Genomic DNA, 110002 nt, shown 5'->3' with positions numbered 1-110002 from the left:
CCTGTGGCCGGTTTTACCAGTGGCCTGTCTTACCAGTGGCCTGTGTTTGCCATGCTGGACCAGGGCTCTGCTGGCTCCAGGGCCTCGCCATTTTGCAGCAGCTCGATTGAGATATTGTCGGGCGAGCGAATAAAGGCCATGCGCCCGTCATGGGGGGGGCGGTTGATGGTGACGCTGTTGTCCTGCAAAAACTGGCAGGTTTCATAGATATTATCGACCCCATAGGCCAGGTGGCCAAAGTGACGGCTGTCACTCGGCAGGCCCTCGTCGCCATCCCAGTTATAAGTTAGCTCAACCGGGGTTTCTTCCTGACCGGGGGCGGCCAGATAGAGCAGGGTGAAACGGCCCTTTTCGCTGTCGTAGCGCCGGGTTTCGCGCAGTCCCAGAAGTTCATAAAATGCTCTGGATTTTTCCAGGTCTTTCACCCGAACCATTACGTGCAAATAAGTAAGCGCCATGTGCGAGGTTCCTTGATCGTTTGACATCTCCTCGCCCAAGGTGTGAGGCGAAGATTTTTCGGAGAGTTTATTTTGCTTGGTACAACTTGCCCGCACTATAGGCCAGATCCAATCGATTCGCAGGGCCGGAAGGCTTGGAGTTTCCACATCTAGGCGCCAGGACGTGAAGGCAGAACGGTGGTCATCGCTGCCTCTAGCGCCCTATGTGTACTGCATGACTGTGCAGCTGATGCCAATCCGCCGCGACGCATCGGCTTGTTATTTGGGGTCACTCCCCGCTATGACTGCAGGACAGGCATCGAGTGTCAAAGAGGGATCACTGTGCAGCAATATCACGCGGCCTTGCGCCAAATTCTGGAAACCGGGGTGCCCAGCAGCGATCGCACTGGCACTGGTACGATCTCTTGTTTTGGTATGCAGACACGATACCCTCTGGCGGATGGTTTTCCGCTGGTGACCACCAAAAAGCTGCATCTGCGCTCAATCATACATGAGCTTTTGTGGTTCCTGTCCGGTGATACCAATATCAAGTATCTCAAAGACAATGGGGTCTCGATCTGGGACGAATGGGCTGATGAAAACGGTGACCTCGGGCCGGTTTATGGCCACCAGTGGCGCAGCTTTCCAAAACTGGAGCTGGTGCCCGGCACCACCGGGGATGAGCCGCTCTATCGCGCTGGTTCGGTTGATCAGATCGCCGACCTGGTAGAGATGATCAAAACCAGCCCAGACAGCCGCCGTCTGATTGTTTCCGCCTGGAACCCTGGCGATGTGCCGGATATGGCGCTGCCGCCCTGCCATACGCTGTGGCAGGTGCGGGTGCTGGGCGGCAAGCTGCACCTGCAACTGTATCAGCGTTCGGCGGATATGTTTCTTGGGGTGCCCTTCAATATTGCCTCCTACGCCTTGTTGCAGGTGATGCTGGCCCATGTGACGGGCTATGAGCCGGGGGACTTTGTCCACAGTTTTGGCGATGCGCATATCTATTCAAATCATCAGGACCAGGTGGCACTACAGCTGTCGCGCAGCCCTAAGCCGCTGCCACAGATCCGGATCAAACGGCAGGTCTCGTCGATTTTTGATTTTACCTATGATGATTTTGAGGTCCTGAACTATGATCCCGATCCGGGCATCAAGGCCCCCGTCGCTGTGTAAAACTGCTCGTCAGGCGCCGTTCGCCTTTTGTCGTTTCATCCACCCCCACCCCCACCGCAGGCGGGGCCCTGTTTCAAGGCAGACCGTAGAATGATTACCCTGATTGTTGCCCGCGACCGGAATGGTGCCATTGGCAAGGACAATACCATTCCCTGGCATGCCCCCGAGGATCTTAAGGCTTTTCAGCGTGAAACCCTTGGCGGGGCTATCGTCATGGGGCGCAACACCTGGGACAGTCTGCCGTTCAAGCCTTTGAAAAACCGCCTGAACCTGGTGGTGTCTTCCAACCCCGAGGTAGCAGATGAGGTGCATGGCTCAGTCACTGAAGCCGTTGCAGCGGCCTATGCACAAGGCTATCGTCGGGTTTACGGGATTGGGGGCGCGGGGATTTACCGCGAAATGATGCAGATCGCTGATCGGCTGTTGATTACCGAGGTCGCGGTAGAGGTCGCGGGCGCAGATACGTTCTTTCCTGAGATACCAGAGGGTGAGTGGCAACGGCAGGGCGACACCCAGCTGCGCCCCGCAGATCCGGCCTGCGTCATGGTGGAATATCTGCGCATCCATTCTGGCCGCTAAGAGGGCGCTTTACCCGTTCCTGCCTAAGTCTTGACGGTCGGCTGGGAGGAGCGGATTTGAGCGTTGCTGAACGCAAGCTGCCTCCAAGCAACCGCTGAAGGGGCGCACTGTCGGCAACGCGCATGTGCAGAGGCTTGAACCAGCAGGCCGTGCGGTTGGGGCAAGGCCCCAGGGCGCGTCTCTCAGATTAGTTAGAGCTCTGAAGGGGTTTGATTTCTCCCGCCATTTGTCGGCCATCGCGTCCCTCGGTGAGCTCATAGTCAACTTTCATATTGTCAGCGAGACCAGTAAGGCCGGACCGCTCAACCTGAGAGATATGCACAAAGACGTCACTTCCGCCGCCGTCGGGTTCAATGAAGCCAAATCCTTTGGTTGTGTTAAACCATTTCACGGTGCCACTTGGCATTTCCCGTGTCTCCTTCTACTTATGTGTTGTTCTGGGGCAGCCCAGAGAATTTCGGGGTTTGCGACAGGCAGCCCATTGTTTTCAAACGTGGTCTGCTGACATGCAGGCCACACCAATGCCGACCTGTGTGTCAGCCCTGTTGCAACTGTTGCATGCAGGGAAAATAAATCAAGTGGCTATGGGTATTCTTCTTTAGATTGTGCTCATTGCCACGCTGAGGAAGGAAAATTGATGATCCTTTATGGCTTAAAGAACTGCGATACTTGTCGTAAGGCGTTGAAACAATTGCCTGACGCGCGCCTGGTGGATGTCCGAAGCGAAGGGGTGCCAACAGAGCTGTTGGCAGAGGCGCTGGCGCAGTTTGGCGACAAAGTGGTAAATACCCGGTCAACCACTTGGCGCGGGCTGAGCGAAGAGGAGCGCGTCGGCGCACCAATTGATCTGTTGCAACAGCATCCGACCTTGATGAAACGTCCATTGATACAGAGCGCTGATGGCCTGTTTCTGGGCTGGGACAAGGCAACACAGGCGGCCTTGCTGAAGGTGTGAAACTGCGGGGCTTTGGGGCGGTCGTGTTAAGACATAAAAAAGGCGCCGCTGCCGGGAGCAGGGCGCCTTTATTCGTGCTTTATGAAAGATTACATCGCCTCAGTTTCAAGGCGGCGCTTGATGATCCGGTCCAAGGACAGCGCACCTGCGCCTTTGATCACCAGAACGGCAAGAACAAAGACCCAGAACAGACGTTGATCCAGGATGATGCTATCCGGGAAGCGGTCGAACAGGGCGCCCAGGGTTTTTGCATCGGTGGCATTGTGGCCAATGACGTCGGTCAGCGACTGCACGATGACAAATCCGATCATTCCCAGCGCCGCCAAGCGGGTGAACAGGCCCAGCAGGATCAACAGGGGCAGGATGAATTCGGCATAGGTGCCTGCCAGAACAACCAGCTGATGAAAGATGCCGAATTGGGACACATCATATCCCGCGGCTTCGAGCTGTTTGGGAAAGATCTGGGAGTAGGCGCCAATAGACGGGCTGAACAGGCCCAAAATGCCGTCGCCCAGCTTGGTCAGGCCAGAGTTCCAATAGTAGAGCAGCAGAGTGGCGGCAAAGACAAAGCGTGCCGCCAGCGGCAGCACCCAGGTGCCAGCCTTTTCTACCAAGCCAAAAACGGCGTTATGAATGGTGACAAGTGCGTGCATGTTGTTACCCTTTGCTTTCTTCAAGTCCAGTGATTGCTCCGCCCTGCAACAACAGGGTGAGTGGGGAGCTGAGGTCAAAATCAGTATCTAGGTCCTGGGCTTGGCTGAGGGCCTCGCCAATGCTGGCCCCCCGCATCAAAGCCTCAATCCAGGTGGCATCCGCGGCGCTGGCCACCTGCGGCAGGGGGTCGAATTCGGGGCGGGTGATCACCACGGCCTCGGCGCCGGCCTGCGGTTTTGGCGCCTCTTCCTCGGTGTTGAAGCGCCAGATCGAATAGATCGGCCAGGGGGAGCGCAGCAGATGCAGCGCCGGGGCAAGACAAAGCCTGGTCTGCAACAGGCTCTGCTCTGACAGGCCAGCCAGCTGCAACGGGTCAATGGCTGTGGCATCGGCGGCGTGATAGGCGTGGCGCAGGGCCAGTTCCAGCCGGGCGACATCCCCAAGATATCCAAGATGATCCAGCTGCTGCATGCCTTCCAGAAAGGTCGGGAACTCAGCGCCATAGAACATCATCAGGGGCGAGCTGGGGGGATGGGCGCGCAGATAGAGACCGGATAACCCATCCATGTTTTTGCGCCCCAAAAGCTTGGCAATCACCGGAAAGGCGCTGTGCATGGCCTCGGTCAGCGAAACCGCGACATTATTGCGGTAAACGGAAAACCGCCGACCTGCCGCTTCTGCCGCCTGATCAACCAGCCCGGCGGGCACCGGCACGGCAGCATCCATCAGCGCTGTGATGAATTGGGCCTGATCGACCGCAGGTCCCTGGGGTTTGGTGGTTCTGCTCATGCCGGAACGTGCTGTGTTGCGGTGGCTGTGGTCGTGGTGGGGAGGCTGGCAAGGGCAAAGGCGGCGCGTTCCGCTTCGGCAGCCAGGGTGGGCCAGTCAGGAACATCTGTGTCCCATTCAATCAGCACTGGCTTGGGACCGGCGAGGTCAAGCGTGTAGTCCAGCAGGGACCAGACAGGATCGACCACGGCGTGGCCATGGCTGTCGATCAACAGCGGCCGTCCCTGATCATCGGTATCTTCGTCGTGCCCCCCAAGGTGGATTTCCCCCACCTTGTCCAAGGCAAAGGCATCAATATAGCCCTGCGGAGAGAACTCCAGATTGGTGGCCGAAACAAAGACATTGTTCACGTCCAGCAGCAATCCGCAGCCGGTGCGTTGGCTGATCTCAGCCAGAAAATCCGGCTCTGACCAGGTGCTCTCGGCAAAGGCGAGGTAGCTGGAGGGGTTTTCCAGCAGCATTGGGCGGCCGATCGCCTCTTGCAGCTGATCAATATGGCTGCAGACCCGGTCGAGCGTTGCATCGGTATAGGGCAGCGGCAGCAGGTCGTTGTAGAACTGTCCCTCATGGGTCGACCATGCGAGATGTTCTGAAAAGCTGGCTGGATTGAGCCAGCCCAGCAGGTGTTTCAAGCGGGCCAGGTGCTCTGGGTCCAGAGGGGCCTCTCCACCAATCGACAGACCAACACCGTGTACCGAGATGGCAAATTTTTCGGCCAGGTGGCGCAGCTGGGCCAGGGGCCGTCCGCCCGCGCCCATGTAGTTTTCGGCGTGAATCTCCAGCCACTGCACCGGGTCAGCCTGTTCCATGATCTCAGCAAAATGCTGCGGTTTGTAGCCTACGCCGGGGGCATTGGGCAGGGAGGGAGCGGTGCGGGGGTGAAGCATGGCAGATCTCATATCAGTCGGACCCGAACCGGACAGATCAGGTCAAAGCAGGAGGAGGTCAGGAAGAAACATTTGAGCAAACAGCCACATGCGATGGTCTGCAGAGGGTGTCAGGCAGGGGGCCCATTCGGACAGTCAGGCGGCGGATGAGGGAGCCAAGAGGCCAGCGTCGTCACCGGCCTCTTGGGGTTTGTTTAAAGCGCTGACTTATGCAGGCAGATCGCGCTCCAGGGCTTCCAGCGATCCGGTGCGCTTGGTGCCATCGGCGAGGTCGGGCAGTTCGACATCGGCACAGGTGCCCGCGTCGACCAGGGTCCAGGCGTTGCCCTGATAATCAACGGTCGAGCTGCCGGCGCAGGTTGTGCCGGGACCCGCGGCGCAGTCATTTTGACCGGCAAGGGATACACCATAGCACTTTTCCTTGGTGGCGGCGGCGGCAGGCATGGTGGCGGCTGCGGTCAGAGCGGCGGCTACGGCACTGGCAACGGCGAAAGATTTGGAAGTTTTCGACATATCATGAATTCCTTTTGTGTTGGTCTTGCGCTGTTTTATTCGCTGTCTTGTTGACACCAAAAACCTAACCCGATGTGAGGGAGAGTTTAAGTCACGAGAGCGTGTCTCACGGCTGCGTCAGCCTATGTGACAAAAGCATACAGTATAGGTGTCTGAAAATAAATGAAATTAGCGGAGTTCAAAGCAAAACGGCCCCCAGATGGGGGCCGCCAAATGCGCTTTTATGGGTAAATGTTACAAAAGGTCGGGCGCGGTCGCTTCGAGCTTTAGCGCCTTTGTAACATTTTCGAGACTGTCGACACGGGTCTGCTTTTCGCCAAGGCGGCGGATCGAGACGGTGCGCTCTTCCACTTCGCGATGACCAATGGCCAGAATCACCGGCACCTTGCCGAGGGAATGCTCGCGGACCTTGTAGTTGATCTTTTCATTGCGAATATCTGCCTCAGCCCGCACGCCTGCTGCCTGCAGCTCGGCTACGACCTCTTGCACATAGTCGTCCGCGTCCGAGGTAATGGAGGCGACAACAACCTGGCGCGGGGCCAGCCAGAACGGCAACTTGCCGGCATGTTCTTCGATCAGAATACCGATGAAACGCTCGAATGATCCCAGGGTGGCCCGGTGCAGCATCAGCGGGCGGTGCTTGTCGCCATCCTGACCAATATAGCTGGCGTCCAGACGCTCCGGCAGGTTGGGATCGATTTGCAGCGTGCCGCATTGCCAGTCGCGGCCAATGGCATCGGTGAGCACGAATTCGAGCTTTGGCCCGTAAAAGGCACCTTCGCCTTCCTGGATCTCGTAGTCATAGCCCGCCGCCTGAATACCCGCCGCAAGCGCCGCCTCGGCCTGATCCCAGCTTTCCTCGCTGCCGACCCGTTTTTCGGGACGGGTGGAGAGTTTGACGCGCCAAGTCTCAAATCCGAGGTCCTTGTAGACCTTGGCGAGGAAGGAGACAAATTCCTTGGTCTCGGATTCGACCTGATCCTCGGTACAGAAGATATGGCCGTCATCCTGGGTAAATCCACGCACCCGCATGATGCCATGCATGGCACCGGAGGGCTCGTAGCGGTTGCAGGAGCCGAATTCCGCCATGCGCAGGGGCAGGTCGCGGTAGGATTTCAGACCCTGGTTGAAGATCTGGATGTGGCAGGGGCAGTTCATCGGCTTGAGCGCATTCACTGCCTTTTCGCGGGCGTGGTCTTCGTCGACCTCAACGATGAACATGTTTTCCTGGTAGTTGTCCCAGTGGCCCGAGGCCTCCCACAGCTTGCGGTTCACCACCTGCGGGGTGTTGACCTCGACATAGCCGTGGCTGTCCTGCATGCGGCGCATGTAGTCCTGAAGCTGCGTGTAGACGCGCCAGCCATTGGGGTGCCAGAACACCATGCCGGGGGCTTCTTCCTGCATGTGAAACAGGTCCATTTCGCGGCCCAGCTTGCGGTGGTCGCGTTTGGCGGCCTCTTCCAGCATGGTGAGATGGGCCTTGAGTTTTTCCTTGCCGGTAAAGGCCACGCCGTAGATCCGTTGCAACATGGCGCGGTCGCTGTCACCGCGCCAGTAGGCGCCGGCGATCGACATCAGTTTGAAGGCATCCCCCGGCAGCTGCCCGGTGTGCTGCAGGTGCGGACCGCGGCACAGATCCTGCCAGTCGCCATGCCAATACATCCGCAAGGGCTCGTCGCCGGGAATGGCGTCGATAAGCTCGACCTTATAGGGCTCGTCATTGGCGGTGTAAAAATCAATGGCGCGCTGGCGCTCCCAGACCTCGGTCCGCACAGGCTCGCGTTTGTTGATGATTTCTTTCATCTTTTTCTCGATCACGCCGAGATCTTCCGGGGTGAAAGGCTCTGCCCGGTCAAAGTCATAGTACCAGCCGTTTTCAATGACCGGCCCAATGGTAACCTTGGTGTCGGGCCAAAGCTCCTGCACGGCGCGGGCCATGACATGGGCGAGATCGTGACGGATCAACTCATTCGCCTGGGGCTCATCCTTGAGGGTGTGCAGGGCAATGGCGGCGTCGGCCTGGATTGGCCACTGCAGGTCCCAGTGCTGATCGTCAAGGGTGGCTGAAATGGCCTTTTTCGCCAGCGAGGTGGAGATGTCGGCGGCAACTTCGGCGGCGGTGATGCCGGCCTCATAGCTGCGTGCGTTGCCATCGGGAAATGTGAGAGAGATTTGGGCCATGGTTTGGCTGCTCCTCGTCGGTTTGGCGCCCACTGAACGCCCGGTTGCGGGTTATGTGATGAGGCTGATTTCGCAGGTGCGCCTGGCCCTGTCAAGATCGGGATTGGCAAGAGTGAGGTCGGCAAGATGTGGAGCAACCAAAAGTCCGAGGGGGCAATTGAAACCCTGGGGGCTGGTTCGCCAAATCCTGGGCAGTATTCCTGGTTTATTTGTGCAGTGGGGAGGGCACGCCCCGGCGAATAATTTGGGAATAGTCGGGGGTGATGCCATGCGCCTGGGCACGCGCAGTGATGCGCCCCTTTTCGGTCAGCTCCTGCAGCGGCAGACGACTGTTGAGCACGCCAGCGTCATAGGCGTACTCAGGCAGGTAGCCATTGGCGATGACCCGCCAATCCAGAGGCACATCGCCCACAATTGTGCGGATCATTTGAAACACCACAGTGGTACAATTGGTAAAGAGCGAATTGTACCACTGGGGCTGTGCTGCCAGTTGGTTGGCAGCTGTCACATAGTGCAACAACAGGGCGCGGGCCTTTTGCGGGCTGGTGTTTGTGCGGTAGAGCTGGACATCTTCGCCCCGCGCGTTGGTGCGGGTGCCCAGCAGGTCGCGCTCATCTGCGGCGATTAGCGACAGGGTATTGGTTTTGAACATATCGGCCAGGGGAGAAAAGCCCCCACCGATCTGGCGGCGGACCTCCACGGACCAGGCGAGCTGTTCGCCATCGGCAAAGCCAAAGCTGATGATCATATGGGCGATGGTTTTGCCGGACCAATAGGACAGGAAGAGATCGACGCTTTCCAGCTGGTCGAGGTCGTAACTGCGGGTTTCCCAGTTGGCGTCAAAATCCGTCGGGCTGCGCCAGGTAAAGTTGCGGATGTTCTCCAGGGTGAGGGTTGAACCGCTGAGCTGCCCGGTGACCTGACGCTCCACATCTTTGGCCCAGTTTCGATCCGCAGGCGGCGTGATGCTGATCCACCAGGTGATCACCGCTGCCAGCGCCAGACAATAGGTGGCAAGGCCACGCAGTCGCCGGGGGCGGAAGAGGCCAAGGATCACGGCTAGCGCCAGCAGGGCAAACCCGGTGGCAATAATCAGGCGCGTGGCGGTGCCAAACGGCAGCCGGTACCACAGGGCCAGTGCGGCCCAGCATCCGGACAGGACAATCGTCAGGCAGAGCACAGCAAGGCCGCCGCGGTAAAATATCTGTGTCATAGTAGATCCTTGGAGGAGCCGCGAGCAGGGGCTGGCCATCTGCTGTAACCTAGAAGCTCTGGACCAAGGGGGCAAGGCTGGCGGTTGTCCGGTCTGGGGGCCCGTTTGGTGGCGAGGCTGTTTTGACAATTGCAGCCTTGCCCATTGCGTGACACATCTTGATCCGACAACACCAATGAGGGAGAGCACAGATATGGCGGCACCAAAGTTTCTGACCACCGAGCAGGGGCGCTCGATTGCCTATCACGCGCATGCCGGAGCGGGGGTGACGCTTGTCTTCCTTGGGGGGCTCAAATCTGACATGGAAGGAACCAAGGCAATCCATCTGGAGGCCTGGGCCAAGGCAGCTGGGCTCGGGTTTCTGCGGTTCGACTATTCTGGCCATGGTGAAAGCTCGGGGCGCTTTGAAGAGGGCTGCATTGGGGATTGGCATGAAGATACCATTGCGGCCGTCTCGGCTCTGACCACAGGGCCATTGCTGATTGTCGGCTCCTCCATGGGCGGCTGGCAGGCGCTGTTGCTGGCCAAGGTCATGCCGGAGCGTATTCAGGGCATGGTGACCGTGGCCGCGGCGCCTGATTTCACCGAAGACGGCTATTGGGCCAGCTTCAGTGCAGCACAGAAGGCTGACCTGGAGGCGCAGGGGTACGTTGAGCTGCCCAGCGACTACATGGAGCCATACCGCATCAGCAAACGCATGATCGAAGATGGGCGCAATCGACTGGTCCTGCGGCAGCCGCTGGACTTGCCCTTCCCGGTGCGCTGTTTGCAGGGGACGGCGGATACAGCCGTTTCGACGGACACCGCGCTGCGGCTTTTGCAGCACGCTTCCTGTGTGGACATGCGGCTAAACCTGGTGAAGGATGCGGATCATCGGTTTTCGGATGACGCCTGTCTGAAACTGATCGAAACATCCATATCCGAGTTGCTTTAGCCGGTTGTCCGTTGGGGCGGGTTCCAGGGACCGACTGCGCAATACTGAGTAGAAAGGAGAGATCATGACTATGGAACAACGGGTGAGTTTGATCACCCTCGGGGTGCCGGATGTGGAAAAGGCTGCCGCCTTTTATGCCGCGCTTGGCTGGCAGGCAGCTGACAGCCCGGATGGCGTGGTTGCTTTTGATCTGATCTCGCAGACGCTGGGGCTTTATCCTCTGGACAAACTGGCAGAGGACATCGGACTGCCGGTTGAGGCTCTGGGTACTGGTGCGATGACGCTCAGCCATAATACCCGCAGCCGCAAAGAGGTGGACGATTTGCTGGCGCTTGCCAAGGCGGCAGGCGGGGAAATTCTGCGTCCGGGCGGCGAGGTGTTTTGGGGCGGTTATATCGGCTATTTCAGAGCGCCCGATGGCCATATCTGGGAAGTGGCGCATAATCCGTTTTCACCGCTGGCCGACACTGGTGCCTTTCGCTGGAATGGCTACTGATTTTTGCTCGGCGGTGCCCCAACGCCATTGGGGGCTGCCGGAGATCTATGTTTGGTTGTAGAGCAGGAGGGGATTTCTCTTGCTCCCAAAGGCAAGTCACCGCAAGAGTGAGTGTGAAACGCGCGAGATTGATTTGACATTTCAGCGGCTATCCAAAGCAGAGAGTGTTTGCGGATCAACGCGATAAAGGTAGGACGGCATGGAACAAGCGGGGAATTGGGGGCGCGAGCCGGTGGTGTTTTTGCCGGGTATGATGTGTGATGCGCGGGTCTTTACGCCGCAGCTTCAGGCCCTGTCGGTACAGACTCCGGTTATGGTGGCTCCTCTGCATGGTGGGGCGCGCATTGACGATATTGCGACGCATATCCTGTCAATGCTACCCGCAAAATTTGCCTTGGTTGGCCTATCTATGGGCGGGATCGTGGCGCTGGAGATTTTGCGCCGTGCCCCGGAGCGGATCACCCGGCTTTGCCTGATGGCGACAACCCCATTGTCTGAAACGCCGGATCAGGCCGCCATGCGCGAGCCCTTGATCGTCAGTGCCCGTACCGGGGGGCTGGAAAAGGCGCTGCAGCTTTCCTTGCCGCCAGAGGTGCTGGCGCCGGGGGCGCGCCGGTTGGATATCCTCAATCTGGTGCGTGCGATGGGGCTGGATTTGGGGGCGGAGCTGTTTGTTGATCAAAGCCGGGCATTGCAGCGCCGGCTTGACCAACAGGCGACAGCACGGCGCTGTCGGGTACCGACGCTTATTCTTTGTGGGGAATATGACCGCCTGACGCCGGTCAAACGACATGAATTCCTGGCGGAGTTGATCCCTCATGCCAGGCTTGAAATCATTGCTGGCGCTGGGCATTTGCCAGGGCTGGAACAACCCGAAGCAGTCAATCGCGCACTGTCACAGTGGCTGGCTGCCCCGGCCAAGGCTGGCAGAAGCGGAGCCTGAGCTTTAACCGCCAACTTGAGAGGTGCCTAGTGCGCAGGCTGAGCGATCAGGCTGCGCCATCAGGTGGGGACACCCAAGCGGTGTCCCTCAATCGGGGCCCTATGGGTAGAGCTTGGCGCGGGCCTCTTTTGACAGCACCTCTGGCTCTGCTACCGGCTTGCCGGTTTCCACATCAAAAAAGGGCGTTTCCCGCCAAAGGCCAGACAGGCGCGCGGTTATCATACGGGAGAAAATTCCGTAGACCATGCGCGCCATGCCTTTGCTACGCGGCGGCTTGCCTGGGCGCGGGACATGGGCCTCGGCCTTGACCTTGCCCAGTGCATCTTTGTCTTCAAAGATATCTGTCCGCAGTCCGGCAAAGGCCAGTTGCGGTTTTGCCAGCGTATTGGCAAAGGGTGTGCCACAGCAGCCAGCATACCAGCGAAACAGGCCTTTGGGGCCAAGGCGTAACAGGCGCAGGTGCTCTGCGCCTTTGCTGATGGTGATGGCCTGCGGTGCCAGTTGAAACAGGTCGACCCCTTCAACCGGGTCGGGCCTATGATGATAGAGCTCCGCCGCGCGACAATCCGGACAATGGCATAAAATTCGCAGTCCGGATTTTTGCCCCTGCGCTGAAACATGCCCGGCAAAACTGCCGCAGGAGCAGGAAAAGTCAAACTTCCCGTTGCTCATGGTATCAGCTTTTAACAGCTGAGAGTTTGGCCTGACCCTTGGTTGCCTTGGGTTTTGCAGCGGCTTTGGGTTTGCGGCTGTTTGCATCCATGAAATCAATGACCAGGGGGCGGATATTGTCGCGCCAGCTGCGACCGGCAAAGATGCCATAATGGCCGGCGCCGGGTTCCACATGGCTGGCTTTCTTGCTGTCCGGCAGGCCGGTGCACAGATCCAAGGCAGCAATACACTGGCCAGGGGCCGAGATGTCATCATTGGCACCTTCAACGGTTTTCACCGCCACATCGGTGATCGCGCCAATATCAACCTTGTGGCCATCAACGATGAACTCATTGCGGGCGATTTCACGGGATTTGAACACCCGCTCGACAGTGGAGAGGTAGAACTCTGCCGTCATATCCATCACTGCCAGATATTCATCGTAAAAGCGATTGTGGGCATCGTGATCCGAAGCTTCGCCACGGCTGGCACGCTGGATCTGATCGCTAAAGGCCTGCGAGTGACGGTCCATGTTCATCGACATGAAAGAGGACAACTGCAGCAGGCCGGGATAAACCTTGCGACCGACGCCTTTGTATTTGAAACCAACCCGCTGGATCATGGTTTCTTCCAGCTGGCCCATGGTGACGCGGCGCCCAAAGTCGGTGACCTCTGTAGGGGTGGCATCCGGGTCTACCGGACCGCCAATCAGGGTCAGCGAAGAGGGCTGTGCATCAGGGTCCTGCTCCGCCAGATAGGCGGTTGCCGCCAGGGTCAACGGCGCTGGCTGACAGACCGCTACCACATGGGTGTCGGGGCCAAGTTCGCGCATGAAATCAACAAGATAAAGCGTGTAATCTTCGATGTCGAACTTGCCAGCAGAGACCGGAATGTCGCGGGCGTTATGCCAATCGGTGATATAGACTTCACAGTTCACCAGCAGGCTGGTGACAGTGGAGCGCAGCAGGGTTGCATAGTGGCCAGACATCGGCGCAACAACAAGAACCTTGCGGGGCTGTTCTTTGCGTCCGGCGACACAAAAGTGAAGCAGATCGCCAAAATCGCGTTCAACAACCGGGGTGACTTCGACCAGATGGTCTTTGCCGTCCTCACAGGTGAAGCTGTGGATGCCCCAGTCGGGTTTAACGGTCATACGTTGAAAGGTGCGCTCGGTGACTTCGCCCCAGCCGGCCATCCAGCTCAGTGCTGGGTTGGGGATCGCTGAAAAGGCGGGGTAGGAGGCCATCGACAAGGCACTGGCGCCCAGCCATTGGTTCATATTCCGGGCGGTTTCCATCAAGTCGTAAGACATCATAAAACGCATATGGCTTTCCTTTTGTCTGCCCGCCGATTTAAATCCCACAACTGGGGGCGGAAATAATGCAGGGCCTCGGACCTTTCGTCGCTTTGGCGTAACATGGGGTTACCAGTATTCTGCACAGCAGAAAGAGTATGGGGGATTCCTTAAGATGACAACAAGTGACGCGCTGGACCATGGCACTTCGCCAGAACACCTTGAACGCCTTAAGGAAAATATGGAGCGAGTTGACCAGCTCTCTAAGAAAATGGTCGAGATCATGGCAAATCGGAAAGGGCACAACCCTGGTTTGGACGGTCCGAATCAGGAGCTGTTTGCACGTGCAGCAACCTCTTATTGGGCCGAACTCCTGCAAAATCCTGCCAAATTGATGGAAAAGCAGGTCGAGTTTTGGGGCAAATCTGTGCTGAACTTTGCCGAGGCCCAGAAAGTTCTGGCTGCACAGGGCCATGACGACACCGCGCCACAGACATCGCAAGACCGCCGGTTTGGCAATCCGATGTGGGAAAACAACCCCTATTTTAGCTTTGTAAAACATCAGTACCTGACCAATGCCGAGGCAATTCGCGAGGCCGTGGCCCAGGTCGATGATCTGGACGCCATTGATCGTCACCGGCTGCAATATTTCTCCGATCAGATCATCAACATGATGGCGCCGACCAATTTCCTGCCCACCAACCCGGATGCGCTGGAAAAGGCGTTGGAGACTGAGGGCACCTCTTTGATTGATGGGTTGCAGAACCTGGTCAACGATCTTGAGTCCAACAATGGTGAGCTGGTAGTGCGACTGGCGGATGAAACCGCCTTTGAGATCGGCGGCAATATTGCCACCAGCCCCGGCGAGGTGGTCTATCGCAATCGGATGATGGAGATGATCCAGTATCACCCGACCACCGAGACGGTGCACGAAACCCCCATCGTGTTGTTCCCGCCCTGGATCAACAAATTCTACATCCTAGACCTAAAGACGCAGAACAGCCTGATCAAATGGGTGACCGAACAGGGCTATACCCTGTTTGTGGTCTCCTGGGTCAATCCCAACCGGGACTACGCCGATGTCAGCATGGAAGACTACATCGAAGAAGGCTTCCTGACCGCATTTGAGAAGGCCAAGGAGATCTGCAAGGTCAAACAAATCAACGCCATCGGCTATTGTATCGCGGGCACCACGCTCAGCCTGGTGCTGGCTTTGATGAAAAAACGTGGCGATAAATCGGTAAAGTCGGCAACGCTGTTTACTGCGCTGACGGATTTTTCCGATCAGGGGGATTTCACCCCCTTCCTGCAGAACGATTTTGTCGACGCCATTGTCGAGGAGATTGGTGAGGACGGTATTCTGCCCTCCTACATTATGGCGCGCACCTTCTCGTTCTTGCGGGCCAATGATTTGGTCTATGGTCCGGCCATCCGCAGCTATATGCTGGGGGAGACGCCGCCCGCCTTTGACCTGCTGTATTGGAACGGCGATGGCGCCAACCTGCCGGGCAAGATGGCAGAGGAATATCTGCGCGGGCTGTGCCAGGGCAACCAGTTTGCCGATGGCGGTTTTGAGCTTCTTGGCGAGACGCTGCATCTCAAGGATGTGGATATCCCGCTGATGGCGATCACCTGTGAAACGGACCACATTGCGCCCTGGCGCAATTGTTACAAGGGTGTGCAGCAGATGGGGGGGCGCAGCAAAACCTTCATCGTATCGCAGTCCGGTCATATCGCTGGCATCGTTAACCCGCCCAGCCGCAACAAATATGGTCACTACACCAACGATGACCTGAAACTGGCCCCCGAAGCCTGGATGGAAGGGGCGACCTTCAACGAAGGCTCCTGGTGGCCGCGTTGGGAGAGCTGGCTGAAGAAGCGCTCTGGCAAGCAGGTTCCGGCGCGCAGCCCTGGTGATTCGAATAATCCAGTGCTGGAACCTGCTCCTGGCAGCTATGTGCGTGTCCGTGCAAATGATTGATTTTGTAGTTTTACGGTAATTTATTCTGCATCGCAGCATTATTTTCTTGAAATGCTGCGATGCAGAAAGTATATATTCCTCATGCTGAAACGCGGGGTGGTCCCGAGATGCAAACAGAGGAACCAGTACAATGGCTAAGACCCAAGATTTTACCGCTATGATGAAAGACATGATGGGCGCATTTCCGGTGGATACATCCGCCATGGAAGAAGCGTTCAAAAACACTGCCGCGCTGAACGAAAAGCTGAGCGCAGTTGTTCTGGGTGCTGCTGAGCAGTCCTCGGAAATCTCCAGCAAATGGACAAAAGACGCCCTGGCAAAGATGTCCGGCGTTTCCAAAGCTCAGACAGATCCTTCTGAGTATGCAAAATCGGCAACCGATTTCGCCAGCGCCTCTGCTGAAGTTGCCGCTGAAAACATGGCCGCTTTTGCTGAAGTTGCAAAAAAAGTGCAGATGGAAACCGTTGAACTGCTGATGGCCGCAGGCAAAGACATGGGCGAAGAAGCCTCTGCCGCTGTCAAAAAAGCGACGTCCGAAGTGACCACTGCCGCTAAAAAAGCAGCCGCTAAATAACCAGCCCAAATGGGCTGATCACGAAGAGCGGGATCACGGCTCCTCCCTGCATATGATCCCCCTCTTACGTGTCCAAAAGGGCAGGTCGTTTGACCTGTCCTTTTTTGTTGTCGCCGGTATGCCCGACCAAACCGTATGTCCGACCAACTGGCTACGCAACCAGACTGGCTGCCAGGCCAAACTTGCTGCCCGGCCAAACTGGTACAAAGGCTAAAACGCCGCCTGGGTGAAATCGCTGATTTCTGGCTGCCAGCCGCAGGCGGTCTGGATCTTATCGGCCCTCATTTGCTGATCCAGGGTTGGGCCCTCGGCCCAGATGCCGTATTTAAACATCACATATTTGCGGTTGCGGACCACATAGGCCCCATCATGGGGATGCCGTCGAATGATCTCGTCGAGGATCTCGCGCAAGGGCACGCCGTTCTGAGCCGCAACATTGTAGTGGCCGCAAAGCTCTGGGTGCTCTGCCAGCAGGCGATAGGCACGGGCCAGATCCCGGCGATGCACCAGCGGCCAGCGGGTGTGAATACTGCCCCAAACCTCCAGCGGCAGACCCGTTGCTGCCTGTGTCAGCAGACGAGAGAACACACCGCCACCGTCTTCGTGATAGGTCATGGCTGGGTGAACAATGCAGCTGCTCACCTTGGGGTCTTGTAACAACGCCAGCGCGTTTTTTTCCATCCAGGCAAAGGCCGGGATTGGCCGCCTTGGGCTGGTTTCAGAGGCGGCCAGGTCGCCGGTTTCCCCGTAAAGCCAACAGCCCCCAGTATAGAGCACCCGCAGGGGAGAACTGCGGTGGTGCGCTTCCTGTCTTATGGCCTCAATGGCGGCGGCATCGACTGCGCCCATGTCCTCTTCAAAACTTGTGGCCAGCTGGATAACCACATCCACTTCGCGCAGCGCCGCCCGCCAACTGGCCGGGCTCCGCAGATCTCCGCGCCAGGGCTGGGCGCCCAGAGATGCGAGCTTTTGGGCTGACCTGTCAGAGCGGCACAGGCCAGTGACAGTATGATTGTAGGCAACCAGTTCTGCGGTGACGGCGCTGCCAATGGAGCCGGTGCCGCCAAGGATCAAAATGTTCAAACCAGGACTCCTGTGATGGTGTAGGGGATGGTATAAAACCTCAAGCTAAGTTTAGCTCAAGGGCTTTTTACGAGAGATCCAGGCGCACGATTTTCGAGCCAAAGCTCCGCGCTTCCAGGGCTGTCGTCGAGGAAGGCGGTTCTGCAGGCTTTTCTTTTGTTCTGCGCTCGCATAGTCTTTTCTGCATTGCATCATGTCCGGGGAGGGACAGTATGGCCGATCAGGAAAAAGCCCTGCTGATCAAGCGTTACGCCAGCCGGCGTTTGTACAACACTGAGACCAGCGACTATGTCACCTTAGAGGATATTGCGGGGTTCATCCGGGAAGGGCGTGAAGTTCAGATTGTTGACTTGAAGTCCGGCGATGATCTGACGCGGCAGTACCTGCTGCAGATTATTGCCGAACACGAAAGCCGCGGTGAAAATGTACTGCCGGTCAATGTGCTGAACGATCTGGTGCGCAGTTACATGCAGCCGGGCGGTGGGGTGATGCCACAGTTCCTGCAGGCCTCTTTTGATATGCTGCGCGACAGTCAGTCTCAGATGGTTGAGAATATCTCGGCGATGAACCCGATGTCGCAGATCCCGGGATTTGACGCGATGAAGGTGCAGCAGGAAGCCTTTTTGAAGGCGATGACCGCTGGCCTGCCTGGTGGTCTGCCCGGAGGCTGGGGCGGTGGCACGACCACGCCAGAAGCGGAGACTGAAAAGGACGGCGAGGGAGAGGATCTGGATGCGATCAAACGCCAACTGTCGGAACTGCAGGACAAGCTGTCCAAGTTGAAATAGGCTTGGGTTAACTATCTGAATTGGAAAGGCTCTGATCCGATCAGAGCCTTTTTGTGTGCCATAGGAGTGAGACAAAAGGGGGGGCTCCCGCCCGTCGGAAGATCCCTATGGGATCTCCTCCCGTTGGGCCTGGCGCCGCGCAGAGCGCGGCGCGGCAGCGTGATATTGCCGGGTCCTAAAAGGATTAGGCTGCAGCAGCACTGGCCATGGTTGTGGTCGCGGCATCAACCAGAATTCCGGCAACCACATCCAGCTCTTCCTTGGTCAGGCGCACCGGCAGGCGCACGTCGCAGGCCTGCATCAGCATGGCACGGGTTTGCGGCAGCTCTGGCAGGTCCTGAATGAACTGCCAGTTCCAGAAGGCCCGGGCATTGTCCGCAGAGCGGCCAAAGATCTGCACCTTGACGCCAGCCTGGGCGGTTGCCTCGGAGAAGGCGGTGATTTGCTCATCCGTCATGCCCACCAGGTTGAATTGGATGGAATCTGGCGCACGCTGTTCTGGGGCCAGAGGGGCGGGGACATCAAAGTAGGGCGAGGCATTCAGCTGTGCCGCCACATAGTCGTGGTTTTTAAGCCCGTCCCGCACCCGGCGCGCCAGCTCTGGCAGCTGTGGGCGAATGACCACGGCGGACAGGTTGCTCATCCGTAGATTATACAGCGGCAGCTGGTTTTGCCATTTGGCAAAGGCGTCTTCCAGGTCTGTGCTGTTGTCGCCCAGAGGGGCTTTGTGCTTTTGCCAGTTGTGCTCGTAAGCGCCGGACATGATCACTGCACGGGCCACCAGCTCGGCGTCATTGGTGATCAGGATACCACCTTCTCCAGCGTTGATCATCTTGTAGGATTGAAACGAAAAACAGCCGATCTGGCCCAGTGTACCAATATTACGGGCATTCCAGGTGGTGCCAAGCGAATGGGCCGCGTCCTCGATGACTGGGATGCCACGCGCCTCGCAGAGCGCCAGAATGGCGTCCATATCAGAGGTATGGCCGCGCATGTGGCTGATGATAACCGCGGAAATGTCATCGCCGAGCCGGGTCTCAAAATCTGCCATATCAATGCGGTAGTTTTCGCCCACTTCACAAAGCACCGGCACGCAATCGGCATGGATCACCGAAGAAGGAACCGCTGCAAAGGTGAAGCCGGGGATTAATACGCGGGCATCGCGGGGCAGGTTCAGGGCCTTGAGAGACAGGAATAGGGCGGCGGAACAAGACGAGACAGCTAAGGCATATTTACAGCCCAGAAGCGCCGCGAATTCCTGTTCCAGCAGCGCAACCGGCGCATCCTCGGGGGCTGTATAACGAAACAGATCGCCAGACTGCATCAGTTCGTCAAGTGCGATACGCGCGGCTTCTGGAATGGGTTCGGCGGCGTGAACATTAGGTGCCTTTGTCATATTTCAAATTCCTGAATTCTGGATTTGATAAATATAAAACAACTGAACAGATAAGCCAAGAGAAAGCCGATCCTTCGGTCTTGGGATCGGTGAAATTTCACCAATTTGTTGCATGGCGCCCCATGGCACCTCTCTGGTTTTGCCACGACGGCGACAAGGCCCGCTGCAAAACTGTAAACGCCCTGCGCAGGCAAAGCTGAGCAGGGCGTTGAGCCTAAATTTGACCTGCCTAGGTCCTCGCTAAATCCCGAGCCGATCACGCAGGGCAAACCAGGTCATGGCCAGTGCCAACAGCGGAGACCGCATGGCGGGACCGCCTGGAAAGCGCGGGGCAGGCACGCGGGACATGGTGTCAAACCCCTCGGCCTGGCCCTGGATCGCCTGGGCAATCAGCTGGCCGGCATGGATGGCTGTGCCCACCCCGTGGCCGGAATAGCCTGAGGCAGAGAGTACATTTTCACCCAGGCGCGCCAGATAGGGCATGCGCTTCATGGTGATCCCCAATGTGCCCCCCCAGGCATAGTCCAGACGCACGTCTTTCAGGTGTGGAAAGATCTCTGTCATGGGTTTGCGCACCACCGCCTTGATGTCTGCGGGGAAGCGGTAGCCATAGCTTTCGCCGCCGCCAAACAGCAGTCGTTTGTCATGGCTGAGGCGAAAATAGTTGACCACAAATTTGCTATCCGCCACAGCGACATCTCGCCCCAGAACCTTGTCTGCCGCATCGCCGAGCGGTTCGGTGGCGACGATAAAGTTGTTGATCGGCATCACCTTGGCGGCGACCTGACGGTTCAGCCCGCCCAGATAGCCGTTACAGGCGAGGATCAAATGATCGGCGCGAACCTCTCCGGTGGCGGTTTTGACCCGCACCTCGGCGCCCTCCTGGATGTCCAGAACTTCACTTTCCTCGTGCAGCGAAGCACCGGCCGCCGCCGCTGCGCGGGCCAGGCCAAGCGCCAGGTTGAGCGGGTGCAGGTGGCCGGCACCGTGATCCAGAATGCCGCCTTTGTAATCAGGGGAGGGGCACATCTGATGGCAGGCCTCAGGCGAGAGCAACTCGATCTGATCATAGCCATAGCGATCTTCAAGATGACGGCCGTAATCATGCAAATGCATGCTGTCGCGGCTGTTGGAGGCGGTCCAGGCAACACCGGGGCGCAGGTGACACTGAATATCGTGCTTGGCAATCAGGGATTTGACCAGATCCTTGGCCTCTTCCCCCAGCCGCCAGAGCTTTTGCGCTTCTTGTTTGCCAACAAAGCCCTCAAGCCCTTCCTGATCCATCCGCTGGCCGCTGCCAAGCTGACCACCATTGCGACCAGAGGCGCCAAAGCCAACACGATGAGCCTCCAGCAGGGTCACCTTCATGCCCGCCTCGGCCAGATGCAACGCCGCCGACAACCCGGTAAAGCCGCCACCGATAATGACGACATCGGCGCGCGCGTCCCCTGACAGGGCAGAAAACCGTGCAAGAGGCGTCGCTGTCGCGGCATACCAGCTGTTGGGGTACTGCCCCTTGCGATCATTGGAGTGGAGCAAATTTAGTCCCATCGCATACCTCTTTGAAAGCTCTGGCGCCCAGGGGCTGCCAGCAGCTCTTTATCTTTCCATAAATATTCGATTGCACTGGCGTCCCCTCTCAAGGCGACGCCAGAGTTTATGTCGGCGCCCTAGACATTCATCAGCAGATGCTCGCGCTCCCAGGGGGAGATCACCTGCAGGAATTCCTCATACTCGGCGCGTTTGACGATACTGTAGACCCGGGCAAATTCAGGGCCCAGGACTTCGTGCAATGCAGTGGCGGTGTCAAACAGATCCAGGGCACTGCCCATAACCTGCGGAATATCGCCTTCACCCTCATAGGCATCGCCTTTGAACTGCTTCTCTGGGTGGGTCTTCTCCATCAGTCCCAGATAGCCACAGGCCAGGGAGACGGCGATCCCCAGGTAGGGGTTGCAGTCCATGCCGGCAATTCGGTTTTCAACCCGCCGCGCCGCAGCACCAGAAAGCGGAATGCGGATGCCGGTGGTGCGATTGTCGCGCGCCCATTCCAGATTGATCGGGGCAGCGTGATCTTTGACATAGCGTCGGTAGGAATTCACATAGGGTGCCATCACCGCGATACCTGCCGGCAGATGGTTCTGTAGCCCGGCAATAAAGTGGAAAAACGCATCCGTTTCGGACTCATCCTCTGCGGAAAAGATGTTCTTGCCGGTTTTGCGGTCCAGCACCGAATGGTGGATATGCATCGCCGAGCCGGGCTCATTCTCGATCGGCTTGGCCATGAAGGTGGCAAAGCAATCATGGCGCAGCGCCGCTTCGCGGATCAGCCGTTTGAAATAGAACACCTCATCCGCCAGTTTGACCGGATCGCCGTGCAGCAGGTTGATCTCCAACTGGCCGGCGCCGCCTTCCTGGGTGATGCCGTCGATTTCAAACCCCTGGGCCTCGGCAAAGTCATAGATATCGTCGATAACAGGGCCAAATTCATCCACGGCCGTCATCGAATAGGCTTGGCGGGCGGCAGCCGGGCGGCCAGAGCGTCCCATCATGGGCTCGATCTTTTTGGCAGGGTCGACATTGCGCGCCACCAGGAAGAACTCCATCTCCGGTGCCACAACCGGATCCCAGCCCTGATCGTGATAGAGCTGCACCACCCGCTTCAGCACGTTGCGCGGGCTAAAGGGGATCGGATCGCCGTTACGGTCAACGGCGTCATGGATCACCTGCAGGGTCCAGTCCCCGGTCCAGGGCGCCGCCGTGGCGGTGGACATGTCCGGGTGCAGGGTCATGTCTTTTTCGATCCAGCCATCCTCATCCGCAGCCTCGGCCCAATCGCCGGTAATGGTCTGGTAAAAGATGCTGTCGGGCAGGTGAAAGTAGTCCTGCTTTGCGAACTTGGATGCCGGTACTGCCTTGCCCCGGGCAATACCGGGAAGGTCCGAAATAACGCATTCAACTTCGTCGAGACGACGGCCCTCCAGATAGAGCTTTGCCGCTTCGGGAAGGTCGTCTAGCCAAGATGACATCAAGTCCTCTCTTTCTTCATAAATTCTGCGAGGAAATTTGCAATTGCGGGGGAGTCTACGGGGGTGTCGAGCTGCTGGCTGGCTTGATCAAGGATCTGGTCCGGCACCACGCCACGGCCCCGTTTGTCGATCAAGCCACTGGTGAACGCATTGCTGAATTCGGGATGGGGCTGCAGGGTCCAGATATGGTCACCATAGGCGAGTATGCCGTTTTCACAAAACGCATTTCCGGCCAGAACACGCGCCTCGGCAGGGCGCTCGATCACCTGATCCTGGTGCCAGGCGTTGAGAGTCAAAGGCGCGCCGTCCTGCTCATAGGTAACATGGCCAACGGCCCAGCCACCCTGATATTTGGCAACCTTGCCGCCAAGCGCCTGGGCGATGATTTGATGGCCAAAGCAGATCCCGGCCATGGGCTGTTTCTTGGCGTGGATCTCACGGATCAGCTCTTCGAGCGGCGGGATCCAGTCGTGGGGTTCATAGGCACCATGGCGCGAGCCAGTGATGATCCACCCATCTGCGGCATCGGCATTTGCGGGAAACTGGCCGTCAACGACTGCAAAGGTCTCAAACTCAAAACCATTGCCCGCCAGGAGAGTGCAAAACATCTGGTCATAATCGCCCGAGTCCTGAATGAGATCTTCAGGCGCGTGGCCGGTTTGCAGGATGCCGATTTTCATAATTCACCAGATTTGATCAAAAGGGGATGGGCTGGGGCCGCGCATCGGGGCTGACAGTGTTCATACCGCGTCCAACCAGCTGAGCCAATGTTGATCTGTCGGCAGGGCGGCAAAGCCCGCCAGTTCCTGGCGTTTGGTCATCACCAGGTTGCGGATCATCATCTGCGGTAGGATCCGTGCGATAAGCGGGCTTTCTTCAAACCGGGCAATGGCGGTTTCCCAATCGGGCGCCAGCTGCGGCAGATCGGTCTGCTCATAGATGTTCCCACTGGAGGCGGCGGGCGGCACCATTTTGTCAGTGATGCCCAGCAGGGCGGCACCCAGAACAACAGAAAGCATCAGATAGGGGTTGATGTCCCCACCGGCGGTGCGGTGCTCAATGCGCCGCGCCTTGGGGCTGCCGCCGGGAATACGGATGGCTGCGGTTCGGTTTTCATAGGCCCAGGCGGCTCCGGTCGGGGCGTGGGCACCGGGCACCAGGCGGGCATAGGAATTACCATGTGGCGCAAAGATCAGCGTACTGGCTGGCATCGCCGCGATGCATCCCGCGACCGCCTGGTGCAGCAGGTCGGTGCCGGTTGCGGATCCATCATCAAAGACATTGTTGCCCTGCGCATCCACCACCGAGAAATGCACATGCATGCCATTGCCGGCTTCCTCGGCATAGGGTTTTGCCATAAAGGTGGCCGCCATGCCGTGTTTTCGCGCCAGGCCTTTGACCAGGGCTTTGAACAGCCAGGCATCATCCGCCGCGCGCAGGGCATCCTGATGGTTCAGGTTGATCTCGAACTGGCCCAACCCGGCCTCAGAAATTGCCGATTGTGCCGGGATGCCCATCTCTTCGGCGCCGGCATAGAGGTCGGTGAAAAACACATCAAAGGCGTCCAGCTCTTCCAGTGACAATACCGACTGCTGGCTGAGCTTTCGCCCGGTGTGGGGATGCGCTGGTGGGCCGGGTTGCGCGCCGCTGTCATCCACCAGATTGAATTCCATTTCGGTGGCGGCCATCACCGTCCAGCCGCGCGCCGCATAGCCGTCAAGCACCTGTGCCAGAACCTGACGCGGATCGCCTAGAAAAGGCGCGCCATCGTCGGTTTCCAGCATCATCGGGACCAGAGCCGACGGAGTGTCCAGCCAGGGCATCGGCACCGGGCCACGTTGTGTTGGCTTGAGGATGCCATCGGCATCGCCGGTTTCAAACACCAGCGGGCTGTCTTCGATGTCGCGTCCCCAGATATCCACGTTGAGGGCAGAAACCGGCATCCGCGCCGCGCCATCAGCCAGTTTTCCCGCCTGCGCGGCAGGCATGCGTTTGCCGCGCATCTGTCCGTTCACATCACAGGCGGCGATGCGGATGGTCTTCAGCGTGGACAGGTCCATGGGGCGGCTCCTTGGTAGCGGTGCCTTTGTTGTACTGCAGGATTTTGCATGAGCCAAGAGAATTTGATCAAAAGTTTGCATCAAGACATGGAAATCCTAAAAACTGCCATAAAAAATGGCCCCCGAAGGAGCCATCTTGTCGTTCATTTTTTGATCTTTTAGCGCATGAAATTGGGTCTGTATTTCAACTTTGGGCGCTGTCCCCGCGGCAGATGCCGGTTCAGCCGCTTGTTTATCAGCCCAAACAGGGCAATCACCATCAGGGTCAGGAGGATGAAATAGAAGGCCAGAATAGGGTAGGGGACAAAGGGGTTGAAGGTCTTATCTGCAAAATACTTTGCATAGTAGAGCGCATCGCCTTTTTGGCGCCAGGCCGGGAAGGCCGAGACAAAAACCAGGGTGGTGGCATGAAACAAAAAGATCGCCTCATTGGTATAGGCGGGCCAGGCCAGACGCATCATGGTTGGCCACATCACCTTGCGATACCGCGGCCAGCCGGTCAGCCCATAGGCATCTGCAGCCTCAATATCGCCTTTGGGGATCGACCGCAGCGCCCCGTAGAAGATCTCGGCGGAATATGCGGCGGTGTTCAGAAACAACACGATGAGCGCGCCAGCCCAGGCCGAGGACAGCGGATCAAAGACGCTTGATACGCCTTTCAGGCTGAGGAACAGGAAGTAGGCAAAGAAGAACTGGATGAACAGGGGCGAGCCGCGAAACAGAAAGATGAACCATTCAGCAGGTTTGCGGGCCCAGGGCGAACTGGCATTCTTTGCCACCGCCAGAAGATTGGCCAAGAAGAAGCCAGTCACGATCGCAAGGACGCCATAGTAGACGTTCCAGATCATCCCCGAGCCGATCAGGGTGAAATGCTCACATAGGGTGAAATCACTGCGCGGCAGCATCCGTTCGCCATAGCCAAGCGAGCGGAACGCATAGTCCTGAACGGTTTGAAAGCAGCTCATAACGCTTTCCTTTGCGCTTCGCCAGCCAGGGTGGCTTGACCATGGGACAGGCGGATGGTGATGCGGTTCAAAACCAGTTCGGAAACCTTGGTAAAGCTGAGATAAAAGATCAGCAATCCAAGGAAGTACCAGGTGCGCCAATCGGTATGGGGATAGGCTGTGAACCTGGCGGTTTTGGAGCCGCCGAGTTCCTTGGCCCAATAGACGATATCCTCGACCCCAAGCAGGAACAGCAGGGGTGTGGCCTTGATCAGGACCATCCAGAGATTGGAAAGACCGGGCAGGGCATAGGTCCACATCTGTGGCACCAGAATGCGCCAAAAGGTCTGGCTATTGTTGAGCCCATAGGCCTCTGCTGTTTCGATTTGTGCATGGGGTACTGCCTGCATGGCGCCATAAAGCACATTGGCGGCGAAGGCCCCAAAAACAATGGCAAAGGTCACAACCGCAATGGTGAAACCATAGACTTCATGGATCCATTGCGCAGAATCCCCCAGCGGCAGCTTGGCAATATCGCAGACGATGAAATCGCTGCCCTGGCGAATGGGTTGGTCCCAATCCGGGCATTTAACCTTATGGCGAAGATATTCCAGCGCCTGGTCCAATGCGATGACAAAAAACAGGAAAAAGGCGATATCCGGCACGCCACGCACAATGGCGATATAGCCACGTCCCAACCAGCTGAGCGGCGCAAAACGCGCCCGCGCGGCCATGGCGCCGCCAAAACCAAACAGCAGTGCGGCAGGCGCAGCAAGGGCCAACAGCAACAGAACCGTCCCGAATGACATGTAAAAGGCCATGTGCTTACCGGTGGTGAGATAGCAGCTCATCCACTGGAAAGTCTCGAGAGTGGCCGGGTCAGAGCAAAAGGAGAAAATGGCGGACCTCGTGGGGATCGGGACCGGTGGCGCGAGGATCTGAATGCACCGTTGCGGTCAAGGGCAAAGGGGGGCGCGGCGCCCCCCTTTATTAGTGTTTAGGGATCAAAAGGTTCAGAACTTGCCTTCGATTTCCCATTTGTCGAGCAGCATGTTCAGCGAACCGTCTTCTTTCATTGAAGCAATTGCCGCGTCGAACTTGGCAATGACGTCGGTATCAGACTGGCGGAAGGCCATGCCGATGCCATCACCCAAGAAGACGTCTTCGCCTACAAACTGCAGGTCGGTTTCGTCAACGATGGGCAGCAGGAAGTCCTTGTCGGCCATGACGGCATCTGCTTCGCCTGCGTTTACTGCGGCAATGGTTTCATCCGGTGTGGGGAATTCGACGAGCGTCGCGCCGGTGCCCGCGACATGCGAAGATTGAATGGTCGAGGCCTGCGCAGAGATAACGGCGGAGGTCAGATCAACATCTGCCGACAGAGCGGCAAAAGCGGAAGGCGAGGGGCGTGTGTAGCCCTGGGTGAACTGAACAACTTCTTTCCGCTCAGGCGTGATCGACATGCCGGCGATGATGGCATCGTAGTTGCCTGACAGCAGGTTGGGGATGATGGAATCCCAGTCATTTGTGACCCATTCGCAGGTCAGCTCGGCGCGTTTGCACAGCTCATCGCCCAGCTCGCGCTCAAAACCGTCCACTTCGCCGTTGTCGTTCAGGAAGTTGTAGGGAGGGTAGGCGCCCTCGGTGCCCAGACGGACTGTGTCAGCCAGGCCCATGCCAGCGGTCAAAGCAAGCGCTGCGGTGGTCAGAATGAGTGATTTCATGGTGATACTCCCAGTTTTTGGTTTCTGTTTTGGTTTGTTCTTGTCGTCGCCAAGGCCCGGTTCGGGCCTCAGGGAAGGGGCTAACGGCTTGCGCGCAGGTGCCGGGTCGGCGCCAGGAAGTTGCGCAACCGTTCGGATTGCGTATTGCCAAAGACCTCATCGGCGGTGCCCTGTTCCTCGATCAGGCCCTGGTGCAGAAACACCACCTTATCGGACACATCAGCGGCGAGGTTCATATCATGGGTCACAATCATCATTGTGCGGCCTTCGCCGGCCAGATCCTTGATGACTTTGACCACTTCCTGTTCCAACTCAGGATCCAGCGCCGAGGTGGGTTCGTCAAACAGCAGGGCCTCGGGCTCCATGCACAGCGCCCGCGCGATGGCTGCACGTTGCTGTTGGCCGCCAGACAGCTGCGCCGGGTAGGCGTCCCATTTGTCGCCAATACCAACCTTGTCCAGATATTGGCGCGCGGCGGCCTCAACCTCTTTTGCATCGCGCCCCAGAACCGTGACCGGGGCTTCCATCACATTTTGCAAAATGGTCATATGGGCCCAGAGATTGAACTGCTGAAACACCATCGACAGATTGGTCCGAATACGCAGAACCTGTTTGGCATCACTGGGACGGCGGTTCAGCCCTTTGCCGGACCAGGTGATGGGCTCTCCCTTGAAGTTGATCTCGCCGGCCTGGCTGTTTTCCAGCAGGTTGCAGCAGCGTAAAAGGGTGGATTTGCCCGACCCGGAGGAGCCGATCAATGACACAACATCCCCGCGATGGGCAGTGATGTTGACACCTTTGATAACTTCCAGCTCTCCATAAGATTTATGCAGGTCGCGGATCTCGAGTACAGGTGCCAGTGTGGTCAAAACGGTTTCGCCCAGTTGTGAAAAAAACTCGCTCTAATTGGACCGAAAAAATGTCTGAATGCAATGTCAAAACCGGGAAGTAATCAGGATAACTGCACGGAAAGGAGGTCACAGTCTTCGAAATGGGCAGCTGTGCACTAACCGCGTGCCTTGATCTTTAGCCCTGTCAGGACCGGCCCCGGAGGCGTTGGCACTGCCAGGTACTCGCTGGTTGGAATGTGCAAGAACCCTTTCAGCCTGAGAGTGGCGCGCGTCGTTTCATCCAGAGAGTCAATTGCGGATTTTATCTCCAGAAACAGCGTTGTAGGGTCCTGGTTTAATGCGGTGATAAAGGGCAGGCCAGGGGTTGGTACAGTGAGATCAACAACGGACAGTTCATCCGCAAAATCATCGTAGGTCTGGATCATCTCCCAGGACAACAGGTCGAGAGAGGCAAAATCAGCGCGCCCTTCGGCCACCGCTTGGGCAGAGCCGCGATGGCTGCCGGTTTCGATCAGGGCGCCCGGTAGGATGTTGCGGTCTTGCAGGTGGATCAGCGGGGCTGCCCAGCCGGATTGCGACAAGGCATCATTATAGGCAAAACGCCCCCGGTCGAATTGCTCCAGCCGTGGGGTGGGGGCGGATTTTTTGGCGATCAATACGCTGCGATAAAACCCGGGCGCACAATCTGGCAGGCCATAGTCCGGGGTGCCGACCAGTTCGACCTCGCCATACAATCGGGTGCGGAAAGGGCAGCCGCAGGTCTGCGCCAACAAAAGGTCGGGTGAGCTCCAGGCTGACCAGGGCTCAATCTCGCGGGAAAGGGTCGCCGGCCCGTTTTCCAGATTGTTGCGGATGGCAGACCAGAGCAGGTCATTGGCCGCAGCGGTTTCAGGTCTGTCATACATGCCGAGAAAGGCAATCATATGGCTGCCTCCATCCGTTTGCGGGCCTGGGCACTTTCCACGTCGTTGACGCCCAGAAGATTTGCGGTGAGCCGCATCAATGCATCTTCACCAGCGTCGCGGTGGCCATCCGCCAGTACCACTTGCCACATGGCTTCGACGACACCAATGCGATCTTCCAGGCTGACAGCCTCTTTGATGGCGCGGGTGAAGCGCACCGTATCGGGGGCCTCGGCCTCCATTGCCTCGGCCTGTTCGCGCAGAATGATCGCGCCCCCAGTATCCTGGTCAAACCGCGAGCAGATAATGCGATCTATGCGGTCTTTCTCAACTTCAGAATAGTTTTGATCAGAGCGGGCGATCCGCACCAATAGTGCAGTAAGCGCCATGCGGGCGCCTTCATCCGTCAATGGTTCTGGTGCGGGGGCCAAAAGGCGGGCCAGAAGTTCTTTAAACATTATTGTCCCCTTGGCTTGCCAGGAGCTTGACCTGGGCTTTTGTCCGCGCGGCCTCATTATCTGCAAAGGACAGGCCCATTGCCTTATAGGCCTCTTCAAGAATGCGCACTTCGCCTTCGTGTTCATTATTGTCGGCCAGCACAACTTCCCACAGGGCATCCAGGGCGGCCAGACGTTCGTCCAGCCCGGTGGTCTCGCGGATCAGGCGGCCAAAGGTGTCGGTCTCGGGGGCGGCGGAATGCAATTTCTCACAGGTCGCCCGGACCTTGGCAGCCTCAAGGGCGTCGTGCTGGTACAGCCGCGACAGGATCCGATCAATCAGGCTGATCTCTTCCAGCTTATATTCGCGGTCCGATTTTGCGACGCGCACCAGCAAAGCCCCCAAAGCCAGTTCGGCATCCGGATCAGGAAGGGCCGGCGGATCGTTGGGCCGGAAGGCCTGAAAAAGTTTCTTGAGCATGCCAGGGATACTCCGTGGATCTAGGGGCCGGTGGCGGCGGCGAAACGCAGCTGGCCATACTATTTCAATCGATGGTTGGGTCGATATCTCTGACCCGGAAACCTGACCAGTCAACGCGCTGGGAACCCCAGAATGTGCCAGCTGGTCAATCTGTTGATGTTAGCTATCGTAGCCTTCGATAATCTCCATGTCGCCGGTAGAAACCGGATCACGTAGCGCTTTGGCGTCTTGATAAGACACACTATCATAACAGGATTTTGCTGTTGTGAAATCCTTGAATTCGATCACCACGGTGCGGGCGCGCATCGTGCCTTCGCGCACCTCTTTAGGCCCACCCCGTACCAGAAAGCGTGCGCCATACTCGGCAAAAGGTGCGGCATTGGCTGCGACATATTCCTTGTACCGGTCCAGGTCGTCAACATCGACATGCGCGACCCAATAGCCCTTTGGCATTTTCAGAACTCCCTCATGCAGTTTGCAACAAGCTGATACAGAACCACGGCAAAGACAATGGTGAGCTGCCAGACATTTTCCCCGTAAGCGCGTGAAAATACCAAAAAATAACAAAAATACACGTCGCATATATGAAAAACGCCCGCGCGGTGGCAGGCGTTTTTTGGTGCGTATCCGTTCGAGAGCGGCGGTTGCCTTATTCAATTTCCTGCAGGCGCGACAGGGCGTCTTGCAGCTTGGCTTCTTCCTCTTCGCGTAAGGCGAGGTTCTCGCGGGCCTCTGCCACCACCTCATCCGGCGCCGAGGCGACGAATTTGGGGTTCTTGAGCCGACCGCGCAGCCCGCCCAGCTCTTTGGCCAGCTTGCCGAGGTTTTTCTCCAGCCGCGCCTTTTCCGCGTCCACGTCGATAATATCCGCCAGGGGTAGGCCAAAGCTGGCACCGGGGGCGGCAACGCTGGCGCAGCCTTTGGGGAAGCTCTCCACCTGATCCAGGCTCACCACGCGGGCGAGTTTTTTGATCATGGTTTCGTTGGCCTCCCAGGCGGCGCGGGCCGCATCATCAAACTGGGTGACAACCATCGGGATTTTGGAGCCGGCAGGCACGTTCATCTGGGCGCGGGCCGAGCGGATGTTTTCAATGGTGGTGATGACCCAGGTCATTTCCGTATCCGCCGCCTCGTTGACCAGCTCCAGCCCATATGTGGGCCAGTCCTGATGCACCAGCATAGTGTCGCGCTTGGCGGTCTTGCCCCACAGCTCTTCGGTGATGAAGGGCATGATCGGGTGCAACAGCACCATACATTGATCCAGTACCCAGCCCAATGTCTGGCGGGTCTCGGCAATCACGGCTTCATCGTCGGATCCAAACAGCGGCTTGGAGAGTTCGATATACCAGTCACAGACCTTGCCCCAGACAAAGGCATAAAGCGACAGCGCCGCATCGTTGAAACGGTAGGCCTCAAGCGCGGCGTCGACCTCAACGCGGACCTTGGCGGTTTCGCCAATGATCCACTGGTTTACCGCCGCCTTAGCCTCGGGGCAGCTATAGCCGGGTTTGGCCTCGTCATAGACCTCATTGAAATTGGCAAAGTTCACCGCGTTCCACAGCTTGGTGCCAAAGTTCCGGTAGCCGGCGATACGCTGCATATCCAGTTTCAGCACGCCACCAAGAGAGGCCATGGCCGCATTGGTAAAGCGCAGCGCATCGGCGCCGTATTCGTCAATGATTTCCAGCGGGTCAACGACGTTGCCGGTGGATTTGGACATCTTCTTGCCCTTGGCGTCACGCACCAGCCCATGCAGGTAGACGGTGTCAAACGGGATGCGCTGCTCGACGGGGAGGTCCTGATCCAGAACCGCCATCTGCATCATCATCATCCGTGCGACCCAGAAGAACAGGATGTCCTGACCGGTGACCAGGGTCGAGGTTGGGAAATACTTCGAGGTGTCCTCAGACCACTCGGGCCAGCCCAGGGTGCCAATGGGCCAGAGGCCAGAGGAAAACCAAGTGTCCAACACGTCGGGATCGCGGTAGAAGTGGAGTGTTTCACTCGCGTTTACTGATCCGTTTGTCCGGTCTTCATATTGTGCATGAACTTCTGTTGCGTCATCGTGAAAGCGAATATTGCGATGGTTTACTTTTGCTTCGATAGCCTCAATCAGCTCTTCTTCGGAGGCATAGCAATAGGGAATAAGCTCGTTCTCAATAATGACTTTATCATTTTCTATTTCATACCCATACCAAACCGGGATTTGATGGCCCCACCACAGCTGGCGCGAGATGCACCAGGGCTCGATGTTTTCCAGCCAGTGATAATAGGTCTTCTCGCCGCTCTCAGGCAGGATCTTGACGGTGCCATCTTTCACTGCATCCAGGGCTGGGCCGACGATCTTGTCGGTCTCAACAAACCACTGGTCGGTAAGCATCGGCTCGATGACCACCTTGGAGCGGTCGCCAAAGGGCTGCATGATTGGCTTGGCCTCAACATAAGGCACGACCTCCGAGACCTCAGTCTCGTTGCCGTCCTCGTCTTTGACCGTTTTAGTCTCGGTGACCATCACAGCCAGTCCCTCGGCGGTGATGTCAGCGATCACCGCCTTACGGGCCTCTTCGCGGGTCAGGCCGCGGTATTCTTCCGGCACCAGGTTCATCGCGGCGATGCTGGCCTCGGTGAACTCTGCCTCGCCATTGGCAATCGCCTGGGCGGTGGTGGCTTCCTCGACATAGGGCGCGCCGTCGCTGCGCATATTTGCCTTGGTGTCCATCAGGTTATACATCGGAATGCCGCCGCGTTTGGCGACCTGATAGTCGTTGAAATCATGCGCACCGGTGATTTTCACCGCGCCGGAACCAAAGTCTTTGTCGGGGTATTCATCGGTGATGATCGGGATCAGGCGGCGCTGCGCCTTGGGACCAACGGGAATTTCGCAGAGCATGCCCACGATGGGCGCGTAGCGTTCATCCGAGGGGTGCACCGCAACCGCGCCGTCACCCAGCATGGTTTCGGGACGTGTGGTGGCGATGGAGATATAGTCGCGCTCTTCCTCCAGCGTGACGTTGCCGTCCTCGTCCTTCTCGATATAGGTATAGGTGGCACCACCTGCCAGGGGGTATTTGAAGTGCCACATATGGCCGGGGGTCTCGATGTTCTCGACCTCCAGATCCGAGATCGCGGTTTCAAAATGCGGGTCCCAGTTGACCAAGCGCTTGCCGCGATAGATCAGGCCTTTGTTGTACATCTCCACAAAAACCTTGATCACGGCATCGTGGAAATTGGGCGAGTTCTCGTGGCCCGTACGGGTGTCGCCAGCGGCGCCTGCCATGGTAAAGGCAGTGCGGTCAAAATCGCAGGAGGCGCCAAGGCGTTTGAGCTGCTCAATGATGGTCCCGCCGGACTGCTCTTTCCATTCCCAGATCTTGGCCAGGAAGTCAGGGCGGCTAAAGTCGGTGCGTTTCTTGCCTTCTTTGGCCAGCTCGCGCTCCACCACCATTTGCGTCGCGATACCTGCGTGGTCGGTGCCGGGCTGCCACAGGGTGTCAAAGCCCTGCATGCGCTTCCAGCGGATCAGGATATCCTGCAGCGTGTTGTTAAAGGCATGGCCCATATGCAGAACGCCGGTGACGTTTGGCGGCGGGATCATGATGCAATAGGTCGAGGCCTCGGGTTTGGCATTGGCGCCTGCCTTAAAGCAGTCGGCCTCTTCCCAGGCTTTGTATAGGCGGCTTTCAGCTTCGGCCGCGTCGAATGTCTTGTCCAGTGCCATGAGGGTCGTCCTGCGTCGGTTGAATTCGGGTTGCTGCATCCAATAACGAATGGACAGGCAAAGGGAAAGCCATCGCTGGGTTTGCAGGTGAAAAGGCCAGCGCCTAGGGGGTGCGATCCAACTTGGTGGCCAGATGGATCAGGCTCTCGGAGGAGCGCACGCCACGGGCCTCGCCAATGCGATCTATGGTCTGATCCAGCTCGGCTGTGGTCTGGGCCACCACCTGGGCCAAAAGATCAAACCGCCCGGAGGTGGTATGCACCACCTCAACCCCCGACAGGCTGCGCAGCCGCGACAGCACCTCGGGGCCAGAGCGCGGCTCGATCGAGATCAGCACCGTGGCCTGCAGCGGCGGGCGCGTCGCCGCCGAGGCGCGCAGGGTATAGCCCTCAATTGCGCCGGTGGTTTCCAGCCGCTCAATCCGCGCCTGCACCGTGGTGCGGGCGAGCCCAAGCGCACGGGCAAGATCGGAGACCGGGCGGCGGGCGTTTTCTCGCAACAGGGTCAAAAGCTGCTGGTCGGTTTCGTCTGTTTTCATGCTGTGGCCTGCAATTTGCCGAAATTTTTCGTCACCCTAGGCGAAATGCCGGGGGATATCGACGCCAAAGCGACGGAAAATAAACAAAACACTATGAGGCTTTACCAGATGCAGCAGATCCCCCCCCTATGGCTTGACCCTGAAACTCACCTGGCGCGACACAACCCGGATCACCCGATCCTTTATTTCTCGCCACGGGTGCTGCACCAGGTGGCGCAACGGTTTCAGGCGGGTTTTGACGGGGTGGTCACCTATGCGGTCAAGGCCAACCCGCACCAGGCGGTGCTGTCGAATCTGGTGGCGGCCGGGATCTCGGCCTTTGACGTGGCCTCTCCGGCGGAGATGGCGGCCGTGCGCCTGGCCAGCCCTGACGCGGTGATGCATTACAACAACCCGGTGCGTTCTATGGCTGAAGTCGCAGCGGGGATCTCTCAGGATGTGGCCAGCTGGTCGGTGGATGAGCACTCCGAGCTGGATAAGCTGGCCGCCGTGCCCCGTGACAAGGAAATCGCAGTGCGCTTTGCCCTGCCGGTGGAGGGCGCGGCCTATGATTTTGGCAGCAAATTTGGCGCTGCCCCGGATGAGGCCGTTGCCTTGCTGAAACGGGTCGCCGCTGAGGGCTGGACCCCGGCGCTGTGTTTTCATCCCGGCACCCAGTGTGAGGATGCTGCGGCCTGGGTTGAATACATCCATGCGGCCAAGCGCATAGTAGAGGCGGCGGGGGTGTCGATTGCCCGGCTGAATGTGGGGGGGGGCTTTGCCGCTAACCGCGATGGGGTGGCGCCGGATCTGGAGAGGGTCTTTACCGCCATCAAAGGCGCCGTGATTGCGGCCTTTGGCGCCAACCACCCGCAACTGATTTGCGAACCGGGTCGGGCGATGGTTTCTGAATCCTTCACCCTGGCGGCGCGGATCAAGGGCATGCGCCAAGGCGGCGAGAGGGTGTTCCTGAACGATGGGATCTACGGCGGTCTGGTTGATATCCGTGATATGGGGCTTCCGGGGCGGGTTGAGGTGGTCAGCGCCACAGGCAATCACCGTCAAGCGGCGCGTACTCCTCGGGTTGTCTTTGGCCCCACCTGTGACAGCCTGGATCGGCTGCCAGATGGTCTGCCGCTGCCGGCGGATACCCAGGCCGGGGATTATGTGCTGTTTCCGGGGTTGGGGGCCTATTCTTCCGCCATGAGCACCCAGTTCAATGGCTACGGGTTGTCTGACGTGGCGACGGTGATCGAGCTCTCTGGACAAGCGCGCCACTAAGGCTAAGGTCCCCCTAAAGCACCAGCCAGCGCGAACAGGGGGCGAGCATGGAAAAATTTGGAAAGAGTCAGCCGGTCAAACGGGTCGAGGATGTGCGGTTTCTGACCGGGCATGGGAATTATATCGAAGACTGCGCCCCGGCAGGCGCACTGCGGGCCTGGGTGCTGCGCAGTCCGGTTGCCCATGGGGTAATCTCGACCCTGGATCTGGCAGAGGCCCGCGCCGCCGATGGGGTGCATATGGTGTTGACCCTGGCTGACCTGCAGGCGGCGGGGCTGACCACCACCATGGATGCCACCGTGGTCAAAAACCGCGATGATAGCGATGGGGCCGCCCCTGAACGCCACATGCTGGCCAATGGCCGGGTCCGTTTTGTCGGGGAACCCATTGCGGTGGTGATTGCCGACACGCTGGATCAGGCGCGGGACGCGGGTGAGCTGATTGAGCTGGATATCGACGATCTGCCGGTCAAGTTGGACCTGCAAGCTGGTGGCGAGCCGCTGCACCCAGAAGCGCCAACCAACAGCGCCTTTGACTGGGGCATGGGAGACGAGGCGGCCACACAAGCGGCCTTTGAGGCTGCGGCCCATACCGTGGCGCTGCAGGTGGATGACAACCGCATTATCGTCAACGCCATGGAGCCACGGGGTTGTTTTGCCACCTGGGAAGCGGGACGTTTGCATTTCACCTATGGGGGCCAGGGTGTCTGGGGGGCCAAAAGCCAGCTGGCGGCCAAGCTGCAGCTGTCCGAGGAGGAGGTGCATGTGGTGACGCCCGATGTGGGCGGTGGCTTTGGCATGAAGGCGATGACCTATCCGGAGTATTTTGTCGTCGCCCATGCCGCTAGGGCGCTGGAAAAACCGGTGTTCTGGATGTCGGACCGCACCGAGGCGATGCTCAGCGACAACGGTGGCCGCGATCTCACCTCGCTGGCGGAACTGGCCTTTGACGCGGATCTGAAAATCACCGCTTACCGGGTGCAGACCCGCTGTAACCTTGGGGCTTATAATTCGCAGTTTGGCCAGCCGATCCAGACCCAGCTGTTCAGCCGGGTCCTGGCCGGGGTCTATGATATCAAAACCGCCTGGCTGCAGGTGGAAGGCATCTATACCAATACCACTCAGGTGGATGCCTATCGCGGCGCTGGACGCCCCGAGGCGATTTATGTGCTGGAACGGGTGATGGACCGCGCCGCACGGGAGCTCGGGGTTGACCCGCTTGAGCTGCACCGTCGCAATTTTATTGCCCCGGGAAATTTCCCCTATGCCACGGTCACCGGCGAAAGCTATGATGTCGGGGATTTTGCTATGGTCTTGTCACGCGCCGAAGAAGAGGCCGATATTGCGGGGTTTGCGGCCCGTCGTGCCGCCGATGCAGAGGCCGGCAAACTGCGTGGTCTTGGTCTGTGTTACTATATCGAAAGCATTTTGGGCGACCCTTCAGAAGGCGCAGAAGTCGAATTTCTGGAGGATGGCCGAGTGAATATCTATGTTGGCACGCAGAGCAACGGGCAGGGGCATGAAACTGTCTATGCCCAGTTCCTCGCGGATCAGACGGGTATTCCGGCCGAGATGATCTCGACCATTCAGGGCGACAGTGACCGCATCGCCAAGGGCGGTGGCACCGGCGGGTCGCGTTCGGTGACCACCCAGGCCAATGCCACCTTGGCGACCGTGGACGTGATGGTTGCCGCCTTTAGCCCCTTCCTGGCAGAGGAAATGGGGGTTGAGGAAGAGGCGGTCAATTTTGACGGCGAGACGTTCCGGGCACCGGGGTCAAACCTGACGCCTTCGATGTTGGAAGTGGCAGAGATGGCCCGCGCGAAAGGCCGCATTGATTTGCTACGTCACGCGGCGCGGGCGCAATTGCCGGGGCGCTCGTTTCCAAACGGGGCCCACCTCGCGGAAGTTGTGATCGACCCGGAGACCGGCACCTGCCATGTGGATCGCTATACCGTCGTTGATGATTTTGGTAACCTTATCAATCCTATGCTTGCCGAAGGTCAGGTGCATGGCGGTGTTGTGCAGGGGCTGGGCCAGGCGATGATGGAGCATGTGGTCTATGATGATGAGGGGCAGCTGCTCACGGCAACGTTTATGGACTACGCCTTGCCGCGCGCCGGTGACGTTCCCATGATTGGGTTTACCTCTGAGCCGGTGCCCTCGACCCAAAACCCGATGGGGATGAAGGGCTGCGGCGAGGCCGGAACAGTTGGTGCCCTGGCGGCATTGGCCAATGCGGTTCAAGATGCCACCTGGGACAAGGGCTTGCGGCAAGTGGACATGCCGTTCACACCGCTGAAACTATGGGAAGCACTACGGAATGGGACTGAAGCAGCTTAGAAATCGCTTTCTCGGATGGCTCGGGCGCCCCTTGCGCTCGGAACATTCCGGTGAGGCCAAGCTGCGGGGGCCGCAGGCCCATGTGATCATTCTGGATGGCACCATGTCGACGCTGGAACCGGGGCATGAGACACATGCCGGCAGGCTCTATCAGATGTGCCGTGAAATGGGGGCTGAGGTTTCGGTCTTTTATGAAGCCGGGGTGCAGTGGACCGGTTGGGCCAGTGCACCGGATGTGATGATGGGGCGCGGTATCAACCGGCAGATCCGCCGTGCCTATGGCTATCTTGCCTCGCGCTATCACCCTGGCGACCGCATCTACCTGTTGGGCTATTCCCGTGGTGCCTATGCGGTGCGCTCGTTAGCGGGGGTGATCGGCGAGGTTGGCCTGTTGAAGGCGGAACATGCAACCGTGCGCAATATTCGCACCGCCTACCGCCATTACCAGCAGGCCGGATCGCCAGAGGTGGCGCAGGCCTTTCGCCGGGCGCATTGCCACGGCGAGACCCAAATAGAGATGATCGGCGTCTGGGACACGGTCAAGGCCCTGGGGCTGCGGTTGCCCCTGCTGTGGCGCTGGGCTGAAAGCCGCCATGCCTTTCACAACCATGAACTGGGCCCGCATGTAAAGCATGGCTACCATGCCCTGGCGCTGGACGAGACCCGCGATGTGTTCAAGCCGGTGCTTTGGACCTGCCCGGAGGGCTGGAATGGTCGTATCGAACAGGTCTGGTTTCACGGGGCGCATGGCGATATTGGCGGCCAGCTTGCTGGCTTTGAGGAGGCGCGCCCCCTGTCCAATGTGCCGTTGGTTTGGATGTTGGAAAAGGCGGAGGACTGTGGCCTCGCCCTGCCGCAAGACTGGCGCATGCGCTTTCCGGTCGACCCTAAAGCGCCCTCAATCGGCACCTGGAAGGGCTGGGGCAAGATCTTTTTGCTGCGCAGCAAGCGGCAGGTGGGATTGGACCCCAGTGAGCGGCTGCACAGCAGCGTTCAGGGCCGGGTGATGCAGCAGAAATCTGCGGGCTGGTTTGCCGGGCTTACAGGCAATGCGCCTTCAGCGCCGCGTCAATAGCCAGGGCCTTGGCCCTCCACAGCGAAGGTCGCAGTTAAAGTCCCTGGTGGCTATTGTGGTGGAGTGGCGCCTACAGCGCCAATCGCTCAGGCTTTGCTGCCAAAGACATTCATCACGATACAGGTGGTTGACCCCGTGGCGTAGAGCTTGCCATCCTTGACGCCGCGGATCTCGCCATGGGCCACCCCGGTGGAGCGCCCAACATGATCAATCACCCCGACGCAATCCACAGTGGTGCCCAGGGGAATGGATTTCAGGATATTGATCTTATATTCTAAGGTTGTATAGGCGGAGCCTTTGGGGACGGCCGTCATCACAGCGCAGGCCATGGCACTGTCGAGCAGCGTTCCGTACCAGCCGCCATGCACCGTCCCCATTGGATTGGTGACTTCGAATTCCGGGGTGCCACGAAACACCGCGCGCCCCTCTGAGACTTCGTGCAGGGTATAGCCCAGTTGTGCCCCGATTGGGGGGCCGGGCAGGCGCCCTTCCAGTATGCCCTGCATGAACTCAAGCCCGGAAAACTGAACAACCTGATCCATCGGCAACAGATCGGCTGGGGATTTTGCAACTGCCATGTCAGGGCCCTTTTTGTGCGAATTCCAAAGACGCACCCAAGGCGCCTCTTGAGTGAGGTGCCTTTAGTGCGTTCCTTTTTGGAATTACCTTAAAGGCCGGACCTGCAACAAGCTTTACGCTACGTTCTCCAAAGAGATGTTCGGCGTTAGGCCAAGCGCAAAGCAGACATCGCGGGTCAGTTCCGGACGGTTGAGCGTATAGAAATGCAGCTTCTTCACGCCCTCATCCAGCAGATCAGAACACAGTTCGCTGCAAATGGCGGTGGCCAGCAGGTCTTCGCGGTCGTCGCGGGCGGCCTTCGCAAAGGCGTCATCCACCCAGGCTGGGATCACGGTGCCGCAGCGCTTGGCAAAGTTACGTGCACCTTTCCAGTTTTCAATTGGCAGAATGCCGGGAACCAGCTTATCGCCGTTAATGCCCGCCTTGGCGCAGGCATCGCGGAAGCGCAGGAAGGTCTCGGGCTCAAAGAAGAACTGAGTGAGCGCCTCATCGGCGCCGGCGTCCAGCTTGCGCTTGAGCCAATCAACATCCGCTTGCGCATTGGCTGCCTCGGGGTGGGGATCTGGGTAAGCACCGACGCGTAGGGTAAATTTGCCGGTGGCCGCCAGGGCTTCGATGAGTTCAACCGAATTGGCAAAACCATCGGGATGGGGCACGAACTGGCTGCTGCCCTTAGGAGGGTCGCCGCGCAGGGCGACAATTTCACTGACACCAGCCTCGGCAAAGGTCTCGGCGATCTCCAGTGTTTCGGCCCGGCTGGCATCGACGCAGGTCAGATGCGCCGCCACGTTGAGCCCAGAGCTGCTATGGAGGGTTTTTACCGCATCCCGTGTCAAATCCCGTGTGGTGCCGCCGGCGCCGTAGGTGACGGATACAAAACGCGGATCAAGTGGAGCCAGGGTCTGCACGGTGTCCCATAGACGAAATGAGGCCTCCAGCGACTGCGGCGGGAAAAACTCAAATGAAATCTCAGGGCTGGTCATGACTTTGCTCTCCGTTTGATTTCGCTCTTGTTGCATGTGCAGCATTGTGAAACAATTTCATAATTCTCAAGAACAACATGAGCTGAGCTATAGTTATGCATATCGAGTTTCGCCACCTGCGCACCATTAAGGCCATTCACGAGGCCGGAGGTCTGGCGCGGGCTGCTGATCAACTCAACATTACCCAAAGCGCTTTAAGCCATCAAATCAAGGGTTTGGAGGATCAAGCCGGGGTCGAGCTGTTTCTACGCCGCTCCAAGCCGATGAAGCTGTCGGCGGCCGGTCTGCGGTTGCTGCGCCTGGCGGAACAGGTGTTGCCCCAGGTCGAAGCAACCCAGGCGGAGTTTTCCTCATTGCGCGATGGCCATGCAGGACGGATGCATATCGCCATTGAATGCCACGCTTGTTTTGAGTGGCTGTTCCCGGTGCTTGAGGCCTTTCGCAAAAGCTGGTCCGATGTGGATGTGGACATTCGTCCGGGCCTCGCTTTTGACGCTTTGCCCGCGCTGCAAAAGGAGGAGGTGGATCTGGTGGTCTCGTCGGATCCAGAGGACATTCCCGGCGTCGATTTTATCGAACTCTTTGACTACAAGGCGGTTTTTGTCGCTTCCGCACAGCACCCGCTGGCCCAGAAAACCTATGTTGAGGCAGAGGATTTTATCGGCCAAACGCTGATTACCTATCCGGTCGAGAAGTCACGGCTGGATGTGTTCAGCCAGTTGCTGACCCCGGCGCGGGTTGAACCGGAAAGCATTCGCCAGGTAGAGCTGACGGCAGTCATCCTGCTGTTGGTGGCCTCGAACCGGGGTATCACGGTGCTGCCGGACTGGGTGGTGCGCGAGGTGAAATACTCGTCTGATTATGTCACCCGGCCGCTGACTAAATCCGGCATCACCCGCCGCCTTTATGCGGCGATCCGCAGCGATGACCGGCAAAAGCCCTATATGCAGGAGCTTATCCGCCTGGCCAAGGTCGAGGCGCGCAAACTGCAGCAGCAGTAGGCAGCGGGTCGGCAGTGTGAGGAAATCTAGACATGCACAGGTTCGATCTGAATGCGAAATTTAGCGCAATAGGAAGTGAGACTTCAGAAACGAGGATCGGCGAGATCCACCACGTTCGGGGCAGCTGGGGCGGGTCTGGTTCTGTTTCTACCCCGAATGCCAAGTATTTTGTATGGCGGCCAGAATACATCGAAGGCGCGGCGCCCCATTGGCGTATCGACTGCTATTTCAAGAAACACAAGCTGGCAGGGGATCCCAAAGCGCTGTCGCGGTTGCTTTCCAACAATATGCAAAATGCAGGGCTCTGCGATACGCCAATTTGGGTATCGTGGCATAGAAGTGATGAAATCAGTGGTGAAAGCATCGGCACTTTGTTTACCGACGACTAACTGACACATCAGTTTTTAGGGTGGTCTACTAACTAAAAAGGGCCCCAGATCCGCTGATCCGCTGATCCGCTGATCCTCTGAGGCCCTTTACTTTCATCATCGCGGCTATCTATTACACCAGCTTGACGATCTGCTTGCCGGTATTGCCACCCTTGAGCATCGCCATAAAGGCGGTTGGGGCGTTTTCCAGACCTTCGGCGATGTCTTCCACAAAGCGGAGCTCGCCTTTGGCCACTATTGGACCAACTTCCTTGAGGAACTCCGGGTAGCGGTCAAAATGGTTGGAGATGATAAAGCCGTTTACCGACAGGAACTTCACCAGCACATTGCGCCAGATGTTGGGGCCGGTGAGGGCCGCATCGCTGGCGCCTTCGCCCAGACCGCCGGCGTTGTACCAGGCGATCATGCCGCAGATTGGAATGCGGCCATGGGGGTTCATCATCGGCAATACAGCTTCCAAAACCTTGCCGCCGACGTTTTCGAAATAGATGTCGATACCTTTGGGACAGGCCTCTTTCAGATCCTTGCGCAGGGCGCGGGCATCCGCATAGGCGCGGTGATCCAGGCAGGCGTCAAAGCCAAAGGTCTCGACCGCCATTTTGCACTTTTCCGCGCCTCCAGCGATGCCGACAACCCGCAGCCCTGCCTTTTTGGCCAGTTGCCCCACCATGGATCCAACCGGGCCGGTTGCCGCCGCCACAACAAGGGTTTCCCCCGCCTGAGGGCGGCCGTAAGCGGATAAGCCATGCCATCCGGTAAACCCGGGCATGCCCAAAACGCCAAGCGCAGCAGTGATAGGCCCCTGACTTGGATCCAGCTTGCGCAGCTCACGCGCGGGCAGGCAGCCATGGCTGGCCCAGCCAAACATACCAAAGGCAAAATCGCCAACCTGAAAATGGGGGCTGTTTGATGCGATGACCTCGCCGACGGCGCCGGCTTCCATGCGGCCGCCGATTGGCACTGGGGCGGCGTAGGATTTGGCGTCATCCATACGTCCCCGCATATAGGGGTCCAGTGACATATAGTGAACTTTTACAACTACTTCCCCGTCACCCGGAGTGGGCAGGGGGCTGGTTTCCAGTCGAAAATTTTCAGGCGTTGGTTCCGCCACGGGGCGGCTTGCCAAAACGATTTCTTGCATTTCTGTGCTCATCTCTCTCTCCCTGTTGTGGCCCATCGCTCAGCGTGGTCTGCGGTGGGTTTTACTGAACTGTGTCGTTCAGTTTGACCTTTGACAACCGTTGCACAGATATGACCCTGCGGAAAACCAGCGGCCCGAAGGGGGAGGGGTATTTACCTGATGCTGCATTCACCCTTGGCAAATGCGACACTGGGGCGTATAGGCACGCATTGACCGACATCTCCCCGCATTCAACAGGATCCAGCAAACATGATTGGCAGCGCAAACCTTAATGTGATGATCAAAGCCGCCCGCAAGGCTGGCCGTTCCCTGGTGAAGGATTTCCAGGAAGTGGAAAACCTGCAGGTCTCGCGCAAGGGCGCTGGCGACTTTGTCTCCAAGGCCGATATCGCCGCCGAGAAGATCCTGAAGGATGAGCTGATGGGCGCCCGCCCGACCTATGGTTGGCTGGCCGAAGAAGGTGGCGAAACCCCCGGCGAGGATCCAACCCGCCGCTGGATTGTGGATCCGCTGGATGGCACCACCAACTTTCTGCATGGTCTGCCGCACTGGGCGATCTCCATCGCGCTGGAGCACAAGGGCAACATCGTTTCCGGGGTGATCTATGACCCCGCCAAGGATGAGATGTTCTTTGCCGAAAAAGGCACTGGCGCCTGGATGAACGAGACCCGCATCCGGGTTTCTGCTCGTCATCGCATGATTGAATCCATTTTTGCCACTGGCCTGCCTTTTGCGGGCCGGGCCGATCTGCCAGAAACCCTGAAGGATCTGGCGCGGCTTTTGCCTGCAACCGCTGGCGTGCGCCGCTTTGGTTCGGCAGCACTGGACATGGCCTATGTGGCTGCGGGCCGCTACGAGGGCTTTTGGGAGCGTCGCCTGCATTCCTGGGATCTGGCAGCGGGTATCATCATCGTGAAAGAGGCCGGCGGTCTGGCAGAATCCATGGACCCAGAGGCAAGCATTGTTGAGAGCGGCGAGGTGATCTGCGCCAACGAGCCGATTTTTGAAAGCTTTGCCAAGGTGGTCCGGGGCTAACTCCGCACTGAAGTCAGCGAGAACTATAAAAACGCGGCCCCTTTGGTCGCGTTTTTTTGTTGCGTGGCGTTGTGTGTGCCAGTCGCGGCATCCTCGTCAACGCCCTTTACCCCCCCCCCTGTATCTGCCTCATGGCGCAGATGCGGCCGCCGGTGCTCAGGCCTTCTGATCCGAAGGGTGGTTTACCCCGTCATTCCAGGGAATTTCGCCATGGCTCTGCGGATGAGTTCTGGGATTGGCCCCGTCGATGCAGCCCAGGTTGACCCCGCATTCATTCGGATCAGAGCGGCGCTGATGATGGGTGTAGATGCCGCAGGTCTTGCAGAAGTAGTGCTTGGCGGTGCCGGTGCCCCAGGTATAGAGGCTCAGGTTTTTGCCGCCTTTGTGCACCTTTAGCGTACTGGTCAGCGCCGTTACCGCAGCAGCGCCCCGACGGCGACAAAAGGAACAGTCACAACGGGCCGCAGAGGCAAGCCCCTGCGGGAATTCGGCGCTCAAAACGACTGCGCCACAATGGCAGCTTGCGGTGAGTGTAACCACTTGGCTCTCCTTCATTTCCCCCAGGGGCCGGGATGTGTTCGGTTTGGGTTTTTCTTTTTGCGCGGCAGGCGCGGCACGCGGGTGACACTATAGGTGTATTCGGTCTTGGGGTTGGGGGGAGACCCCGCTGTTCGTTCCCAATACTTTGGACCGCCGCGGCGCAGCCAAAGGGGAAGCACCAGCACCAGACCTACCGCAAAGCCACCTGCATGGGCCCAATAGGCGACACCGCCCTCATCAGGGTTCGAGCCAAAGCCACCAAAGATCTGCAAGGCCAGCCAAAGCCCCAGCATCAGCGCGGCCGGCACCGTGATAACGCGGAAAAACACGATCAGGATCAGCAGTATATCGACGCGCGCCTTGGGAAACAGCAGCAAATAGCCGCCCATGACCCCTGCAATGGCACCAGAGGCTCCGATGGTGGGCACCTGCGAGGTCGGGGCCGCCAGCACATGGATCAGACCGGCGCCAACGCCACAGGCAAGGTAGAAGGCGAGAAAGGGCAAATGCCCCATCTCATCCTCCAAGTTGTCGCCAAAAATCCAGAGAAACAGCATATTGCCGCCCAGATGCATCAACCCGCCATGGATGAAGACCGATGTGAGCAGGGTGGAAGAGTTCTCACCACCTACAATCTGGGCGGGGATGATCGCATAGGCCTGATAGAACTGCATCAGCGCACGCGGGTCGGCGCTGAGCCCCGAATACATCACAAAGGCCAGAATATTGGCCGCCATCAGGGTATAAACCACATATGGGGTGCAGTTTGATGGGTTGTGGTCACGCAGTGGAAACATGGGGTGACGCTGGGCCGATTTTGGCCCAACGTCAAGGTCTTATAGCGTTAAGGTCATCTTAACTTTCGCCGCCCAACAGGGCCGCATTACCACCTGCGGCGGTGGTGTCGACGCAGACGTGGCGCTCTGCCAGAACCCGGGCGCGATCAGGGCGGCCGGGGATCAGCGGCAGGATTGGCCCCTGGCGTTTGGCCAGAGTGCACTCAATCTCGCGGCCGGTGTCTTCATCGCCCCACCACAGCACGCCTGCAATACCCTGGATGAACTCCAGCCGATGTAGATCAAACATGCCGTGGGCCTCAATGGCGGTACCGCCCATGCCGATGACCTCTTTGGCCTGGGCCGCTGCGGCGGTGGCACCGGGCCCCATGCACAGCAGTGGCGGGCGGGCCGAGGTGGTCAGCCGGTTGGATTCCCCCGTTGGTCCGGGCAGCGAGGTAGTGATGGGACGGCCTGGAACGCCAGTTTCACCGGGTAGATCTGCGGTGGTGGTCCCCCAGGTCTCGGGGCTTGTCTGGCGATCTGGCGCGCAGAACCGTGCCAGATAGTTCGGGCCCCCTGCCTTGGGGCCGGTGCCGGACAGGCCTTCGCCGCCAAAGGGTTGGCTGCCGACAATGGCGCCAATCTGGTTGCGGTTCACATAGATGTTGCCCGCGTGAATGCGGTCACAGACATGCTGCACCCGGTCATCAATGCGGGTATGCAAGCCAAAGGTCAGCCCATATCCGGTGGCATTGATGTCGTTGATGATCTTGTCCAGATCCTGAGATTTAAACCGGGCCACATGCAGTACCGGGCCAAAGATCTCTTGCTCCAGATCGCCGATGCCCGTGACCGAAATCAGGGTCGGCCCGACAAAGGTGCCGGCCTGCGGCGTGCTCATCTCCTTTAGCACCCGGCCTTCTGCACGGGCCTGGTCAATATGGGCCAGAATGCCCGCACGGGCGCCTGCATCAATCACCGGACCGCTGTCGATATTCAGGTGCCAGGGATCGCCAAGGTTCAGCACATCCATCGCGCCTTTGAGCATGGTCAACACGCCGTCGGCAACATCGTCCTGTAGATAGAGACAGCGCAGCGCCGAACAGCGCTGGCCTGCGGATTGAAAGGCGCTTTCAATGATCGACTGCACGGCCTGTTCGGGCAGGGCGGTGCTGTCGACGATCATCGCATTTAGCCCCCCGGTTTCGGCGATCAAAGGCGCGCCAGGGCGCAGGGTCTCGGCCATGGTGCTGCGGATCCGCATGGCGGTGGCGGTGGAGCCGGTAAAGGCAACGCCATCCACGCGGGCATCCCCAGTCAGGGCGGCACCAATTTTTGAACCTTGCCCTGGCAGCAATTGCAGGGCACTGCGCGGCACACCGGCCTCGTGCATCAGCGAAATGGCGCGATGGGCAATCAGCGGCGTCTGTTCTGCTGGTTTCGCCAGCACCGCGTTGCCACAGGCCAGCCCGGCAGAAATCTGCCCCGAGAAAATCGCCAGCGGAAAGTTCCAGGGTGAGATACAGGTGAACACCCCGGCAGGTGCTGCTTCGGGGATGTTAGCGGCGTAATAGCGCATGAAATCCACTGCTTCGCGCAGCTCAGCCACCGCGTCTGGAATGCTCTTGCCGGCTTCGCGCGCCAGAATGGCAAAAAGCTCGCCAAAGTTTTCCTCATACAGATCCGCCGCCTTGTTCAGCGCGGCAGCCCGCTCAGCCGCAGGGGAATCCCAGGGCTGCGCGGCAGCGAGTGCCTGTTCCACATCCGCCGCGCTGGCGGGCGTAACCTGCCCGACGGCGGTCAGATCAGAGGGGTTGATGACATCCTCAGCCGCCTCGGGGGCAGCATCACCGGCAATCAGCGGCGCCGCTTGCCAGCTGTGTGTGTGCCAGGGGGCGCGGGCCTGCTCAATCCGGGCAAGGGTGGGCGCGTGACCCAGGTCAAAGCCTTTGGAATTAGGCCGTTCCGGGGCATAAAGCTCTGGCCCGGTTGGGATTTTATTGGCGCAGTCTGCAGCTTCGACAAAGGGGTCGGCGGCGACCACTTCGGGGGCCACATCTTCGTCAACGATCTGATTGACAAACGAGCTGTTGGCGCCGTTTTCCAGCAGGCGACGCACCAGATAGGCCAACAGGTCACTATGGGCGCCAACAGGCGCATAGATGCGGCAACGGGTCTGGTTTTGCTCCAGCACCATGTTGTGCAGGGTTTCGCCCATGCCATGCAGGCGCTGGAATTCATAGGCCTCGGCATCGTCGGCCATATGCAGGATTGCGCTGACGGTATGGGCATTGTGGGTGGCAAACTGCGGATAGATCCGGTCGGTCATCTGCAACAGTTTGCGGGCATTGGCGATATAGGAAACATCGGTCAAGGCCTTGTTGGTGAAGACCGGAAAGCCATCGACACCTTCGACCTGCGCCAGCTTGATCTCAGTGTCCCAATAGGCGCCCTTGACCAGACGCACCATAAAGCGGCGGTCGTATTTTTCGGCCATCTCATAGAGCGCGTCAATCGCCAGGCCGGTGCGTGGCCCATAGGCCTGGACCACAACGCCAAAGCCTTCCCAACCGGCCAGCGATGGATCCGAGACCACGGCTTCGATCACTTCCAGTGACAGCGACAGGCGGTCGGCCTCTTCGGCGTCGATGTTGAGGCCCATCTTTGCGGATTTCGCCAGCAGCGCCAGCGCCTTGATGCGCGGCACCAGCTCTTCCATGACGCGGGCGTCCTGGGCCAGTTCATAGCGCGGGTGCAGGGCTGAGAGCTTGATCGAAATGCCGGGGTTTTTGCGGATGTCATCCTCTGTGCAGCCTGCCGCAATTGCCGAGATCGCCTTGGAATAAGCCAGGTGATAGCGCGCGGCATCGGCTTCGGTACGGGCGGCTTCCCCCAGCATGTCGTAGGAGTAGGTATAGCCCTTGGACTCCATCCCGGCGGCCCGCTTCATGGCCGCTTCAATGTTTTCCCCCAGCACAAACTGACGGCCCATTTCCTTCATTGCGCGGCCTACGGCAGTGCGGATCACTGGCTCGCCCAGACGTTTGATTGCGCCGCGCAGCGCCCCTACGGGGCTGCGGTCCTCATCCAGCACCCGCCCGGTCAGCATCAAGGCCCAGGTCGAGGCATTGACCAAAGACGAGGAGGAGCGACCCAGGTGTTTGCCCCAATCAGAAGGCGCGATCTTATCTTCGATCAGCGCATCAATGGTTTCGGCATCCGGCACCCGCAACAGGGCCTCGGCAAGGCACATCAAGGCGACGCCTTCGTCGGTGGAGAGGCCGTATTCCGCGAGGAAAACTTCCATCAGGCCCGGATTGGAATGGCCCCGGATGTCGCGCACCAATGTGGCCGCCTTGGCGCAGATCGCCGCGCGGTCCGCCGCATCCAGCGCTGCGGTCGTGCACAGCTGGGCGAACATCTTTTGTTGGTCGACATAGGTTCCGGCATCAATCCGGTCACGCAGTTTGCTGTGCTGGGTCATTCTGAGGCTCCAATTCTATAAGGAGGGCGTTTAGGCCAGATTATCGCTAATACCGCAGGACAACAGACTTAAGATGGTGTAAATGTCAGGCTACTGATTGTATTTTTGGCTTTAGGGCGGTCCAAATGGATTTTTCAGACCTTGATCTCTTTGATCGAAAGATTCTCAACGTATTGGCTGAGGATGGGCGAATTTCCATTGCCGATCTGGCCCGACGCATTGGGTTGTCGAAATCTCCGACCCAGGCACGGCTACGCCGACTGGAGAGCGCCGGGGTCATCACCGGATATCGTGCCCTGATTGATCCGATCCGTTTGGGACTGGATCACGTGGCCTTTGTGGAGGTCAAATTGGATGATACCCGCGAAGCAGCCCTGTCCAAGTTCAACGCGGCCGTGGTGAAGCTTCCGGAGATTGAGCAGGCCCATATGATGGCGTCGCATTTTGACTACCTTCTTAAGGTGCGCACGCGGTCAATGTCTGCCTACCGGCAGGTGTTGGGGGAAAAAATCTCCTCCCTGCCGCACGTGGCAGCTACGTCGACCTATGTGGCGATGCAGGCGGTCAAGGAAGATGCGGTCATGGCCCCGGTCTGAGCGCCCCTTGTTTGGGGGCGCCTGGCAGCCGCAGGGGGGCAAAGGAGAGAGGCAAAAATGCACTTTTAGCCGATAAAACCGATTGTGCCTCAAGGTTTAGGCGGCTAGACCTTGGGATCAAGGCAGAGCCTAAGACTGTGCCTCATTTGCGGGCGTGATGGAATGGTAGACATACCAGACTTAAAATCTGTTGGGCCTTGTGCCCGTGTGGGTTCGAGTCCCACCGCCCGCACCATCACTTAAACCGATACGAACGGTTTTGAACGGTTTTCCTTATAAAATTTGACTGTTACGGTTTCTTTGGAATTGAGTAACTTCCCATGATGTGCAGCGAATGTGTATTCGTTTACGCATATTTTCCGCACGGTGCGTAATTCATGGCGTCTATTCGTAAGCTCAAATCAGGATACCGGGCAGAGATTGCCCGCAGGGGTATGCGAAAGTCAAAGGTAATCCAGACAAAGCAAGAGGCCTAGGAATGGGCCGCGCGGGCAGAATATGAGATACTGCACGGCGATAAGATCGCTGCCAAGCTGACATAGGGTGAGCTGTTTGTCCGCTATGCCCGTGAGGTGTCGCCATCGAAACGTGGTCACCGATGGGAAGTCATCAGGCTGGAGAAGTTTGGGCGAGATCCTATTGCTCAAATTCGCCTGGAGGATCTGTCTGCCAAAGATTGTGCCAAGTGGCGGGACAAGCGGTTGCAGAAGGTCGCCCCGGCAAGCGTTATTCGAGAAATGCAGCTCATGTCTTCGGTTCTGACTGTTGCCAGACGTGATTGGGAGCTGATTTCAATAAACCCGCTGAGCGATGTGCGAAAACTCGCAAAACCCCAGCCGCGTGATCGACTGCCAACCTCTGCCGAGATCGAGGCGATGCAGTTCAGCGCTGGTGAGGATCTGGCCTTGGGCAACCCGCGCAGGTAAAGCCCTGTGGCCTTGAAGGCGGGTTCTCCAAACCACCAGGGCTGCACATGCTGGGCGGCAGGCTGAAAATCCTGGATTCGCTGTTTTGCGTGTTTGTGCATCACTGGGTTCTCCACCGCGACGCGCGCGATCGGTGCATTCCAGCAGGCTAAAAACAGCGCGGCGCCTTCATCAAGGTCAGCGGCGTTGTCTATTTTGAGGTCACGGAAATAGATGATCACCCATTGGTTTAACTGTCATTCAGACCTGGCGGTTGAGCTGGAGGTATGTATCAACGGCACTGATCCTGCCGAGGTCTAACTTAGGAACAACCGCCATCAATGCTGATCTGCTGGCCGGATATAAACCCGGCCTTGTCGCTGGCCAGATAGCCGACGAGGGCGGCAACTTCCGCGACCGTGCCGGCGCGGCGTGCTGGCGTCATTTTGACCAATTCGTCGTAGTTGCTGAGGTTGGTGGTTTCGGCGGTGTCGATCAGCCCCGGTGCCACCACATTGGCGGTGATGCCACGCGAGCCGTATTCCTGGGTCAAGGATTTCATCAGGGGCAGGAACCCGCCCTTTGCGGCGGCGTAGTTGGTCTGGCCGCGATTGCCGCGCACAGCCGTGAGGGAAGACAGCGCAATAATGCGCCCCCATCTGCTGCGCAGCATTGGCATGATCAGGGGCCGCACCGCAGAGTAAAAGCTTGTCAGATTGAGGTCGATGACATTTTTCCAGTCGTCAAAGGCCATGGCGGCAAAGGGTTTGTCGATTTGCCCACCGACGCAATGCACCACCACCTGTATCGGCCCTTCTGTGGTAAGCGCCTCCAGCTGATCGGCGGCCTCGGGGGCCAGAATGTCCAGCTGCAGAGCCTCGGCGCTGCCGCCATTTGCCGTGATGTTGTTCACGCAGGTCTGCGCCTGATCCAGATTATTGTTCGCATGAACAAAGACATGCATCCCCATTGCCGCCAACTCACTGCTCACGGCCTGCCCAATCGGGCTGGATCCACCTACCACCAAGGCCCGCTTCATTCTGCTTCTCCCTGCATCTTGAGGGTTGCGCGTCCCTCGATGTATCTCTGCTCCTGAGAGCTGATTTCAAAATCATAAAGGGCACCGTTGCCGTCAAAATGCAGCTGACGGGCCGTGATATGCAGATTGTCAGAGCAATCAATCACTGTGGAGGTCAGGAGGTCGACGTTCTGCAGACCAATCAACAGGCCAGTATGGTTGCCTTTCAAATCCCCAATCGAGGCATGGGCCGCTGCTGCTTGTGCCCCAAGCTCAACAAGATTGGCGGCGTATAGGATACCGTTCAACCGCAGTGGGTAATCTGCCTCACGGTGAGCCACGCCCAGGCAGTGGATTTCCGTGTCGTCGACCGAAATAATCCGTTCAATCAGCCGCATTGCCCCCTTGTGGGGCATGCGTTCCAATACGTCGTCAAAGGTCACAACAGGGTCACCTCTAGGTTTAAATTCATCCCACCGTTGAGCCCAAGAATAACATCTCCTGCGTCGCTTTCGGCCAGTTTTTCAAACAGGGGCAGGATGGAAAACACCGGGTTCAAGGTTGCAAGTGCTGCTTGGGCATATCTGGTCCGGGGGCGTGTTTCAGCCCGTTGTGCCAGCGAGAAGGCAATGCTGGCAAAGGACTTTGGGCTTTGTCGGCTGGACAGGGCCAGACCGGCACCAGCGGGGCAGGTTAGGCAATGTGATGTATCAAGCGGTGCAGGCAGCGGCGCATCAAACAGCACCACCCCAACGGGGCGCTGTTCAAGCTGCACCTGCAACAGGGCCTTCAGCAGGCTGGATCCTGCGGTATGATCGGCGCCACAGATGCTGGTGGCGGCTGTCTTGATGCTCTGAGCAATGGTCCACTGGCCCGAGGCCGCATTATGCACCGAGTTCTGGAACCGGGTGGGTCGGATTGCCATGGTCGGGCCGCGCAGCGCTTCCAGGATCAGCTGTAGGGTCTCGCCTTCTCCATAGGCGGAGCCAAAGACCCAGGCGGCATCCTGTGCCAGTGCCGGGGCAATGTTTTCCGCCGCCTGTATCGCCAGAAGCGTTTGCGGGCTATAGCGCCGTCGCGCGCGTGCAGGGATGCTTTCGGGGCTGGGTTTCCAGCCTTCGGGGAAGGTGGTAAAATTGGCGGTCGCAAGTGATTTTGCCAGGGGCTCGGTATGCTCTTTTGCGGGCGCGATCAGCGAAACGGCATCTACAAAGATCTGTGTCTGTGTCTGTGTCTGTGTCATCGGCTGAGCACCAATGCGCAGTTGGAGCCGCCAAAGCCAAATGAGTTGCTGACCACATGTTTCAAAGGTGCGTTGCGGCATTGTGCGGCGACGTTTGGCAGGGCCTTGGGGTCCAGTTTTTCGAGGCCGGGGTTGCCGGGAATGATGCCGTGTTCCAGCGCGTAGAGACACAACACCGCCTCGGCGGCACCAGCGGCGCCCAGGGTATGGCCAATGGCGCCTTTCAGAGAGGAGGCGGGGACCTGCGCGCCGATCGCAGAGCTGACGGCCTGAGCTTCGGCCGCGTCATTCACAATCGTGGCGGTGCCATGCAGATTGACGTAGTCGATATCGCCCGCTGTGAGGCCGGCACGTTGAAGCGCCTGACGGATTGCTGTGGCGGCCCCGGCCCCGTCTTCGGGAGGGGTGGACATATTGGTTCCATCCGAGCTTTCGCCAAAACCGCTCATCCGGATGCCGTTTTTACTGTCACGCTCGACGATCAAAAAGGCTGCGGCCTCGCCGATGGACAGGCCATCACGGTTGCTGTCACAGGGTTTACAGGGGCTGCGTGAGATCAGTTCCAGGGACTCAAACCCATTGAGCGAAGTCAGGCAGAGACTGTCGACACCGCCAACCAGCACCGCATCACAAAGACCGGCTTCGATGAGTTGATAGGCGTCAACCAGCGCCTTTGCGGAGGAGGAGCAGGCGGTTGAAATCGAATAGCTTGGACCCTTGAAATCCAGATAGTCCTGCAGAAAAGCCGCAACAGCCTGTTGGCTGTCATGATGGCGCATCGAATAGCTTTTGGGCATTGGAGCCTCGTCATCCCGCGCGCGATAAACACGTTCCAGCATCTCAACGCCCGCGGTGGAGGTGCCTATGACGATGCCACAGCGTAGCGCGCCCCATTTTTCCCGCGTTGCCAGTGCAGCCTGATCAAAGCCATCGCTTCCCAGTGCGGCCAGGGCCAGGCGGTTGGCTCGATTGTCATAGGCGCTCAGCTCTACCGGAAAGCGGAGGTCGGCCAGGTCATCAACTTCACCGAGAAAACAACTGAAGGGAAGGTCCATATGATGCTCTGCGCGCAACCCGGAGGTGCCATTACGCAGCGCCGTTACATGGGCGGCACGTCCGCGGCCCAGGCAGGACACAAGCGTGCTATGGGAAATGCCGATATTATTGGCACCTGGAAAATTCGTCATAGGTCTTCATTTCGTTTTGTCTGTGCAAGAGTCAGAAACAGCATCAACATCAATCCCATAGTCACTGTTGCACCTATCTGATGAAGGATCTGAACTTCAGAAAGAGAAAGGACAAGGAAGGCGATCAGGGTGGATCCCGCGCATACAAAGACTGATTTGGCAGAGGTCTTGCTGTCTTTGTCTCCCTTCATGCCGGTCAGGATGAGATCATAATCCACGCCAATTCCCACAACAAGAGCCATAGCGACGATGTGAAAGATGCTGAACGCACCGTAAACCGCGATGATGATGCAGGCGCTGCCGCCCAGAACCGCGCAGCAAGTGCGGAAAATGCGCAGGGCTTCACCCCGGCTGCCCAGTCCAACAGCCAGCACCCCCATACCGCAGAGCAATCCAGCAAGAAGCCAGAAGGCAATGCGACTGCGCAGATCTGTCATGGTTTGGCGAATGGGGGCCAGTAGGTCGACCAGCTCAGCGCCTGATGTGGTGAGGGTCAGATCCAACTGAGAGCTGCCCTGTGGCAAGACCAGTTCAACCCTTTCCTTCCAGCGCCCTTCTGAGACCGACAGCCGCCTGGCCAAGCCCTGCAATTCCGGAAACCTGCTCAGGTCTTCCGGCTGCAGGCCTGGGGCCAGGAGGGCGCGTTCAAACGCAAGGGTCTGTTGCTCGGCAAAGGCGACGGCCATGCCTGCCTGCTCCAGTGCCAGTTCTGCCTCGGCTTGGAAGTCGGAAACTGAGCTGTGAAGGGCGCGCGAGGGGGAGAGCCATTGAGAGAGCATCTGATACGAGTGCAAATCCCCGTCTTCGATGGCCTGATCCAATTTCGCTGCCAGTTGCACCTCGTTTTCAAGCAGCGCGCTGAGCGTTTCGCCCTCTACGTCGATGGCATAGGTGCTGGAGGGCAGGACCAGTTTTTCGTTCAATTCCGCCAGCTCTGTGCGGATGTGCTCTGGCGGTTCAAAGAGAGTGATGGGGGGTGGTTGATTAAACAGCACGACTGTGACGAGCCCAGCCCCAATGAGCGTGGCCTCGATCCAGGCCTTGGCAGGCAGGTAAAAGCCAAAGGCGCTGAGCGCGATGCCGCGTATTTCCGCCCCTTTGGGCACGGGCATCACAACGGAGGCAATGGCGGCGACGGACAGCCCGACCAGGATAAAGACCCCGGCTTGAACCAATGCGGGAACCTGTGTGCCAACCATGGCCAAAAACGAAAGCCCGGTGGTGGCTGCGCCCAGCAGGATCAGCCTATTGGCCTTGCTGCGGCGACTGCCATGATGGGCCATGACATGGATCGGATAGTCCAGTGCCAGCCCCAAAAGAACGCCACCAAAGGCCAGGGCCAGAATATGAACCGAGCCAAATGCCAGATTGACCACGCCAATGGCTGCGGCCACTCCCAGGGCGAGGGGGAGAAAGGTATGCACCACCAAGACCACCGAGCGCAGTGACCAGATCAGCCAAATCACCAAAAGCAGGCTGGCGATAGTTGAGGCGCGCGCCGAGGCTGTGGAGTTGAACTGGGTGGTCTCTGCGGCGATCACCCGGACCCCTAGCAGATGCGCCGTCATCCCCTCATGAGCAGCAAGGTCACGCAGTGCCGATGACCAATCCTGTAGCGCCTGGGCGTCAAAGGGGAACTGTACCAAGCGGATATGCAGAATTGCTGCGGAGTTATCATTGGATTGCCAAACGCCGTTTACAACCGGGAAGGCGTCTCCAGGGCTCTCAAACCGCTTTATGATGCGCCAATAGCTTCCTGTTGGATCCCGCAGGAAACGGTCCCCAAACACGATGCTGGCCGCATCTGAAAAATAGTCTTTTGCCTCTACGAGCCGCCGAACCATGCTCTGGCTCTCCAGATCCGACTGTGCTGGCGGGGCCAGCTTGAGCCGGTTTTCCCAGACCCAGCTGTCAAATTCTTCCGAGGGGGCGGGCGTGGTGAAAAGAACCTCATCGACCAAAGGGTCTTGCCTCAGGTGGTGTGCAATTGCTTTTGCTGCTCTGTTGCGCTGGGTGACCTGCGGGTGGCTGAGCGCTACAAGTACATCCAGCCCGGTACCATCGGTGAGAGATGGGAGCCCGGCATTGTCCCCGACGGTCAGGGCCTCGGTGTCAGAGCTGATCGTGACCCAGGGCGCCAAGAGCAACACCAGTCCGATCAGACCCAGAACACCCAAGATAATCCGCGTCATTGCGACACAAACCTGATTTGACGGTTTTGATTGCCTGCCATTTCAAGGTCGATGGCCTGCAAGGTCTCACCACAGCCGGAAAAGACAATGCTGCCGCCGCCATTTTTGCGCAGCGAAATGCGGGCGGTCCAGCCCGTTGATGTGGATGTAATCTTATGGGGCAGCGGCGGCAGTTCAGAAATGCCCTGATTGAACACTGCCGCTTGCAGGACAGTGAAAAACGCATGCATGCGTTTGGGGATCGCGCGGGTGATCTCTGTTCCGTCACGCAGGATGGTGATGGTCTTGGGGCCGATTGTCATCTCTTCTGCTTTGGGGGTGATTTGCCGCCGCACCAGGGATTTATCGCGGGTCAGGACAAAGACACCGCCATTTTGGACTGCAGTGCCAAAGGCCGGATGTACAATGGTTTCCACGTAGGCCACTGAGCCGTCCACAGAAATGGGTTCTGCCCTCAAAGCGAGCTCCAGCGTTGCAGGGGCTGGCTGCGAACAGCTTGGCTCAGCGGCGCCAGATATCGAAGAAGTTGAACCAGTTATAAGGATCGACGCGACACCAGCCTTCAAGAGCCTTTGCATAGTCCTGCGCCATATGTGCAGCGGCTTCAGCGCGCTCGGGCCGTGGCACAGGCGCCCCATCATAGAACTGTGTGAATTCAGCGGCATAGTGGTCTCTGGATTCCCATCTGGCGAAACTAAGGATAATTGGAACCCTGGCTGCCATTGCAGTCAGGTAGGGGGATAGGGGCACTTCTATATCATCGCCCAGAAATGAGACATCCTGTTTTGCACGTACAGTCGCATCGGGCAGCCGATCCCCCAGAATGGCCACAAACTCGCCGCGGCTCAGGGCATCAGAGACCTGGATCATGGCCATGGGGCCATTTTCCAAAGCGATGATCTTTTCGCTGACGTCCGGGTTGATGCCTTCCAAAATGCCGGTGCTTTTGCTGGCGTGTTGCGTGAACATCATATAGCGAACCGACAGGCCTGGAAGCTCTCGATCCAACGCTCTGAGGGCTTCAAAACTACCGTAATGCGCGCCCAGCAACACGGCCCCTTTGCCCTGGTTTACCAGGTCTTGAATAGGCTCCGCACCGCGCGTCGACACGGTAAACTGCTCAACCCCGCGCCCCAACAACCGCACCCGGTCAAAGAAGGCATGGCTGAAGGTCCTGGCGTGCCGCATGCGTTCCAACAGCGTTGGTGCGCGGCCCAGAATGCGGGTGAGAAAGGCGATCGAGGCTCGGGTGCTCAACCGTCGTTTGTCGATCGCAAAGACCAGTGCAATACCCCAGAGCAGGGGCACGTATATCAGGCTTGGGGGTCTGCTTGCCAGTAGCCGCATGAATTTCAACTGCCACAAAGATCCAGATTCCCTGGCTTTGGTCCAGCCAGTCGCCTGGTCCACCCCGGTTTCTTGCTCAGCCATTGGTCGGCCGCAGTTCTACCCGCGCATTTGCCAGGGTTTCTGTCCCTGAGATCCAGGCCAGTTTCGCAAGGGTGTCGCCTATTTCCAAGGTGATTTCATACGGCTGATCTGGTTTGAGTTGGCGCTGAAACTTCATGCGTTGAACGCATTTAATCTCATATCCGATGTCGCGTAAGGCCTGTTCGGCCAGACCCAACAGAACCGCCCCGGGAACAATTGGGTTCCCGGGGAAATGGCCGTCCAGGTAGCTGGACTTGGGACCAACACCCTCTGATCTGATCAGCTGCACAGCCAAGCCTCCGAGCAGATGTGCCGGATCGGATAGTTATGGGTTACTTCAGGCAAAAGATCACATCGTTGGTCAGGTTTTCGATCCAGCTGTTGTAGCGTTTGTGGATGGTGTTCTTTTCGGCGTCGAATTTCATGTTCTTCGAGTCTCTGTAAGAGATCTTGAAGGCCTGGCTGCTGTATTCAACGTCAACTTCAACATAATGCTTGCCGCGCACCGTCAGTTGGCCGATCAACTTGCCTTGTGCGACACGGCTGAACTTCCAGCCACGTGCCGAGCTGCAGGTTTTAAGGGCATTCTCCACACCTCGGATCGTGGTGTTCTTTGATGTCACTTCGCTGAGCTGAACATAGGACGTCCGGACTTTCTGCAAAGCCGCCGCGGTTGTCGCTGTCAGCGGTTGCAGGGCAAGGGCGCCCAGGAAGGCATAGGTCAAAAGTTTCATTTCGTCTCTCCTCGATTATGTTTCTGGTCAATAAGTCCCAAGGCCTTCAAAAAGCCCATTGGGCGCAGGCCTCTAAGAAGTAGAAATTCGGTGACAAGCCCAAACAGCCGCATGAAGTCACGCAGGGGGTCAAAGTGGCTTGGGCGCAGGACAAAGCCCTCATAGCGCGCTTTCAGGGGCACGTATTCAAAGGGAATTCCCTTCTCCGCAGCATAGAGCAGTGCGGCGGTTTCAAATTTGAACCCCCCAATATGGCGCCTGGGAATGTCCAGCCGCTTCAATGCGGCCGCGGGGTAGAGCCGCATGCCACATTGGGCATCCTTGATCCGGCGGCCGCAGGCCCAGCCAATAAAGAAGTTGCCAAATTTGATGCCTTTGCGGCGGGACCCGGGCATGTTTGCCATATCGGCTGAGCGATCCCCCATGACAATGGCCAGGGGATTATCCTGATGCTGCGCCAGAAACTTGGGGATATCCGCAGGGTCGTGCTGCATATCAGCATCCAGCACGATCACTGCCGTTGCACCTTTGTCCAGTGCCGACTGGAAGCCTTCGACCAGGCGATCCCCCTTGCCCAGGTTGGTCTCGTGACGCAGCACAGTAGCGCCGGTGTTGGATAAGGAGCCCGCCGTGCCATCCGTTGATCCATCATCGACCACAATGACCTTGTCCACCAAAGGGATGGTTTCCTCGACCACCTGCCGAACGGTCAGGATCTCGTTGTGTGCCGGGATCAGAGCAAAAGGACTGGCCATGAGGGATCAGCGTCCGCTATCGGCGCGCGACATATTCGGAAAAACAGCCCAGCAACGAGTTGTGCTCGACCGTTGTGAACCCGGCTTTGCGCAGGCTGTCCAATACGTTTTCTATTGGTACCATCTGATCCATGGATTCCCAGTAATAGCGCATCAGACGAAACACATTGCGGTCTCTGGTCAGGATCATCGCCACTGTAGGCAGGATATGCTTGAAGTAGAGGCGGAACAGGGCCTTGGGAATGGCTTTTTCTGGTACTGTCACATCCATGATCAGCACCTTGCCGCCGTCTTTCAGAACGCGGTGATATTCTGTAAAACTGTCATCTAGGCTGTCCACATGACGCAGGGCAAACCCCATGGTCAGAAAGTCGAAGCTTTGGTTTTCAACGGGTAGTTTTTCCGCTGTGGACTGGTGAAAAGTGACCGGAACACGTTTCTTGGCCTCTGCGATCATGCCGGCCGAGGGTTCAACGCATTCAATCTGTTTAGGGTCATCCAGAATGGTCATCAGCGCCCGTGCCACCTGACCGGTGCCGGTGGCAACATCAAGCACCCGCATCTCGGAGGTCACACCATTGCGGCGCAGGGCCTCGCGGCGATACCAGTCGCCAGAGCCGAACCAGCCCCATTTTGCGATGGCCTCATAGTTTTTAGCAGTGTCGTCAAACACCTGACGCAGGAAGGCCTGCTTTTCTGCATGTGACTCGTAATACTCACCAACTACGATTGGTTTGTTGCCGTCGGACATTGATAAGACCTTGTCGCCTAGATATTCGGCCAAAACTCTCGAATCAGATCCTTGGCTCTTCAGCGCAACTTATACCAGTAGAGAAATCAAGCCTGCCAGCCCTGCAAGGTGCTAAACCTACACGGCGCAGTGGTTTTAAAAGGTGTTTGTAGCGTTACATTCGACGTGTATAGACGGTTTTGCCCTCGTACCAAGCTGATGGAAGTCATGAATACCTTTGCCCGCGAAGAAAACGTTCAGTCAAAACGGCTTTTGCCATATTTAGCTGCCTGGCTGAGAACCCGTGTCTATGAAGCCTTCGTTTTCCTGGTCAGTATTACAGCAGGCGCCTGCATCATTTTTTACCTGCATTGGCGGCCAACGCCGGTATTGGTGCGCCGATTGCTTCGGTTTTGGTCCTGTGGCTATATTTATGGTGCCAAATACATCCTTGGGGTGACTTACAAGATCGAAGGTCGGGAACACATTCCCGCTGGGCCTGTGATCTATATGGGCAATCACCTTACCGCCTGGGAATCTGTGATGATGACGGTGCTGGTGCCCCATGTGAACATGGTGACCAAGCGCGCTGCTATGTCTATTCCGGTGTTCGGTTGGGGTTTGAAACATGCGCCAATGACCCCCATTGATCCCGAGACCCCAGGCAAGAACATCCGCCGCCTGTTGAAAGAGGGTAAGGCCTCGATCCGCGAAGGTAGGAGTATGGTCATTTTTCCAGAAGGGTCCCGCGTTCCCATCGGAGAAACCCGCCCCTACGCGCGTGGGTTTGAGATCCTGTACAAACACTGCGGTGTGCCGGTTGTGCCTTTTGTGACGGATTCAGGTCTTCATTGGCCATCGGGCTACGCGACAAAACCACCCGCGGTGATCACGTTGCGGTTTCTGCCGCCCATCGATGCAGGTAAAGACCCAAATGAATTTGCATCTGAGCTGGAAGAAAGCGTTCGCTCGGAAGCGGCAAAACTGATGGCTCCGCAGGTATAAGCCTGCGAGTCCAAATTCGCGGACCTGAGCCAAAGCGCACAGACAGCGGGCTAGCTTTGCAATCCGGCTTTTTTCAACAGTTCTAGCGTTGTTGCGCGGGTTATCTTTCCGGTAGCAGAGCGGGGAATTTCGGGTAAAAATAACAGCTTTTTAGGAACAAAGGCCGCGTCGAGATGGCGCAAGAGGTGGCGGCGCACCAGGCTGCGTATCTCTGTTTCTGACAGGGAACTGTCCTGAGGTGGCACCACTGCTATGGCCAGGGCATCGGACTCGCTGCGCTTGGTGTGCAGGAAAACCCCATCGGATATTTCGGAAACCTCCGAAAGGATCGCATTCAAGGCCGCAAGCCTGTTCCGCTTTCCTCGCACGCTCACCATGTCGCCGGCGCGGCCAAGCAGGGTAAAGCGCCCATCGGGATGTTGCTCGATCTCGTCTTCCAGCGCGATAGGTTCTGGCAGATGCGGTGCAGAGGCCAGGCAGGTTGCCTGCGCCTTTTTCAGCTCAAACCCAGCCGAGAGGCTCCAAGCATGTTCATGTGCGGTTTGTCGCAGCGCCATGGAGCCGGTCTCGGTGCTGCCATATATCTCCATGACCTTCAGGTTTTCTCTGCGGGCCAGTTTCTGAGCCAGCGCCTGAGGGAAGGGTGCTGTGGCGGAGAGCACGCAGATGATTTCCGGTGCGGCCAAAATGGCAGCCTCAAGAAACCGCAGATGTGCAGGGCTGGTGATCAGTACAAGTTTGGAAATTCCGCAGGCGCGCGCCGCCTCAACCGCCGCTTCCAGGTCGGCGGGATAAAAAATGGTGTCCCGATAGGTCGCATGTCCAAAACCAAGCGTGGCAAAGATTGTGGCTTCCAGCCCGTACATATGACCATGCGGCGTGGTGCCCAGCAGGCCGACCTCTGTTGGGGGCGCATCCAGATCCTGAATGATCTGATCGGTTATCGCCGCACCGCCGCGTAGCATCTTCCAGGTTTTGACGTTACATTTTGGCTGCTTGGTCGAGCCTGAGCTATAGACACGAATTTCTGTGGAACTGTCCTGCAGCAGTGTTGCAAAATCCCGAACCTCTATCTCTCTGGGCTGCGCAGAATCAAACGACAGGCGGGGTGCAAGCGCGTCATGATCTGCGTTGGTGCTCAGAATGACTGGGGCGGGCGCATCGGAAATCGCGGAGCGGATCGCCTCTGGTGCCAGCGACGGCGGCAGGACAATCGTTTGTTTGTTCAACAACCCGGCAACAATGCCGAGGGAGAATTGGTAGCGATCCTGAAACAGGTTGCAGATCGATTCCGCCCCCTGCACCTGACCGCGCAGGGCAGCAATATCGGTGACAAATTGCTTTTGATCAATAGTGCCATCTTTTGAAAAGAACAGGTTTCTGTCTGCTGCATACATGTTCAGATGTCCAATTTCTTCCAGGTATCACGCTGCATTATCAATGATATAGAGCGCTGCCAGGTTTCCGGCCGTTTAAACCGAAGGCGGGCAATTTCATGAGATATGACAAACCACAGCACCTGAGCAACCAGAAGCGTGACCAATATCACGCTAGCAAGGGGGCGCAGGGGTTCACTCCCAAGGGCCAGTAGGCCCAAACCAGCGCAAAACAGACCGACGCCCAGCCAGACCCCGCATTGCCGCCTTAGGTAGGCCGTGAACTCTGCAGATGGGTTTGGTCCTAGATGAGCGGCGGTGACGAACTGGAGCAAAACGCTGGGCTGCCCGCGCATTAGATTGTGGCCAAAGACATAGGCCATGCTCAGATTGATTGCGATGACGGCGAGATAGGGCACAAATTGCAGCTCTGGCTTCAAGAACGCTAGGAGCACCCCCAAGGCCCCCCCGATCCTCAGCAGGATTAGTCTGGCCCATTGAAGGCCGCAGACATCACGCAAGAACAGCGAAAAGACATGCAGGGTGAACAGAATGAATACAGCATTCAGCAGAGGCGAAGCAAACAGCCAGCAGGAGACGAACAAGGCACCCGTGACGGCCGCCCTCAGATGAGGAGGCCAGCCTGCTGGATTTAGGCTCACGTCTTGCGGTTTTCCGCGATGTGACTGGAAAGAGCACGCACGCAAGAGAAGATCTCTTCGTTACGCTCATCATCGGAGCGCAGTTTGAAGCCATAGGTCTCGCTGATGGCAAAGGCGATTTCCAGGGCGTCGATGGAATCAAGCCCAAGGCCTTCGCCAAAAAGAGGAGCATCAAAATCAATTTCGGCAGCTGTCACGTCATCCAGAACCAACGCGTTCACGATCAATTCCGCGACTTCAATTTGTAGCTTTTCGAAATCCACTTGATCGGAAAGTTGAGTAACTGACATGTCTGCTCCATTTTTTTGGCACTGCTCCGAAGCAGATTGCGCCACGGCCTGTTCAGCAGCAATTTACTACCTGTCGGGCACTGTCACGTCCAGCCAAAAATGGCGAGATTCCATTGGCTACCCTGCGCAATCACCGGGCGAGCCCTCCGGAGCCCTAGGGCGATGTGCGGCAGGTGGAAACAGCCCGTGAAGAGGCTTTGCCACGTCAACAGGTTGCGGCGCGGCGCCTGGCAAGCAGATCAATGCTATTTGTTCCATCCCGGACGATCACATAGATCCTCGCCGGCCCGCATTTTTCATGGCAAGATCGGTTTTCGGTGACATTCGGGAGGGCGCTTAATGCTGATCCATCTTCATAACCAAGCGACAACAACGCCTAAGATACGGGCTGCCATCCAGGCGAGTGACGAGCCTGCATGGGTTCTGGCTGAGCGTTTTGGCACAACCGAACAGACAGTTTGGAAATGGCGCAAGCGCGTCAGTGTCCATGACCGTAGCCATACCGCTCATCGGCTGCAAACGACGTTGACGCCTGCTCAGGAGGCCGTTGTGGTTGCGCTGCGCAAGATGCTGCTAGTGTCGCTGGATGACCTGCTGGCCGTGGTGCGGGAGTTTCTGAACCCGGACGTCTCGCGCTCTGGACTGGCTCGGTGTCTGCGGCGGCATGGGGTCGGCAACCTGCGCGATCTTAAGCCAAAGGCCGCCCGCCCAAAGCAGAGCGCCTTCAAGGCATACGAGCCGGGATATCTGCATATCGACGTGAAGTACCTGCCACAGATGGCTGATCAAACTTCCCGCCGGTATCTGTTTGTTGCCATTGATCGGGCTACACGCTGGGTTTTTATCCGTATCTACAGCAGCAAGACAGCGGCCAACGCGCGCCGCTTTTTGCGTGATCTAGAGCGGGCTTGCCCACTTCGCATCCGAACCATACTCACAGACAATGGAAAGGAGTTCTCCGACCGTCTCTTTGGCCTGCGCAAGCGCGAACAAAGCGGAAAACATGATTTCGACAAGCTCTGCGCCGAACTGGACATCGAACACCGTCTGACGCCGCAAAGATCGCCCCAAACAAACGGCATGGTCGAGCGCTTCAACGGTCGCATCGAAGACGTGCTGCAAAGCCACCACTTCCGATCAGGCGAAGAACTGGAGACCACGCTGCACCGCTATGTTTGGCTCTACAACCAACAGCTTCCGCAATCAGCCTTGGGCAGCAAGACGCCCTTGCAAGCGATGAAGCACTGGCACAAACTCAAACCAGAACTGTTCAACAAACTGCCATACTACCGTCCGGGATGTGACACCTATGGCCAGAGGTTGAGCAAAATGTCGCGATATAGGATCTGCGAAAAGCAAGAATAGACCAGAGCGGAAATGACCAGTTGGTCGAACGGAATGGCCCCTTGCCGAACTCCGTGCGGTGGGGCGTTTCCTCTGATCGCTTCGTTTTTGCCACAGGTCCCCAGATCGATCTGCGTCAACGATCAGGCGAGGGTCTGATGGGATCGTTTCTCTGTCATGGCTCAGTTGGTCGCACAGGTGCGCTGAAACCGTGAAGGCCAGACAGGTTCACGGCTTGTCTTTTTGCAGCTGAAACACGCCCCCACCGCAAATCAATGGGCTTGGGTTCTAGAGACTCACCCCGAACAACCAGCCAACAAACGCGGTCACCGCCATGGCGAAGACACCCCAGACAACCACCCGGGTTGTGGCGGGCAACATCGGGGCCGCGCCGGCCCTGGCGCCCAACATGCCCAGCACAGCAAGCGCAATGACCGTGACGACGAGGACAGTAGAGATAATCGCTGAGGGTGCGGCCAGAAACGCGGCAAGGACGGGTATGGCAGCAGCGACACTGAAGGTCGCTCCGGAGGTCAGCGCCGCCTGAAGCGGGTTCGCAGTGTGGACTTCCGTCAACCCCAGTTCGTCGCGAATATGGGCCCCCAGCGCATCCTTTTCTGAAAGCTCTCTTGCGACGGCTTCTGCGGTTATTGTACTCAACCCGCGTTCTTTGTAGATTTCGGTCAGCTCTGCCAGCTCTTCCTCGGGCATCTCTGCCAGTGCTATTCGTTCCCGTTCAATGTCGGCTCGTTCTGTATCAGACTGCGAGGAAACAGAAACATATTCACCTGCCGCCATTGACATGGCTCCGGCGACGAGCCCTGCGACACCAGCGATCATTACCGCTGACGGGTCCGGGTTTGCGGCTGCCACGCCGACCACAAGCGATGACACGGAAACGATGCCGTCGTTGGCACCAAGGACCGCAGCCCGCAGCCAGCCGCTTCGGTTGACGTAATGGGGGTCATCTGAGTGGGCGCTTTTGTCATTCATGTGAGTTCCTTTGTCGAAGATTGCTTTGGCGCTTGCGTCTTCTTTTCAGGGAGGGCTGCAGACCCTTGATCCGACTTTTCCTCGGCGGTTTCCTCAGGCGCAATGTCACCTGACATCAGCTCTTCCATGAAAAGGCTGATGAACTGCGCGCGCCCGTCTGTCGCTGATTTTGAATAGATGCGTGTTGCCTGTGCCCGTACCGTCCCGGGGGCGGTTTTTCTGATGCGGGCGATGGTGTCGTTGTCCACCCCTTTCAGCATCATTATGGCCACATCCCGCTCAGCCTCTGTTAGCCCCCATTCCGCAAAGAAGGCGTCAATGATTTCGGCAACATGACCGCGGGCAATATCGAGCCCAAGCTGCATTTCCGACATGCGCAACAGCAGGCTGCGCAGCTCAACCATCAAAAAGATCACGCCAGCGATAAGGGTTGCCGCCGCCACGGATTCCAGAATGAGATGTGGATTGTCAAACTGCCCGTCTATTCGAAAATCTTCAATCACATCCCCGATGAAGAACAGCGCGCACAGGGCCTGCAACAGGATAAGGCCCGCAAGAACTGTTGCACGCCTTTCCCTGGTTCTTGTCGGCCTCAACGATTGGCTCATTCTACCTCGCGTCCTTGCGGGATGGTTTTGCGTCCGCTTACCATGGAGCGAACCAGATTGACACCGGAGCGCCAGCTGTCGACGGCCACACCGGCAACATGCAGTGCAACCGAAAACAACAGCCAGCCAAAGACGACCTCATGGGCTTCTTCGACCCAGTCGATGCCAAAAAAGGTGATCGTCGTCATCATGTAGCCAGTAATGCCTATAAGGATGACAGAGATCCAGAGGTTATAGACCATAAGAGCTCCGAGAGGATTGTGCGACAGGTGCACCCTGCGGTCACCTGCAAGGAGATCTCGCAGATGTCGGACCGCCCGGCCTGGGCTCGGTGGAAAGGCCGCAAAACGCGCGTGTTTCGGCCCGATCAAAGCCCAGACTAGGCGAATAGCAACCAAGCCTAGCGCGATGTAACCGATCCACTCGTGAACCTGGCTTTCCTCCTCGACCACTGCGCCGTTGAGAAGAATAGTCAGGGCAAGGGACCAGTGTATGAGCCGTACCAGCGGGTCCCAGACCTGGATGTCACGGGCGCCGGGTATGCTGCGGGCGCCTGTGCGCCCGCTGTTCGGTTTGGAAGTGAGAGCCATAGTGCGATCACTTCATCTTTAGCGTGGTAACCGCGCCGGTTTGCGGGTTCACATATACCTCGCCCATTTTGCCGTCGCGCACGACGTAGACTTCGATTTGCCCGTCTTCCATCTCAACTTTGCGGACCTCATAGCCCATTGCCGTCAGCGAGGCCTGTACCTCTTGCATGGTGGTCCCAAGCACACTGTCTTTGGTGATGCTCTCCGCGAGGGCGGGGGAGGCGAGGGCAAGCAGGGCGAGCAGAGTAAGTTTACGCATTTGAGAATTCCTTATTTTTGCCGGTCCCCCGGCATGACAAGGCGGCAACCTATGTTGTCGCTCTCAACCATTTCAGCGTTTGAGGCGGTTGCATCTAGTGGCGTTAAGTTTAGGGAAGCCCGTATAAGCGGCTGCTTACGGCGGTTCAGCGCCGAAAAACCCCTGTTTTACGGGGGCGAATTGAAAATCCTCGACCTCCCCCTTTTACAAAGGGGCAGCTTGGTTTGCCGCGTCATCCCTCCTACCTGGGGGGCTCCTGACCGGGCGGCATCCGGGCCAACATCCGGGGCAGCGCCCTTGGGGGCTAAGCCATTAGGAAGTGTGCGGACAAAAAAACAGCGGCTCCCGTGCCGGGGGCCGCTGTTTATGTGAGTGTTGGATAACCGGGCTAGCTCAGTATCCGAATACTGCCCTGGCGCTGTCTTCGGCAGCTCTGTCGAGACGGCGGCGTGACGGATCAAGACCGGCACGGATTTGCGCGTCACTTGACAATTCTTCATAGTCCAGCGGGGTTCTGGACAACAGGATCGCCCGAGCGCCGGTTGATCCATCAAACCGGTAAATATGGGTTTCGTCCCAAGCCAGATGGCCACCATCCCGTAGACCAATAATGTCCTGCACAAAATTGTGGCACTGGTAGTTTTCCATCAGCAACACGTATTCATTGGCCATATTCACCATGTTGCAGAGGGCGACAAAATGGCTGACCGCCGTATGGATATGCATCAGCACAGCCTGGCTGTAGATCAGGTCCGATTTCGGCCAATGGCGCGAAAAGGGCATGGTGAGATCTTGCAGTTTCAGGCGCTCTGTTAGGTCCGGGTGACGGTTGCGGGCCAGATCAAGTTGCGTGGCGCCACGGTCGCTGCCAGAGAACTGGATTTCGGGATAAAGCACGGTTGCATTGCCGAGATGATCACCGGCACCGCAGCCCACTTCGTGCACCGAAGCAGGTTGAAGTTGGCCGATGACTTCGTAGATCAAATGTTGGTTGGGATGCAGCGAGCGGCCCTGTTTGGTCACATGGCCTGTTTCGGGATCGAAACTCAGCTCGGCGGACTTGGCAATGGCGTCGTGATCTTTTTCGACGTCGCCAGTTAAACGGCGTTGATATGAATCCGCTGTATAGCTTTCCCAGTCAAAATCGTCGTCATAGAATTTTCTTTTCTTGTAGAACAGCCTGTTCAAAATATTCATGTCACTACTCCTTGCCGCGGGTATTCCCTTTTTGAGCTAAAAAAGAAAGAAAAAAGTCGCAAATTTGCAGCGGGGCAGGCGTTTGGTGCAGGAGTGCTGCGCAGGGCCGGCTGCTGACAGCGGGGCTGGGAGTAACTGTAAAAACCGGACCCTCATAACCGGACCCTGCCGGCTGGTCTTGTCCAAATCAGGCAGTCAAGACTGGCCAGGGGCAATGCTGGGGATCCGGGATGCCCTCCTCGCCAGACACGAGGAGAGATCTGCGGCTTGCGAAGCAGGGCTTGGATCAGTCTTCAAAGCCAAGAAAACGGGTGGTGTTTGCCAGCGCACGGCGCCGCGAAACCACAGAGTTTGCGACAAAATCCTCGTCGGGCCAGCCCAAAGCCACGCAGGTCAGAATGATCTGGTCCTCGGGAATGTTGGCGATTTCACGCACCACCGGGCTTTGCATGATGCCCTGCCCATTGATCACCGCGCCGAGGCCCTTGCTCCAGGCGGCAAGCACCAGCCCGTAGGTCATGGCACCGGTATCAAAATGGGCAATGGTGTTGTCCAAAAGCGAGCGGTCAAAGCAGACAACAATAGAAACGGGTGCATCAAACTGTCGGAACCCCCGCATCACCCAGTCCTGGCGGCGTTCCTTGTCGTGACGTTCGATGCCCATGGCTTCAAACAACTGGACCGCAATTTCGATCTGCCGTGCCCGGTGTTCGCCCTCATAGGCGGCGTAGTCTTCAATATCACGGCTGGGCGGCGTTCCATCCAGCATCCGTTCGGTATTGCCGCGGCGGACCTGTTCCAGCGGCGCGCCGGTCAGCACATGCAGGTGCCAGGGCTGGGTGTTCATCGACGAGGGTGCCCGGTTGGCCAGGGTAATGATCTCTTGCAGGGTTTCCTGTGACACCGGATCCTTGGTAAAGCCCCGGATTGAGCGTCGCTCATTGATTGCCTGTTCGAGTTCCATCACATGTCCCTTTGTTCGACCAATCGCGCCCACTTGACCCGCAGAATGCTGGCTTTGTATTGGGGCGCCTGGTGGCTTTGGCGCTTTTGGCCAAGCACGTTCATCCATGATCTTAGGGCGCGTGATCAGGGCTTTGTAGGGGGTTTCGCGGATGTGCCGCAGCGGCACAAATGACCCAACCCAAAAGTCAAAAGAGCAAGGGGGGCCTCTTGCGATGTTGCGGGTGCTGAGATGAAACTGCGGCTCAGTTGGATCTGAACCGGTCAATCAGGCTTTGGGTGGCGGTGTCAAAGAGTGTGATATTGGCGCTGCTTCGGGCTACCAGCTGTGCCGGCTGAAGCATTGCCATCGAGACTGCATCCATCAGCTGGGTCTTGGTGTCTGTTTCCATCATACCACTGGGGGTTTGGCAAAGGGCAGGTGGCCGGTTTTCATCCAGACCCTGGCGCCGCTGTTGCCAGTAAAAGCCTGCAGTGGCTGCCCTTGGGGGAGGCGCAGCCAGGCACCAGCTTCAAGCTGATCGCCCCCTTCGCGCAGACATCCATCAAGGACCAGGACTTCAATGCCGCCCGGATCGGTTATCTCAAAAGCGGTATCCGCTGCGATGTGATGATAGCTGACCTTTTCGCGGGCGTCGCGGTGCAATTCAAGGCTGGCAATACCCCCTTGCGCCGGGCCGGGATCCACTGTCATTTTTTTGCAAAACTGGGTCCGGTCCGCCGGGTCAAACTGCCAGAGTTTGACAAAGATCGTGCAGCCCGCTTGGGACCCTGGTGTGTGGCTGCTGGTGGGCGGATTGCGCACGTAGCTGCCTGCAGGATAGTCGCCATGTTCATCCTGAAAGACGCCTTCCAGAACAATGAACTCTTCGCCGCCGGTATGGGTGTGGGCGGAAAAATGGCTGCCGGGCGCATATCTTACAATTGTGGTGGCGCGGGCCACCTCTGCGCCTATCCGGTCCAGCATGCGCCGATCAACACCAGCCATAGGGGAGGCAACCCAGGGTTCATCGGCGGAATGCACCAAGACGCGTTTTGTGAAGTCTGCATTGATTTCCATTAACCTGTCTCCGTCTTCTCGTGTCTGTCGACCCGGAACAGCGGCCCTGTGGCGTTGCGCTCCACAGGGCAATAGCTGGTGCATTAGGCCTTAGGTCTGGCGCAAAGACTTACCTGCAAAATCCAGTGGTCAGAGTTGCGTTTGCCTATCAACAGGTAGGCGAAAGGCGAGAGGGCGTAAAGACAGACTGGTTCACGTCTTTGTCGGGACAGCCTGCAACCCGGATGATCGGTCTATCTCCGCAGGAAACGGCATTGATCGGGCGGCGCTGGGTGTGACCCCGGGTTGGTCAATCCAACGGGGGCAGGGCGAGGAGCCAGTTATAATACGGTGAAAGGCGGCTGCTATGATCTACCGGCCGGTAACATAAACAAAAAACAAGCTCTTCCCAAAAACACCAGGGATTTTATCCCGCGCAGGAAAAGCCATAACACTCGCACATTGTGGTCATCAAAAAACAAACAAATGGAAGAGCATAGCAGCACGGCTTTCTTAAAGGGTACGGTAAGGTTTGAGGAGGCTGGTATTCCGTACCTTGGTGCTGGATTTTTTGGCGGCCAAATTTGCGCTTTATTGCCAGCTGTAGGTGGTTCGCGGATTGACGCCGCTGTTCAGGCGGAACAGTGTTCGGCATGTCTGAACATCTGCAAATAACCCGCCTTCCCATTGCCTATGATCCCGATCTTGGCGCTGAATCTCGCGCACTGGTGGCGGGGCTCACTCAGGACACCGGGCAGCTCATTGCTGGGGCTGCGGGGTCCAGTCCCTATCTGCGCAGATTGATCGAACAGGAAGCCCCATGGATTGGCGATGCCCTGACCGCTCCCAAGCAGGCATTGGCAGCTGTTTTTGATGATTGCCGTGCTCTGGCGCCCGATCAGCTGAAACCGGGCCTGCGACAGGCCAAACGCCGGGTGGCGCTGCTGACAGCGCTGTGTGATTTATCTGGCGGCTGGTCGTTGGAAGAGGTGACCACGGCGCTGACAAACTTTGGCGCGCTGAGCGCTGATGTCGCGATAAAGGCGGAAATTGCCGCGCTTATCCGGCGCAAGAAACTGCCGGGGCTGACGGAGGCGGATGTTGAAACCGCAGGCGGGCTTTCGATTCTCGCGATGGGTAAAATGGGCGCTTATGAGCTGAACTACAGTTCGGATATTGATCTGATCTGCCTGTTTGACGAGACCCGTTTTGACCCGGCCGATTTTTTTGAGGCGCGGCAGGGCATGGCGCGGGCAACCCGTAATATGTGCACCACCTTGAGCGACCGCACCGCCGACGGCTATGTCTTTCGCACCGACCTGCGGCTGCGCCCGGATCCCTCTGTTACCCCTGCCTGTCTCTCAATGGAGGCGGCGGAACGGTATTATGAAAGTCTGGGCCGCACCTGGGAACGGGCCGCCTATATCAAGGCACGGCCCTGCGCCGGGGATCTGGCTGCGGGGGAGGCATTTTTGAAAACCCTGCGTCCCTTTGTTTGGCGCCGCCATTTGGATTTTGCCGCCATTCAGGACGCCCACGACATGCGGCTGCGCATCCGTGAAAACAAGGGCACTGGTGGCCCGATCACCGTGCCGGGCCACGATATGAAACTGGGACGCGGCGGCATTCGTGAGATCGAGTTTTTCACGCAAACCCGGCAGTTGATTGCCGGTGGGCGGGACGAGGGACTGCGGCTGCGCGGCACTGTTGAGGGGCTCGCGGCGCTTGCCGAAAAGGACTGGATCCCACCAGAGGTCGCTACCCGGCTGAGCGCCCATTATCGCAGCCACCGCGAGGTAGAGCACCGCATTCAGATGGTGCATGACGCCCAGACTCACCAGATGCCAAGCTCGGCTGAGGGCATCGCCCGTGTGGCCTGTTTGATGGGGGAGGATCCGGCTGAAGTGCAGGCACAGATTCACCACCGCCTGGTTGAGGTGCATGAGCTGACCGAAGACTTCTTTGCCCCGGATGCCGGGGCGGGGCCGCAACCTGTGATTCCCGATGGCTTTGACGAAAACGTCATTGCCCGTTGGCGCAGCTATCCAGCGCTGCGCTCAGAACGGGGAGCACAGATTTTTGACCGGCTCAAGCCTGAGCTGTTGAACCGCCTGGCGCGCACCGCCAAACCCGCTGAATCGCTTTTGGCGCTGGATGGGTTTTTGGCGGGCCTGCCTGCGGGTGTGCAGTTGTTTTCCCTGTTTGAGGCAAATCCGCATCTGCTGGATTTGTTGGTTGATATTGTGGGGACCTCGCACGAGCTGGCAGGATTCCTGTCGCGTAACTCTGGCGTTTTTGATGCGGTGATCGGCGGCAGCTTCTTTGAGGACTGGCCCGGTGGGGCGGTGTTGCGGCAAGAGCTGGAGGCGGTGCTGGCGCTGGAAGCGGATTACGAGACCCAGTTAGATGCAGCGCGCCGCTGGTGCAAGGAATGGCACTTTCGCATTGGAGTGCATCATCTGCGCGGGCTGTTGGACGCCAAAGCTGCCGGAACGCAATACAGCGAATTGGCAGAGGCGGTGATCCAGGCCCTGTTTCCACGGGTGGTTCGCCAGTTTTCCATCAAGCACGGGCCGCCTCCGGGGAGTGGCCCGATTGTCATCGCCATGGGCTCTTTAGGGGCGGGGCAGATCAATGCCCGGTCAGATCTGGATATCATCGTGGTCTATGACCCAAAGGATGTGGAGATGTCTCAGGGGCGCAAGGCATTGGCCACGCGCGCCTATTATGCCCGCTTGACCCAGGCGCTGATCACCGCTCTGTCGGCGCCAATGTCGCAGGGGCGCCTGTATGAGGTGGACATGCGGCTGCGCCCCTCGGGCAACAAGGGGCCGGTGGCGACCAGCTGGTCGGCCTTTACCCATTATCAAGAAAACGAGGCCTGGGTCTGGGAGCATCTGGCGCTGACACGGGCGCGCGGCGTTGCCGGTGAGCCGCAGTTGATGCAGGATTTTGAAAGCTTTCGGCGCAGTGTAATCGCGCGGCAGCGGTCGCAGGACACCGTGTTGGCCGAGGTGGTCCATATGCGGGATCGCTTGGCAGCCGCAAAATCCCCATCGGGGGTCTGGGACGCCAAAACAGGTGCCGGGCGGATGATGGATATTGAACTGGTCGCGCAGGCTGGGGCGCTTTTGGCTCAGTCTGCCTATCGTGATGTGGCCGGAGGGCTGGAGCAGGCTGTCGCTGGTGGCTGGCTGGATGCCGCAGACGCATTGGTTCTGCAACAGGCCTATGCGCTATACTGGTCGGTGCAGACCGCTGCCCGGCTGCTGTCTGGCGATGTTCTTGACCAAAACGCAATCGGTGAGGGCGGCGCACTTTTCCTGAGCCGCAGTGCTGGTTATGATGGCTTGGATCACTTGGAACAGGCCCTGCAAGAGGCCTATAAGACCTGTGCCGCGATAATCTCGCGGAGCTTACAGAAGGAAACGGGGCATGCAGACGCTGGCGGAACTGGATCATAAACGGCTGATCCGTGAGGCTTATCGGATCGACGGCATCACCGTGAGCCAATGCCGTAGCATCTTTCTGGACTGGGCGCTGAGCCTGCCTACCCAGCTGGACAACCGCACTGCGATCACCCAGATCCTGGAACATTATAGCGATGAGCCTTCTGATCACCCGATGACAGGGGTGTTGCAACAGGGGCTAGAGGAAATGGCAAATCCGCGCCGTCGCGGCGGCTGGCGTTCACGCTCGCGCGATTGATGGTTAATCCATGCGATTGCAACGGGCGTCTTGCTAACGCTCAGGCCATTTGCAGCTTGAGCCTGGTTTGGAGAGGTTGAGCTTTAGGGCAACCGTGCAGGGCCCAATCTGCAAATAGATTTAGATTTCGTAAAATTGGACTAAATTTGTCTCAATCCTGCCTTTTTTGCGGATCAGGTTGGCTTCGAACCAGCAAGCCGGGGGACCGGCAATTGGTAAGGAGCTGAGCAATGATGACCCTTCGCAGATTTTTCCTCACCGCACTGGGCTGTAGCCTTTCCGCCTGCGCTACGATGGATACCCCCTCTCGGAATGCCCCGTTTGAGCCCTTGCGTGACCACTACGGCCTCATTGCCCAGGGTGACCAGACGATAGGGGGGGCGGATTTTAGCCAGCTGAGCTCAATCACCCCACTGATTGCCGTCGATGTCCTTGGCAAGGATGCCTATAACGACTAGGGCCGCAGGTCACTGTGGCGCATTACAGCCTGTGACATGACCATGCCCAAGATCACCGTGTGGCTCACCGGGGGCTGGCCAAAGTGATCGAGCAAGCGATCCTGGCAGTTGAACGTCGCTCCGGGGAGCGCTTATCCAGGCGCTGATTAAATTCTAGGGCGGATCAACAGCCGGTTAAAACTTTTTGGGGGCCGCATGCCTGTGCAGGCCCCTTTCCCTGTTGCCACGATAGGGATATGAGAGCCCCATGACAGCCACATCCCCCGCGCCAGAGCGCCCCCGTGTAAAACTCCTGCCCAAAGCAAATGCCCGCGCCCTGCGCCACGGCTTTCCCTGGGTCTATTCCAACGAGCTGGTTACCGATCGGCGCACTCGCAAGCTGGAGCCGGGCAGCCTGGCCGTGTTGCTGGACGAGGCGCAGACGCCCATGGGGACCGTTGCGGTCAACCCAACCAGCAAGATCATCTGCCGGATGCTGGACCGCGATCCGCAGGCGGTGATTGATCAGGCCTGGTTCCAGGCGCGGATTGCCCAGGCCTTTGCCCTGCGCGAGCAACTCTATGATGCGCCGTTCTATCGCTTGGTCCATGCCGAGGCCGACGGCCTGCCCGGTGTGGTGATCGACCGTTTTGGCGAAGCCTGCGTTGTGCAGCCCAATGCCGCCTGGGCCGAGGCCCATCTGGAACCGCTGACGGCTGCGCTGGCCGAGGTCACGGGCTGTACGGTCATTCTGAAAAACGCCTCCGGGCGGACCCGCGGGCTGGAGGGGCTGGACGACGAGAGCCTCACCCTGCTGGGCGAGCCCCCCACCGCGCCGGTGCCGGTACAGATGAATGGTGCCACCTATATGGCGGATCTGACAGGCGGCCAGAAGACCGGCCTGTTTTATGACCAGCGCGAAAACCACGCCTTTGCGGCCCGGCTGGTGCCGTCGGGCGGCGATGTGCTGGATGTGTTTTCCCATGTCGGTGGCTTTGGTCTGGCGATGCGCGCGGCAGGGGCTGGAACTGTGACCTGCGTTGATGGCTCTGCTGCGGCGCTGGATCTGGCCGGGCAGGGGGCTCAGGCCTCGGGATTTGGTGAGAGTTTCACCGCCCGTCAGGGGGATGCCTTTGATCAATTGGCAGCTCTTGCGGAAGAGGGACGCAGCTTTGACGTGGTGATCTGTGATCCGCCTGCCTTTGCCCCCTCAAAACAGGCGCTGGAGGCTGGCCTGCGCGCCTATGAACGGATTGCAAAACTAGCGGCCCCCCTGGTGAAACCCGGTGGCTATCTTGGCCTGTGCTCCTGTTCCCACGCCGCCGATCTGGCGCGGTTCCGCAATGCCTCGGCGCGCGGTATTGGCAGGGCCGGGCGTCGCGGACAGCTGATCCACACCGGCTATGCAGGCGCGGACCATCCACAATTGCCGCAGCTGGCAGAAAGCGGTTATCTGAAATCCGTCTTCTTCCGGCTGGATTGATCCTGAGCGATGAAACTGCTTCTGGATACCTGCGTGCTATATCCCACGGTGATGCGCGAAATGCTGGTCGGTGCCGCGGCCCAGGGGGCGTTCACCCCGTTGTGGTCGGCGCGTATCCTGGAAGAGTGGAGCCGGGCCGCGTTGAAACTGGGGCCAGAGGGGGCTGCGCAGGCCCGCGCTGAAGTGGCTCTGCTCAAAGCCAGCTGGCCGCAGGCCGTGGTCCCCGCGGCCCCGGGGGTAGAGGCGCGGCTCTGGCTGCCGGATGCGGCGGATGTGCATGTGCTCGCCGCCGCCATCACCGGCCATGCGGATGCCATTGTCACGGTCAACAAAAAGGACTTCCCCCGCCAGACCCTGGCCGAGGAAGGGCTGGAACGGATTGGTCCCGATCAGCTACTGTATGATCTCTGGCTCAAAGATCCCGCCGGGATGGAAGCGCTAGGGGCCAAGGTTTTGGCCGAAGCCAACCGTTTGTCCGGCGGTGCCTGGGAAATCCGGCCACTGTTGAAAAAGGCGCGGCTGCCGCGATTGGCCAAAGCCCTCGCAGCGGGCTAGGCACGGTCCTAGAGCGGCTTTAACGCCTCAGCGGCGATCTCAAACGAGCGCAGCCGGGCGGCGTGATCATGGATCTGCCCGGTAATGATGACCTCATCCGGGGCATAGCGCGTCAGGATCTCAGACAATTCACGCGATACCGTCTCCGGGCTGCCGGTGGCGGAAACCGTCAGCGCCTCGTTTACCCCGGCGAGCACAGGCGGCGGCAAGTGGTCCTCAATGTTATCGACCGGGCGCGGCAGTTTGCCGGGTTGGCCCAGCCGCAAACGGGCAAAGGCCTGTTGCATGGTGGTGCGCAGGCGGATGCCTTCGGCGTCGGTATCGGCGCCAAACACATTGACGGCGATCATCGCATGGGGTTTCGCCAGGTAGGTCGAGGGGCGGAAGGCACGGCGGTACACCTCAAGCGCCTGCTCCAGGGCTTGCGGTGCAAAATGCGATGCAAAGGCATAGGGCAGGCCCAGCTGTGCCGCCAGTTGCGCACCATAGAGACTGGAGCCGAGGATCCAGACCGGCACGTTGCTGCCTTGTCCGGGAAAGGCGCGGACCTTTGCCTGTGGATCCAGCGGACCAAGAAAGCCCATGAGTTCAATCACATCCTGCGGGAAGCTATCCGCAGCCCCCGCTGCCATGCCACGGCGCAGGGCGCGGGCGGTCTGCATGTCGGTGCCGGGTGCACGCCCCAGCCCTAGGTCAATGCGATCGCCATAGAGGGCCGCAAGGGTGCCAAAGGCCTCTGCCACCATATAGGGCGCGTGATTGGGCAACATGATGCCGCCAGCGCCCACACGAATGGATTTGGTCTGGCTGGCGATATGGCCAATCAGCACTGCGGTGGCGGCACTGGCGATGCCGGGCATGTTGTGATGCTCCGCCAGCCAGTAGCGGTGATAGCCCCAGGCCTCGGCCTGACGCGCCAGATCGGTGCTGTTCTGCAACGACTGCGGGATTTCACTGCCCTCGGGCACCGGAGCAAGGTCAAGAAGAGAATAGCGCATCAGGGGTCCAATCAGGCTTCCAGTCACGGGAACTTGTGATTTGGGCATTCTGCGCAGAAATGGCAAGGGGCGGCGGCAAAATGACGTGATGTCAGGCGCGCTGCCAGTCCGCCTCCAGCCGTTCCAGCGCGGCAATGCGCTCTTCTGTCTTGGGATGTGACATCAACCAGGCCGGGGCCATGCCCGCCCGCGCCTGGGTCAGCGCCTCGAGTTTGCGAAACAGGGCCTTTTGTGGCTCCAGGCCGATGCCGGATTTGGTCAGCAAGGCAGCTGCATATTCATCGGCCTCATATTCGTCACTGCGCGACAAGCGCGCTGCCAGCAGATTGGCCAGCATCCCGGCAATCCAGGGGCCGACAAAAGGGATATAGCGCCCCAGGATCATCATCAGCGCGGTACGCAGGGCATTTTGCCCAGAGAAATCAATGACCCGTTTCTTGGCGTGTCCCAGCGCCACATGGCCCAGCTCATGGGCGATAACCGAGGCAAGCTCGGCTTCGGTGACTTCGCCATTTTGGTATTTCTGGTAAAACCCACGGGTGATGAAAATCCGGCCATCCGGGGCGGCAAGACCATTTACCGGCTCGACCTCGTAGATGAACACCGGAATGCGGTCTATCTCCAGCGCTGCTGCCATACGATCGGTCAAACGACGCAGTTTGGCATCAGCCAGTTCTGTGGAGCGGGCGTCCAGCTCGCGGTGGGTGCGCCAGACAGAAATCCGGTACGAGACGAGGCCATAGATCACAGCCAGCAGGATGGGGGTAAAACGCAGCATCCCTCAGATATGGGGGCGAATCCTCTGCAGAGCAAGGGAGCCTTTGCAATCCCGCCATCGACCGGGGCAGGCGATGGGGTTTTGGCAGCTGAGCGGCAGCTGTAGGTATTTCTGTGGTTGCGGTATGGGGCTTAGTGGCTAAGGATGGGGGAATTCTGTGACCAAACAGCGAGGGTGTCGTGGCTGAACCAGAAGATATCAATGGCCGTTTGCATGGCGAACAGTTCGAACCAGAACAGAAGGAAAGCCTTCTTACGCGTTTGATCTATATGATCCTGATCGCCGTGATGATCTCGGTGGCGCAAACTGTGCTGGCAACAGCCACGGTGCTGCAATTCATCATCCTGGCCGTCACAAAGGAGCCCAATCCGCGCCTGGCAGATTTTGGCACCGATCTGGGCATCTGGATCGCCAAGGCGGCGCGCTATCAAATGGTGGCAAGCAATGTGAAGCCATGGCCCTGGACGGAACTGGACTAAAGGTTTCACTCAGCGCGGTAAACCTGCGTCCAGGCAAGGTGCGTGGGGAACAGCCCGGCGCCGGTTTCGTCTTAATATAAGTACTCACGCCACAGGCCTTGCCCAAAGGGCAATCTGTTTGGAACCTAACTACAGCTATGCAGGTGGGTGGATTAACAGGCGCTAGCGCGTCAACTCTTTCATGCCGCTTTCCAGCCCATCCAGGGTCATTGGCACCATGCGATCCTCAAAGATTTCACGCACCATGCCAATGGAATGGGTGTAGTCCCAATGGGTCTTTGGCACCGGATTGATCCAGAGATGGCTCTTCCAATGCTCCCGCGCGCGCTGCAACCAGACCTGACCGGCCTCTTGGTTCCAATGCTCATTGGCCCCACCGGGATAGGCGATCTCATAGGGGGACATCGAGGCATCCCCGACAAAGATGCATTTATAGTCTGGGCCATAGGTCCGCAGCACCTCATGGGTGGGCATCTGCGCATCCCAGCGGCGCCGGTTGTCACGCCAGACCCCTTCATAAAGGCAGTTGTGGAAGTAGAAATACTCCAGATGTTTGAATTCTGTGCGCGCGGCGGAGAACAGCTCTTCCACCACCTTGATGTGGGGGTCCATTGATCCCCCAACGTCCAGAAACAACAGCACCTTCACAGCATTGTGGCGTTCGGGGCGGGTTTTGACGTCCAGATAGCCATGCTCTGCGGTGGCACGGATGGTGTTGTCGAGATCCAGCTCCTCATGGGAGCCCTCGCGGACCCAGCGGCGCAGGCGTTTCAGCGCCACTTTGATATTGCGGGTGCCAAGTTCAACATCCCCGTCGAGGTTCTTGAACTCACGTTTGTCCCAGACCTTGACCGCGCGCTGATGGCGGCTTTCTTTCTGGCCGATCCGTACTCCCTCGGGGTTGTAGCCATAGGCACCAAAGGGCGAGGTACCGGCGGTGCCGACCCACTTACTGCCCCCCTGATGGCGGCCTTTTTGCTCTTCCAGCCGCTGTTTCAGGGTTTCCATCAGCTTGTCAAAGCCACCCATGGCTTCGATCTCGGCTTTTTCTTCCGCGCTCATGTGCTTTTCAGCCATCTTGCGCAGCCAGTCTTCGGGAATGTCTACCGCATCCATCACTGCTGAATTCGGGATGGCTTCCAGACCTTTGAAGGTGGCCGAAAACGCACGGTCGAATTTGTCGATGTTGCGCTCATCCTTGACCATGGCTGAGCGGGCGAGAAAGTAGAAGGCTTCGATGTCATAGGTCACAAGACCCTTTTTCATCCCCTCCAGAAAGGTGAGGTATTCGCGCAAAGACACCGGGATTGCGGCCTTGCGCAGATTTTCAAAAAAGGGCTGAAACATGAAGGAGCCTTTCGCGACGGGTTAGGCCAGCATGCGATGGATCACGATGGTGGCGATGACCCCCACAATACCAAAGGCGATGGCATAGACAGCGCCATATTGCAGCAAATCGGCAGTATTGCCGCCACGTTTTCGTGCGTTGTAGACCCCCAGCAGAATGCCCAGCAGGACTGCACCAATTACGATCATGTTCTTTCCGCCTGTTTTTGCGCAGCAGTTTGCGCCGATGTCTGTAGCTGTCTCAGTTGGGCGAGGGACGCAGATCCGCGACTTCGCGGATCTTGGCTTTCACCGCCCAATCCGGGCCAAACCCGTACCGCGCCCATCCAAGGCTGTCCAGCCTGACCGTGTTGGCAGTGGCAAATTGGCCCAATAGATCCAGGGCTTCGGCCTTGATCAGCAGGGATGTCGCCAGCAGGGCGGCGTTTTCAAAGCGGCTGGCGACAGGCAGTGCAGGGTTGATCTGTTGCAGGGCGGCTTCGCCGTCGCCGCGGGCAATCAAATAGGCTGCCATACGCGGCCGGATCACTGCTTGGTGCAGGTCGCTGCCTGGGGTCTGTCTCAGGAAATCAAGCGCGGTTTGAAAATGGCGCTGCGCCAGCTCCGGCTCGTTTGCCTGGATCATGCGCCCCAGAACATAGTGGCTATAGGCGCGGCGGTGATCGGACCAACCTAGTTCCTGCGCCAGAACAACGGCCTGGTTTGCGGCTCGTTTGCGGCTGCTGAAGCCACTGCCGGGGCCAAGCGCGGTTTCTATCGCGTTGATCCAGCTGCGCGGCGTGGCGGGCAGTGCCCGAGAGGCAATGGAATTGCCTGCGGGGTTCAGCCGCGACAAGAGCCCCGGTAAAATGGCAGCGACCTCACTGCGGCTCATGCCGGTACGCAGCTCTGGCGCATAGGTGGCGCGCAGCACCAGCATGTCAAACCCGGTGAGCACGGTATGCACATTGTCGTCGTTAAAGACGGAATCTGAAAGGCGATAGAGATCATTCAGCGGCCCGATGGCCTGGGCCAGCTCCTCGTGCAGGCAATCGCGGGCTTCTTGCGGGCTGATGTCATTGGGCACAAACACCGCCAGCCGTTCACGGCTGCGCAGGCGCGACCAATCGGTATCGGGGCTGCGTCGTTTGCGGCGCAATTCGGCCAGTGAATCCACATTTGGCACTACAAAACAGGCGGCTTTGGGCAGGGCACGGTGGATCGCGCGGCTGGAGACCGCCTGTACGGTGATCTCCACCGGGCCGCTGTCGACCCGCTGGATGTCGATCCCGGCCTCGCGCTTGAAACGCTGCAGCAGTTGGCTGAGATCTCTTTGGAATCCGGCGCTGGGATTGCCAACCACCCGCAAACGGATGGGGCGCTCAAACCGGGTGAAGACTGGCAAATTGGTTCCGCCTTCGAGCCGGAAATGTAGATCTAGAAAATCGAGGGCAATATCGCGGTTAGAGCGCTGCGGCGCCCGCGGGCGCGGCGCTGAAAAGGCCTTGGCGGCAGGCAGATTGCTGCTGGCCAAAGCTGCACGACTGGGAGTTTTATGCGCCGCTGGAAGGGTGCAGGCAGCAATAAGGGTGGCTAAGCCCAGCGGCAATAAAAGCCGCCCGAGCCGGGCCAGAACAACAGGCCGCACCGCACCGCGAGCGGGCTTGGTAGGGGCAGAGGGAGCAAATTGAAATCTCAGGGGAATCACTCGGGGCTCCAGCAAGGGTCATAAAAGCGGCGCGAAGGGCACCCGGTCATTAGATCCGTGCCAAAGTGATAGGGCAATGGGGCGCAAATTTGAAGAGACAGAGGCAGCTGAAAGAAACCTGGCGGTTTTGTCTCAGCCAGGGCCTGATCCTCAAAACAGGGCAGGGCGGTGATCCCAGGCCTGCGTTTTGAGGATCAAGGCGCCTTTACTTGCGGCCGCGCGCCATGAAGGCCAGGCGTTCAAACAGATGCACATCCTGTTCGTTCTTGAGCAACGCCCCGTGTAGTTTTGGCAGCGCATCGGCGCCGTTGCGGGCTAGGTCTTCCGGGCTTAGATCTTCGGCCAATAGCAGCTTCAACCAGTCCAGCACCTCTGAGGTCGAGGGCTTTTTCTTCAGACCGGCAGTGTCGCGGATCTCGTAGAACTGGGTCAGCGCAGCGGTTAGCAGCGATTCCTTGATGTCCGGATGGTGCACCGCAACGATCTTTTTCATGGTCGCGGCGTCAGGGAACTGAATGTAGTGGAAGAAACAGCGGCGCAAAAAGGCGTCGGGCAGCTCTTTTTCGTTGTTGGAGGTGATGATCATGATCGGGCGGTTGGTCGCGCGGATGGTTTCACCGGTCTCATAGACGTGAAACTCCATCTTATCGAGTTCCTGCAGCAGGTCGTTTGGAAACTCGATATCTGCTTTGTCGATCTCATCAATCAACAACACGACCTTTTCGTCCGCTTCAAAGGCTTCCCAGAGCTTGCCTTTTTTGATGTAGTTTTTGACGTCATGCACGCGCTCTTCGCCAAGCTGGCTGTCGCGCAAGCGGCTGACCGCATCGTATTCATACAGGCCCTGCTGGGCGCGGGTGGTGGATTTGACGTTCCACTCGATCATTTTCAGCCCCAGGGACTCGGCCACTTGCCGGGCCAATTCGGTCTTGCCGGTGCCGGGTTCGCCCTTGACCAGAAGCGGGCGCTCCAGTGTGACGGCTGCATTAACTGCTATTTTCAGGTCGTCGGTGGCGACGTAGTCTTTAGTGCCTTGAAACTGCATAATTTATATACATCCCCTGCTTGCTTTCTCGCGATCTGGCGCATTTAGGAGGGTTTTAACCCGGTCTGTTTACTATTGTGTAGTGACAATCGGCTTGTCAGGGGATAAACGCAGCGGCATGGGGAGCCAGGATGTATGGCGAAGACTGAAGAGACCTACAGAATGGGCGAGACCGAAGGAGCCGAAATGAAACAAGAAATGTTTCTGCCGGAAGATTACCGTCCGGCCGAAGATGAGCCTTTCATGAATGATCGGCAGCTTGAGTATTTCCGTCGTAAACTTCTGAACTGGAAGCAGGATCTGCTCGCTGAAAGCCGCGATACAATCGAAGGGCTGCAAGACAATACCCGCAATATTCCAGATGTTGCAGACCGGGCCAGTGAAGAAACGGACCGGGCACTGGAACTGCGGACCAGAGATCGCCAGCGCAAACTGGTTTCCAAAATCGACGCGGCAATCCGCCGGATTGAAGAGGGCGAATACGGCTACTGCGAAGTGACCGGGGAGCCAATTTCTCTGAAACGTCTGGACGCGCGTCCCAACGCAACGATGAGCCTTGAAGCGCAGGAACGTCACGAACGCCGCGAGAAAGTCCATCGCGACGATTGATTTCTGAACGAATGTAGAAAAAACCATCACGCCGGGGCCTGTTGCTCCGGCGATTTTCGTTTATGGACATGGCATGAACGAAACACAGCAGACAGCAATGACACTGAGACATCTCAATGTGACCATTATTGGTGCAGGGATCGGCGGCCTGGCAGCCGCGTTGATCCTGCAGCGCAAAGGTGCGCAGGTCACTGTGCTGGAACAATCGGAGGCGGTCTCGGAAGTGGGGGCCGGCCTGCAGATCACGCCCAATGGTCTGGCGGTTCTGACGGCTCTGAAGCTGAATGATGCCGTGGCTTGGTCTTCGCAACGGGCCAAGGCGGTGGTGCTGCGCGCTCACCGTGACGGCGCTGAGGTGCTGCGGCTGGATCTGGATCAATATGCCGCCGATCTGCGCTACTATTTTGTCCATCGTGCGGACCTGATTAAAATTCTGGTCGTTGCTGCCCGTGAGGCCGGGGTGCAGGTTCGCCTGCTGCAAAAGGTCGAGCGGGTTGACTGCGGGCCAAAGCCCATCGTGCATCTTGCCAATGGTGCCCAGTGCGGTGGAGACTTGGTGATCGGCGCGGATGGGCTGCATTCGCAGGCCCGCCGCGCGCTGAACGTGGCAAGCCAGCCGTTTTTTACCGGGCAGGTGGCCTGGCGCGCGATTGTGCCCAATCACAGCAAATTGCCTGCTGAGGCTCAGGTTTTTATGGGGCCGGGCTGCCATCTGGTGGCCTATCCCTTGCGCGATGGCGCGATGGTCAACCTGGTGGCGGTACAGGAACGCCGCGCCTGGGCGGAAGAAGGTTGGCATCTGCCGGATGACCCGGAAAACATGCGCGGCGCCTTTGCCGGGTTTGGCGGCGAAGCCCATCAGCTGTTGTCGCAGGTGCAGGACTGCGCGCTTTGGGGATTGTTCCGCCACCCGGTTGCCCCCCATTGGCACCGCGGGGCGGTTGCCCTGCTGGGTGACGCAGCGCATCCAACCCTGCCCTTTATGGCCCAGGGCGGCAATCTGGCCCTGGAAGACGCCTGGGTGCTCGGCGAGGCGCTGGCAGCGCAGTCTGGCGATATTCCGGCTGCCTTGGAAACCTATCAAAGACACCGGCGAGACCGGGCAACCAAGGTGGTGGGGGCTGCCAGTCGGAACGCCTGGAAGTATCATCTGCGCCCGCCATTCAGCTGGCCTGCGCATCAGATCCTGAAACTGGGAGGGCGTTTTGCGCCCCAGAAAATGGTGTCTCAGTTTGACTGGATCTACCGTCACGACGTGACCAAACAGGGCTGACCTGCAGTTTCTGCCCGGGGAAACACTTGCAAACAGGCTAATGCGCCCCGCCTAGAGCGAGCTATATCATAGAGCAAAGTGGGGCTCCCGCCCGGAGTTGGGCCGACAGGCGGCCCGGCCTCCCGTTGGGCCCGGCGCCGCGCTGGCGCGCGGCGCAAAATGATCCAGTTTGGTTGCTCAGCGCCCGCGACCGGAGCGGGGATTGGGAGCGCTCAAAGGTCCAGCTCTACCCAGATCGGCACATGGTCAGAGGGTTTTTCGCGACCGCGGATTTCTTTGTCGATCTGGCAATCCTGCAGCAGATCTGCCGCCTGTGGGCTGAGCAGGAAATGGTCGATACGAATACCGTCGTCCCGGTTCCAGGCACCGGCCTGGTAATCCCAGAAGGAATAATGCCCCGGCCCCTGATGCCGTGCCCGGAAGGCCTCGGTAAAACCCAGGTTGACGATCCGCTGGTAGGCGGCGCGGCTTTCGGGGCGGTGCAATGCATCCTCCCGCCAGGCCTCGGGACGTTTGGCATCCTCGGCCTGCGGGATGATGTTGTAATCTCCCGCCATCAGTGTCGGCATTTCACTGTCCAGCAAATCCCGCGCACGGGCGTGCAGCCGCTCCATCCAGTCCAGCTTATAGGCGTATTTGCCCCCGGGCTCAGGGCGGCCTTCGGAGGTGAGTTCAACCGGATTGCCATTGGGCAGGTAAAGGCCGCAAATGCGCAGGGCTTGCTTGCCGACAACGGTCGCTTCGATCCAGCGGGCCTGCAGGTCGGACTCATCGCCGGGCAAGCCCCGGCTTACGTCCTCCAGGGGCAGCTTTGACAGGATAGCGACCCCGTTAAAGCCTTTCTGACCGTGTGTTTCCACGGCATAGCCGCGATCTTCAAACAGCTCACGAGGGAAGGCCTCGTCGATGGATTTGATTTCCTGCAGCAGGACAACATCGGGGTTGGCCTCATCCAGCCACTGGGGCAGAGCGGCGGCGCGGGCCTTGATGCCGTTGATATTGAAACTGGCGATCTTCATCTGCGTCTCCTGCCGCTGCGGTTTGGATGCTTTGGCTGATCTATCGCCCAATAGAGAGCCTGGAGCAAGAGGGGGAGAAAGGGCGAATCAGACTGTGGCTTTTTGGGAGATCTTAATAGCTGCTTTGCAGGGCTGCGGAGTGCAATCCTGGCGGGAGGTGAATGTCTTGCGTCTACATGGGTGTGGATAAAGTGTCTGCCCGCATGGGGATTGATTTAGTTAACTGAAAAAGAACAGTTAAATCTGAATGAAAGTTAAGGTGAGTATCCTTTGACTGGCAACTTAAAATTGAAATACTCTGTTTTCAGACAGGAAATACCGTGCCAGCGTTTTGGGGTGACTACTCACAATTTAACGGAGGTTCCAATGACTGCTTTGCACAAAACTCACACGGCGACGTTCTCCTCGGCTTTGGCTGAGGTTGAGGCGGATACAAAAGGCGGCAGCCTGTTCTGCGGCGACGGGGCAGAGCTTTTCTCCTCTGGCTCGGCACCAAAAATGCACAGCTGCTGGAGTGGCGAGAACACCGCTCTGTTCTCCTCTGGCTCTGCACCTCAGGCGCGTGGGGATCTGGCCTCTGGGACGCTGGTGGAACTGTTCTCCTCCGGGTCTGCGCCCACTGCAGAGGCAACTGTGGTGCGTGGTGATCTGTCAGGGTTGTTCTCTTCGGGCAGCTAACGGCAAAAACACGGCGCGCCTGAAATGCGGGCGCGCCAGTCCCAGGACCGGCCCACATATGCGGCTGGATCTGGCCGAGGCAAAGACAGAAGGAAGAAACGACGATGGCGCAGGTCCTGAGGTTTCCAAAAAGCAATTGGCCGCTGCGTCGCGCCGACTCCCTGTCTCACTTGATCGCGGCGGTATCCTGTCATCGCCACGCCCAGGAAGATGTCTATTGGCTGAAAGAAAACGCTGAACTGCTGAATGTGCTGGAGTGTACTGCGCAGGCCGCTGGCACGGGCGGCGCGGCGGGGCAACGCGGTCTGGCTGGGATTGACCCTGCGGCCCTTGCGACGCTACGCGCCTTTTATGCTGGCGCGGACCGCCATCTTTGCTTTTTCCGCCAGTATTATAGGTTTGTTTTATCCATCTGTATGGATTTGGAAGATCTTGGCCTTGTTGACACGGAGCTTGGTGAGGCAGGCCATATAGACACAGGATATATACACGCAGGCCCGCTCAGTTCCACAGGACGGGGCGACGCCCTGGCGCAGTGGGTGATGCAGCAGGACCTGCCAAGCCATGAAGTGTCCGACCTGCAACGCGCAGAGGCCCGCCGACTGGTGGCCCGTCGTGGGCTGGTATTGGATTTTCCCGGACTGGACCAAAGGCTGCACGCCTTTGCCGACAATAGTGCCCAATTTGCGGTGCCCAACCGCAAGGCCGCCTATGAGCTTACACATATTGTGTTCTATCTGAGTGACTATGGGCGCAGGGCGCCGGAGCTTTCACCGGCCGCTGTTCAAAGTCTGACCCATGTCGGGCTGCTTGCCTTTCTGGATCAAGACGCTGACCTTCTGTCCGAGGTCTGTGTATCGCTGCGCTATTGTGGTGAAACGCCCTCGGCGATCTGGGAGGACTGGTTGACGCGGCACCATCAGGGATTTGCCTTGCTTGAGGCGGATAAAGCCGCGGCACCGCCGCTGAGTCGGGACGATTATCACATGTATGTGGTCAGCAGCTGGCATCAGGCGCTCTGCGCGGGATCCTGTTTTGACGAAAGGGTTCCCGAAGGGGCGCTGCGATTCCAACGCCCTGCCCAGCAAGGGGTGCTGCATCAGCTGTCGCAAGCGGTGTTTCAGGTCGGCGCACAAGCGGGAGACTGGCAGGCCTTGCGCGCGCAGATATCTGCCCGCTTGAGTGAAAGCACCTATGAGGTGCTCTGTGCTGCAGAACGCAGCTCTGCTGGTTTTGAGACCTTCTTTGAGGCCTTTGCCCGCAGGGGCATTGCGGGCGGTCCAGTTGCGCGGGTGAAAAACGCATGAGGGGTATTTCAACGCCAGTTCTGGGTGCGATAATGATCGTGGGGTACACCGGCTTTATCTCTTCTGCGGATGGGATCATCAAACTTTTGTCAGGCGGCTATGAAGCGGCGCAGATCTATGTGCTCTCGGGGGGCGTCGTTGCTGCGCTGTCGGTCCTGGTCAACTGGCTGTGCCTGGTTCGAGACGACAAGCGCGCCGTGCCGTACCTGCCACGTGATCACCCGCTGGGATGCAGGACGGGGGCAGGGGGGCAAACCCCATCCTTTGTAAGCCGTGCAAAACACCTGCTCGCAACATCCCTGCCCTGGCGAACGGCCTGCCCGCGTGCGATGGGCTTGCGAAGTCTGGGCGCCCTGCTGGGGGCCATTTGTTTTTTCTATGCGTTCCGCCTGCTGCCTTTTGCGCAGGTTTTCCTGTTTATTGGCCTGATGCCCTTGATGGCAGGGGTTATGTCCGGGCTGATCCTGAAAGAGCGGATCATTGTTGCGGCCTGGATTGCCCTGGGGATGGGCTTTGTTGGGGTGCTGTTTTTGTTTCCCAGCGGTGTTTCCTCAATCAAAGGGGGACATGTTCTGGCTTTGTTGGGGGCGGCTTGCGGGACGTTTTCGATGGTACTGGCGCGCTATATCAGCCGCTATGATAGCAACCTGTTGCCACAGGTTTTTTATCCCAATCTAGTGCTTTGCCTTGCGTTGGTGCCGCTGCTGCCCTTTGTCTGGCAGCCGATGCCCCTTGCAGATATGGGATGGGCCTTGGGCTATGCCGTGCTGCTCTTTGTCGCCCGCTGGTTGGCAGTGGCGGCCCTGCGCCTGCTGCCTGCCTATGTGGTCACACCTTTGATGAATTTGCAGTTTGTCTGGATGCTGACAATCGGGGCTTGGGTGTTTGGCGAAATGCCGAACCAGGGCACCTGGATTGGCGGCCTTATCGTGATTGGCTCTGGCCTGTTCCTGCTGCGGGGGCAGGTGGTGCAGCCCGGTGTCAGGCAGCGGGTGGCTGCCTAACAAAGCCCCCTTGCCACGCTGCGCAACCGCGCAGCAGCAGCGCGCCTGGTGAGGCGATCGCGCGGTGGCTGTTACATCGAAAATGAGGTGCCGCAGCCGCAGCTGGACGAGGCATTGGGGTTCTCGATGGTGAACCGCGCGCCAATCAGCTCTTCGGTGAAATCAATCACGGCGTTTTCCAAAAAGGGCAGCGATACGGTATCAACCACGACTTTTTCGCCCTGACCTTCAAGCACCAGATCATCTTCGCTGGGGGTATCAAGGCCGATCTCATACTGGAAACCAGAGCAGCCGCCGCCTTCGACAGCAATCCGCAGCGCCTGGCCTTGGGTTGCGGCGCCAATTTCGGTCAGGCGGGCAAAGGCCCGTTCGGTCACTTTTGGTGGCAGGTTCATGTGGTCTCTCCCGGTGCTGTATTGCAGCGCATTCCATTATATAGAAAGGTGCGACCCAGACGACAAGATTTCACGGGAGAAAGATTAGTCATGCATGCCTCTTTTGCCACCAAGCCGGATCAAAGCCGGGGCAGACTGATCTCTGAGGAGGAAAGCAGTTTTCGCTCTCCCTATCAGCGCGACCGGGACCGGATCATCCATGCCAGCGCCTTTCGGCGCCTGAAACACAAAACCCAGGTCTTTGTTGAGCACGAGGGGGATAACTATCGCACCCGGCTGACCCATTCGATCGAGGTCGGTCAGGTGGGGCGCACAATTGCTGCGGCCCTGGGGCTGAACCAGGAACTGACCGAGGCCGTGGCCCTGGCCCATGATCTGGGCCACACGCCCTTTGGCCATACCGGCGAAGATGCGCTGCATGCGCTGATGCAGCCCTATGGTGGTTTTGATCACAACGCCCAGGCGATCCGCATTGTCACCTGTCTGGAGCGTCACTATGCCGAATTTGACGGGCTGAATCTGACCTGGGAAACGCTTGAAGCCATTGCAAAGCACAATGGGCCGGTGGTGGGCGAGCTGCCCTGGGCCTTGGCCGAATGCAACGCTGCGATGGATCTGGAGCTGCATACCCATGCCAGCGCCGAAGCCCAGGTGGCGGCGCTGGCGGATGATATTGCCTATAACAATCACGACCTGCACGATGGGCTGCGCGCTGGGCTGTTTACAGATGCGGATATTGCCCATCTGCCAATCATTGCTGCCGCCTATCATCAGGTCGATCAGAAATACCCCGGGCTTGACGGCCTGCGCCGCCGTCACGAGGCCCTGCGCCGGGTTTTTGGCGTCATGGTTGGGGATGTGATTGATACAACCCGCAAAAACCTGCGTGAGAGCGGCGTTCAAAGCGTCGAAGAGGTGCGCGCCCTGGGGCACCCGGTGGTGGCCTTTTCGCCTGATCTGTGGCGGGATTTGAAAGAGATCCGCGCCTTTTTGTTCCGCTACATGTACCGCGCCCCCTCGGTGATGGAGGTGCGCACTCAAATGGCAGAAATTGTCGCGGCGCTGTTTCCTTACTTTCTGGCCAATCCGCTAAAGATGCCGGAGCGCTGGCATGAGGAAATCACCGCCGCTGCGGATCAGACGGCGCTGGCGCGGATCACCTCGGACTATATCGCAGGTATGACGGACCGGTTTGCGCTGCAACTGCACGAGCAGCTGACCCGCGAGGGTAAGCTGGCATAGCAACCGCAAAAGGGGCACTGGGGAGACAAGGCACAAGGCGCTGGCTGTAACAGTGGAAAAATCTGGCCCTATGATCTGGCGCTGACAGGCCGTTTTTTATGGCGAGATCACTGAGCAAAGGTCGGCGCGCGCGATGAAACACTGGACTGTTACCTTTCAGGACGCTTCTGAAATGGCCCGTATCCGGGGGGATAAACCCCGCCGTCTTGCCCATATCGCCTTTGTGCGCAGTCGCCCAGAGCTGAACATTGGCGGCCCGCTGGCCCTGCAGCCGATGCAGGACTTTCCCGGCGCCATCTGGACGGTGCAGGCGGATACCCGGGCGGATGTGGAACGCTTGATCCTGTCGGATCCCTATTATGTCGCCTCTTTGCGGCGCTACAAAATCAGCGCCTGGGGCGATGCCCCTGTGGGTCAGGCGGCGTTTTGAGGGCGGGGCCGCTTTGATCGCAGGGCGCAGGGCTTTGGACAAAGATGCGCCTATTGTACCCTGTTGCAGTGGCTGTGGGCTGGTCTTGCGCCACAGAATGGTTGACCATTGAGCTAGGCATGATAAGCCGCAAAGTCGAACCAATGGGACGCCAGAGATGAACCTTTTTTCCGATATCCGCGCGCTTGTCATCGACAGCCTCACTGCCATGACCACCGAGGGCGCATTGCCCGAGGGGCTCAACTTTGCAAATGTCGCGGTTGAGCCACCGCGCGATGCGGCCCATGGAGATATGGCCACCAATGCCGCCATGGTGTTGGCCAAACCGGCTAAGATGAAGCCCCGCGATATTGCCGATGCGCTGGCCGCCAAACTGGCAGAGGACACACGGATCAGCTCGGCAGAGGTGGCAGGCCCTGGGTTTTTGAACCTGCGGCTGGCGCCGGTTGTTTGGCAGGGCGTGCTGGGGGCGGTTCTGGGTGCCGGGACTGACTATGGCCGTGCCAATCTGGGGCAGGGAAAGAAGGTCAACGTCGAATATGTTTCGGCCAACCCTACCGGGCCTTTGCATGTGGGCCATACCCGTGGCGCGGTCTTTGGCGATGCGCTGGCCTCCCTGCTGGGCTATGCTGGCTATGACGTCACCCGGGAATACTACATCAACGATGGCGGTGGTCAGGTCGATGTGCTGGCGCGTTCGGTCTATCTGCGCTACCAGGAGGCCCACGGTCAGGAGGTCGCCTTTGCCGATGGCACCTATCCCGGCGACTATCTGGTACCGGTTGGTCAGGCCCTGAAGGACAAGGTTGGCGATGCCTATGTGGACCAGCCCGAGGACGTCTGGCTGGCGGATGTGCGGGAGTTCTCCACCGATGCGATGATGGCGCTGATCCGCGAAGATCTGGCAATGCTGGGCATCAAGATGGATGTGTTCTATTCGGAAAAATCCCTCTACGGTACCGGTAAGATCGAGGCCGCCCTGGCAGAGCTGGAAAGCAAGGGCCTGATCTATCAGGGTGTGCTGGAGCCACCAAAAGGCAAAAAGCCAGACGATTGGGAGCCGCGCGAGCAGACCCTGTTCAAATCCACCGACCATGGCGATGATGTGGATCGGGCGGTGAAAAAATCGGACGGTGCCTGGACCTATTTTGCCCCGGATATTGCCTATCACTACGACAAGATCAGCCGTGGCTTTGATGAGTTGATCGATGTGTTGGGCGCCGATCACGGGGGCTATGTCAAGCGGATGAAGGCGGCTGTCTCGGCCTTGTCGGACGGCAAAGTACCACTGGATATCAAGCTGTGCCAGCTGGTGAAGCTGTTCAAGGATGGCCAGGAATTCAAGATGTCGAAACGGGCAGGCACCTTTGTCACCCTGCGCGATGTGGTTGACGCGGTTGGCCCGGATGTCACCCGCTTTATGCTGCTCACCCGTAAAAACGACCAGGGCTTTGATTTTGATCTGGATAAGGCGCTGGAGCAATCCAAGGATAATCCGATCTTCTACGTGCAATACGCCAATGCGCGGATCTGTTCGACCCTGCGCAAGGCAGAGGAAGCCGGGATCGCCACCAATGATCCGGTCCTTGCCGCTGCAGATCTGGCCGAGGTGTCACACCCGGCGCAGCTGGCCGTGATCAAAAAGCTGGCAGAATGGCCGCGTCAGATTGAAATAGCTGCCCGCACAAACGAGCCACACCGGGTCGCCTTTTATCTCTATGATCTCGCCTCTGAGCTGCACGGTCTGTACCACCTTGGCAAAACTGAGTTTGGTTTACGTTTTGTTAACGAGAGCAGCGAAACGGCAACACATGCCAATTTGGCGCTGGCGCGCAGCGTTTCCATTGTTATTTCCGCCGGTCTTGGTATTCTAGGGGTGAAACCGGCGCAGGAGATGCGGTAAAAAACCGCGCACAACCGCCGGACTGAGGCAGTTCAAGAGACCCAAAGCAGTCAGGTGAGATTTATCTCGCCTGACTCTCAAGGGCAGTAAGGCGGATTATGGCGTATTTTGCGCAGGCGGGCTCTCACCAGCCCCACTCCCATAATGACTCCCGGAATGAGGGAGCTTCTGATCACTTTGGACAGGGGGGCGCCAGTCAAAACGCCTCTGGCCCCACCGTCGCTGGCCCCAAGGTTACAGTGAACCCACATGTGACAGCGCGTGCCTTTGCGCCCGGGCAGTCACAGGCTGCGCCGCAAGCCGCGCCGCGCAAGGTGAGCCCGTTTCCGGCGGAAGGGCCGGATCTCTACGCCAATTATCAGCCACGTGCCTCAGAGGATGAGACCGCCGCTGCGCCAATTGCCTTTGCTGCGCCAGCCGCAACGGCGCCGCTGCAGCAGGCCAAGCTGCAGGACTATGTGAGCGAGGATTATGCCGTTCCGGGGATTGGCACACAGGACTATACTGCGCAGACCTTTGGTGGCGACACCTACGCCAACGATCCTCAACCGATGCAGTCCTCTGGCGCAACGGTGTATGGCGGGCAGGAAAATAACGCTCAGGACCATGTACCTGAGGGCACCTACGGCGCGGCTTATGGCGGCGCTGCAGCGCAGAGCTATGGCTATGAGCCGCAAGAGGGTGCAGCAGACTATCGCTATGATGACGACAGCAGCTATGCGACGGCTGGCACGCCCCCCAGCGCGTCCACAGCAGGCCTGGCACGGTTCACTGGCCTGGTGGGCGCTGCTGCCTCTTTGGCGCTGGTGGTCGGGCTGGGCCTTTGGGGCTATCAGCTGGTCATGCGGGACGTCAGCGGCGTTCCCGTTGTCCGCGCTGTCGAAGGACCAATGCGGGCGCAGCCGGAAAACCCAGGCGGCAGCCAGGCGGATCATCAGGGGCTTTCGGTGAATTCCGTTGCGGCCAATGGAACTGCCGAAGCGCCAGCCGAACGCTTGACCCTGGCGCCGCAGCCAATTCAGCTGGCTCAGGATGATCAGCCGATGTCGCGCCTTACAGCCCCGCAGGCAGATGTGCCGCCGCAGGTGATCAACCCGACGGGCCAGCCGGACCAGACGGGCCAAACTGCCACGGCACAGATCTCTGAGGCCTCGGTGGCCGCCTATCGCAATGGCGACATCGACGCTTTGGTGGCTGAACTCACCGATGGGGTCCCCCCCCTTGATCCGACGCAGGATCAATCGGCTTCGCAGCCCACAGTAGCGCCGGTAATCGTACAGCCTGAGCCGCTGCAACCTGTTGAAATCGCAGCGATTGGTGCGGCTACCGCGCCATCTTCTGCGCTGCTCAATGCGCCCGGCGTCAAGATCTCTTTGCGTCCGAACCTAAGGCCAGCACGCTTTAGCCCGGCTGTTGCACAGACCTCTCCCGGCCGTGGCCGGGCGACGCTCGAAGTTGATCCGAATAGTCTTCCGGCTGGAACCCGACTGGCACAATTGGGCGCCTATGAAAGCGCCGAAGTGGCCCGTGCCGAATGGGATCGCATTTATAGCCGTTTTGAGGATTATCTGGAGGGGAAAACCCGTGTCATCCAGCGGGCCGAAAGTGGTGGGCGGACCTTCTATCGCTTGCGGGCCATGGGCTTTGACGGGCTGTCGGATGCGCGCCGGTTCTGCTCGACTTTGGTTGCCGGCAAGGCGGATTGTATTCCGGTGACAACACGGTGACGGCCTGTGGCGCCACAATTTTAGATGCCGAAGGTCTGGTTCTGAGTGCCGAAGAGAAAGCGTTCTTTCGGCAGGCGGGCCCTTTTGGCTTTATCCTCTTTGCTCGCAATATTGACAGCGCTGACCAAACGCGCGCGCTCTGCGCTGAGCTGCGCGAGGCGGTTGGCCGTAACTGTCTGATCACCATCGACCAGGAGGGAGGCCGGGTTCAGCGCCTGCGCAGCCCGCTGGCGCGCGACTGGATGTCGCCGCTGGACCATGTGACACAGGCTGGCGCGCAGGCTGAGCGTGCCATGTACCTGCGCTATCGCCTGATCGCGCAGGAGCTGCTGGATCTTGGGATCGACAGCAATTGCGCGCCGGTTGGTGATCTGGTGACATCAGACACCCATGATTTTTTGAAAAACCGCTGCTACGGCGACAGCCTTGCGCAGGTGATTTCGCTGGCCCGCGTAACGGCGCAGGCGCATCTGGATGGCGGCGTGCTGCCGGTGTTGAAACACATTCCGGGCCATGGGCGCGCAACTGTGGATAGCCATAAGGACCTGCCGTTTGTCTCGGCGCCACTGGATACGCTGCGGGCGCAGGATTTTGCGGTGTTTGAACAGCTGAACGACCTGCCCATCGGCATGACGGCGCATCTGGTCTACGGCGCACTGGATGCGCTGCCAGCGACCATTTCCAAGAGTGTCATGGCAATGATCCGCAATGAGATCGGCTTTGACGGGCTGATGATGACCGATGATATCTCGATGAAGGCCTTGTCCGGCACCCCTGCGCAAAACGCGGCAGCGGCCCGGGAAGCGGGCTGTGATCTGGTGCTCTATTGTAATGCCACGCTGAGCGATCGTCGTGCCGTGGCCGAGGCCGCAGGGGCAATGGATGCGGCAGGTCTAGCCCGGGCTGAGGCGGCCTTGGCGCAGCGACAGTCCCCCAGCCCGCTTGACACCGCGGCAGCGGAGGCCGAACTTACCGCCTTGATGGGCGGAAAGGTCTATGTCTGAGCAAAACCTGTTTCACGAAGTCACCGCGCAGTCCGTCGAAGAGCGGCTGGCAGCGGAGGCGCTGATTGTTGATGTCGACGGCTTTGAAGGGCCGCTCGATTTGTTGCTGACACTCTCGCGGACGCAAAAGGTCGATTTGCGCCGGATCTCGGTGCTGGAACTGGCCCGGCAGTATCTGACCTTTGTGGAACACGCCAAGGAGCTGCGCATTGAGCTGGCGGCGGATTACCTGGTGATGGCGGCCTGGCTGGCCTACCTGAAATCGCGCCTGTTGCTGCCCCCTGACCCCACCGAAGATGGTCCATCCGGGGCGGACCTTGCGGCGCATCTGGCCTTTCAGTTGGAACGGTTGCAGGCGATGCGTGATGCCGCTGCCCGGCTGATGGGGCGCGATCAGATGGGGCGTGACTTTTTTGTACGTGGCCAAGATGAAAACATCCAGCGGATCAGGACGGTGACCTATTCCGCCAATCTGTTGGACCTGATGCAGGGCTATGCCCGGATCCGCACCAAGGATGATTTCCGCCCCTTTGTGATGGACCGCGACAGCGTTTTCACCATGGAAGAGGCACTGGAGCGCATGCGGGCTTTGATCGGCTTTACAGGCAGTTGGACAGATATGCTCAGCTATCTGCCGGATGGCTGGCATAAGGATCCGGTAAAGCGGCGTTCGGCCACGGCCGCCACTTTTGCGGCCTCTTTGCAGCTGGTCAAGGAAGGGCGGCTTGAAATCCGCCAGAACGAGAATTTTGCGCCCATTCAACTGCGCAGCCTAGACGAGGAAAGCTGATGCAGCCCCCCCATAGCGCCCCCCCTGCCAGTGACCAGCAGAGTGACAGCGACAGCCTGTTTGATGCCCCGCCCATTGCCGAACAAGAACGCATGGTCGAAGCGGTGCTCTTTGCCAGTGCCACGCCGGTAACCCTGCGCGATCTGGAAGGGCGGATGCCCCATGGTTGCAACCCGGCGGCTGCACTGGAACATCTGCGCAAACGCTACGAGGGGCGCGGAGTTCGGGTGGTGCAGGTCGGCGAGGCCTGGGCTATGCGCACCGCGCCTGACCTTGGCTTTCTGATGCAAAAAGAGATCGTCGAAACCCGCAAGCTGAGCCGCGCCGCAATCGAGACCCTGGCAATTATTGCCTATCACCAGCCGGTGACACGAGCCGAGATTGAGGAAATCCGTGGTGTTTCGGTGTCGCGCGGCACAGTGGATCAGCTGCTGGAGATGGAATGGATTCGCATTGGGCGGCGGCGGATGACGCCGGGGCGACCAGTGACCTTTGTGGTTACGCCGGTGTTTCTGGACCATTTTGGGCTGGAAAGCGCCCGCGACCTGCCGGGGCTGAAAGAGCTGCGCGCCGCTGGCCTGTTGGAGAACAGACCGCCTCCGGGCAGCCTGCCAATGGGGCAGGGCGGTGAGGACGACGAAGAGGTCGGCGATCAACCCGAACTGTTTGGCGATTAGGCCGACCCCAGCTTTGGGTGCGCGGCGGCCTTAACGGGGGGCATCTATCTGTCAAGGAATTGCCCAATTCTGCTGCTAGAAGCTGCGGTTGTGATGTTATTGGCAATGGAGCGCTGCCCTGGGCAATTGATGCTTCTGGCTTTGGGAGAAACGTGATGAACCTTGATATGATAATAAAAATGGTGATGCGGCGTTTGCTGGGCAAGGCCGTAAATGCGGGGGTCGATGCCGGGCTTGGTGCTTTGTCTGGGCGAAAATCACGCGGCTCTGATCGCAGCAAACCGGGGGCAGAAACCCCGGCTGAGGCGGAAGCCCGCGCCGAACGGGAGCGTATCCGTGCTATCAGACAGGCGCGTCGGGCGAAACGGGATCAATAGGACCAAGCTCAGGGCCTTTGCGTAGGCTTATTGCGGCTTCGACGGCCTCGATAAGGCAGAGGAGTGCCGAAAGCGCCAGGCATCCCTTGAGCCCCCACAGAGGAAAGAGCAGAGCGCCCGCAAAAGGGGCGGCAAAGACGCAGAGATAAGTGATGGTGCTATAAAGCCCCATAATGGCGCCGCGTTGTTCAGGATCCAAACTGGTAAGCCTCGCCACCAGAAGGTTGAGGCCGAGGTGCTGAAAAATGCCCCAGACCAGTGCAAAAACCAGCAGCAATGTGTAGGTTCCGGCAACGCTGAGCATCACCAGATAGGTGAGGGCGATCAGCAAAAAGACAGGCGGGGTGGCACGGGGTAACCCCAGCCGGTCCAGCAGCGGATCAAACATCACAGCCAAGCCAAAGCCAATACCGTAAAACAGTGGCAACAACCCCGCCTGGGCGGTGCTTAGCTCCAGTGTGAGGGTGACATGAGCGCCGGTGAAAAAATAGGTGGTGTAAAAGCTGAGCATCAGCAGGCAGGAGGCCAGCAACCCGCGCCGAATGCCCGGCACCCGCAGTGCCGTCAGCGGGGAGCTGGCTTGCCCAGCCGAGTTGGACGTAATCTGACCCAGCCCTGCTGAGCTGAGCCAGAGAACCGCCGCCAGCAGCGCCAGGGCCAGATAGACCACCCGCCAGCCCGCCAGATCCGCCAGCCATGCGCTGAGGCTGACACCCAGCACCATAGACAGGGTCCATCCCGTCAACACCAGGCCAACAACGCGGGCTTCGCGCCCCTTTGGGGCAATCATCGCCGCCAGGGTGTAGATCGAGGGCAGGGCGGCGCCTCCTGCCAGACCACAGAAAACCTGCGCTGCTATCAAGCCCCAAAGCCCCGGCGCTGCCGCACTGGTGCCCAGCCCAAGAACCAGCACCAGCAGGGCAATGCGCAAAAGCCGCCCCGCTCCGATTCGGTCGCCCATCGGGGCCAGGGTGAGGGCCGCCGCCGCAACGCCAAGCCCATAGGCGCTGGCAGCCTGCATGACCCGGGCCGGATCAGTGCCCAGATCATTACCCACAGCCAGAACCAGCGGCGACAAAAGCAGCGAGTTTGAGCCGACAATGCCAATTGCGCTCATCAAGATCAGGATCGAGGCCCAAAGCGGTTGCTGCAGCGGCGGAGAGGATAGCGGTGGCATATGGTGCACCTTTTGCGCGGGGTATTACCCTGCTCCTAGCCTCAGCGCCTCTGGAAGGAAAGCTCAGGCTGCAAGCTGCGTCGCGTCATAGCCCGCTACGAGCTGAAAGAGGTCAGGCCTTGCTGGGGCGACAGGAGTAAGATTGGAGCCGCCGCCAAAACAAGGCTAAATCTATCAGCGCGGGGATTTGAAATGCTTTGACAGCTTCAGGCCCTGGCCCTGGTAATTGGATGCAATGCCAACCCCATACAGCTGCTCGGGCAGCGCGCTCATGCGCTCATAGACCAGGCGGCCGACCACCTGTCCGTGTTCCAGAACAAAGGGCGCCTCGTGGCAGCGCACCTCCAGCACCCCGCGCGAGCCGGTGCCGCCGGCGGCATCATGGCCAAAGCCGGGGTCAAAGAAGCCAGCGTAATGCACCCGGAACTCGCCCACCATTGCAAGATAGGGCGCCATCTCGGCCGCATAGGCCGGGGGGATCTGCACGGCTTCGCGGCTGACCAGAATATAGAAGGCGCCAGGATCCAGAATAATGCGGCCAGAGGTGCTGTGCACCTCCTCCCAGTAATCCTGTGGATCGTATTCACCGATCCGATCCAGATCAATCACCCCGGTGTGCGGTTTGGCACGGTAACCCACCAGATCTGATCCGGGCAGACGCAGATCGACAGAGAAGCCCAGCCCGTCTTCGATCACGGCTGTGCCGTCCACCAGGGGGCTTTGCTGGTGCAGATCGGCCAGTTCAGCATCGCTGAGCACGGCTTGGCCTTGGCGAAAACGGATCTGGTTCAGCCGCATCCCCGGACGCACCAGCACCGAAAAGGAGCGCGGGCAAATCTCGGCATAAAGCGGACCGCTGTAGCCGGGTTTGATCCGGTCAAATTCCACGCCGCCATCGGTGATGGTCCGGGTCAAAAGATCAAGGCGCCCGGTAGAGCTTTTGGCATTGGCTACGGCTGATACATCCTGGGGCAGCGCCAGCCCCTCCATCAGCGGCACCAGATAGACGCAGCCCTTTTCCAGCACCGCGCCATCAGTCAAATCAATGCGATGCATTTCAAATTCGCTGATCCTGTCCGCGACACTGCAGTCCTGCCCCGCCAAAAAAGAGGCGCGGACACGGTAGGCAACGGTTCCAAGCCGCAGGTCAAGGCTGGCGGGTTGGACCTGCCCCTCGACCAGAGGCTGGGCCAGAGTGATCTCGCCACGTTGAAACATTTTTTCAATAGCTTGGCTGGGTAGAACGCCGGTCATGATCCATTATCCTCTGGCTACGCAATGCCGATATAGCAGACCGATAGCAGCTCTTTCGGGTTTTGGCAAAAGATGCAAATAGCTGTGCCAAAAAGCAAAAAACCGTTTGAGCGTTTTCACTCAAACGGTTTTTGGTCGGGCTAGCAGGACTCGAACCTGCGACCTTCCGTCCCCCAGACGGACGCGCTACCAGGCTGCGCCATAGCCCGCTGATGACGGGTTCTACTGTATTTCCCGGCAGGGGCAAGGGGGTATTTCCGGTTTTTTTCCGTGGCGGAGAATATTTTATCCCGCAGCGAGGATTGCGCGCAGCTCTGCAGCGCAGTTCGCAACATCCGCCGTAACATGCGCTGGCAGGCGAGAGGTCTGCGCAAGCAGAGAGAGCACGGGTCCCGCCTGGACGGAATGCGCCGCAATAGGCTCAGGCTGCTGCGCGGTATCGCCTGCTTGGGTTGGCTCGCTCTGCTCAAGAGGCGGCAATGGGGGCTGCGCGGGGTCTTCGAGCGGCTGGGCCTGGGAATGATCCGCTGCGACAGCGGCGGAATGATTCTCTGGCTCCTGGGGCTCAGGTGCCGGTGCTGTGCTCTCTAGCGGCGCAGGCTCGGCCGGGGCAGCCGCGTTTGGCGCCGTATCTGCCGGGACAGTGGCTGTCGGGACAGTGTCCGTCGGCACCGGGTCCGCCGCCGCCGTGTCGACGGGTGTCATATCGGCAGAAGGCATGTCATCCGCCGGAGGCATGTCTACCGCTGGGGTATCTGGCTGTGGCGGTGTGGTCGGCGTCTGGATCTGGGCGGCGCGGGCAAGCTCCGCAGGACCGTCGAGCTCCATATGCATCTGTTCGGGTTCTGAATCCACCAGCTCGGCGGTGGGCGGCACCAAATCAACCTCAGGAGACGGATCTTGTTCAACCGGATCTGTTTGCGGCAGCAGTTCTCCCCCGAATTCGGATGGGCTGTCGGCAGCGGGGGCCGCAGCTTCAGCTCCGGCAGCCAAGTCAGAATCCTGCTCTGCCGCGTGGGATGATTCGCTCTCAAGAGTGTCAAAGGTCTCATCCGCGAGGGGGGGCGTTCCGGTGCCGGGGTCCACAGTGCGCGTCAGGGGGGGCTCAACAGCGGTTGGGCTGGCCGATGCCACAGATTTTTTGTCGCTCAATCCCGGCGGTTTTTGGTATTTCCGAGCGGTATCTTCGTCCGTCTCTTCCTTAACAGGGGACGAGGATATGGCGTATTGCGGGTCTGGTGCCGAAGCCCCCGTTCGCGCAGCACCTTTGGGGAGGGGCGGGGAATCCGCCAAAACATTATCTGATGGCGGCCCATCTGACTCCAGGTCATGGGACAGCTGACTCACATGGGCGATGCCAAGATCCCGCAGAATCGCCTGCACCTCTTTGATCGACAGCCCGTCTTTGTGCATAAGCTTCCTGATCCCGCCCAGCAGAAGCATATCCGCGGGTCGATAATAGCGCCGACCACCCGCCCGTTTTACCGGTTTGATCTGGGTAAATTTGCTTTCCCAAAAGCGCAGGACATGAGCCTGCACGCCGAGCCAGTCCGCGACTTCGCTGATGGTGCGAAAGGCGTCTGCTGATTTTGACATCTTTTTAGTTCCAATGATCATGCTCTGGGAAGAGCTTTGGGGGCTGGCCCAACCGAGGTGCCTTGGTCAGGAAGAGCCAGTCAGAGGGCAGGAAATGTGCAGACAAAGACGACCACAGTCAGGCAGGCCGCGTTATTTGCGGTTTCCGTCTGCGACCCGGTCTTTCATCAAATGGGAGGGGCGGAAGGTCAGAACGCGCCGGGGCTGGATCGGAACTTCTTCGCCGGTTTTGGGGTTCCGGCCAACACGAGCAGATTTGTCGCGGACACTAAAGGTGCCAAAAGACGAGATTTTTACTTGCTCACCCATCACGAGGGCATCGGACATGTGCTGTAACATGCTCTCTACCAGCTGGGCGCTTTCGTTTCGAGACAGGCCGACTTCACGGAAGACAGCTTCGCTCAGATCCATGCGTGTAAGAGTTTTTTCGCTCATGCTAAATCCCCGTTGTTTCTCAAATCATAGGGGCAGGGGAATTTCCCTGTCAATATCAATGAATTGCAAGAGCCCTGTTTCCTAGCTTCGTAGCTACCAGCGCAACACTACCGCGCCCCAGGCCAGACCGCCGCCAATAGCTTCGGTGACAATCAGGTCGCCGGGCTTGATTTGGCCGCGTGCCTTGCCCACCGACAGCGCCAGCGGGATCGAGGCGGCAGAGGTGTTGCCGTGATCCTGAACCGTCACAACCACGTTGTCCATCGACAGGCCCATCTTTTTGGCAGTGCCCTGAATGATGCGGATATTGGCCTGGTGCGGCACGATCCAATCGACGTCAGCGGTGGTGAGTTCGGCACGTTCCAGCGCGGTATTGGCGGTTTTTGCCAGTTTTTCCACCGCATGGCGGAACACCTGGTTGCCCTGCATGCGCAGATGGCCGGTGTTCTGGGTGGCAACGCCGCCATCCACATAAAGCAGATCTTTGTAGCGACCGTCAGAATTGAGGTCGGTGGCAAGAATGCCGCGATCGTCTTTGCTGCCAATCTGGGTCTGGGCTTCGAGCACAAGTGCGCCCGCCCCATCGCCAAACAAAACGCAGGTCGATCTGTCGGTCCAATCCATGATGCGGCTAAAGGTTTCCGAGCCGATCACCAGCACGCGCTCGGCCTGGCCGGACAGAATCAGCGCATTGGCGTTGGTCAGGGCATAGACAAAACCGGCGCAAACCGCCTGGACGTCAAAGGCAAAGCCATTGGTCATGCCTAGATTGGCCTGCACCATGGTTGCGGCAGAGGGGAAGGTCAGATCAGCGGTGGAGGTGGCCAGAACAATGGCGTCGATATCTTTGGCGTCCAGCCCGGCGTCTTTTAGCGCCGCCAGGGCGGCTGCAGTTGCCATTTCAGAGGTGGTTTCCCCCTCGGCGGCAAAATGGCGCCGCTCAATCCCCGAGCGCGACCGGATCCATTCGTCGCTGGTTTCCAATGAGGCTTCGAATTCCGCGTTTTCCACCACCCGCTTGGGGAGATAATGTCCTGTGCCAACCACTACTGCACGTCGCGTCATTCTATGCCTGCCTTTTGGAGTTATTTGGTGGGATGCTCAGCATCCTGGGGATCTGCGTCATTTTGGGTAAGCTCGACGACAGATGCAACCCGTGCTGCGAGCTTTTCGGCAAAGCCTTGTTCGGCCAGCAAGAAGGCGAGTTTAACCGCCGCCGAGATGCCGGTCGCATCGGCACCACCGTGGGATTTGACCACCGTGCCATTCAAACCCAGGAACACGCCACCGTTGACCCGTCGCGGGTCAATGCGTTTTGCAAGGCGCGACAGCGACGTATAGGCCAAAATCGCTGCAATGCGAGAAAGGACTGAGTATTCAAAGGCTTCCCGCAGGGTGGTGCGCAACATGCTGGCCGTGCCTTCGCCGGTCTTGATGGCAACATTCCCCGTGAACCCATCGGTCACGATCAGGTCAACCGCATCTCCGGGGATGTCGCTGCCTTCCACAAAACCAACAAATTCATAATCTGCTTTTTCCGCCTGTGCCGCGATCAGCGTATGGGCCTCTTTCAGCTCGGCGTGGCCTTTGTGGGCCTCGGTGCCAACATTGAGCAGGCCGACACGAGGACGGCGGATATTCATGGAGTTGCGCACGTAAGAGGTGCCCATGAGGGCGTATTGCAACAGATCCTGTGCATCGGCGCGCACATCGGCGCCAACGTCCAGCATCACGTTAAATCCCTGCGGATTGCGTGAGGGCCAGAGAATCGCAATGGCCGGACGGTTCACGCCGGGCATTTTGCGCAGGCGCAGCATCGACAGGGCCATCAAGGCCCCGGTGTTGCCGCAGGACACGGCGCCGGCGGCCTCGCCCTTATTGACCGCATCCAGAGTGGACCACATCGAGGTGCCCTTGCCATTGCGCATGACCTGGCTGGGCTTGTCGTCCATGGTGACAACCTTCTGGGAGTCGCGTATTTCCACGCGCCCGTCCAGAATGCGGCGCTTGGCCACCAGCTGGGCCAGTTCTTCGGCTGGGCCATGCAGCAGGAACCCCAGCTGAGGGTTCTTCTTTGCAGACATGGCAAGACCGGCCACTACAACAGCAGGGCCGGCGTCTCCGCCCATGGCGTCAACCGAGATCACAATGCGGTCGGATTTTGTCACTGATTGATCGGGTTTACCCGTCATGCAAAAATCCGCCCCGCAAAATGTGTGATCGTCGCGATCTTATGCCGCGTCTTCGTCGATTTCGACGTCGTCGTTCATGGCAACAATTTCTTTGCTGTCATAGTTGCCGCAGGAGGGGCAAACGTGGTGTGGGCGCTTCAACTCACCGCAGCTTGAGCATTCGTTCGGGTTTGCAGCAACCAGAGCGTCGTGCGCGCGGCGGTTGTTACGGCGCGACTTGGATACTTTATTCTGTTGGACGGCCATGTCTCAACCTTCGTAATTGGGGCCTTGGGATTTTGCCCGCGGCGCGTTTCACATTCGTTCGTTAGATCGGTAGGCGAGCGTTTAGGCCGCAGCCTCTCCGATGTCCAACCAAAAATTCCGATGTGCGCGCGAAAATACTGAGAATCTCCGTCTGCGCAAGCGGTTTTTTAAGCTAGGCGGCCCGATGATGCCACCCGGAAAACCGACATTAAGATAGTTTTTTAGCTCTCATTGTCCGAGTCCATCTGTTTCTTGAGCGCGGCAAGCCCGGCGAAGGGTTTGACATCGTCCTCGCGCATCGGGGCAACACCGGGTTGGCTGTAGACAGCCTCGCCCAGTTCCGCGCCCTCTTTGCGGGGATAGGCCGGGATCAACAAGGATAGGGCCTCGATCATCACAACTGCAGGGTCGATGGTATCCTGCAGCGGTTCTATCCGCTCATCCGCATCCATTTCCACCTCAGGATCATCGGGTTCCGATAGTTCCGAGACAAAAATCCGCTCAACTTTTTCATCGATTCGGGTGGTCATCGGTTCCAGCGTCACCACGCAGTCCTGCAAAACCGTGGCGCCCAAATGAGCAGTAAGCTGCCAGTCGCGACGGCCCTTGGTACTGACGGTTCCGGTGAAGCGAAGCTTGCGCAAACCCTTGATATCCAGCTCATGGGCCAGTGTTTCCAGCGTCTTTGCATCTGGGTGCAGATCAAACGCGGTTGCCCTGTTCTGTGGCAGATCGGACACCTTTAGAGTGGTGCTGTCAGTCATGTTGGCTACTTTCGTTTCTTGAACCGGGCGTCTGCATTAGGTAATCGGGTTCAAAGGCGTGTTCAAGCCAGAGGCAATGCAGTGTTGTGGGGATCATCATGAATGCACGGAAAGACCAGCTGAGATCAGCGGTGAAATATGCGGCCGGGGTGTTTGCTGCGGCGGCCTTGGCCGGATGTAGCGCGATCTATCAGAAACACGGCTATACCCCCACCGAAGAACAACTGGCCGAGGTCGTTGTTGGGGTTGATACAAAAGACTCGGTTGCCGAAACGGTTGGTATCCCCACGGCTTCGGGGGTTTTGAACGATGGTGGCTACTACTATGTGTCGACCCTGATGCGCACACGTGGGGCTGGCGCCACAAAGCCTGTGTCGCGATCCCTGGTCGCCATCAACTTTGACTCGCGTGATGTTGTCTCGGGCATCGAGCGGTACAGCCTGGAGGACGGCAAGGTGATTCCGCTGGAACGCCGTGTCACCAGCTCCAGCGTTGAGGATAAGACATTTATCCGACAGCTGCTTGGCAGCTTGGGCAACTTCAACCCAGGTTCTTTGCTGGAGGAATAACCTTCGGAATTTCGCTGGGGCGCGCGATGCGCCCCGGTCAGGTTTGTCTGAATTGTGAGGAATGGGGCGCGTGGTGCTGCCATTTCCGTGGGCAAGGAGGGCTGGGAATGGCAGGCAGAGACGACAGAGGGGCGCTGGCAGCGCTGCCCGTTTCAGGTGTGCTGCTGGAAAAGGGGAGCTACCGGGCGCGACTGGCGCTGGGGGCTGACGATGTGAGTGCGGCGCAGCGCCTGCGGGCGCGCTGCTTTGCAACAGGGACTGTGGATCAGGACCAATTTGATGCAGACTGTTTGCATGTGCTGATCGAGTGCCGTTCATCGGGGGCGCTGGCGGGCTGTTTCCGGCTTATGCTGCTCGAAAGCGGCCAGGAGCTGTCGCAGAGCTATTCTTCACAGTTTTACGATCTTTCACGGCTTGCCAGTTTCTCTGGGCGTTTGTTGGAACTGGGGCGCTTTTGTCTTGATCCTGGTGTTCTGGATGCTGATGTTCTGCGTCTGGCCTGGGGAGCCGTCACCAGCATGGTGGATCGGCAGGGGGTTGCGCTGCTGTTTGGCTGTTCCTCCTTTGCCGGAACATCCCCCGAAGCCTATATTGAGGCCTTTGCCTTGTTGCAGCATCGCCACCTGGCACCGCCGCTCCGGCGTCCGGGTCTCAAGGTGGCTGAGGCCCGTTCCTTTACTGACCTTTTGCAGGGCCGTTCAGCGCAGCAGAAGCCGGATCTGAAACAGGCTCAGGCCCAGTTGCCGCCATTGTTGCGCAGCTATCTGGCGATGGGTGGCTGGGTCAGCGATCATGTGGTGGTCGACGCCGCGCTCAACACCTGCCATGTTTTTACCGGGCTCGAGGTCACAGCCATTCCGGCAGCGCGTAAACGTTTGTTGCGCGGCGTTGCAGAGCCGTTGTGAGCGTTGACCTTGCCGCCCGCGCGGTTTAGCTGGCTCACATGGCACGTATTCCTCTTTTGCAGATGACCGGGATCTCCCTCACTTTTGGCGGCGATCCCATCTTTTCAGATCTCGATCTGGTGGTGCAACCTGGTGACCGGGTCGCCCTTGTTGGGCGCAACGGATCCGGAAAATCCACCCTTATGAAGGTGATGGCAGGGCTTGTTGAAGCTGATACCGGGACACTTGTAGTGCCTTCTGGGCGCTCGGTCGGCTATATGGAGCAGGACCCGCAGATGATCGGCTTTACCACCCTGGGGGATTTTGCCGCCAGCGCACTGGACCCGGGCGAGCTGTATAAGGTGGAGCGTGCCGGTGAGGGGCTGAAATTTGATCCCGACAGGCCTGTGGCCACCGCATCCGGCGGCGAGCGCCGCCGCGCCGCCCTGGCCAAGCTGATGGCGGAAGCCCCGGATCTGATGCTGCTGGACGAGCCGACCAACCATATGGATATCGAGGCCATCACCTGGCTGGAAGCTGAGCTGAAATCCACCCGCGCTGCCTATGTGCTGATCTCACACGACCGGGCCTTTTTACGGGCGCTGACACGGGCGACGCTTTGGGTCGATCGCGGTCAGGTGCGGCGGCAGGAAAAAGGCTTTGAGGGCTTTGAGGCTTGGCGCGACAAAATCTGGGAAGAAGAAGACCAGCAGCGCCACAAGCTGAACCGCCTGATCAAAAGCGAAAGCCGCTGGGCAGTCGAGGGTATCTCGGCGCGGCGCAAGCGCAATATGGGCCGGGTGCGGGCGCTGCATGAGCTGAAAGACCAGCGCGCAGGCCAGATCAAACGCCAGGGCGCAGCGGAGCTGGCGCTGGACGCTGGCCCCAAATCCGGTCGCAAGGTGATCGAAGTGGAAGCCCTCAGCAAAAACTTTGGTGACAAGCAGATCGTTTCTGATTTTTCCCTGAAGGTTCAACGCAGTGACCGGGTGGCCTTTGTTGGTCCCAATGGTGCGGGCAAGACCACATTGTTAAAGCTGATGTTGGGGCAGGTGGAGCCTGACGCAGGCTCGGTCAAACTAGGGACCAATCTGGAAATCGCGCTGTTTGACCAAACCCGTGACCAGCTGGATCCCAATGCCTCGCTTTGGGAAAACCTGACCTCGGATCCTTTGCTTGGGATTTCCGGCAAAGCGGATCAGGTCATGGTGCGCGGGGTGCCCAAACATGTGGTGGGCTATCTCAAGGAGTTTTTGTTCGATGAGGCCCAGGCCCGCGCGCCGGTGCGGTCGCTTTCGGGCGGCGAAAAGGCACGGTTGCTGCTGGCCCGTCTGATGGCGCGGCAAAGCAACCTACTGGTGTTGGATGAACCGACCAATGATCTGGATGTGGAAACGCTGGACCTGTTGCAGGAACTGCTGGATTCCTACGAGGGCACCGTGCTTTTGGTCAGCCACGACCGGGACTTTCTGGACCGGGTGGCCACCACCACCATCGCCATGGAGGGCGATGGCAAGGTGACAGCATATGCGGGCGGCTGGAGCGACTATATCAGCCAGCGTGGTGGTCTGCCGGGCGGCGACAAAGGCGAAAAACCGCAGAAAATCAAAGCGCAAAAAGCCCAAGCTAAGGATGCGGCGGCAGAGTCCAGTGCCAAAGAAAAGCTGTCCTTCAAGGAAAAGCACCGGCTGGAGGCTTTGCCCGCAGAAATAGAACGGCTGGAGCAAGAGATCGCCAAGCTACAAGAGCTGATGGCGGATCCGGCGTTGTTCACCCGTGAACCCGTCAAGTTCAAAAAGGCCACCGAGGCCCTGGTTGAGCGGCAGGAAAAGCTGGCAGCTTCTGAGGAAGAGTGGATGATGCTGGAAGAGAAATCAGAAGGCTGACGTTGTTCGTGAAGTGAATAATTTATTGGTTAACAGTTGATTAACGGGAAGTCTTAACTTTAAGCATATCCCTTAATTTGGGACGTGGGCGCGGCGGTTTTGCCGCGCCTCTTCTTTTTTCTGGGTGTTAAAGCTGGCGATCAGCGCATCCGCAAGGCGCCGTCGATGCGAATGACTTCGCCGTTGAGATAGCCCATTTCGGTGATGAACCCGGCCAGGCGGCCGTATTCTGCCGGATCGCCCAGTCGCACCGGGTTTGGCACATCTGCTGCCAGTTGCTGTTGCACCTCTTCTGGAAGCCCCGCCAGCATTGGCGTCATAAAGATGCCTGGCGCAATGGTCATTACCCGAATACCGGTAGAGGCCAAATCGCGTGCCATCGGCAGGCACATGCCAACAACGCCGCCTTTGGAGGCGGCATAGGCCGCCTGACCTTTTTGGCCATCATAGGCCGCAATGGAGGCGGTATTGATGATCACACCGCGGGCACCATCGGATTCGGGGGTGTTTTTGGCAATTTCAACTGCGGCGAGGCGGGCCACATTAAAGGTGCCAACCAGGTTAATGTCGATGGTGCGCTTGTATGCATCCAGGGGGTGGGCGCCGTCGCGGCCGATGGTTTTAATGCCATAGGCAATACCGGCACAGTTCACACAGGCGGAAATACGCCCCATTTTCTCAACCGCAAAGGCAATGGCTGCGCTGACCGAGTCCTCATCGGTGACATCGGTTTGAACAAAATGCCCGCCGATCTCTGCGGCGACCTTGGGACCGCGCTCTGCGTCGCGATCCAGAATGGTGACTTGAGCGCCGTTTTCGGCAAAATGGCGTGCTGTGGCCTCTCCGAGGCCGGAGGCGCCGCCGGTAATGATGGCGCAGGTCTGTGCGAGTTTCATAAAACAGGGTCCTTCAAGTATCTGAACATCTGTTCAATAACTATCACATGCAGCCGTTCTGTCTAGCGCGACGTGGCGCTCATCAGTCTGCTGTCCCAGCTGGCCAGGGGCGAGAGCAATCGCCCCATCGGCAGCCACAGCGCCCAGGTGCCGCCCAGTTGCGACAGGCGGGCTCCGGTGCCCAGTTTGAACCTGGCAAGACCGGGTGCTTCTTCGGTATTGATCAGGCCAAGGTCCAGTTGCTGGCAGCCTTGGGCGGCGAGCCAGCTCATTGCCTCCCACATCAGCAGATTGTGGGCGGAGAGCGCTTTCCCGGCCGGGGTGGTATGGGCAATGTGATAGGTCGCGCCGCGCCCATGGCGCAGGATAAGGATGGCGGCAACTGCTTCGCTGCCACTGAAGGCTTGAAACAGATTTGCCTTGCCTTTGTTTTCTTGCGCATAGGCGAGCGTTAGTGCGATGGGCCAGCTGCGATAGCCACGCTGCTGCTGTTGCACCTGATCTGCGGCCAAGAGCCAATGGCGTGCATCCAGCGGCATGTTCTGGCGGCTGACCTTCAGCCCGTTCGACTGGGCGCGAGTCAGGCGATTGCGCCATTTCTGGTGCAGGGCGGCTTTGCGTTGCGCGGCGGTGTTTCCCAGGTCAAGCTGGGCAACACAGGCCGGGCTGACAAGCGGCAGGGCGCCAATCTGTGCAAGTTCGGGGAAGGGGTGTTCGGGAGACAGGATCACCGGAGTTTTGCCAAGACCATTGGCCCGTAGGGCTGCGGGCAATTGGCTGGGCTGGGGGAGCATCGCGCGATTGATCATGGCGAGCCGCAGTCCCGAGGCAAAGTGGCGCGTGGTGACGAGGCTGTTGTGTAGCTCTGGCAGAACAACGGGGGCCTGTCCCAGGGCTTTCAGGGCCCGTGCAAATTCTGCAGACTGCGCCAAAGCCGTGAGGCCGGCGCTGCCGCAATCTTGCGGCGGTAGGGAGACAGAGGGAGAGGCAGATACATGGAAGTCCAGCATAGGACCATTTACCAATCAGAAACCTAAATGATGGTTAATGAGGGGATGAAAAAGCAAACCCCTGTTCTGGGCCAGATCGCGCCAAATCCAAAGTTGACCCTGTCGGCAGCCTTTGCTGTGGCAAGTGTTTTGTCGATCCCGGTCTTCTTGCTGTTGAGCCTGATGGAGTGGTGGTTCTTTTAGGGGGCTGAGTTGACTGGACGGTTGT

Annotated in this window: 114 protein-coding genes, 2 tRNA genes and 1 pseudogene; 43 read left to right on the top strand and 74 right to left on the bottom strand. The window is 58.6% G+C overall.

The genetic code is table 11. From position 1 onward, the window contains the following. Positions 1-29: 29 nt before the first annotated feature. Positions 30-458 carry a VOC family protein gene (locus JZI28_RS11840; protein WP_375697723.1) on the bottom strand — a complete coding sequence of 143 codons (429 nt, stop codon included), beginning with the start codon at positions 456-458 and terminating at the stop codon, positions 30-32. Positions 459-779: 321 nt separating this feature from the next. On the opposite strand from JZI28_RS11840, the gene JZI28_RS11835 reads away from it, so the two are divergent. Together JZI28_RS11835 and JZI28_RS11830 are read left to right on the top strand one after the other, a co-directional pair. Next, entirely contained in the window at positions 780-1613 is an 834-nt protein-coding gene (locus tag JZI28_RS11835) for a thymidylate synthase (protein WP_295448649.1), read from the top strand. A gap of 90 nt (positions 1614-1703) precedes the next feature. Next, positions 1704-2192, top strand: a complete 489-nt coding sequence (locus JZI28_RS11830; RefSeq protein ID WP_375697722.1) for a dihydrofolate reductase — start codon at positions 1704-1706, stop codon at positions 2190-2192. A gap of 187 nt (positions 2193-2379) precedes the next feature. Here the strand turns inward: JZI28_RS11830 and JZI28_RS11825 are convergent, their stop codons facing one another. Then, complete coding sequence (locus JZI28_RS11825) at positions 2380-2598, bottom strand: cold-shock protein (protein WP_295448655.1); 219 nt, start codon at positions 2596-2598, stop codon at positions 2380-2382. A gap of 231 nt (positions 2599-2829) precedes the next feature. Here JZI28_RS11825 and JZI28_RS11820 point away from each other — a divergent pair, with 231 nt between their 5' ends. Beyond that, positions 2830-3147: an arsenate reductase family protein gene (locus JZI28_RS11820; protein ID WP_375697721.1), complete on the top strand. Its 318-nt coding sequence runs from the start codon at positions 2830-2832 to the stop codon at positions 3145-3147. Positions 3148-3236: 89 nt separating this feature from the next. Here the strand turns inward: JZI28_RS11820 and JZI28_RS11815 are convergent, their stop codons facing one another. From JZI28_RS11815 to JZI28_RS11790, 6 genes are all read right to left on the bottom strand, one after another. Next, on the bottom strand, positions 3237-3800 hold the full coding sequence (locus tag JZI28_RS11815; RefSeq protein ID WP_375697720.1) for a DoxX family membrane protein: 564 nt from the start codon (positions 3798-3800) through the stop codon (positions 3237-3239). Between the two features lie 4 nt (positions 3801-3804). After that, positions 3805-4590, bottom strand: a complete 786-nt coding sequence (locus JZI28_RS11810; RefSeq protein WP_375697719.1) for a putative DNA-binding domain-containing protein — start codon at positions 4588-4590, stop codon at positions 3805-3807. Beyond that, positions 4587-5477, bottom strand: coding sequence for a DUF692 family multinuclear iron-containing protein (locus tag JZI28_RS11805; protein WP_375697718.1), 891 nt, complete (start codon positions 5475-5477; stop codon positions 4587-4589). The genes JZI28_RS11810 and JZI28_RS11805 overlap by 4 nt, the downstream gene beginning before the upstream one ends. Before the next feature lie 207 nt (positions 5478-5684). After that, positions 5685-5990 carry a DUF2282 domain-containing protein gene (locus JZI28_RS11800; RefSeq protein WP_295448670.1) on the bottom strand — a complete coding sequence of 102 codons (306 nt, stop codon included), beginning with the start codon at positions 5988-5990 and terminating at the stop codon, positions 5685-5687. A 234-nt stretch (positions 5991-6224) separates the two neighbouring features. Then, on the bottom strand, positions 6225-8171 hold the full coding sequence (gene thrS / locus JZI28_RS11795) for a threonine--tRNA ligase (protein ID WP_348151301.1): 1947 nt from the start codon (positions 8169-8171) through the stop codon (positions 6225-6227). 205 nt (positions 8172-8376) lie between these two features. Beyond that, a complete protein-coding gene (locus JZI28_RS11790; protein ID WP_375697717.1) occupies positions 8377-9384 on the bottom strand; it encodes a DUF4105 domain-containing protein in 1008 nt (335 codons plus the stop codon). Between the two features lie 193 nt (positions 9385-9577). Here JZI28_RS11790 and JZI28_RS11785 point away from each other — a divergent pair, with 193 nt between their 5' ends. From JZI28_RS11785 to JZI28_RS11775, 3 genes are all read left to right on the top strand, one after another. Next, complete coding sequence (locus JZI28_RS11785; protein ID WP_375697716.1) at positions 9578-10318, top strand: alpha/beta fold hydrolase; 741 nt, start codon at positions 9578-9580, stop codon at positions 10316-10318. A gap of 70 nt (positions 10319-10388) precedes the next feature. Continuing rightward, the gene (locus JZI28_RS11780) at positions 10389-10814 is read left to right on the top strand and encodes a VOC family protein (protein ID WP_375700096.1); all 426 of its coding nucleotides are present in this window, start codon (positions 10389-10391) and stop codon (positions 10812-10814) included. 199 nt (positions 10815-11013) lie between these two features. After that, entirely contained in the window at positions 11014-11757 is a 744-nt protein-coding gene (locus JZI28_RS11775; RefSeq protein ID WP_375697715.1) for an alpha/beta fold hydrolase, read from the top strand. Positions 11758-11856: 99 nt separating this feature from the next. On the opposite strand, the gene JZI28_RS11770 is transcribed toward JZI28_RS11775, so the two are convergent. Together JZI28_RS11770 and phaZ are read right to left on the bottom strand one after the other, a co-directional pair. After that, positions 11857-12429, bottom strand: coding sequence for a DUF6151 family protein (locus tag JZI28_RS11770; RefSeq protein ID WP_295448685.1), 573 nt, complete (start codon positions 12427-12429; stop codon positions 11857-11859). A gap of 4 nt (positions 12430-12433) precedes the next feature. After that, positions 12434-13732: a polyhydroxyalkanoate depolymerase gene (phaZ, locus tag JZI28_RS11765; protein WP_297339093.1), complete on the bottom strand. Its 1299-nt coding sequence runs from the start codon at positions 13730-13732 to the stop codon at positions 12434-12436. A 145-nt stretch (positions 13733-13877) separates the two neighbouring features. Between phaZ and JZI28_RS11760 the strand changes: the two genes are divergently transcribed. Together JZI28_RS11760 and JZI28_RS11755 are read left to right on the top strand one after the other, a co-directional pair. Beyond that, positions 13878-15683 (top strand): PHA/PHB synthase family protein, encoded by a 1806-nt coding sequence (locus tag JZI28_RS11760; protein ID WP_375697714.1) that lies wholly within the window; start codon positions 13878-13880, stop codon positions 15681-15683. Between the two features lie 130 nt (positions 15684-15813). After that, positions 15814-16257, top strand: coding sequence for a phasin, PhaP (locus tag JZI28_RS11755; protein ID WP_295448695.1), 444 nt, complete (start codon positions 15814-15816; stop codon positions 16255-16257). A gap of 210 nt (positions 16258-16467) precedes the next feature. Here JZI28_RS11755 and JZI28_RS11750 read toward each other — a convergent pair whose 3' ends face one another. Then, positions 16468-17340: an NAD-dependent epimerase/dehydratase family protein gene (locus JZI28_RS11750; RefSeq protein WP_375697713.1), complete on the bottom strand. Its 873-nt coding sequence runs from the start codon at positions 17338-17340 to the stop codon at positions 16468-16470. A 212-nt stretch (positions 17341-17552) separates the two neighbouring features. Between JZI28_RS11750 and phaR the strand changes: the two genes are divergently transcribed. Next, entirely contained in the window at positions 17553-18128 is a 576-nt protein-coding gene (gene phaR, locus JZI28_RS11745; protein ID WP_295448702.1) for a polyhydroxyalkanoate synthesis repressor PhaR, read from the top strand. 184 nt (positions 18129-18312) lie between these two features. Here phaR and JZI28_RS11740 read toward each other — a convergent pair whose 3' ends face one another. The 15 genes from JZI28_RS11740 to JZI28_RS11670 form a co-directional block, all read right to left on the bottom strand. Beyond that, the gene (locus JZI28_RS11740) at positions 18313-19524 is read right to left on the bottom strand and encodes an aminotransferase class I/II-fold pyridoxal phosphate-dependent enzyme (RefSeq protein WP_348151284.1); all 1212 of its coding nucleotides are present in this window, start codon (positions 19522-19524) and stop codon (positions 18313-18315) included. A 240-nt stretch (positions 19525-19764) separates the two neighbouring features. Further along, positions 19765-21075: an NAD(P)/FAD-dependent oxidoreductase gene (locus JZI28_RS11735; RefSeq protein WP_375697712.1), complete on the bottom strand. Its 1311-nt coding sequence runs from the start codon at positions 21073-21075 to the stop codon at positions 19765-19767. A gap of 119 nt (positions 21076-21194) precedes the next feature. After that, entirely contained in the window at positions 21195-22553 is a 1359-nt protein-coding gene (locus JZI28_RS11730) for a glutamine synthetase family protein (RefSeq protein WP_295448710.1), read from the bottom strand. Further along, on the bottom strand, positions 22553-23233 hold the full coding sequence (locus JZI28_RS11725) for a type 1 glutamine amidotransferase (RefSeq protein WP_375697711.1): 681 nt from the start codon (positions 23231-23233) through the stop codon (positions 22553-22555). The genes JZI28_RS11730 and JZI28_RS11725 overlap by 1 nt, the downstream gene beginning before the upstream one ends. Before the next feature lie 60 nt (positions 23234-23293). After that, entirely contained in the window at positions 23294-24613 is a 1320-nt protein-coding gene (locus tag JZI28_RS11720; RefSeq protein ID WP_348151274.1) for a glutamine synthetase family protein, read from the bottom strand. A 158-nt stretch (positions 24614-24771) separates the two neighbouring features. Continuing rightward, entirely contained in the window at positions 24772-25578 is an 807-nt protein-coding gene (locus JZI28_RS11715; protein WP_295448720.1) for an ABC transporter permease, read from the bottom strand. After that, complete coding sequence (locus JZI28_RS11710; RefSeq protein WP_295448795.1) at positions 25575-26456, bottom strand: ABC transporter permease; 882 nt, start codon at positions 26454-26456, stop codon at positions 25575-25577. The genes JZI28_RS11715 and JZI28_RS11710 overlap by 4 nt, the downstream gene beginning before the upstream one ends. 114 nt (positions 26457-26570) lie before the next feature. Beyond that, positions 26571-27281, bottom strand: a complete 711-nt coding sequence (locus JZI28_RS11705; RefSeq protein WP_295448723.1) for a transporter substrate-binding domain-containing protein — start codon at positions 27279-27281, stop codon at positions 26571-26573. Positions 27282-27361: 80 nt separating this feature from the next. Further along, positions 27362-28150, bottom strand: coding sequence for an ABC transporter ATP-binding protein (locus JZI28_RS11700; RefSeq protein WP_295448726.1), 789 nt, complete (start codon positions 28148-28150; stop codon positions 27362-27364). Between the two features lie 137 nt (positions 28151-28287). Then, positions 28288-29055, bottom strand: coding sequence for a phosphate/phosphite/phosphonate ABC transporter substrate-binding protein (locus JZI28_RS11695; RefSeq protein ID WP_375697710.1), 768 nt, complete (start codon positions 29053-29055; stop codon positions 28288-28290). Then, complete coding sequence (locus JZI28_RS11690; RefSeq protein ID WP_375697709.1) at positions 29052-29492, bottom strand: TerB family tellurite resistance protein; 441 nt, start codon at positions 29490-29492, stop codon at positions 29052-29054. Before JZI28_RS11690 ends, JZI28_RS11695 begins: the two co-directional genes overlap by 4 nt. Then, positions 29485-29952, bottom strand: coding sequence for a TerB family tellurite resistance protein (locus JZI28_RS11685; RefSeq protein WP_295448737.1), 468 nt, complete (start codon positions 29950-29952; stop codon positions 29485-29487). Before JZI28_RS11685 ends, JZI28_RS11690 begins: the two co-directional genes overlap by 8 nt. Positions 29953-30111: 159 nt before the next feature. Next, on the bottom strand, positions 30112-30405 hold the full coding sequence (locus tag JZI28_RS11680; protein WP_375697708.1) for a DUF1330 domain-containing protein: 294 nt from the start codon (positions 30403-30405) through the stop codon (positions 30112-30114). Positions 30406-30601: 196 nt separating this feature from the next. Next, complete coding sequence (locus JZI28_RS11675; protein WP_375697707.1) at positions 30602-33670, bottom strand: valine--tRNA ligase; 3069 nt, start codon at positions 33668-33670, stop codon at positions 30602-30604. A 103-nt stretch (positions 33671-33773) separates the two neighbouring features. Beyond that, entirely contained in the window at positions 33774-34208 is a 435-nt protein-coding gene (locus JZI28_RS11670) for an Lrp/AsnC family transcriptional regulator (protein WP_295448746.1), read from the bottom strand. A 108-nt stretch (positions 34209-34316) separates the two neighbouring features. Between JZI28_RS11670 and JZI28_RS11665 the strand changes: the two genes are divergently transcribed. The 3 genes from JZI28_RS11665 to JZI28_RS11655 are packed head-to-tail and all read left to right on the top strand — an operon-like array spanning position 34317 to position 38885. Continuing rightward, a complete protein-coding gene (locus JZI28_RS11665) occupies positions 34317-35468 on the top strand; it encodes a type III PLP-dependent enzyme (protein ID WP_375697706.1) in 1152 nt (383 codons plus the stop codon). Positions 35469-35515: 47 nt separating this feature from the next. Beyond that, positions 35516-37810, top strand: coding sequence for a xanthine dehydrogenase family protein molybdopterin-binding subunit (locus tag JZI28_RS11660; RefSeq protein WP_375697705.1), 2295 nt, complete (start codon positions 35516-35518; stop codon positions 37808-37810). Beyond that, complete coding sequence (locus JZI28_RS11655) at positions 37791-38885, top strand: DUF2235 domain-containing protein (protein WP_375697704.1); 1095 nt, start codon at positions 37791-37793, stop codon at positions 38883-38885. Before JZI28_RS11660 ends, JZI28_RS11655 begins: the two co-directional genes overlap by 20 nt. Before the next feature lie 86 nt (positions 38886-38971). Here the strand turns inward: JZI28_RS11655 and JZI28_RS11650 are convergent, their stop codons facing one another. Beyond that, on the bottom strand, positions 38972-39463 hold the full coding sequence (locus JZI28_RS11650) for a PaaI family thioesterase (RefSeq protein WP_295448759.1): 492 nt from the start codon (positions 39461-39463) through the stop codon (positions 38972-38974). A 114-nt stretch (positions 39464-39577) separates the two neighbouring features. Beyond that, on the bottom strand, positions 39578-40447 hold the full coding sequence (metF, locus tag JZI28_RS11645; protein ID WP_375697703.1) for a methylenetetrahydrofolate reductase [NAD(P)H]: 870 nt from the start codon (positions 40445-40447) through the stop codon (positions 39578-39580). A 95-nt stretch (positions 40448-40542) separates the two neighbouring features. Between metF and JZI28_RS11640 the strand changes: the two genes are divergently transcribed. Continuing rightward, complete coding sequence (locus JZI28_RS11640) at positions 40543-41448, top strand: LysR family transcriptional regulator (protein ID WP_295448765.1); 906 nt, start codon at positions 40543-40545, stop codon at positions 41446-41448. Between the two features lie 32 nt (positions 41449-41480). After that, positions 41481-41837 carry a hypothetical protein gene (locus tag JZI28_RS11635; RefSeq protein WP_353399703.1) on the top strand — a complete coding sequence of 119 codons (357 nt, stop codon included), beginning with the start codon at positions 41481-41483 and terminating at the stop codon, positions 41835-41837. 112 nt (positions 41838-41949) lie between these two features. Here JZI28_RS11635 and JZI28_RS11630 read toward each other — a convergent pair whose 3' ends face one another. After that, complete coding sequence (locus JZI28_RS11630; protein ID WP_375697702.1) at positions 41950-42990, bottom strand: NADP-dependent oxidoreductase; 1041 nt, start codon at positions 42988-42990, stop codon at positions 41950-41952. Positions 42991-43227: 237 nt separating this feature from the next. Here JZI28_RS11630 and JZI28_RS11625 point away from each other — a divergent pair, with 237 nt between their 5' ends. Next, positions 43228-44013 carry an inositol monophosphatase family protein gene (locus JZI28_RS11625; RefSeq protein WP_295448774.1) on the top strand — a complete coding sequence of 262 codons (786 nt, stop codon included), beginning with the start codon at positions 43228-43230 and terminating at the stop codon, positions 44011-44013. 156 nt (positions 44014-44169) lie between these two features. Here JZI28_RS11625 and JZI28_RS11620 read toward each other — a convergent pair whose 3' ends face one another. From JZI28_RS11620 to putA, 3 genes are read right to left on the bottom strand one after another with little or no spacing between them, the layout of a single operon-like run. Continuing rightward, entirely contained in the window at positions 44170-44553 is a 384-nt protein-coding gene (locus JZI28_RS11620) for a GFA family protein (RefSeq protein ID WP_375697701.1), read from the bottom strand. A gap of 11 nt (positions 44554-44564) precedes the next feature. Next, positions 44565-45350, bottom strand: coding sequence for a rhomboid family intramembrane serine protease (locus JZI28_RS11615; protein ID WP_375697700.1), 786 nt, complete (start codon positions 45348-45350; stop codon positions 44565-44567). Between the two features lie 58 nt (positions 45351-45408). Further along, complete coding sequence (putA, locus tag JZI28_RS11610) at positions 45409-48816, bottom strand: bifunctional proline dehydrogenase/L-glutamate gamma-semialdehyde dehydrogenase PutA (protein ID WP_375697699.1); 3408 nt, start codon at positions 48814-48816, stop codon at positions 45409-45411. Between the two features lie 125 nt (positions 48817-48941). Here putA and JZI28_RS11605 point away from each other — a divergent pair, with 125 nt between their 5' ends. The 3 genes from JZI28_RS11605 to JZI28_RS11595 all read left to right on the top strand — a co-directional run bounded on the left by JZI28_RS11605 (position 48942) and on the right by JZI28_RS11595 (position 50338). Continuing rightward, a complete protein-coding gene (locus JZI28_RS11605; protein ID WP_375697698.1) occupies positions 48942-49412 on the top strand; it encodes an Lrp/AsnC family transcriptional regulator in 471 nt (156 codons plus the stop codon). A 148-nt stretch (positions 49413-49560) separates the two neighbouring features. Beyond that, positions 49561-49647: transfer RNA gene (locus JZI28_RS11600), tRNA-Leu, on the top strand. Positions 49648-50113: 466 nt separating this feature from the next. Continuing rightward, positions 50114-50338, top strand: coding sequence for a hypothetical protein (locus JZI28_RS11595; RefSeq protein WP_375700136.1), 225 nt, complete (start codon positions 50114-50116; stop codon positions 50336-50338). On the opposite strand, the pseudogene JZI28_RS11590 reads toward JZI28_RS11595, so the two are convergent. The 12 genes and pseudogenes from JZI28_RS11590 to JZI28_RS11535 all read right to left on the bottom strand — a co-directional run. Next, a pseudogene (locus JZI28_RS11590) lies at positions 50296-50520 on the bottom strand (hypothetical protein); the annotation flags it as partial. The gene JZI28_RS11595 and the pseudogene JZI28_RS11590 overlap by 43 nt on opposite strands. Before the next feature lie 119 nt (positions 50521-50639). Further along, on the bottom strand, positions 50640-51356 hold the full coding sequence (locus tag JZI28_RS11585) for an SDR family oxidoreductase (RefSeq protein WP_375697697.1): 717 nt from the start codon (positions 51354-51356) through the stop codon (positions 50640-50642). Continuing rightward, positions 51353-51778, bottom strand: a complete 426-nt coding sequence (locus JZI28_RS11580; RefSeq protein ID WP_375697696.1) for a hypothetical protein — start codon at positions 51776-51778, stop codon at positions 51353-51355. Before JZI28_RS11580 ends, JZI28_RS11585 begins: the two co-directional genes overlap by 4 nt. Continuing rightward, positions 51775-52578, bottom strand: a complete 804-nt coding sequence (locus tag JZI28_RS11575; protein WP_375697695.1) for a beta-ketoacyl synthase chain length factor — start codon at positions 52576-52578, stop codon at positions 51775-51777. Before JZI28_RS11575 ends, JZI28_RS11580 begins: the two co-directional genes overlap by 4 nt. Next, the gene (locus tag JZI28_RS11570) at positions 52575-53765 is read right to left on the bottom strand and encodes a beta-ketoacyl-ACP synthase (RefSeq protein ID WP_375697694.1); all 1191 of its coding nucleotides are present in this window, start codon (positions 53763-53765) and stop codon (positions 52575-52577) included. Before JZI28_RS11570 ends, JZI28_RS11575 begins: the two co-directional genes overlap by 4 nt. Then, positions 53762-55957 carry an MMPL family transporter gene (locus tag JZI28_RS11565; protein ID WP_375697693.1) on the bottom strand — a complete coding sequence of 732 codons (2196 nt, stop codon included), beginning with the start codon at positions 55955-55957 and terminating at the stop codon, positions 53762-53764. Before JZI28_RS11565 ends, JZI28_RS11570 begins: the two co-directional genes overlap by 4 nt. Next, complete coding sequence (locus tag JZI28_RS11560) at positions 55954-56415, bottom strand: hypothetical protein (protein WP_375697692.1); 462 nt, start codon at positions 56413-56415, stop codon at positions 55954-55956. The genes JZI28_RS11565 and JZI28_RS11560 overlap by 4 nt, the downstream gene beginning before the upstream one ends. Before the next feature lie 43 nt (positions 56416-56458). Continuing rightward, complete coding sequence (locus JZI28_RS11555; protein ID WP_295452999.1) at positions 56459-57388, bottom strand: hypothetical protein; 930 nt, start codon at positions 57386-57388, stop codon at positions 56459-56461. Next, positions 57381-57677: a hypothetical protein gene (locus tag JZI28_RS11550; protein WP_375697691.1), complete on the bottom strand. Its 297-nt coding sequence runs from the start codon at positions 57675-57677 to the stop codon at positions 57381-57383. The genes JZI28_RS11555 and JZI28_RS11550 overlap by 8 nt, the downstream gene beginning before the upstream one ends. A 43-nt stretch (positions 57678-57720) precedes the next feature. After that, entirely contained in the window at positions 57721-58122 is a 402-nt protein-coding gene (locus JZI28_RS11545) for a hypothetical protein (protein ID WP_295452997.1), read from the bottom strand. Beyond that, positions 58119-58877, bottom strand: a complete 759-nt coding sequence (locus JZI28_RS11540) for a glycosyltransferase family 2 protein (protein WP_375697690.1) — start codon at positions 58875-58877, stop codon at positions 58119-58121. The genes JZI28_RS11545 and JZI28_RS11540 overlap by 4 nt, the downstream gene beginning before the upstream one ends. Positions 58878-58893: 16 nt before the next feature. Beyond that, positions 58894-59628, bottom strand: coding sequence for a class I SAM-dependent methyltransferase (locus tag JZI28_RS11535; RefSeq protein ID WP_295452992.1), 735 nt, complete (start codon positions 59626-59628; stop codon positions 58894-58896). A gap of 207 nt (positions 59629-59835) precedes the next feature. On the opposite strand from JZI28_RS11535, the gene JZI28_RS11530 reads away from it, so the two are divergent. Next, the gene (locus JZI28_RS11530) at positions 59836-60612 is read left to right on the top strand and encodes a lysophospholipid acyltransferase family protein (RefSeq protein WP_375697689.1); all 777 of its coding nucleotides are present in this window, start codon (positions 59836-59838) and stop codon (positions 60610-60612) included. 50 nt (positions 60613-60662) lie between these two features. Here the strand turns inward: JZI28_RS11530 and JZI28_RS11525 are convergent, their stop codons facing one another. Genes JZI28_RS11525 through JZI28_RS11515 form a run of 3 tightly spaced genes read right to left on the bottom strand, consistent with a single transcriptional unit; the run spans position 60663 to position 62940 of the window. Then, complete coding sequence (locus tag JZI28_RS11525; protein WP_375697688.1) at positions 60663-62009, bottom strand: AMP-binding protein; 1347 nt, start codon at positions 62007-62009, stop codon at positions 60663-60665. Between the two features lie 2 nt (positions 62010-62011). After that, positions 62012-62650 (bottom strand): hypothetical protein, encoded by a 639-nt coding sequence (locus JZI28_RS11520; RefSeq protein WP_375697687.1) that lies wholly within the window; start codon positions 62648-62650, stop codon positions 62012-62014. Beyond that, the gene (locus JZI28_RS11515; RefSeq protein ID WP_375697686.1) at positions 62647-62940 is read right to left on the bottom strand and encodes a phosphopantetheine-binding protein; all 294 of its coding nucleotides are present in this window, start codon (positions 62938-62940) and stop codon (positions 62647-62649) included. The genes JZI28_RS11520 and JZI28_RS11515 overlap by 4 nt, the downstream gene beginning before the upstream one ends. A 339-nt stretch (positions 62941-63279) precedes the next feature. Here JZI28_RS11515 and JZI28_RS11510 point away from each other — a divergent pair, with 339 nt between their 5' ends. Beyond that, positions 63280-64305, top strand: a complete 1026-nt coding sequence (locus JZI28_RS11510) for an IS481 family transposase (protein WP_375697685.1) — start codon at positions 63280-63282, stop codon at positions 64303-64305. A gap of 267 nt (positions 64306-64572) precedes the next feature. On the opposite strand, the gene JZI28_RS11505 is transcribed toward JZI28_RS11510, so the two are convergent. From JZI28_RS11505 to JZI28_RS11470, 8 genes are all read right to left on the bottom strand, one after another. Further along, positions 64573-65277 carry a VIT family protein gene (locus tag JZI28_RS11505; RefSeq protein ID WP_375697684.1) on the bottom strand — a complete coding sequence of 235 codons (705 nt, stop codon included), beginning with the start codon at positions 65275-65277 and terminating at the stop codon, positions 64573-64575. Next, the gene (locus tag JZI28_RS11500) at positions 65274-65885 is read right to left on the bottom strand and encodes a helix-turn-helix transcriptional regulator (protein ID WP_375697683.1); all 612 of its coding nucleotides are present in this window, start codon (positions 65883-65885) and stop codon (positions 65274-65276) included. Before JZI28_RS11500 ends, JZI28_RS11505 begins: the two co-directional genes overlap by 4 nt. Further along, positions 65882-66475 (bottom strand): cytochrome b/b6 domain-containing protein, encoded by a 594-nt coding sequence (locus tag JZI28_RS11495; RefSeq protein ID WP_375697682.1) that lies wholly within the window; start codon positions 66473-66475, stop codon positions 65882-65884. Before JZI28_RS11495 ends, JZI28_RS11500 begins: the two co-directional genes overlap by 4 nt. 7 nt (positions 66476-66482) lie before the next feature. Further along, positions 66483-66734, bottom strand: a complete 252-nt coding sequence (locus tag JZI28_RS11490) for a PepSY domain-containing protein (RefSeq protein WP_375697681.1) — start codon at positions 66732-66734, stop codon at positions 66483-66485. Between the two features lie 393 nt (positions 66735-67127). Further along, positions 67128-67931, bottom strand: a complete 804-nt coding sequence (locus tag JZI28_RS11485; RefSeq protein ID WP_375697680.1) for a hypothetical protein — start codon at positions 67929-67931, stop codon at positions 67128-67130. A gap of 286 nt (positions 67932-68217) precedes the next feature. Continuing rightward, positions 68218-68895: a nitroreductase gene (locus tag JZI28_RS11480; protein WP_375697679.1), complete on the bottom strand. Its 678-nt coding sequence runs from the start codon at positions 68893-68895 to the stop codon at positions 68218-68220. A gap of 244 nt (positions 68896-69139) precedes the next feature. Continuing rightward, the gene (locus JZI28_RS11475) at positions 69140-69286 is read right to left on the bottom strand and encodes a hypothetical protein (RefSeq protein WP_375697678.1); all 147 of its coding nucleotides are present in this window, start codon (positions 69284-69286) and stop codon (positions 69140-69142) included. Next, complete coding sequence (locus JZI28_RS11470) at positions 69286-69954, bottom strand: cupin domain-containing protein (protein WP_375697677.1); 669 nt, start codon at positions 69952-69954, stop codon at positions 69286-69288. The genes JZI28_RS11475 and JZI28_RS11470 overlap by 1 nt, the downstream gene beginning before the upstream one ends. A 632-nt stretch (positions 69955-70586) precedes the next feature. Between JZI28_RS11470 and JZI28_RS11465 the strand changes: the two genes are divergently transcribed. The 5 genes from JZI28_RS11465 to JZI28_RS11445 all read left to right on the top strand — a co-directional run bounded on the left by JZI28_RS11465 (position 70587) and on the right by JZI28_RS11445 (position 76116). Beyond that, on the top strand, positions 70587-73397 hold the full coding sequence (locus JZI28_RS11465; RefSeq protein ID WP_375697676.1) for a glutamine-synthetase adenylyltransferase: 2811 nt from the start codon (positions 70587-70589) through the stop codon (positions 73395-73397). Continuing rightward, positions 73369-73641, top strand: coding sequence for a hypothetical protein (locus JZI28_RS11460; protein WP_348151191.1), 273 nt, complete (start codon positions 73369-73371; stop codon positions 73639-73641). The genes JZI28_RS11465 and JZI28_RS11460 overlap by 29 nt, the downstream gene beginning before the upstream one ends. A 233-nt stretch (positions 73642-73874) precedes the next feature. Further along, positions 73875-74099 (top strand): hypothetical protein, encoded by a 225-nt coding sequence (locus JZI28_RS11455; protein WP_375697675.1) that lies wholly within the window; start codon positions 73875-73877, stop codon positions 74097-74099. 247 nt (positions 74100-74346) lie between these two features. Continuing rightward, on the top strand, positions 74347-75561 hold the full coding sequence (locus JZI28_RS11450) for an RSP_2647 family RNA methyltransferase (protein ID WP_375697674.1): 1215 nt from the start codon (positions 74347-74349) through the stop codon (positions 75559-75561). A 9-nt stretch (positions 75562-75570) separates the two neighbouring features. Then, positions 75571-76116, top strand: a complete 546-nt coding sequence (locus tag JZI28_RS11445) for an RSP_2648 family PIN domain-containing protein (protein WP_375697673.1) — start codon at positions 75571-75573, stop codon at positions 76114-76116. Between the two features lie 8 nt (positions 76117-76124). Here JZI28_RS11445 and JZI28_RS11440 read toward each other — a convergent pair whose 3' ends face one another. Both JZI28_RS11440 and JZI28_RS11435 read right to left on the bottom strand, forming a co-directional pair. Then, on the bottom strand, positions 76125-77114 hold the full coding sequence (locus tag JZI28_RS11440) for an LLM class flavin-dependent oxidoreductase (RefSeq protein WP_349376170.1): 990 nt from the start codon (positions 77112-77114) through the stop codon (positions 76125-76127). Positions 77115-77205: 91 nt separating this feature from the next. After that, positions 77206-77892 (bottom strand): M48 family metallopeptidase, encoded by a 687-nt coding sequence (locus JZI28_RS11435; RefSeq protein WP_353399889.1) that lies wholly within the window; start codon positions 77890-77892, stop codon positions 77206-77208. A 179-nt stretch (positions 77893-78071) separates the two neighbouring features. On the opposite strand from JZI28_RS11435, the gene JZI28_RS11430 reads away from it, so the two are divergent. Further along, positions 78072-78371: a DUF4389 domain-containing protein gene (locus JZI28_RS11430; protein ID WP_348151173.1), complete on the top strand. Its 300-nt coding sequence runs from the start codon at positions 78072-78074 to the stop codon at positions 78369-78371. A gap of 162 nt (positions 78372-78533) precedes the next feature. Here the strand turns inward: JZI28_RS11430 and JZI28_RS11425 are convergent, their stop codons facing one another. From JZI28_RS11425 to JZI28_RS11410, 4 genes are all read right to left on the bottom strand, one after another. Beyond that, entirely contained in the window at positions 78534-79718 is a 1185-nt protein-coding gene (locus tag JZI28_RS11425) for a VWA domain-containing protein (protein ID WP_375697672.1), read from the bottom strand. A 21-nt stretch (positions 79719-79739) separates the two neighbouring features. Continuing rightward, the gene (locus JZI28_RS11420; RefSeq protein ID WP_297339558.1) at positions 79740-79907 is read right to left on the bottom strand and encodes a hypothetical protein; all 168 of its coding nucleotides are present in this window, start codon (positions 79905-79907) and stop codon (positions 79740-79742) included. Positions 79908-79959: 52 nt separating this feature from the next. After that, positions 79960-81306, bottom strand: coding sequence for a DUF2927 domain-containing protein (locus tag JZI28_RS11415; protein WP_375697671.1), 1347 nt, complete (start codon positions 81304-81306; stop codon positions 79960-79962). A gap of 304 nt (positions 81307-81610) precedes the next feature. After that, positions 81611-82450: a MoxR family ATPase gene (locus JZI28_RS11410; protein ID WP_297341697.1), complete on the bottom strand. Its 840-nt coding sequence runs from the start codon at positions 82448-82450 to the stop codon at positions 81611-81613. 186 nt (positions 82451-82636) lie between these two features. On the opposite strand from JZI28_RS11410, the gene dksA reads away from it, so the two are divergent. Continuing rightward, positions 82637-83059: an RNA polymerase-binding protein DksA gene (gene dksA, locus JZI28_RS11405; protein WP_295448269.1), complete on the top strand. Its 423-nt coding sequence runs from the start codon at positions 82637-82639 to the stop codon at positions 83057-83059. A 97-nt stretch (positions 83060-83156) separates the two neighbouring features. After that, a complete protein-coding gene (locus JZI28_RS11400) occupies positions 83157-84332 on the top strand; it encodes an FAD-dependent monooxygenase (protein WP_375697670.1) in 1176 nt (391 codons plus the stop codon). A gap of 212 nt (positions 84333-84544) precedes the next feature. On the opposite strand, the gene xth is transcribed toward JZI28_RS11400, so the two are convergent. Beyond that, on the bottom strand, positions 84545-85351 hold the full coding sequence (gene xth, locus JZI28_RS11395; RefSeq protein WP_353399897.1) for an exodeoxyribonuclease III: 807 nt from the start codon (positions 85349-85351) through the stop codon (positions 84545-84547). A 366-nt stretch (positions 85352-85717) separates the two neighbouring features. Between xth and JZI28_RS11390 the strand changes: the two genes are divergently transcribed. The 3 genes from JZI28_RS11390 to JZI28_RS11380 all read left to right on the top strand — a co-directional run bounded on the left by JZI28_RS11390 (position 85718) and on the right by JZI28_RS11380 (position 88340). Then, positions 85718-86029: a DUF6749 domain-containing protein gene (locus JZI28_RS11390; protein ID WP_295448170.1), complete on the top strand. Its 312-nt coding sequence runs from the start codon at positions 85718-85720 to the stop codon at positions 86027-86029. A gap of 104 nt (positions 86030-86133) precedes the next feature. Then, positions 86134-87336 (top strand): DUF6902 family protein, encoded by a 1203-nt coding sequence (locus JZI28_RS11385; protein ID WP_375697669.1) that lies wholly within the window; start codon positions 86134-86136, stop codon positions 87334-87336. Further along, positions 87333-88340 carry a DMT family transporter gene (locus tag JZI28_RS11380; RefSeq protein WP_375697668.1) on the top strand — a complete coding sequence of 336 codons (1008 nt, stop codon included), beginning with the start codon at positions 87333-87335 and terminating at the stop codon, positions 88338-88340. Before JZI28_RS11385 ends, JZI28_RS11380 begins: the two co-directional genes overlap by 4 nt. Positions 88341-88411: 71 nt before the next feature. Here JZI28_RS11380 and JZI28_RS11375 read toward each other — a convergent pair whose 3' ends face one another. After that, positions 88412-88735 (bottom strand): iron-sulfur cluster assembly accessory protein, encoded by a 324-nt coding sequence (locus JZI28_RS11375; RefSeq protein ID WP_295448179.1) that lies wholly within the window; start codon positions 88733-88735, stop codon positions 88412-88414. A 90-nt stretch (positions 88736-88825) separates the two neighbouring features. Between JZI28_RS11375 and JZI28_RS11370 the strand changes: the two genes are divergently transcribed. The 8 genes from JZI28_RS11370 to JZI28_RS11335 all read left to right on the top strand — a co-directional run bounded on the left by JZI28_RS11370 (position 88826) and on the right by JZI28_RS11335 (position 96885). Further along, positions 88826-89977 carry a deoxyguanosinetriphosphate triphosphohydrolase gene (locus tag JZI28_RS11370; RefSeq protein WP_375697667.1) on the top strand — a complete coding sequence of 384 codons (1152 nt, stop codon included), beginning with the start codon at positions 88826-88828 and terminating at the stop codon, positions 89975-89977. A gap of 133 nt (positions 89978-90110) precedes the next feature. Continuing rightward, positions 90111-90407: a hypothetical protein gene (locus JZI28_RS11365; protein ID WP_297340527.1), complete on the top strand. Its 297-nt coding sequence runs from the start codon at positions 90111-90113 to the stop codon at positions 90405-90407. Between the two features lie 157 nt (positions 90408-90564). Continuing rightward, positions 90565-92310 (top strand): arginine--tRNA ligase, encoded by a 1746-nt coding sequence (argS, locus tag JZI28_RS11360; RefSeq protein ID WP_353399914.1) that lies wholly within the window; start codon positions 90565-90567, stop codon positions 92308-92310. 98 nt (positions 92311-92408) lie between these two features. Next, positions 92409-94037: an SPOR domain-containing protein gene (locus JZI28_RS11355; RefSeq protein ID WP_375697666.1), complete on the top strand. Its 1629-nt coding sequence runs from the start codon at positions 92409-92411 to the stop codon at positions 94035-94037. Continuing rightward, positions 94013-95041: a beta-N-acetylhexosaminidase gene (gene nagZ / locus JZI28_RS11350; RefSeq protein ID WP_375697665.1), complete on the top strand. Its 1029-nt coding sequence runs from the start codon at positions 94013-94015 to the stop codon at positions 95039-95041. Before JZI28_RS11355 ends, nagZ begins: the two co-directional genes overlap by 25 nt. Further along, complete coding sequence (locus JZI28_RS11345) at positions 95034-95831, top strand: segregation and condensation protein A (RefSeq protein WP_375697664.1); 798 nt, start codon at positions 95034-95036, stop codon at positions 95829-95831. The genes nagZ and JZI28_RS11345 overlap by 8 nt, the downstream gene beginning before the upstream one ends. Continuing rightward, positions 95831-96508, top strand: coding sequence for an SMC-Scp complex subunit ScpB (gene scpB / locus JZI28_RS11340; RefSeq protein WP_375697663.1), 678 nt, complete (start codon positions 95831-95833; stop codon positions 96506-96508). Before JZI28_RS11345 ends, scpB begins: the two co-directional genes overlap by 1 nt. Before the next feature lie 155 nt (positions 96509-96663). Next, positions 96664-96885, top strand: a complete 222-nt coding sequence (locus JZI28_RS11335; protein WP_348151137.1) for a hypothetical protein — start codon at positions 96664-96666, stop codon at positions 96883-96885. Here the strand turns inward: JZI28_RS11335 and JZI28_RS11330 are convergent. The 9 genes from JZI28_RS11330 to JZI28_RS11290 form a co-directional block, all read right to left on the bottom strand. Then, positions 96851-98062, bottom strand: coding sequence for an MFS transporter (locus tag JZI28_RS11330; RefSeq protein ID WP_375697662.1), 1212 nt, complete (start codon positions 98060-98062; stop codon positions 96851-96853). The genes JZI28_RS11335 and JZI28_RS11330 overlap by 35 nt on opposite strands. A 174-nt stretch (positions 98063-98236) precedes the next feature. Next, positions 98237-99316, bottom strand: a complete 1080-nt coding sequence (locus tag JZI28_RS11325) for a 2'-deoxycytidine 5'-triphosphate deaminase (RefSeq protein ID WP_375697661.1) — start codon at positions 99314-99316, stop codon at positions 98237-98239. 132 nt (positions 99317-99448) lie between these two features. Beyond that, positions 99449-99525, bottom strand: a tRNA-Pro gene (locus JZI28_RS11320). A gap of 76 nt (positions 99526-99601) precedes the next feature. Beyond that, positions 99602-100912 carry a MerR family transcriptional regulator gene (locus JZI28_RS11315; protein ID WP_375697660.1) on the bottom strand — a complete coding sequence of 437 codons (1311 nt, stop codon included), beginning with the start codon at positions 100910-100912 and terminating at the stop codon, positions 99602-99604. Positions 100913-101044: 132 nt separating this feature from the next. Then, positions 101045-101347, bottom strand: coding sequence for an integration host factor subunit alpha (gene ihfA / locus JZI28_RS11310; RefSeq protein WP_295448216.1), 303 nt, complete (start codon positions 101345-101347; stop codon positions 101045-101047). 93 nt (positions 101348-101440) lie between these two features. Continuing rightward, positions 101441-102412 carry a beta-ketoacyl-ACP synthase III gene (locus JZI28_RS11305; protein WP_375697659.1) on the bottom strand — a complete coding sequence of 324 codons (972 nt, stop codon included), beginning with the start codon at positions 102410-102412 and terminating at the stop codon, positions 101441-101443. A gap of 20 nt (positions 102413-102432) precedes the next feature. Continuing rightward, positions 102433-103539 carry a phosphate acyltransferase PlsX gene (gene plsX, locus JZI28_RS11300; RefSeq protein ID WP_295448222.1) on the bottom strand — a complete coding sequence of 369 codons (1107 nt, stop codon included), beginning with the start codon at positions 103537-103539 and terminating at the stop codon, positions 102433-102435. A gap of 39 nt (positions 103540-103578) precedes the next feature. After that, a complete protein-coding gene (rpmF, locus tag JZI28_RS11295) occupies positions 103579-103785 on the bottom strand; it encodes a 50S ribosomal protein L32 (protein WP_027240639.1) in 207 nt (68 codons plus the stop codon). A gap of 221 nt (positions 103786-104006) precedes the next feature. Then, positions 104007-104549 (bottom strand): DUF177 domain-containing protein, encoded by a 543-nt coding sequence (locus JZI28_RS11290; protein ID WP_295448227.1) that lies wholly within the window; start codon positions 104547-104549, stop codon positions 104007-104009. A 98-nt stretch (positions 104550-104647) separates the two neighbouring features. Here JZI28_RS11290 and JZI28_RS11285 point away from each other — a divergent pair, with 98 nt between their 5' ends. The 3 genes from JZI28_RS11285 (at position 104648) to JZI28_RS11275 (ending at position 107888) form a co-directional block, all read left to right on the top strand. Next, positions 104648-105118, top strand: a complete 471-nt coding sequence (locus tag JZI28_RS11285) for an outer membrane protein assembly factor BamE (RefSeq protein ID WP_297341313.1) — start codon at positions 104648-104650, stop codon at positions 105116-105118. Between the two features lie 107 nt (positions 105119-105225). Beyond that, the gene (locus JZI28_RS11280; RefSeq protein WP_375697658.1) at positions 105226-106023 is read left to right on the top strand and encodes a GNAT family N-acetyltransferase; all 798 of its coding nucleotides are present in this window, start codon (positions 105226-105228) and stop codon (positions 106021-106023) included. A 62-nt stretch (positions 106024-106085) separates the two neighbouring features. Next, positions 106086-107888, top strand: a complete 1803-nt coding sequence (locus JZI28_RS11275) for an ABC-F family ATP-binding cassette domain-containing protein (protein ID WP_375700095.1) — start codon at positions 106086-106088, stop codon at positions 107886-107888. A 140-nt stretch (positions 107889-108028) separates the two neighbouring features. Here JZI28_RS11275 and JZI28_RS11270 read toward each other — a convergent pair whose 3' ends face one another. Both JZI28_RS11270 and JZI28_RS11265 read right to left on the bottom strand, forming a co-directional pair. Further along, a complete protein-coding gene (locus JZI28_RS11270) occupies positions 108029-108784 on the bottom strand; it encodes a 3-hydroxyacyl-CoA dehydrogenase (protein WP_353399947.1) in 756 nt (251 codons plus the stop codon). 62 nt (positions 108785-108846) lie between these two features. Then, a complete protein-coding gene (locus tag JZI28_RS11265) occupies positions 108847-109794 on the bottom strand; it encodes a GNAT family N-acetyltransferase (RefSeq protein WP_375697657.1) in 948 nt (315 codons plus the stop codon). Between the two features lie 27 nt (positions 109795-109821). On the opposite strand from JZI28_RS11265, the gene JZI28_RS11260 reads away from it, so the two are divergent. Further along, entirely contained in the window at positions 109822-109977 is a 156-nt protein-coding gene (locus tag JZI28_RS11260; RefSeq protein ID WP_353399952.1) for a hypothetical protein, read from the top strand. The last annotated feature ends 25 nt before the right edge of the window (positions 109978-110002 follow it).

The sequence above is a fragment of the Pseudophaeobacter sp. TrK17 genome, from assembly GCF_042192375.1.
In the GTDB taxonomy this organism is placed as follows: domain Bacteria; phylum Pseudomonadota; class Alphaproteobacteria; order Rhodobacterales; family Rhodobacteraceae; genus Pseudophaeobacter.
The sequence above is the reverse complement of the archived record's forward strand: the minus strand, read 5'-3'. Positions and strand labels throughout refer to the sequence as shown.

Excerpts from the sequence above, each read along its gene's own strand:
- JZI28_RS11840 (WP_375697723.1), bottom strand. The coding sequence starts at position 458 with ATGGCGCTTACTTATTTGCACGTAATGGTTCGGGTGAAAGACCTGGAA.
- JZI28_RS11830 (WP_375697722.1), top strand. The coding sequence starts at position 1,704 with ATGATTACCCTGATTGTTGCCCGCGACCGGAATGGTGCCATTGGCAAG.
- JZI28_RS11825 (WP_295448655.1), bottom strand. The coding sequence starts at position 2,598 with ATGCCAAGTGGCACCGTGAAATGGTTTAACACAACCAAAGGATTTGGC.
- JZI28_RS11820 (WP_375697721.1), top strand. The coding sequence starts at position 2,830 with ATGATCCTTTATGGCTTAAAGAACTGCGATACTTGTCGTAAGGCGTTG.
- JZI28_RS11815 (WP_375697720.1), bottom strand. The coding sequence starts at position 3,800 with ATGCACGCACTTGTCACCATTCATAACGCCGTTTTTGGCTTGGTAGAA.
- JZI28_RS11810 (WP_375697719.1), bottom strand. The coding sequence starts at position 4,590 with ATGAGCAGAACCACCAAACCCCAGGGACCTGCGGTCGATCAGGCCCAA.
- JZI28_RS11805 (WP_375697718.1), bottom strand. The coding sequence starts at position 5,477 with ATGCTTCACCCCCGCACCGCTCCCTCCCTGCCCAATGCCCCCGGCGTA.
- JZI28_RS11800 (WP_295448670.1), bottom strand. The coding sequence starts at position 5,990 with ATGTCGAAAACTTCCAAATCTTTCGCCGTTGCCAGTGCCGTAGCCGCC.
- thrS (WP_348151301.1), bottom strand. The coding sequence starts at position 8,171 with ATGGCCCAAATCTCTCTCACATTTCCCGATGGCAACGCACGCAGCTAT.
- JZI28_RS11790 (WP_375697717.1), bottom strand. The coding sequence starts at position 9,384 with ATGACACAGATATTTTACCGCGGCGGCCTTGCTGTGCTCTGCCTGACG.
- JZI28_RS11785 (WP_375697716.1), top strand. The coding sequence starts at position 9,578 with ATGGCGGCACCAAAGTTTCTGACCACCGAGCAGGGGCGCTCGATTGCC.
- JZI28_RS11780 (WP_375700096.1), top strand. The coding sequence starts at position 10,389 with ATGGAACAACGGGTGAGTTTGATCACCCTCGGGGTGCCGGATGTGGAA.
- JZI28_RS11775 (WP_375697715.1), top strand. The coding sequence starts at position 11,014 with ATGGAACAAGCGGGGAATTGGGGGCGCGAGCCGGTGGTGTTTTTGCCG.
- JZI28_RS11770 (WP_295448685.1), bottom strand. The coding sequence starts at position 12,429 with ATGAGCAACGGGAAGTTTGACTTTTCCTGCTCCTGCGGCAGTTTTGCC.
- phaZ (WP_297339093.1), bottom strand. The coding sequence starts at position 13,732 with ATGCGTTTTATGATGTCTTACGACTTGATGGAAACCGCCCGGAATATG.
- JZI28_RS11760 (WP_375697714.1), top strand. The coding sequence starts at position 13,878 with ATGACAACAAGTGACGCGCTGGACCATGGCACTTCGCCAGAACACCTT.
- JZI28_RS11755 (WP_295448695.1), top strand. The coding sequence starts at position 15,814 with ATGGCTAAGACCCAAGATTTTACCGCTATGATGAAAGACATGATGGGC.
- phaR (WP_295448702.1), top strand. The coding sequence starts at position 17,553 with ATGGCCGATCAGGAAAAAGCCCTGCTGATCAAGCGTTACGCCAGCCGG.
- JZI28_RS11740 (WP_348151284.1), bottom strand. The coding sequence starts at position 19,524 with ATGACAAAGGCACCTAATGTTCACGCCGCCGAACCCATTCCAGAAGCC.
- JZI28_RS11735 (WP_375697712.1), bottom strand. The coding sequence starts at position 21,075 with ATGGGACTAAATTTGCTCCACTCCAATGATCGCAAGGGGCAGTACCCC.
- JZI28_RS11730 (WP_295448710.1), bottom strand. The coding sequence starts at position 22,553 with ATGTCATCTTGGCTAGACGACCTTCCCGAAGCGGCAAAGCTCTATCTG.
- JZI28_RS11725 (WP_375697711.1), bottom strand. The coding sequence starts at position 23,233 with ATGAAAATCGGCATCCTGCAAACCGGCCACGCGCCTGAAGATCTCATT.
- JZI28_RS11720 (WP_348151274.1), bottom strand. The coding sequence starts at position 24,613 with ATGGACCTGTCCACGCTGAAGACCATCCGCATCGCCGCCTGTGATGTG.
- JZI28_RS11715 (WP_295448720.1), bottom strand. The coding sequence starts at position 25,578 with ATGAGCTGCTTTCAAACCGTTCAGGACTATGCGTTCCGCTCGCTTGGC.
- JZI28_RS11705 (WP_295448723.1), bottom strand. The coding sequence starts at position 27,281 with ATGAAATCACTCATTCTGACCACCGCAGCGCTTGCTTTGACCGCTGGC.
- JZI28_RS11695 (WP_375697710.1), bottom strand. The coding sequence starts at position 29,055 with ATGATTGCCTTTCTCGGCATGTATGACAGACCTGAAACCGCTGCGGCC.
- JZI28_RS11690 (WP_375697709.1), bottom strand. The coding sequence starts at position 29,492 with ATGTTTAAAGAACTTCTGGCCCGCCTTTTGGCCCCCGCACCAGAACCA.
- JZI28_RS11685 (WP_295448737.1), bottom strand. The coding sequence starts at position 29,952 with ATGCTCAAGAAACTTTTTCAGGCCTTCCGGCCCAACGATCCGCCGGCC.
- JZI28_RS11680 (WP_375697708.1), bottom strand. The coding sequence starts at position 30,405 with ATGCCAAAGGGCTATTGGGTCGCGCATGTCGATGTTGACGACCTGGAC.
- JZI28_RS11675 (WP_375697707.1), bottom strand. The coding sequence starts at position 33,670 with ATGGCACTGGACAAGACATTCGACGCGGCCGAAGCTGAAAGCCGCCTA.
- JZI28_RS11670 (WP_295448746.1), bottom strand. The coding sequence starts at position 34,208 with ATGAAAACAGACGAAACCGACCAGCAGCTTTTGACCCTGTTGCGAGAA.
- JZI28_RS11665 (WP_375697706.1), top strand. The coding sequence starts at position 34,317 with ATGCAGCAGATCCCCCCCCTATGGCTTGACCCTGAAACTCACCTGGCG.
- JZI28_RS11660 (WP_375697705.1), top strand. The coding sequence starts at position 35,516 with ATGGAAAAATTTGGAAAGAGTCAGCCGGTCAAACGGGTCGAGGATGTG.
- JZI28_RS11655 (WP_375697704.1), top strand. The coding sequence starts at position 37,791 with ATGGGACTGAAGCAGCTTAGAAATCGCTTTCTCGGATGGCTCGGGCGC.
- JZI28_RS11650 (WP_295448759.1), bottom strand. The coding sequence starts at position 39,463 with ATGGCAGTTGCAAAATCCCCAGCCGATCTGTTGCCGATGGATCAGGTT.
- metF (WP_375697703.1), bottom strand. The coding sequence starts at position 40,447 with ATGACCAGCCCTGAGATTTCATTTGAGTTTTTCCCGCCGCAGTCGCTG.
- JZI28_RS11640 (WP_295448765.1), top strand. The coding sequence starts at position 40,543 with ATGCATATCGAGTTTCGCCACCTGCGCACCATTAAGGCCATTCACGAG.
- JZI28_RS11635 (WP_353399703.1), top strand. The coding sequence starts at position 41,481 with ATGCACAGGTTCGATCTGAATGCGAAATTTAGCGCAATAGGAAGTGAG.
- JZI28_RS11630 (WP_375697702.1), bottom strand. The coding sequence starts at position 42,990 with ATGAGCACAGAAATGCAAGAAATCGTTTTGGCAAGCCGCCCCGTGGCG.
- JZI28_RS11625 (WP_295448774.1), top strand. The coding sequence starts at position 43,228 with ATGATTGGCAGCGCAAACCTTAATGTGATGATCAAAGCCGCCCGCAAG.
- JZI28_RS11615 (WP_375697700.1), bottom strand. The coding sequence starts at position 45,350 with ATGTTTCCACTGCGTGACCACAACCCATCAAACTGCACCCCATATGTG.
- putA (WP_375697699.1), bottom strand. The coding sequence starts at position 48,816 with ATGACCCAGCACAGCAAACTGCGTGACCGGATTGATGCCGGAACCTAT.
- JZI28_RS11605 (WP_375697698.1), top strand. The coding sequence starts at position 48,942 with ATGGATTTTTCAGACCTTGATCTCTTTGATCGAAAGATTCTCAACGTA.
- JZI28_RS11585 (WP_375697697.1), bottom strand. The coding sequence starts at position 51,356 with ATGAAGCGGGCCTTGGTGGTAGGTGGATCCAGCCCGATTGGGCAGGCC.
- JZI28_RS11575 (WP_375697695.1), bottom strand. The coding sequence starts at position 52,578 with ATGACACAGACACAGACACAGACACAGATCTTTGTAGATGCCGTTTCG.
- JZI28_RS11570 (WP_375697694.1), bottom strand. The coding sequence starts at position 53,765 with ATGACGAATTTTCCAGGTGCCAATAATATCGGCATTTCCCATAGCACG.
- JZI28_RS11565 (WP_375697693.1), bottom strand. The coding sequence starts at position 55,957 with ATGACGCGGATTATCTTGGGTGTTCTGGGTCTGATCGGACTGGTGTTG.
- JZI28_RS11555 (WP_295452999.1), bottom strand. The coding sequence starts at position 57,388 with ATGGCTGAGCAAGAAACCGGGGTGGACCAGGCGACTGGCTGGACCAAA.
- JZI28_RS11545 (WP_295452997.1), bottom strand. The coding sequence starts at position 58,122 with ATGAAACTTTTGACCTATGCCTTCCTGGGCGCCCTTGCCCTGCAACCG.
- JZI28_RS11540 (WP_375697690.1), bottom strand. The coding sequence starts at position 58,877 with ATGGCCAGTCCTTTTGCTCTGATCCCGGCACACAACGAGATCCTGACC.
- JZI28_RS11535 (WP_295452992.1), bottom strand. The coding sequence starts at position 59,628 with ATGTCCGACGGCAACAAACCAATCGTAGTTGGTGAGTATTACGAGTCA.
- JZI28_RS11530 (WP_375697689.1), top strand. The coding sequence starts at position 59,836 with ATGAATACCTTTGCCCGCGAAGAAAACGTTCAGTCAAAACGGCTTTTG.
- JZI28_RS11525 (WP_375697688.1), bottom strand. The coding sequence starts at position 62,009 with ATGTATGCAGCAGACAGAAACCTGTTCTTTTCAAAAGATGGCACTATT.
- JZI28_RS11515 (WP_375697686.1), bottom strand. The coding sequence starts at position 62,940 with ATGTCAGTTACTCAACTTTCCGATCAAGTGGATTTCGAAAAGCTACAA.
- JZI28_RS11510 (WP_375697685.1), top strand. The coding sequence starts at position 63,280 with ATGCTGATCCATCTTCATAACCAAGCGACAACAACGCCTAAGATACGG.
- JZI28_RS11505 (WP_375697684.1), bottom strand. The coding sequence starts at position 65,277 with ATGAATGACAAAAGCGCCCACTCAGATGACCCCCATTACGTCAACCGA.
- JZI28_RS11500 (WP_375697683.1), bottom strand. The coding sequence starts at position 65,885 with ATGAGCCAATCGTTGAGGCCGACAAGAACCAGGGAAAGGCGTGCAACA.
- JZI28_RS11495 (WP_375697682.1), bottom strand. The coding sequence starts at position 66,475 with ATGGCTCTCACTTCCAAACCGAACAGCGGGCGCACAGGCGCCCGCAGC.
- JZI28_RS11490 (WP_375697681.1), bottom strand. The coding sequence starts at position 66,734 with ATGCGTAAACTTACTCTGCTCGCCCTGCTTGCCCTCGCCTCCCCCGCC.
- JZI28_RS11485 (WP_375697680.1), bottom strand. The coding sequence starts at position 67,931 with ATGAATATTTTGAACAGGCTGTTCTACAAGAAAAGAAAATTCTATGAC.
- JZI28_RS11480 (WP_375697679.1), bottom strand. The coding sequence starts at position 68,895 with ATGGAACTCGAACAGGCAATCAATGAGCGACGCTCAATCCGGGGCTTT.
- JZI28_RS11475 (WP_375697678.1), bottom strand. The coding sequence starts at position 69,286 with ATGGAAACAGACACCAAGACCCAGCTGATGGATGCAGTCTCGATGGCA.
- JZI28_RS11470 (WP_375697677.1), bottom strand. The coding sequence starts at position 69,954 with ATGGAAATCAATGCAGACTTCACAAAACGCGTCTTGGTGCATTCCGCC.
- JZI28_RS11465 (WP_375697676.1), top strand. The coding sequence starts at position 70,587 with ATGTCTGAACATCTGCAAATAACCCGCCTTCCCATTGCCTATGATCCC.
- JZI28_RS11460 (WP_348151191.1), top strand. The coding sequence starts at position 73,369 with ATGCAGACGCTGGCGGAACTGGATCATAAACGGCTGATCCGTGAGGCT.
- JZI28_RS11455 (WP_375697675.1), top strand. The coding sequence starts at position 73,875 with ATGACCCTTCGCAGATTTTTCCTCACCGCACTGGGCTGTAGCCTTTCC.
- JZI28_RS11450 (WP_375697674.1), top strand. The coding sequence starts at position 74,347 with ATGACAGCCACATCCCCCGCGCCAGAGCGCCCCCGTGTAAAACTCCTG.
- JZI28_RS11445 (WP_375697673.1), top strand. The coding sequence starts at position 75,571 with ATGAAACTGCTTCTGGATACCTGCGTGCTATATCCCACGGTGATGCGC.
- JZI28_RS11440 (WP_349376170.1), bottom strand. The coding sequence starts at position 77,114 with ATGCGCTATTCTCTTCTTGACCTTGCTCCGGTGCCCGAGGGCAGTGAA.
- JZI28_RS11435 (WP_353399889.1), bottom strand. The coding sequence starts at position 77,892 with ATGCTGCGTTTTACCCCCATCCTGCTGGCTGTGATCTATGGCCTCGTC.
- JZI28_RS11425 (WP_375697672.1), bottom strand. The coding sequence starts at position 79,718 with ATGTTTCAGCCCTTTTTTGAAAATCTGCGCAAGGCCGCAATCCCGGTG.
- JZI28_RS11420 (WP_297339558.1), bottom strand. The coding sequence starts at position 79,907 with ATGATCGTAATTGGTGCAGTCCTGCTGGGCATTCTGCTGGGGGTCTAC.
- JZI28_RS11410 (WP_297341697.1), bottom strand. The coding sequence starts at position 82,450 with ATGCAGTTTCAAGGCACTAAAGACTACGTCGCCACCGACGACCTGAAA.
- dksA (WP_295448269.1), top strand. The coding sequence starts at position 82,637 with ATGAAACAAGAAATGTTTCTGCCGGAAGATTACCGTCCGGCCGAAGAT.
- JZI28_RS11400 (WP_375697670.1), top strand. The coding sequence starts at position 83,157 with ATGACACTGAGACATCTCAATGTGACCATTATTGGTGCAGGGATCGGC.
- xth (WP_353399897.1), bottom strand. The coding sequence starts at position 85,351 with ATGAAGATCGCCAGTTTCAATATCAACGGCATCAAGGCCCGCGCCGCC.
- JZI28_RS11390 (WP_295448170.1), top strand. The coding sequence starts at position 85,718 with ATGACTGCTTTGCACAAAACTCACACGGCGACGTTCTCCTCGGCTTTG.
- JZI28_RS11385 (WP_375697669.1), top strand. The coding sequence starts at position 86,134 with ATGGCGCAGGTCCTGAGGTTTCCAAAAAGCAATTGGCCGCTGCGTCGC.
- JZI28_RS11380 (WP_375697668.1), top strand. The coding sequence starts at position 87,333 with ATGAGGGGTATTTCAACGCCAGTTCTGGGTGCGATAATGATCGTGGGG.
- JZI28_RS11375 (WP_295448179.1), bottom strand. The coding sequence starts at position 88,735 with ATGAACCTGCCACCAAAAGTGACCGAACGGGCCTTTGCCCGCCTGACC.
- JZI28_RS11370 (WP_375697667.1), top strand. The coding sequence starts at position 88,826 with ATGCATGCCTCTTTTGCCACCAAGCCGGATCAAAGCCGGGGCAGACTG.
- JZI28_RS11365 (WP_297340527.1), top strand. The coding sequence starts at position 90,111 with ATGAAACACTGGACTGTTACCTTTCAGGACGCTTCTGAAATGGCCCGT.
- argS (WP_353399914.1), top strand. The coding sequence starts at position 90,565 with ATGAACCTTTTTTCCGATATCCGCGCGCTTGTCATCGACAGCCTCACT.
- JZI28_RS11355 (WP_375697666.1), top strand. The coding sequence starts at position 92,409 with ATGGCGTATTTTGCGCAGGCGGGCTCTCACCAGCCCCACTCCCATAAT.
- JZI28_RS11345 (WP_375697664.1), top strand. The coding sequence starts at position 95,034 with ATGTCTGAGCAAAACCTGTTTCACGAAGTCACCGCGCAGTCCGTCGAA.
- scpB (WP_375697663.1), top strand. The coding sequence starts at position 95,831 with ATGCAGCCCCCCCATAGCGCCCCCCCTGCCAGTGACCAGCAGAGTGAC.
- JZI28_RS11335 (WP_348151137.1), top strand. The coding sequence starts at position 96,664 with ATGAACCTTGATATGATAATAAAAATGGTGATGCGGCGTTTGCTGGGC.
- JZI28_RS11330 (WP_375697662.1), bottom strand. The coding sequence starts at position 98,062 with ATGCCACCGCTATCCTCTCCGCCGCTGCAGCAACCGCTTTGGGCCTCG.
- JZI28_RS11325 (WP_375697661.1), bottom strand. The coding sequence starts at position 99,316 with ATGACCGGCGTTCTACCCAGCCAAGCTATTGAAAAAATGTTTCAACGT.
- JZI28_RS11315 (WP_375697660.1), bottom strand. The coding sequence starts at position 100,912 with ATGTCAAAATCAGCAGACGCCTTTCGCACCATCAGCGAAGTCGCGGAC.
- ihfA (WP_295448216.1), bottom strand. The coding sequence starts at position 101,347 with ATGAGCGAAAAAACTCTTACACGCATGGATCTGAGCGAAGCTGTCTTC.
- JZI28_RS11305 (WP_375697659.1), bottom strand. The coding sequence starts at position 102,412 with ATGACGCGACGTGCAGTAGTGGTTGGCACAGGACATTATCTCCCCAAG.
- plsX (WP_295448222.1), bottom strand. The coding sequence starts at position 103,539 with ATGACGGGTAAACCCGATCAATCAGTGACAAAATCCGACCGCATTGTG.
- rpmF (WP_027240639.1), bottom strand. The coding sequence starts at position 103,785 with ATGGCCGTCCAACAGAATAAAGTATCCAAGTCGCGCCGTAACAACCGC.
- JZI28_RS11290 (WP_295448227.1), bottom strand. The coding sequence starts at position 104,549 with ATGACTGACAGCACCACTCTAAAGGTGTCCGATCTGCCACAGAACAGG.
- JZI28_RS11285 (WP_297341313.1), top strand. The coding sequence starts at position 104,648 with ATGAATGCACGGAAAGACCAGCTGAGATCAGCGGTGAAATATGCGGCC.
- JZI28_RS11280 (WP_375697658.1), top strand. The coding sequence starts at position 105,226 with ATGGCAGGCAGAGACGACAGAGGGGCGCTGGCAGCGCTGCCCGTTTCA.
- JZI28_RS11275 (WP_375700095.1), top strand. The coding sequence starts at position 106,086 with ATGACCGGGATCTCCCTCACTTTTGGCGGCGATCCCATCTTTTCAGAT.
- JZI28_RS11270 (WP_353399947.1), bottom strand. The coding sequence starts at position 108,784 with ATGAAACTCGCACAGACCTGCGCCATCATTACCGGCGGCGCCTCCGGC.
- JZI28_RS11265 (WP_375697657.1), bottom strand. The coding sequence starts at position 109,794 with ATGCTGGACTTCCATGTATCTGCCTCTCCCTCTGTCTCCCTACCGCCG.
- JZI28_RS11260 (WP_353399952.1), top strand. The coding sequence starts at position 109,822 with ATGATGGTTAATGAGGGGATGAAAAAGCAAACCCCTGTTCTGGGCCAG.